Origin of the sequence: Methanocella arvoryzae MRE50 (assembly GCF_000063445.1) — an archaeon.
GTDB lineage: Archaea > Halobacteriota > Methanocellia > Methanocellales > Methanocellaceae > Methanocella_A > Methanocella_A arvoryzae.
In genome coordinates this window covers 1-113320 of the sequence record NC_009464.1, presented here as the reverse complement: position 1 = coordinate 113320, position 113320 = coordinate 1, and the positions used below count along the sequence as shown (strand labels likewise).

Annotated in this window: 113 protein-coding genes, 3 tRNA genes and 1 pseudogene (1 of these 117 cut by a window edge); 53 read left to right on the top strand and 64 right to left on the bottom strand. The window is 54.1% G+C overall.

The annotated features are described in order from the left end of the window. From RCI_RS00560 to RCI_RS00545, 4 genes are all read right to left on the bottom strand, one after another. Positions 1 to 537: the 5' end (the start) of a cation:proton antiporter domain-containing protein gene (locus RCI_RS00560; RefSeq protein ID WP_231844997.1), read on the bottom strand. It extends 1452 nt beyond the left edge of the window; only the first 537 of its 1989 coding nucleotides appear in the window; it begins with the start codon at positions 535 to 537; its stop codon lies off the left edge, out of view. A 174-nt stretch (positions 538 to 711) separates the two neighbouring features. Next, a complete protein-coding gene (locus tag RCI_RS00555) occupies positions 712 to 909 on the bottom strand; it encodes a hypothetical protein (protein ID WP_148266456.1) in 198 nt (65 codons plus the stop codon). Positions 910 to 984: 75 nt separating this feature from the next. Continuing rightward, positions 985 to 1215: an Lrp/AsnC family transcriptional regulator gene (locus RCI_RS00550; RefSeq protein WP_012034430.1), complete on the bottom strand. Its 231-nt coding sequence runs from the start codon at positions 1213 to 1215 to the stop codon at positions 985 to 987. A gap of 74 nt (positions 1216 to 1289) precedes the next feature. Then, entirely contained in the window at positions 1290 to 2021 is a 732-nt protein-coding gene (locus RCI_RS00545; RefSeq protein ID WP_012034429.1) for a pirin family protein, read from the bottom strand. Positions 2022 to 2333: 312 nt separating this feature from the next. Between RCI_RS00545 and RCI_RS16825 the strand changes: the two genes are divergently transcribed. Beyond that, positions 2334 to 2492, top strand: a complete 159-nt coding sequence (locus RCI_RS16825; RefSeq protein WP_158308834.1) for a hypothetical protein — start codon at positions 2334 to 2336, stop codon at positions 2490 to 2492. Between the two features lie 260 nt (positions 2493 to 2752). Then, a complete protein-coding gene (gene proS / locus RCI_RS00540) occupies positions 2753 to 4177 on the top strand; it encodes a proline--tRNA ligase (RefSeq protein WP_012034428.1) in 1425 nt (474 codons plus the stop codon). 340 nt (positions 4178 to 4517) lie between these two features. Here the strand turns inward: proS and RCI_RS00535 are convergent, their stop codons facing one another. Continuing rightward, positions 4518 to 5825 (bottom strand): MFS transporter, encoded by a 1308-nt coding sequence (locus RCI_RS00535; protein WP_012034427.1) that lies wholly within the window; start codon positions 5823 to 5825, stop codon positions 4518 to 4520. Positions 5826 to 5937: 112 nt separating this feature from the next. Then, complete coding sequence (locus RCI_RS00530) at positions 5938 to 7980, bottom strand: heavy metal translocating P-type ATPase (RefSeq protein ID WP_012034426.1); 2043 nt, start codon at positions 7978 to 7980, stop codon at positions 5938 to 5940. Positions 7981 to 8238: 258 nt separating this feature from the next. Between RCI_RS00530 and pheA the strand changes: the two genes are divergently transcribed. Together pheA and RCI_RS00520 are read left to right on the top strand one after the other, a co-directional pair. After that, complete coding sequence (gene pheA, locus RCI_RS00525; protein WP_012034425.1) at positions 8239 to 9051, top strand: prephenate dehydratase; 813 nt, start codon at positions 8239 to 8241, stop codon at positions 9049 to 9051. After that, on the top strand, positions 9048 to 10343 hold the full coding sequence (locus RCI_RS00520) for an ArsB/NhaD family transporter (RefSeq protein ID WP_012034424.1): 1296 nt from the start codon (positions 9048 to 9050) through the stop codon (positions 10341 to 10343). The genes pheA and RCI_RS00520 overlap by 4 nt, the downstream gene beginning before the upstream one ends. A gap of 17 nt (positions 10344 to 10360) precedes the next feature. On the opposite strand, the gene RCI_RS00515 is transcribed toward RCI_RS00520, so the two are convergent. The 3 genes from RCI_RS00515 to RCI_RS00505 form a co-directional block, all read right to left on the bottom strand. Next, entirely contained in the window at positions 10361 to 10759 is a 399-nt protein-coding gene (locus RCI_RS00515; RefSeq protein WP_148266455.1) for a response regulator, read from the bottom strand. 163 nt (positions 10760 to 10922) lie between these two features. Further along, complete coding sequence (locus RCI_RS15585) at positions 10923 to 12770, bottom strand: sensor histidine kinase (RefSeq protein WP_012034422.1); 1848 nt, start codon at positions 12768 to 12770, stop codon at positions 10923 to 10925. Positions 12771 to 12915: 145 nt separating this feature from the next. Continuing rightward, on the bottom strand, positions 12916 to 13506 hold the full coding sequence (locus RCI_RS00505; RefSeq protein WP_012034421.1) for a YkgJ family cysteine cluster protein: 591 nt from the start codon (positions 13504 to 13506) through the stop codon (positions 12916 to 12918). 148 nt (positions 13507 to 13654) lie between these two features. Here RCI_RS00505 and RCI_RS00500 point away from each other — a divergent pair, with 148 nt between their 5' ends. Then, entirely contained in the window at positions 13655 to 14599 is a 945-nt protein-coding gene (locus RCI_RS00500; RefSeq protein WP_012034420.1) for a S1C family serine protease, read from the top strand. A gap of 6 nt (positions 14600 to 14605) precedes the next feature. On the opposite strand, the gene RCI_RS00495 is transcribed toward RCI_RS00500, so the two are convergent. After that, complete coding sequence (locus tag RCI_RS00495) at positions 14606 to 16279, bottom strand: sulfate adenylyltransferase (RefSeq protein ID WP_148266454.1); 1674 nt, start codon at positions 16277 to 16279, stop codon at positions 14606 to 14608. 417 nt (positions 16280 to 16696) lie between these two features. Here RCI_RS00495 and RCI_RS00490 point away from each other — a divergent pair, with 417 nt between their 5' ends. From RCI_RS00490 to RCI_RS00475, 4 genes are all read left to right on the top strand, one after another. Beyond that, positions 16697 to 17368 carry a hypothetical protein gene (locus RCI_RS00490; protein WP_048197747.1) on the top strand — a complete coding sequence of 224 codons (672 nt, stop codon included), beginning with the start codon at positions 16697 to 16699 and terminating at the stop codon, positions 17366 to 17368. A gap of 1 nt (position 17369) precedes the next feature. Continuing rightward, positions 17370 to 18044, top strand: coding sequence for a competence/damage-inducible protein A (locus RCI_RS00485; protein WP_012034417.1), 675 nt, complete (start codon positions 17370 to 17372; stop codon positions 18042 to 18044). Positions 18045 to 18116: 72 nt separating this feature from the next. Then, complete coding sequence (locus RCI_RS00480) at positions 18117 to 19112, top strand: aminopeptidase (protein ID WP_231844880.1); 996 nt, start codon at positions 18117 to 18119, stop codon at positions 19110 to 19112. Positions 19113 to 19395: 283 nt separating this feature from the next. Next, the gene (locus RCI_RS00475; RefSeq protein ID WP_012034415.1) at positions 19396 to 19716 is read left to right on the top strand and encodes a winged helix-turn-helix domain-containing protein; all 321 of its coding nucleotides are present in this window, start codon (positions 19396 to 19398) and stop codon (positions 19714 to 19716) included. A gap of 879 nt (positions 19717 to 20595) precedes the next feature. Here the strand turns inward: RCI_RS00475 and RCI_RS00470 are convergent. Beyond that, on the bottom strand, positions 20596 to 20826 hold the full coding sequence (locus RCI_RS00470; protein ID WP_048197746.1) for a hypothetical protein: 231 nt from the start codon (positions 20824 to 20826) through the stop codon (positions 20596 to 20598). Positions 20827 to 20991: 165 nt separating this feature from the next. Between RCI_RS00470 and RCI_RS00465 the strand changes: the two genes are divergently transcribed. Beyond that, positions 20992 to 21786 carry an SAM hydrolase/SAM-dependent halogenase family protein gene (locus RCI_RS00465; protein ID WP_012034413.1) on the top strand — a complete coding sequence of 265 codons (795 nt, stop codon included), beginning with the start codon at positions 20992 to 20994 and terminating at the stop codon, positions 21784 to 21786. 43 nt (positions 21787 to 21829) lie between these two features. Continuing rightward, positions 21830 to 22507, top strand: a complete 678-nt coding sequence (locus tag RCI_RS00460) for a RibD family protein (RefSeq protein ID WP_012034412.1) — start codon at positions 21830 to 21832, stop codon at positions 22505 to 22507. 1 nt (position 22508) lies between these two features. On the opposite strand, the gene RCI_RS00455 is transcribed toward RCI_RS00460, so the two are convergent. Further along, entirely contained in the window at positions 22509 to 22871 is a 363-nt protein-coding gene (locus tag RCI_RS00455) for a response regulator (protein WP_012034411.1), read from the bottom strand. A gap of 163 nt (positions 22872 to 23034) precedes the next feature. Here RCI_RS00455 and RCI_RS00450 point away from each other — a divergent pair, with 163 nt between their 5' ends. Next, positions 23035 to 24417: an AIR synthase-related protein gene (locus RCI_RS00450; RefSeq protein WP_048197744.1), complete on the top strand. Its 1383-nt coding sequence runs from the start codon at positions 23035 to 23037 to the stop codon at positions 24415 to 24417. A 43-nt stretch (positions 24418 to 24460) separates the two neighbouring features. Here the strand turns inward: RCI_RS00450 and RCI_RS00445 are convergent, their stop codons facing one another. Beyond that, the gene (locus RCI_RS00445) at positions 24461 to 25348 is read right to left on the bottom strand and encodes a carboxypeptidase-like regulatory domain-containing protein (RefSeq protein WP_012034409.1); all 888 of its coding nucleotides are present in this window, start codon (positions 25346 to 25348) and stop codon (positions 24461 to 24463) included. A 263-nt stretch (positions 25349 to 25611) separates the two neighbouring features. On the opposite strand from RCI_RS00445, the gene RCI_RS00440 reads away from it, so the two are divergent. Together RCI_RS00440 and RCI_RS16505 are read left to right on the top strand one after the other, a co-directional pair. Beyond that, positions 25612 to 26574 (top strand): hypothetical protein, encoded by a 963-nt coding sequence (locus RCI_RS00440; RefSeq protein ID WP_052309868.1) that lies wholly within the window; start codon positions 25612 to 25614, stop codon positions 26572 to 26574. Between the two features lie 210 nt (positions 26575 to 26784). Further along, on the top strand, positions 26785 to 27018 hold the full coding sequence (locus RCI_RS16505) for a hypothetical protein (protein ID WP_148266452.1): 234 nt from the start codon (positions 26785 to 26787) through the stop codon (positions 27016 to 27018). A 13-nt stretch (positions 27019 to 27031) separates the two neighbouring features. Here RCI_RS16505 and RCI_RS00430 read toward each other — a convergent pair whose 3' ends face one another. After that, positions 27032 to 27244: a hypothetical protein gene (locus tag RCI_RS00430; RefSeq protein WP_048197737.1), complete on the bottom strand. Its 213-nt coding sequence runs from the start codon at positions 27242 to 27244 to the stop codon at positions 27032 to 27034. A 157-nt stretch (positions 27245 to 27401) separates the two neighbouring features. Between RCI_RS00430 and RCI_RS00425 the strand changes: the two genes are divergently transcribed. Continuing rightward, positions 27402 to 28040 carry a trimeric intracellular cation channel family protein gene (locus tag RCI_RS00425; protein ID WP_012034406.1) on the top strand — a complete coding sequence of 213 codons (639 nt, stop codon included), beginning with the start codon at positions 27402 to 27404 and terminating at the stop codon, positions 28038 to 28040. Positions 28041 to 28058: 18 nt separating this feature from the next. Here RCI_RS00425 and RCI_RS00420 read toward each other — a convergent pair whose 3' ends face one another. The 3 genes from RCI_RS00420 to RCI_RS00410 all read right to left on the bottom strand — a co-directional run bounded on the left by RCI_RS00420 (position 28059) and on the right by RCI_RS00410 (position 31079). Beyond that, complete coding sequence (locus tag RCI_RS00420; protein WP_012034405.1) at positions 28059 to 28658, bottom strand: DNA polymerase ligase N-terminal domain-containing protein; 600 nt, start codon at positions 28656 to 28658, stop codon at positions 28059 to 28061. 130 nt (positions 28659 to 28788) lie between these two features. After that, complete coding sequence (locus RCI_RS00415) at positions 28789 to 29961, bottom strand: alanyl-tRNA editing protein (protein ID WP_012034404.1); 1173 nt, start codon at positions 29959 to 29961, stop codon at positions 28789 to 28791. A 344-nt stretch (positions 29962 to 30305) separates the two neighbouring features. Continuing rightward, positions 30306 to 31079 (bottom strand): histidine phosphatase family protein, encoded by a 774-nt coding sequence (locus tag RCI_RS00410; protein WP_048197735.1) that lies wholly within the window; start codon positions 31077 to 31079, stop codon positions 30306 to 30308. A 151-nt stretch (positions 31080 to 31230) separates the two neighbouring features. Between RCI_RS00410 and RCI_RS00405 the strand changes: the two genes are divergently transcribed. After that, entirely contained in the window at positions 31231 to 32193 is a 963-nt protein-coding gene (locus tag RCI_RS00405; RefSeq protein WP_012034402.1) for an ATP-dependent 6-phosphofructokinase, read from the top strand. 16 nt (positions 32194 to 32209) lie between these two features. Here RCI_RS00405 and RCI_RS00400 read toward each other — a convergent pair whose 3' ends face one another. Then, entirely contained in the window at positions 32210 to 33064 is an 855-nt protein-coding gene (locus tag RCI_RS00400; RefSeq protein ID WP_012034401.1) for an NAD(P)-dependent oxidoreductase, read from the bottom strand. 103 nt (positions 33065 to 33167) lie between these two features. On the opposite strand from RCI_RS00400, the gene RCI_RS00395 reads away from it, so the two are divergent. The 3 genes from RCI_RS00395 (at position 33168) to RCI_RS00385 (ending at position 34499) form a co-directional block, all read left to right on the top strand. After that, the gene (locus RCI_RS00395; RefSeq protein ID WP_048197731.1) at positions 33168 to 33368 is read left to right on the top strand and encodes a hypothetical protein; all 201 of its coding nucleotides are present in this window, start codon (positions 33168 to 33170) and stop codon (positions 33366 to 33368) included. A gap of 17 nt (positions 33369 to 33385) precedes the next feature. Then, entirely contained in the window at positions 33386 to 33811 is a 426-nt protein-coding gene (locus RCI_RS00390) for a pyridoxamine 5'-phosphate oxidase family protein (protein WP_012034399.1), read from the top strand. 307 nt (positions 33812 to 34118) lie between these two features. After that, entirely contained in the window at positions 34119 to 34499 is a 381-nt protein-coding gene (locus RCI_RS00385; RefSeq protein WP_012034398.1) for a DUF488 domain-containing protein, read from the top strand. Positions 34500 to 34519: 20 nt separating this feature from the next. Here the strand turns inward: RCI_RS00385 and RCI_RS16500 are convergent, their stop codons facing one another. Further along, entirely contained in the window at positions 34520 to 34780 is a 261-nt protein-coding gene (locus RCI_RS16500) for a hypothetical protein (protein WP_148266451.1), read from the bottom strand. A 21-nt stretch (positions 34781 to 34801) separates the two neighbouring features. Between RCI_RS16500 and RCI_RS00380 the strand changes: the two genes are divergently transcribed. Then, complete coding sequence (locus RCI_RS00380; RefSeq protein ID WP_012034397.1) at positions 34802 to 35287, top strand: flavin reductase family protein; 486 nt, start codon at positions 34802 to 34804, stop codon at positions 35285 to 35287. 198 nt (positions 35288 to 35485) lie between these two features. Here the strand turns inward: RCI_RS00380 and RCI_RS00375 are convergent, their stop codons facing one another. Then, entirely contained in the window at positions 35486 to 35857 is a 372-nt protein-coding gene (locus RCI_RS00375; RefSeq protein ID WP_048197729.1) for a PAS domain S-box protein, read from the bottom strand. 158 nt (positions 35858 to 36015) lie between these two features. Between RCI_RS00375 and RCI_RS00370 the strand changes: the two genes are divergently transcribed. After that, the gene (locus RCI_RS00370) at positions 36016 to 37233 is read left to right on the top strand and encodes a multidrug effflux MFS transporter (RefSeq protein WP_012034395.1); all 1218 of its coding nucleotides are present in this window, start codon (positions 36016 to 36018) and stop codon (positions 37231 to 37233) included. A 57-nt stretch (positions 37234 to 37290) separates the two neighbouring features. On the opposite strand, the gene RCI_RS00365 is transcribed toward RCI_RS00370, so the two are convergent. The 3 genes from RCI_RS00365 to RCI_RS17420 form a co-directional block, all read right to left on the bottom strand. After that, on the bottom strand, positions 37291 to 37803 hold the full coding sequence (locus RCI_RS00365; RefSeq protein WP_048198830.1) for a DUF2284 domain-containing protein: 513 nt from the start codon (positions 37801 to 37803) through the stop codon (positions 37291 to 37293). Between the two features lie 83 nt (positions 37804 to 37886). Beyond that, positions 37887 to 38108, bottom strand: coding sequence for a hypothetical protein (locus RCI_RS00360; protein ID WP_048197727.1), 222 nt, complete (start codon positions 38106 to 38108; stop codon positions 37887 to 37889). Positions 38109 to 38220: 112 nt separating this feature from the next. Then, on the bottom strand, positions 38221 to 38355 hold the full coding sequence (locus RCI_RS17420; protein WP_269446484.1) for a hypothetical protein: 135 nt from the start codon (positions 38353 to 38355) through the stop codon (positions 38221 to 38223). A 162-nt stretch (positions 38356 to 38517) separates the two neighbouring features. Here RCI_RS17420 and RCI_RS00355 point away from each other — a divergent pair, with 162 nt between their 5' ends. Then, a complete protein-coding gene (locus tag RCI_RS00355) occupies positions 38518 to 39609 on the top strand; it encodes an alkene reductase (RefSeq protein WP_048198828.1) in 1092 nt (363 codons plus the stop codon). Positions 39610 to 39612: 3 nt separating this feature from the next. Here RCI_RS00355 and RCI_RS00350 read toward each other — a convergent pair whose 3' ends face one another. Both RCI_RS00350 and RCI_RS00345 read right to left on the bottom strand, forming a co-directional pair. Continuing rightward, a complete protein-coding gene (locus tag RCI_RS00350; protein ID WP_012034392.1) occupies positions 39613 to 40257 on the bottom strand; it encodes a DNA alkylation repair protein in 645 nt (214 codons plus the stop codon). Positions 40258 to 40431: 174 nt separating this feature from the next. Next, a tRNA-Thr gene (locus tag RCI_RS00345) sits at positions 40432 to 40505 on the bottom strand. A gap of 446 nt (positions 40506 to 40951) precedes the next feature. On the opposite strand from RCI_RS00345, the gene RCI_RS00340 reads away from it, so the two are divergent. Continuing rightward, positions 40952 to 42472, top strand: coding sequence for a DUF2193 domain-containing protein (locus tag RCI_RS00340; RefSeq protein WP_012034391.1), 1521 nt, complete (start codon positions 40952 to 40954; stop codon positions 42470 to 42472). A 34-nt stretch (positions 42473 to 42506) separates the two neighbouring features. Then, positions 42507 to 43298 (top strand): MIP/aquaporin family protein, encoded by a 792-nt coding sequence (locus RCI_RS00335; protein WP_012034390.1) that lies wholly within the window; start codon positions 42507 to 42509, stop codon positions 43296 to 43298. A gap of 575 nt (positions 43299 to 43873) precedes the next feature. Here RCI_RS00335 and RCI_RS00330 read toward each other — a convergent pair. Beyond that, positions 43874 to 44860 (bottom strand): class I SAM-dependent methyltransferase, encoded by a 987-nt coding sequence (locus tag RCI_RS00330; RefSeq protein WP_231844879.1) that lies wholly within the window; start codon positions 44858 to 44860, stop codon positions 43874 to 43876. Positions 44861 to 44981: 121 nt separating this feature from the next. Beyond that, positions 44982 to 45611 carry a hypothetical protein gene (locus tag RCI_RS00325; RefSeq protein ID WP_048197725.1) on the bottom strand — a complete coding sequence of 210 codons (630 nt, stop codon included), beginning with the start codon at positions 45609 to 45611 and terminating at the stop codon, positions 44982 to 44984. A 66-nt stretch (positions 45612 to 45677) separates the two neighbouring features. Here RCI_RS00325 and RCI_RS16495 point away from each other — a divergent pair, with 66 nt between their 5' ends. From RCI_RS16495 to dph5, 3 genes are all read left to right on the top strand, one after another. After that, the gene (locus tag RCI_RS16495) at positions 45678 to 46079 is read left to right on the top strand and encodes a hypothetical protein (protein WP_048197724.1); all 402 of its coding nucleotides are present in this window, start codon (positions 45678 to 45680) and stop codon (positions 46077 to 46079) included. A gap of 246 nt (positions 46080 to 46325) precedes the next feature. After that, positions 46326 to 47267: a helix-turn-helix transcriptional regulator gene (locus RCI_RS00315; protein WP_148266449.1), complete on the top strand. Its 942-nt coding sequence runs from the start codon at positions 46326 to 46328 to the stop codon at positions 47265 to 47267. A 37-nt stretch (positions 47268 to 47304) separates the two neighbouring features. Beyond that, a complete protein-coding gene (gene dph5 / locus RCI_RS00310; RefSeq protein ID WP_012034386.1) occupies positions 47305 to 48078 on the top strand; it encodes a diphthine synthase in 774 nt (257 codons plus the stop codon). 33 nt (positions 48079 to 48111) lie between these two features. Here dph5 and RCI_RS00305 read toward each other — a convergent pair whose 3' ends face one another. Beyond that, positions 48112 to 48708, bottom strand: a complete 597-nt coding sequence (locus tag RCI_RS00305; RefSeq protein WP_012034385.1) for a hypothetical protein — start codon at positions 48706 to 48708, stop codon at positions 48112 to 48114. Between the two features lie 210 nt (positions 48709 to 48918). Between RCI_RS00305 and RCI_RS00300 the strand changes: the two genes are divergently transcribed. From RCI_RS00300 to RCI_RS00280, 5 genes are all read left to right on the top strand, one after another. Continuing rightward, positions 48919 to 50526, top strand: coding sequence for a helicase HerA domain-containing protein (locus RCI_RS00300; RefSeq protein WP_012034384.1), 1608 nt, complete (start codon positions 48919 to 48921; stop codon positions 50524 to 50526). Position 50527: 1 nt separating this feature from the next. Next, a complete protein-coding gene (locus RCI_RS00295; RefSeq protein WP_012034383.1) occupies positions 50528 to 50809 on the top strand; it encodes a DUF357 domain-containing protein in 282 nt (93 codons plus the stop codon). Between the two features lie 171 nt (positions 50810 to 50980). Further along, positions 50981 to 51325, top strand: coding sequence for a DUF555 domain-containing protein (locus RCI_RS00290; RefSeq protein WP_012034382.1), 345 nt, complete (start codon positions 50981 to 50983; stop codon positions 51323 to 51325). 87 nt (positions 51326 to 51412) lie between these two features. After that, positions 51413 to 53200 carry a DUF2070 family protein gene (locus RCI_RS00285; RefSeq protein WP_231844878.1) on the top strand — a complete coding sequence of 596 codons (1788 nt, stop codon included), beginning with the start codon at positions 51413 to 51415 and terminating at the stop codon, positions 53198 to 53200. A gap of 50 nt (positions 53201 to 53250) precedes the next feature. Next, on the top strand, positions 53251 to 53808 hold the full coding sequence (locus tag RCI_RS00280; protein ID WP_012034380.1) for a uracil-DNA glycosylase: 558 nt from the start codon (positions 53251 to 53253) through the stop codon (positions 53806 to 53808). A gap of 13 nt (positions 53809 to 53821) precedes the next feature. Here RCI_RS00280 and RCI_RS00275 read toward each other — a convergent pair whose 3' ends face one another. The 5 genes from RCI_RS00275 to RCI_RS00255 all read right to left on the bottom strand — a co-directional run bounded on the left by RCI_RS00275 (position 53822) and on the right by RCI_RS00255 (position 58147). Beyond that, positions 53822 to 55021, bottom strand: a complete 1200-nt coding sequence (locus RCI_RS00275; RefSeq protein WP_148266448.1) for a mechanosensitive ion channel family protein — start codon at positions 55019 to 55021, stop codon at positions 53822 to 53824. A gap of 161 nt (positions 55022 to 55182) precedes the next feature. Beyond that, a complete protein-coding gene (locus tag RCI_RS00270; RefSeq protein ID WP_012034378.1) occupies positions 55183 to 56394 on the bottom strand; it encodes a phosphoglycerate kinase in 1212 nt (403 codons plus the stop codon). A 241-nt stretch (positions 56395 to 56635) separates the two neighbouring features. Then, positions 56636 to 56815 (bottom strand): DUF2795 domain-containing protein, encoded by a 180-nt coding sequence (locus RCI_RS17595; RefSeq protein ID WP_048197721.1) that lies wholly within the window; start codon positions 56813 to 56815, stop codon positions 56636 to 56638. A gap of 182 nt (positions 56816 to 56997) precedes the next feature. Further along, positions 56998 to 57879 (bottom strand): hypothetical protein, encoded by an 882-nt coding sequence (locus RCI_RS00260; RefSeq protein ID WP_158308833.1) that lies wholly within the window; start codon positions 57877 to 57879, stop codon positions 56998 to 57000. 195 nt (positions 57880 to 58074) lie between these two features. Continuing rightward, positions 58075 to 58147, bottom strand: a tRNA-Gln gene (locus RCI_RS00255). 299 nt (positions 58148 to 58446) lie between these two features. Between RCI_RS00255 and RCI_RS00250 the strand changes: the two genes are divergently transcribed. The 3 genes from RCI_RS00250 to thsA all read left to right on the top strand — a co-directional run bounded on the left by RCI_RS00250 (position 58447) and on the right by thsA (position 61137). After that, positions 58447 to 58809, top strand: a complete 363-nt coding sequence (locus tag RCI_RS00250) for a hypothetical protein (protein WP_012034376.1) — start codon at positions 58447 to 58449, stop codon at positions 58807 to 58809. Positions 58810 to 58898: 89 nt separating this feature from the next. Further along, positions 58899 to 59345, top strand: a complete 447-nt coding sequence (locus RCI_RS00245) for a hypothetical protein (protein WP_012034375.1) — start codon at positions 58899 to 58901, stop codon at positions 59343 to 59345. 142 nt (positions 59346 to 59487) lie between these two features. Then, positions 59488 to 61137, top strand: coding sequence for a thermosome subunit alpha (gene thsA / locus RCI_RS00240; RefSeq protein ID WP_012034374.1), 1650 nt, complete (start codon positions 59488 to 59490; stop codon positions 61135 to 61137). Between the two features lie 389 nt (positions 61138 to 61526). On the opposite strand, the gene RCI_RS00235 is transcribed toward thsA, so the two are convergent. Then, positions 61527 to 61600: transfer RNA gene (locus RCI_RS00235), tRNA-Val, on the bottom strand. Positions 61601 to 61917: 317 nt separating this feature from the next. Here RCI_RS00235 and RCI_RS00230 point away from each other — a divergent pair. The 6 genes from RCI_RS00230 (at position 61918) to RCI_RS00210 (ending at position 70032) form a co-directional block, all read left to right on the top strand. Further along, positions 61918 to 62898: a ribonuclease H-like domain-containing protein gene (locus RCI_RS00230; protein WP_012034373.1), complete on the top strand. Its 981-nt coding sequence runs from the start codon at positions 61918 to 61920 to the stop codon at positions 62896 to 62898. Next, positions 62885 to 65125, top strand: a complete 2241-nt coding sequence (locus RCI_RS00225; protein ID WP_012034372.1) for a DEAD/DEAH box helicase — start codon at positions 62885 to 62887, stop codon at positions 65123 to 65125. Before RCI_RS00230 ends, RCI_RS00225 begins: the two co-directional genes overlap by 14 nt. 117 nt (positions 65126 to 65242) lie before the next feature. Next, positions 65243 to 65941 carry an AIM24 family protein gene (locus RCI_RS00220; RefSeq protein WP_012034371.1) on the top strand — a complete coding sequence of 233 codons (699 nt, stop codon included), beginning with the start codon at positions 65243 to 65245 and terminating at the stop codon, positions 65939 to 65941. A 114-nt stretch (positions 65942 to 66055) separates the two neighbouring features. Beyond that, positions 66056 to 67753, top strand: coding sequence for a helix-hairpin-helix domain-containing protein (locus RCI_RS00215; protein WP_012034370.1), 1698 nt, complete (start codon positions 66056 to 66058; stop codon positions 67751 to 67753). Between the two features lie 41 nt (positions 67754 to 67794). Beyond that, positions 67795 to 68163: a DNA mismatch repair protein gene (locus tag RCI_RS17290; protein WP_012034369.1), complete on the top strand. Its 369-nt coding sequence runs from the start codon at positions 67795 to 67797 to the stop codon at positions 68161 to 68163. A 618-nt stretch (positions 68164 to 68781) separates the two neighbouring features. Continuing rightward, positions 68782 to 70032: a phenylacetate--CoA ligase family protein gene (locus RCI_RS00210; RefSeq protein ID WP_012034368.1), complete on the top strand. Its 1251-nt coding sequence runs from the start codon at positions 68782 to 68784 to the stop codon at positions 70030 to 70032. Positions 70033 to 70064: 32 nt separating this feature from the next. On the opposite strand, the gene RCI_RS00205 is transcribed toward RCI_RS00210, so the two are convergent. Then, complete coding sequence (locus tag RCI_RS00205; protein ID WP_148266446.1) at positions 70065 to 70922, bottom strand: hypothetical protein; 858 nt, start codon at positions 70920 to 70922, stop codon at positions 70065 to 70067. Positions 70923 to 71213: 291 nt separating this feature from the next. Between RCI_RS00205 and RCI_RS00195 the strand changes: the two genes are divergently transcribed. Next, positions 71214 to 72188 carry a YkgJ family cysteine cluster protein gene (locus tag RCI_RS00195; RefSeq protein ID WP_081477253.1) on the top strand — a complete coding sequence of 325 codons (975 nt, stop codon included), beginning with the start codon at positions 71214 to 71216 and terminating at the stop codon, positions 72186 to 72188. Between the two features lie 450 nt (positions 72189 to 72638). Here the strand turns inward: RCI_RS00195 and RCI_RS00190 are convergent, their stop codons facing one another. The 6 genes from RCI_RS00190 to ftsZ (RCI_RS00165) form a co-directional block, all read right to left on the bottom strand. Next, a complete protein-coding gene (locus RCI_RS00190) occupies positions 72639 to 73073 on the bottom strand; it encodes an ACT domain-containing protein (protein ID WP_012034364.1) in 435 nt (144 codons plus the stop codon). A 25-nt stretch (positions 73074 to 73098) separates the two neighbouring features. Then, a complete protein-coding gene (locus RCI_RS00185; protein WP_048198825.1) occupies positions 73099 to 74400 on the bottom strand; it encodes a phenylacetate--CoA ligase family protein in 1302 nt (433 codons plus the stop codon). A gap of 92 nt (positions 74401 to 74492) precedes the next feature. Further along, a complete protein-coding gene (locus RCI_RS00180; protein ID WP_012034362.1) occupies positions 74493 to 75794 on the bottom strand; it encodes a phenylacetate--CoA ligase family protein in 1302 nt (433 codons plus the stop codon). A gap of 703 nt (positions 75795 to 76497) precedes the next feature. Next, complete coding sequence (locus RCI_RS00175; RefSeq protein WP_012034361.1) at positions 76498 to 78327, bottom strand: hypothetical protein; 1830 nt, start codon at positions 78325 to 78327, stop codon at positions 76498 to 76500. Between the two features lie 122 nt (positions 78328 to 78449). Then, positions 78450 to 78797, bottom strand: a complete 348-nt coding sequence (locus tag RCI_RS00170; protein WP_048197715.1) for a hypothetical protein — start codon at positions 78795 to 78797, stop codon at positions 78450 to 78452. 140 nt (positions 78798 to 78937) lie between these two features. Continuing rightward, positions 78938 to 80101: a cell division protein FtsZ gene (gene ftsZ, locus RCI_RS00165; RefSeq protein WP_012034359.1), complete on the bottom strand. Its 1164-nt coding sequence runs from the start codon at positions 80099 to 80101 to the stop codon at positions 78938 to 78940. A gap of 807 nt (positions 80102 to 80908) precedes the next feature. Between ftsZ (RCI_RS00165) and RCI_RS00160 the strand changes: the two genes are divergently transcribed. Continuing rightward, entirely contained in the window at positions 80909 to 83263 is a 2355-nt protein-coding gene (locus RCI_RS00160; protein ID WP_048197713.1) for a S8 family serine peptidase, read from the top strand. Here the strand turns inward: RCI_RS00160 and RCI_RS16820 are convergent. Next, positions 83244 to 83393, bottom strand: a complete 150-nt coding sequence (locus RCI_RS16820) for a hypothetical protein (RefSeq protein ID WP_158308832.1) — start codon at positions 83391 to 83393, stop codon at positions 83244 to 83246. The two genes, RCI_RS00160 and RCI_RS16820, sit on opposite strands and share 20 nt — an antisense overlap. 69 nt (positions 83394 to 83462) lie before the next feature. On the opposite strand from RCI_RS16820, the gene RCI_RS00155 reads away from it, so the two are divergent. Then, complete coding sequence (locus RCI_RS00155; protein ID WP_048197711.1) at positions 83463 to 83648, top strand: CsbD family protein; 186 nt, start codon at positions 83463 to 83465, stop codon at positions 83646 to 83648. A 6-nt stretch (positions 83649 to 83654) separates the two neighbouring features. On the opposite strand, the gene RCI_RS00150 is transcribed toward RCI_RS00155, so the two are convergent. The 11 genes and pseudogenes from RCI_RS00150 to RCI_RS17585 form a co-directional block, all read right to left on the bottom strand. Next, complete coding sequence (locus tag RCI_RS00150) at positions 83655 to 84524, bottom strand: SDR family oxidoreductase (protein WP_012034356.1); 870 nt, start codon at positions 84522 to 84524, stop codon at positions 83655 to 83657. 74 nt (positions 84525 to 84598) lie between these two features. Then, positions 84599 to 85396: a sugar phosphate isomerase/epimerase family protein gene (locus RCI_RS00145; protein ID WP_012034355.1), complete on the bottom strand. Its 798-nt coding sequence runs from the start codon at positions 85394 to 85396 to the stop codon at positions 84599 to 84601. A gap of 126 nt (positions 85397 to 85522) precedes the next feature. Further along, entirely contained in the window at positions 85523 to 86287 is a 765-nt protein-coding gene (locus tag RCI_RS00140) for an RAD55 family ATPase (protein ID WP_012034354.1), read from the bottom strand. 166 nt (positions 86288 to 86453) lie between these two features. Next, a complete protein-coding gene (gene rpl12p / locus RCI_RS00135) occupies positions 86454 to 86765 on the bottom strand; it encodes a 50S ribosomal protein P1 (protein WP_012034353.1) in 312 nt (103 codons plus the stop codon). Positions 86766 to 86787: 22 nt separating this feature from the next. Then, complete coding sequence (locus RCI_RS00130) at positions 86788 to 87702, bottom strand: 50S ribosomal protein L10 (protein WP_012034352.1); 915 nt, start codon at positions 87700 to 87702, stop codon at positions 86788 to 86790. A gap of 2 nt (positions 87703 to 87704) precedes the next feature. Beyond that, on the bottom strand, positions 87705 to 88346 hold the full coding sequence (locus tag RCI_RS00125; RefSeq protein WP_012034351.1) for a 50S ribosomal protein L1: 642 nt from the start codon (positions 88344 to 88346) through the stop codon (positions 87705 to 87707). 102 nt (positions 88347 to 88448) lie between these two features. After that, positions 88449 to 88925, bottom strand: coding sequence for a 50S ribosomal protein L11 (locus RCI_RS00120; RefSeq protein ID WP_012034350.1), 477 nt, complete (start codon positions 88923 to 88925; stop codon positions 88449 to 88451). 213 nt (positions 88926 to 89138) lie between these two features. After that, positions 89139 to 89633 (bottom strand): transcription elongation factor Spt5, encoded by a 495-nt coding sequence (locus RCI_RS00115; RefSeq protein ID WP_012034349.1) that lies wholly within the window; start codon positions 89631 to 89633, stop codon positions 89139 to 89141. Positions 89634 to 89644: 11 nt separating this feature from the next. Continuing rightward, complete coding sequence (locus RCI_RS00110; protein WP_012034348.1) at positions 89645 to 89860, bottom strand: protein translocase SEC61 complex subunit gamma; 216 nt, start codon at positions 89858 to 89860, stop codon at positions 89645 to 89647. A gap of 84 nt (positions 89861 to 89944) precedes the next feature. Further along, positions 89945 to 91126: a cell division protein FtsZ gene (ftsZ, locus tag RCI_RS17590; RefSeq protein WP_012034347.1), complete on the bottom strand. Its 1182-nt coding sequence runs from the start codon at positions 91124 to 91126 to the stop codon at positions 89945 to 89947. A gap of 630 nt (positions 91127 to 91756) precedes the next feature. Then, positions 91757 to 92395: pseudogene (locus tag RCI_RS17585) on the bottom strand (D-aminoacyl-tRNA deacylase); the annotation flags it as partial. Positions 92396 to 92660: 265 nt separating this feature from the next. Between RCI_RS17585 and RCI_RS00100 the strand changes: the two are divergent. After that, entirely contained in the window at positions 92661 to 93326 is a 666-nt protein-coding gene (locus RCI_RS00100) for a hypothetical protein (protein ID WP_148266445.1), read from the top strand. A gap of 35 nt (positions 93327 to 93361) precedes the next feature. On the opposite strand, the gene RCI_RS00095 is transcribed toward RCI_RS00100, so the two are convergent. Beyond that, complete coding sequence (locus tag RCI_RS00095) at positions 93362 to 93901, bottom strand: hypothetical protein (RefSeq protein WP_048197708.1); 540 nt, start codon at positions 93899 to 93901, stop codon at positions 93362 to 93364. A gap of 117 nt (positions 93902 to 94018) precedes the next feature. Continuing rightward, a complete protein-coding gene (locus RCI_RS00090) occupies positions 94019 to 94273 on the bottom strand; it encodes a hypothetical protein (protein ID WP_048198821.1) in 255 nt (84 codons plus the stop codon). 214 nt (positions 94274 to 94487) lie between these two features. Here RCI_RS00090 and RCI_RS00085 point away from each other — a divergent pair, with 214 nt between their 5' ends. The 3 genes from RCI_RS00085 (at position 94488) to RCI_RS00075 (ending at position 97132) form a co-directional block, all read left to right on the top strand. After that, positions 94488 to 94973 (top strand): hypothetical protein, encoded by a 486-nt coding sequence (locus tag RCI_RS00085; RefSeq protein WP_012034342.1) that lies wholly within the window; start codon positions 94488 to 94490, stop codon positions 94971 to 94973. Positions 94974 to 95319: 346 nt separating this feature from the next. After that, complete coding sequence (locus tag RCI_RS00080) at positions 95320 to 96690, top strand: transglutaminase domain-containing protein (protein ID WP_012034341.1); 1371 nt, start codon at positions 95320 to 95322, stop codon at positions 96688 to 96690. Further along, the gene (locus RCI_RS00075) at positions 96677 to 97132 is read left to right on the top strand and encodes a DUF2240 family protein (protein WP_012034340.1); all 456 of its coding nucleotides are present in this window, start codon (positions 96677 to 96679) and stop codon (positions 97130 to 97132) included. Before RCI_RS00080 ends, RCI_RS00075 begins: the two co-directional genes overlap by 14 nt. A gap of 404 nt (positions 97133 to 97536) precedes the next feature. Here RCI_RS00075 and RCI_RS00070 read toward each other — a convergent pair whose 3' ends face one another. Continuing rightward, the gene (locus tag RCI_RS00070) at positions 97537 to 98016 is read right to left on the bottom strand and encodes a YbhB/YbcL family Raf kinase inhibitor-like protein (protein ID WP_231844875.1); all 480 of its coding nucleotides are present in this window, start codon (positions 98014 to 98016) and stop codon (positions 97537 to 97539) included. 147 nt (positions 98017 to 98163) lie between these two features. After that, positions 98164 to 99132 carry a replication factor C small subunit gene (locus tag RCI_RS00065; RefSeq protein ID WP_012034338.1) on the bottom strand — a complete coding sequence of 323 codons (969 nt, stop codon included), beginning with the start codon at positions 99130 to 99132 and terminating at the stop codon, positions 98164 to 98166. A 141-nt stretch (positions 99133 to 99273) separates the two neighbouring features. Here RCI_RS00065 and RCI_RS00060 point away from each other — a divergent pair, with 141 nt between their 5' ends. Then, a complete protein-coding gene (locus RCI_RS00060) occupies positions 99274 to 100149 on the top strand; it encodes a carboxypeptidase-like regulatory domain-containing protein (protein ID WP_012034337.1) in 876 nt (291 codons plus the stop codon). Between the two features lie 67 nt (positions 100150 to 100216). Here RCI_RS00060 and RCI_RS00055 read toward each other — a convergent pair whose 3' ends face one another. Both RCI_RS00055 and RCI_RS00050 read right to left on the bottom strand, forming a co-directional pair. After that, positions 100217 to 101194, bottom strand: coding sequence for an aminopeptidase (locus tag RCI_RS00055; protein ID WP_012034336.1), 978 nt, complete (start codon positions 101192 to 101194; stop codon positions 100217 to 100219). Between the two features lies 1 nt (position 101195). Then, a complete protein-coding gene (locus tag RCI_RS00050; RefSeq protein WP_048198815.1) occupies positions 101196 to 102689 on the bottom strand; it encodes a hypothetical protein in 1494 nt (497 codons plus the stop codon). Positions 102690 to 103081: 392 nt separating this feature from the next. Between RCI_RS00050 and RCI_RS00045 the strand changes: the two genes are divergently transcribed. Together RCI_RS00045 and RCI_RS00040 are read left to right on the top strand one after the other, a co-directional pair. Then, positions 103082 to 104464 (top strand): FAD-dependent oxidoreductase, encoded by a 1383-nt coding sequence (locus RCI_RS00045; RefSeq protein WP_012034334.1) that lies wholly within the window; start codon positions 103082 to 103084, stop codon positions 104462 to 104464. Positions 104465 to 104497: 33 nt separating this feature from the next. After that, positions 104498 to 105004: a DUF192 domain-containing protein gene (locus tag RCI_RS00040; RefSeq protein WP_012034333.1), complete on the top strand. Its 507-nt coding sequence runs from the start codon at positions 104498 to 104500 to the stop codon at positions 105002 to 105004. Positions 105005 to 105110: 106 nt separating this feature from the next. Here RCI_RS00040 and RCI_RS00035 read toward each other — a convergent pair whose 3' ends face one another. Next, on the bottom strand, positions 105111 to 105743 hold the full coding sequence (locus RCI_RS00035; protein ID WP_012034332.1) for a class I SAM-dependent methyltransferase: 633 nt from the start codon (positions 105741 to 105743) through the stop codon (positions 105111 to 105113). 44 nt (positions 105744 to 105787) lie between these two features. After that, the gene (locus tag RCI_RS00030; protein ID WP_012034331.1) at positions 105788 to 106450 is read right to left on the bottom strand and encodes a peroxiredoxin; all 663 of its coding nucleotides are present in this window, start codon (positions 106448 to 106450) and stop codon (positions 105788 to 105790) included. Between the two features lie 156 nt (positions 106451 to 106606). Here RCI_RS00030 and RCI_RS00025 point away from each other — a divergent pair, with 156 nt between their 5' ends. Both RCI_RS00025 and RCI_RS00020 read left to right on the top strand, forming a co-directional pair. Then, a complete protein-coding gene (locus tag RCI_RS00025; protein WP_012034330.1) occupies positions 106607 to 107947 on the top strand; it encodes a DEAD/DEAH box helicase family protein in 1341 nt (446 codons plus the stop codon). After that, a complete protein-coding gene (locus RCI_RS00020) occupies positions 107947 to 109485 on the top strand; it encodes a DUF790 family protein (protein WP_012034329.1) in 1539 nt (512 codons plus the stop codon). Before RCI_RS00025 ends, RCI_RS00020 begins: the two co-directional genes overlap by 1 nt. Positions 109486 to 109937: 452 nt before the next feature. Here the strand turns inward: RCI_RS00020 and RCI_RS00015 are convergent, their stop codons facing one another. From RCI_RS00015 to RCI_RS00005, 3 genes are all read right to left on the bottom strand, one after another. Then, positions 109938 to 110840, bottom strand: a complete 903-nt coding sequence (locus RCI_RS00015) for a DUF2268 domain-containing protein (protein ID WP_012034328.1) — start codon at positions 110838 to 110840, stop codon at positions 109938 to 109940. A gap of 88 nt (positions 110841 to 110928) precedes the next feature. After that, complete coding sequence (locus RCI_RS00010) at positions 110929 to 111834, bottom strand: DUF2268 domain-containing protein (protein ID WP_012034327.1); 906 nt, start codon at positions 111832 to 111834, stop codon at positions 110929 to 110931. 387 nt (positions 111835 to 112221) lie between these two features. Continuing rightward, positions 112222 to 113040, bottom strand: coding sequence for an NAD(+)/NADH kinase (locus RCI_RS00005; protein WP_012034326.1), 819 nt, complete (start codon positions 113038 to 113040; stop codon positions 112222 to 112224). Positions 113041 to 113320 lie beyond the last annotated feature (280 nt).

Here is a 113320-nt window from a genome sequence, read left to right as displayed (position 1 = left end):
AGCGACGATGACGAGGAAGACGATGACCACTACTTCGACCATCATCGCGGGGATAGTGTTGATGATGTCACCCGGTTTTCCCGTGAGCAGAGGAATCAGGAGCATCATGGGCAAAGCGATGAGGTCCTGGAAGATCAGTATCCCGAGAATGATGCGGCCGTGCGGGGTCTCGAGCTCATCCCGGTCCTGCAGCAGCCGGAGCACTATGGCAGTGCTGCTGAGGGAGATTAAGAAGCCTATCAGAACTGAAGTGTTGAAAGACAGGCCGATCATGCTGGAGACGACAAAGGCCACAAGGAATGTGAATAGTACCTGAGCTACGCCACCAATGATGAGTTCTTTTTTAAGCTCGATCAGCTTCTTGAAAGAAAATTCCATGCCGATGGTGAACAGCAGCAGAACAATGCCGATCTCCGCGAAGTAATCGATGTCATGGGCATTGTGAATGATGCCGAACACGTGAGGCCCGGCAAGAACGCCAGTTACCAGAAAACCAATGATCTCCGGGATCTTAAACCGGTAACATATTAACAACACCAATATGGAAAAGGCGAGCAATATACTGATATTGCTCAGGAATGAAAAATCCATCTAAATTACCCCGCTATAGTCTTTTTACAGAAATAGAAGATATTATGATCATATAAAATCATGTCGTTCACCAGGTCCTGCTGGTGGCCTGCACGGTAGTGTGTCAGCTGGTTTTTCAGTCTACTTGTGAGAGATCGTTGCCAGGACAATTAAGAGGAAGATCACTCCGGCAAGCATAAGGAAGAACCACTTGAAAACCACGAGGAATCCCAGCATCTGCACTTTGGAGAGGTATTCGCTGGCCACGAATAGAACCAGACATACCAGTATGCCGATGATGCCTTTATAATGAAACTGATCGAGGTCAAATCCTGCCATAAAGTCCATCCAGTTCATTTTTGATGTTGAAAAACGGCTATCGCCGTCTGTCCCTTCAAGAAATTCGATAAGGCGCTAAAGCTCTGCGCCGATGATCGTCTTGGTTGCCGTGACACCTTCGATTTCCCTGACGGTATCGACAGCCCTGTTTATATCGGTGAGGCCGCCGACGTCGATGATCGCGATGAAATCGTATTCGCCGAATACGTGGAAGACTTCCCGGACGCCCCCTATCTTCATCAGTTCGTTGTAGACAGAGCGCTCTTCGCCCGGCACCACGTTGATCATGGTCACGCCAATTACCATTGTATCTTACACCGAGGAATAATGGGCACCGGATTATATAAGCATTATCGATGCCAAAGCTTCACAGTCTTTCCTCATGCCTTACCACTTTGCGGCAGCGGCACGTCAACCAGCAGTAGCTCTGCATCATTCTCCGACTTCAGGGAGACAGCTTCGGGCGGAACGATCTCTGCAGCAGAGTTGGCAGGCAGCACATGTCCGTCCAGCGTCACCGGCCCTCCGTCGAGAATGTAGATGTATGCGCCACGGCTATCCGGTAAATCATAATGTACACTTTCGCCCTTCTGGAGGAAGCTTGAAAAGATCTCTACGTCCTGGTGAATTCTCAGAGCCCCGGGCTTGCGGTTGGAGACTAGAGGAAACAGACGATTGGTCCGATCAGCTTTAGCCACGTGTTTCTGCTCAACGGAAGGCGGCAGCATCGGCTGGTCAGGCTTGAACCACATCTGGATGAACCGCATCGGATTATCCCAGCTGGCGTTGATCTCCGAGTGAATCATGCCCGTCCCGACAGTCGTGTGCTGCACCCAGCCGGCCCTCAGAATTCCGCCTTCTCCCCTCTGATCAGCGTGCCGGAATATGCCTTCGACACAGTAAGTCACAACCTCGATCTCCCTGTGAGGGTGGAGCGGCCACACTGCACCAGGCGACAAGGTATCGTCGTTAAACACCCGCAGCGGCCCGAAACCTACATGTTTAGGGTCCCTGTAGCTGCCAAAGCTGAAGTGCCACTTGCCAGTAAAGGTGCCGTTCTCGATCTGGCCCCTGGACTGGTAGATCTCATGTGGCATTCTGACCCTGATCATACAAAATAACCATATCAATTATGTAATTACCATTTATTGTGCTTTTCGGTCAATCCGCACAGGTGCCGCAGCCACTAAGGGGAGCCTGATCCGTAGAGCCGAAAACATTGCCGGACAGCTGCCCGAGACTGAGTACGACAGCCTCGAAGAATGGGAAGCAGCCGTCAACGCACTGGTTCACCCCATCGCCCGGATCGAAGGAGTAGCAGTCAGAGATGGAAATTTGTTCGTACTACCCGCATGTCCGTTCGCCCCCAGCATCAAGACATATAAAGACATTTTTCAGAAGCTGCCCCCGAGTATGCCCAGATAGTGGAAGAGTTCAACAAGGCAGGCAGACACTCGAGCGACCGGATGATCGGCCACGGTTCAGGCGTAAGCCCCTTCTGCGTCATTCACCAGTCCCTCCGCTCGGCGGCCGGATGTAAATTCAGAGTAGGACAAAGACCCATTCAGATCGTGCAGCTATGATGTAAGGCTGCCGACGGGAAAAAAGCGATCGCTGGCGAATTGTGCGACCTTGCCGGGGTAAAGCAGGAGATTGTGGAAAAGCACCTCGACCACGGGATGTGCGTATATGCAGTCTGCATTCTGGACACCGGAAAATACGAGTGATAAGCCGGAAACTTGATAATAAATTTTAAGTGCATGACGGCATTTTATGGTGTGCGTTTGCGCAATGACTTATATATTACAAAGCCCATTATGGCTGATAGTGAGAGGATGAATGCATGGAAGAAGAGTCTAAGTCTCTACCATCCAAAGATAATTTTAGCGAATGGTACAACGAATTGCTGATGACAGCGCAGATCATGGATGTGCGCTACCCGATCAAGGGTGTCTACGTATGGTACCCGTTCGGGTTCTCCATACGCAAGAAGGTTTACAACATGCTGCGCAACCTGCTGGACGTAGACCACCAGGAGACTTACTTCCCGATGCTCATCCCGAAGCCCGAACTCCTGAAAGAGTCGGAGCACATCAAGGGCTTCGAAGACGAAGTATACTGGGTCACCCACGGCGGCCTCTCCGAGTTAGAGGTGCCCCTTGCGCTAAGACCGACGAGCGAGACCGCAATTTACCCGATGTACAAGCTCTGGATCAGGTCCCACGCAGACCTCCCGCTGAAACTGTACCAGATCGTCAACACTTTCAGGTACGAGACCAAGCACACCAGGCCATTAATCAGGCTAAGGGAGATCACCTCCTTCAAGGAAGCCCACACCGCCCACGCCACATGGGATGATGCCGAGAAGCAGGTGCACGAAGCGATGGACCTGTACAGCGAATTCTTTACAAAGCTTGCAGTACCCTTCATCGTCCACAAGCGCCCTGAGTGGGACAAGTTCCCCGGCGCCGACTACACGATGGCGTTCGACACGATGATGCCGGATGGAAAGTCCCTGCAGGTCGGCACAGTCCACCATCTGGGTACCAAGTTTGCGAAGACTTACGACATCACCTACGAGGACGAGAAGGGCGAAAGGCAGTACGTCAACCAGACGTGCTACGGCATCTCCGAGCGGTGCATAGCCGCCGTCATCGGCATCCACGGCGACAACAAGGGACTGGTGCTGCCCCCGAATGCGTCGCAGACTCAGGTCGTCATCATCCCCATCATATTCAAGAAGGACGATGGCGGAGTCAAGGAGGCCTGCCAGAAGGTCAAGGAACTCCTGCGGGCTAACGACATCGTAGCCGTCATCGACGACGCCGACGAGCGCCCCGGCGCCAAGTACTACAAGTGGGAAATGAAAGGCACGCCCTTCCGCATAGAGATCGGCCCCCGTGACATCAAGAACAACTCGGTCATGCTGGTCAGGAGAGACGGCAAGAAGGAATCCATCCCCATGGACGGCCTGCCGGAGACTGTCAGGAACAAGCTGTTTGAGTTCCAGACCGATCTGCTGAACGCCGCAAGAGACAGCATGCTGGCACGGGTCAAAGCGTGCGAGACGCTGGACGAGGCAAAGCAGCAGATCGAAAACGGATGGGCCACCATGCCCTGGTGCGGCGAAAAAGCCTGCGGCCTCGAAATGGAGAACGCCGTCAACTGCAAACTCCTCGGCGAAGCCCACACCATCAAAGGCGCCGGCAAATGCCCCATCTGCGGCAAGGCTACAGATCGCATTATAACCATGGCCAGATCTTACTGATCCGGCCAACTTAATCTTTTTTAAACCATTGCTTGTAGTGATATAAATTTCACCACAGAGGCTCACAGAGATTATCCTATAATTGGGCAGGTACATAATCAGTTATATAGTAAGTCTCTGTGTCCCTCTGTGCCTCTGTGGTGAACCGTTCTCTGTGTCCCTCTGTGCCTCTGTGGTGAACCGTTCTCTGTGTCCCTCTGTGCCTCTGTGGTGAACCGTTCTCTGTGTCCCTCTGTGCCTCTGTGGTGAACCGTTCTCTGTGTCCCTCTGTGCCTCTGTGGTGAACCATTCTCTGTGTCCCTCTGTGCCTCTGTGGTGAATGCCCATGCCCAGCCATCGTTTATGTTTTTACTACACTAGTCGGCAGTATCTCTGCTTTCCGTTTTTCGGCTCTCGTTAGCATAGCCATGACTCCCGCAGCAATGAACCCGAGGATGCCTGATACGAAGTAGGGCAGCCCAATGTGGACTGCAAACATCAGACCACCAGCCGGCGGTCCTATGACTCGGCCTAAACTGTTGAAGGAGCCCATGACGCCGAGCATTTCGCCCTGGCGGTCGGGGTCGGTGCGCTTTGATACTAACGTGTTGAGGCTGGGGAAGATGAGGCCGAAGCCCACTTCGATGAGGCAGGTGAAGAGCGCCAGGGTGACGATGCCCACTGAGAAGTAAATGGCGATGATGCCTGCGCTGTAGATGATGAGCCCGGCGATGATGGTCTTCTGCTCTCCGAGGGTGCTGATCGCTTTTCCGACGAGGAGGCCCTGGCAGACGACGCCGGTGATGCCCATGAAGGCGAAGACGACGCCCATCACTCCGGGGCCGGTCATCTGCACTGTCCAGAACAGGAGTGGCACAGGGCCAGGCTGGTCGGACAGGCCGAATTTGCCCATGAGGAAATAGCCGAAGGTGCCGTCGATCATGGCGCCGGCGAAGCTGATCAGCATGGTCAGTATGAAGATAAAGCCAAGAGAGGTCTTAATCGCCGAGAGCATGGAGACTTTTTTTACTACTTCCGGCTGCTGCCCTGGCACCCGGGATTCAGGCAGGAGCAGGTAGGCGAGTACTGCAGTCAGGAACCCGATGCCGGCGGTGGCGAAGAAGGGCAGGGTAAGGCTCCACGAGGTCAGGAACCCCGAAATAGCAGGCCCTATAATAACTCCAAGCCCTGAGGCAGCCCCCATCTGCCCCATGAGGTTGCCACGCTCTTCAGGCTTCGTGATATCGGCAATGAAGGCGAGCGTGGCAGGCCAGATGCCGGAGGACAGCGTGCCTCCGATCACCTCGGAGATAAACAGAACGCCGATATGCGGTGACAGCCCAGTCCAGTGGCCGATCACTTCGGAGATCGCCAGAGCTGCGGGTTCTGACGACAGGCCTGTTACAGTAAAAGCTAATCCAAACCCTGTCAAGCCGATCATCATCACCGGCTTCCGGCCGATCCTGTCAGAGATGGCACCCCATACAGGAGCACAGACGAACTGCATCGCCGAGAAAGTCGCCATCAGCAGGCCGAGATCGAGAGCCGTTGCCCCCAGGTTGTTGGCATAGTAGGGCATGACAGGGATGATGACTCCGAACCCTAAGGTAAAGATAAACATGCCTACTGCGAGCACGATTATCTGCCTGGCCTTGATTTTACTGTCCATGCCTGCCGCCTGCCATGTAAATAGCCAGCAGTATAGAATGAAATCAGGATATAAGTAGCTATTGTGACTGCGGCCTGAAGGTAACGAGGTACGATACGCCGCCTTATCGGTTTCACGCTTTCAGCATCCGGGCATTGATGGCAACGATCACCGTGCTCAGGCTCATGAGAATGGCGCCTGCCGCGGGGGAGAGAAAGATTCCGTAAGCGTATAAAACGCCCGCTGCTAGCGGGATAGCAAAAGCGTTGTACCCGGTGGCCCAGAGAAGGTTCTCCACCATCTTGCGGTAAGTCTTTTTGGAGAGGCTGACAATTTTCACCACGTCTCGCGGGTCGTTTTTCACCAGTATGACGTCGGCGCTCTCTATGGCCACGTCGGTCCCCGCGCCGATGGCGATGCCGACGTTTGCCCGAGTCAGCGCAGGCGCGTCGTTTACCCCGTCGCCCACCATGCCGGTGACGTATTTTCGCTGGACTTCCTTTACTTTCTCTACCTTCTGGTCGGGCAGCACCTCGGCGAAATAGTCGTCCAGGCCCAGATCTTCCGCTACCCACCGGGCTACGTAGCGGTTATCGCCGGTCAGCATCATGCACTTGATGCCCATCTCTTTTAGCCTGGCGATGGCATCTTTAGATTCGGGGCGGATAATGTCGGCCAGCGCAATGGCCCCGGCCAGCGTGTCGCCCTCAAGCAGGAAGACGACTGTTTTTCCCTGCTGCTTTACTTTTTCCACCCGATCATTATCGATCGCAAGGCCCTTTTCCTCGAGATAGCCCGGGCTGACCACCCGGTATATTTTGCCGTCGATGATGCCTTCCACACCTTTGCCGGGAATAGATTTGAAGCCGGAGACGGTTTTCAGGCCGATGCCCTTATCCCGGGCGCTTCCGGTAATACCAGCCGCGATCGGATGCTCGGATCTGGATTCCAGAGATGCCGTGTATGTTAGCAAATCCTCCTCACGATAGCTGCCCTCCAGCGGTAAGACCTCGGTTACTCCAAATTTACCCAGGGTCAGCGTACCGGTCTTGTCGAAGATGATCGCCTGTAAGCCCCGGGCCTTCTCGAAGGCAGTCCGGTTGCGGATGAGCAGGCCCGATTTCGCTGCCAGTGCGGTTGACACAGCAATAACCAGTGGCACCGCCAGCCCCAGAGCATGAGGGCAGGTGATCACCATCACAGTGGCAGTTCGTTCTACCGCGAAGTTTAATGTCTGCCCTGCGAGAACCCAGATAATAAAGGTAATGGCGCCGACGCTCAGCGCGATGATCGTCAGGATAAATGCGGCCCGGTTTGCCAGGTCCTGCGCCCGGGATTTGCTTTCCTGGGCCTGCTTAACCAGCTCGACGACCTGGTTAAGGTATGTATCCTTGCCAGTCTTTTTTACCTCTGCCTTGATGGAGCCTTCGCCGTTGACAGATCCACCGATGACCTTATCGCCCACAGTTTTAGACACGGGCTTTGACTCGCCGGTAAGCATGGCTTCGTTAACGCTGGTATCGCCTTCGATCACTTCTCCGTCCACGGGTATTTTTTCGCCGGGCTTGACCAGTACCCGGTCACCCACCTGCAGGTCTTCCACGCTGACGTCATGGACCATGCCATCCATCACCATGTGGGCTTCCGAAGGCATGATCTTGACCAGTTCCTCGAGTGCCCTGGATGCCCCCATGACTGACCTCATCTCTATCCAGTGGCCCAGCAGCATGATGTCGATCAACGTTGCGAGTTCCCAGAAGAAGGTCATGCCCGGCAGCCCGAACACGACAGCGCAACTGTACACATAAGCTACCGTGATTGCCACAGCGATGAGCGTCATCATGCCCGGCGTGCGTTTCCCGAGTTCCTCGAAGATGCCCTTGAGGAACGGGTAGCCGCCATAGAAGTACACGATCGAAGATAAAATGAATTGAAGATATATTGACCCGGGGAAATCGAAGCGGTAGCCCAGGATGCCCTGGATTGTGGGCGATAAGACGACGATCGGGATTGTGAGGATAGTTGAGACGATGAACCGCTTCTTGAAGTCCTCGAGCATCATCTTGTGGTGATCGGCATGACCTTTGTGGGCCTCATAGCCTTTGTGCTTCAGCCGGGTATCCTCTTCAGCTTCGGGTCCCCCGTGATCTGGCGGTTTATGATGCTCGTGGTCCATATGAACTCCTTGATTACATAGTTACATTGTGAATCAAAATAAAACAGGGCAACATTTGGCGATTTTTTCCTCCTGCGGAGGAGAAAAGCCGATCAAGAGGGAGTATAAGTAATAATGCTTAGTTTTCTGGAGATTTTACCTGGTAGGTAGACGAGTGCGCCAAATAGCTGCCCATGTACGCCTCTGTATGTACTTATCCGTCCCCGTAAGCCGATTTTGCGCATAGTCTTATATATCCGCGCCGCTTATTGCAGATAGATGAGACTCGGATTGCTGGGCCCGGAAGGGACGTTCTCGGAGATGGCGGCGAAGAAGTGGCGGAAGGATGCTGAACTCGTCTTTTTCGACGACATGGAGCTTGCGGCGATGGCCGTCGACGAGGGCAGGGTCGACGAGAGCATCGTGGCGATAGAGAACTCGGTAGAAGGCCCGGTCGGCGTTATCCATGACAGGCTGCTTGACGTCAAATCACCGATCGTAGGGGAGGTTGTCATTCCGATCCGGCAGTGCCTGATGGCGAGGCCGGATGCGTCCGAGATTAAAGTCATCTTATCTCATCCTCAGGGGCTCGGCCAGTGCAGGAAATATATCCGGGAGCATTATCCAAATGCTGAGATAAGGTCTACGGGCAGCACTGCTCATGCAGCCAGGCTGGCTCAGGAGTTCCCTGAGATGGCTGCCATCGGCTGCTCGGCTTCGGCGGAGAAGTACCATCTTAAAGTCCTCGCCGAGGGAATTCAGGATCGGACGGCAAACTATACCAGGTTCCTCGTCATCGGCAAGAACCTCCCAGCCCCGACGGGACAGGACAAGACCTCGCTGGCAGTCTACCTCGACCGGGACAGGCCCGGGGCGTTATACGAATTCCTCGGAGAGTTCGCGACGAGAGGCATCAACATGACAAGGATCGAGTCCCGGCCATCCAAGCTGACGCTTGGCGACTACCGGTTCTTCATAGACGTGGAAGGCCACTGCCAGGATAAAGTGCTGGGCGAAGCGCTCCATGCCCTGAAGGACAGGACCAGCAAGCTTAAAGTACTAGGATCGTATCCTGTAGCAGACAAGGTATGATCAGCGAAATCCTCATCGTCCTCATTTTCCTGCTCACCTTTTTCCTGATCATGGTCCGCCCCTGGAGATTCAATGAGACAACCGGGGCACTACTCGGCGCTTTGCTGATGCTGGTCTTCCTGCAGCCTCACCACATTCTTGAAGCGCTGGGCTTCGCGACGCCTTTTGCTACGCCGCAGGTCACGACCTGGAACGTGGTCATCATCCTGATCGAGCTGATGGTGATCAGCACCTTTCTGGACGACTACGGGTTTTTCGAGTGGTGCGCGGTTAAAGCTATGCAGATGGCGAAGGGCGATGCCTGGAAGCTGTTCACCTATACGTACGTGGTCACCTGCCTTATCACTGCATTCACTTCCAACGATATCGCCATCCTCACGCTCACCCCAATCATCCTAAAGTTCTGCCGCAGGGCCAACCTAAACTCAAAGCCATTCATGTACGCGTTCTTCTTCGCGGCAAACATAGCCTCTATGTTCCTCCTGATAGGCAACCTGACCAACATCATGATAGCCGACGCATTCCACCTGGGATACGTCGACTTTGCGGCTTACATGTTCCTGCCGACAATGGCGGCTCTTGTTGTCAACTACGTGATCTTCCGGTACATGTTCAGGAACTCGATCACAGCCCGTTACCAGCCGCTGGAGCACGTGAACTCTAAAGATTTGATCAAAAGCATGCCCATGGTAGCAGTAGGCCTCGTAGTGCTTGCCTTCGTCCTCATAGGGTGCGGGTTCGCCAGCGCCATTGCCATCCCACTGTCAGCTATCACAACCATCGGTATGATCGCCATATACCTGGCCGAGCGTAAGCCGATGCTCAGGACTAAGAGGATTTCCTGGCGGGTGGTCGTCTTCGTGATCTCGCTCTTCATCGTAGTCAAGGGACTGGAAGTGAGCGGAGTCAACGCTCTGGCGGGCAGTGCAATATTATCTATCGTAGGACAGAATCCGATTGTAGCCACGTTCTTTATGTCTATGATGTCGGCATTCCTTTGCAACGTGGTAAACAACATCCCGATGACCGCCATGATGGTACCGGTGTCGCTCGGCATTGCCCATACGCAGGATATGGCTCTCGCGATGGCCTATTCACTCGTGATCGGGAGCAACCTCGGAGCCAATATCACCATTACCGGCGCGCTGGCAGGCATTCTCTGGATCGAATGTGCCAGAGTGGAAAAGTGGACGACCGGAATTACCGAGTTCATCAAAACAGGGCTTACAGTGACGCCTCTGGTCATCTTAGCATCTGCGGCAGTCCTCGCTCTGGAGATCACGTTATTCTGACGGGTTATCCAAACGGACTATACTGCAGGAATCCTGCCTAACGCCTTCTGGACAGTATCAAGGATTTCTTTGAGGCTGGCCGGCTTTTTCAGGAAGGCGAAGGCTCCGGCCTTCATCGCATCATCTCTGACGGATACGTCGGCGCTTAAAAAGATCACTTTTGCTTCGGGGTCGATCTTCTTGATCTCTGACGTAGCTTCGAGGCCGTTCATGATGGGCAGGCGATAGTCCATCAGGACTGCATGCGGCCTGGGAGTACACGAGAGATACAGTTTGACCGCTTCCAGGCCATCATAGGCTATGAAGCAAATCTCAATCTTCCTCCGGGAAAACGCCTTCTCGTAAACTTTTACCAGCTCTTTTTCATCTTCCACGATAGCTATACCTACTCTGCATGCTGGACTACATTCGATCATTGGCATTCCTCATGGGTGAATGCGGGACAGCTAACTATAGTACTGCAAGAAACTTTTTGTACAGTCTGGCTGCTACAGGACTGTACAATAGGTTCAGATTGGTAAATAGATAAATTATTTCACCATAGATATGTTTTGACGCATATAAAATTATAATCTGGTTTCATTTATCCGCACTCACCGGCAAAGTTACGATGAATCTGCTCCCTTTAGTGTGATCACCCGGAACGCGGTCTTCCATAGTCACAGATCCCCCGAACCTTTCGGCCAGGGTGCGGACTATGAATAATCCTAAACCTCTGCCTTTCGCTTTTGTTGTCCCTCGCTGAAATCTGGCGAAGAGCCGGGGCTTCACTGCATCGGGTATTCCTGGGCCGTCGTCTTCGATGGCGATCTCCCAGAAAGGCTTGCTGAGCTTCTCTGTAGATCGGACGTATATGTCGATTGTAACATCTCCGGTAGAATGTTTAACCGCATTACTTATGAGGTTGCAGAAAACTGCTTTCAGCAGCGAACTGCCTTTGACCAGCAAGCCTTTCCGGGGCTGGTAATTAATTGTGACCTTTCGGCCTTTGGGACGGGGAGCTTCAGTGATGCATTGTACGACATAGTCGTTGATGTCGACATTCTCCAGGGTAATTTTTTCTTCAGTCGCCCGCTGGATAGTCCTGACGCTGTCGATGACCGAGGCGCTGCCTTTGACGGCTACCAGAGCATCCTCGATGGTCGCTCGTTGCTCATCAGTCAGGCTCTCGTCCATTTCCAGCAGTTCCAGGTTAGCCAGAGCAGCCTGATTCAGGTTATTGATATCATGGCCCATGATGTCCACGTACAGTTCAGCCCGGTTCTTCTCTTCCTCCGCCCGCTCTCGCTCGCTCTCGGCATGCGCCCGGGCTTCTTCGGCCTGGTTCATGGCGGCTATTACCCTTTCGCGGTCGCTTTTGATTGTGCTGGCCATAGTGATAAACGACCTCGCCAGGCTGCCGATCCCGTCTTTCCGGCCGACGGGCAAAAACGCTTTCAATCGTTCAGGATCGCCATCAGGAATATATGAAGTTGCGCTGTTGATCTTAAGAATGGGATCAGTAATGTATTTCCCGACAATCATAGCGATAAGCAGCGATAAGATCAATAAGCCCGCGATGAACGTAATGAATAACCACATGGAGTCATTAATCGGCTTATAGGCCACGTCTACAGGCGTAGCCACGACGACGCCCCAGCCGTATTGTGTCACTGGCGTATACGCTACCAGCCGCTGATCATTCTCGAAGGGAAAATACTGCTCTACAATCCCCTCTTCTCCCCGAATAACACTAGCTACGGCAGGTATAGAGCTAAAATCGGCCATTTTATCCATGTATGAACTATTACTGTGGACCATAACCCGGCCGCTTTTATTTACAAGGTAAACGAAATGGTTTTCCTTCACCTGCGTTTCGGCCAGAAGGTCCCTAAAGTTGGCCAGATTGACGCTTCCGATCAGCGTCCCTATGGCCGTAGTATTATCCATGATCGGAATGCCGAAGTACACAGTCGGTTGACCGGTATACGGGCTTATCTGTACGCTGCTGATTACAGGTTCCGATGTGTTGAGTACCTCGCCGACGTAAGGCCGGTCGATATATGACTCACCTATCCGCTGGGTGTACGGATAGCTGGATATGACGGTACCCGACTGATCTGTGAAAAAGACCGAGGTCAATTGCTCACTCTGGTTAACGGCATACTGAGCGTTAAAATCAAGGAAAGCAATATCCTTCTCCTGAATAGCTTTGATCACCAGCGGCCGATCTGCCAGGCTGGTAAGGTAGGTCCGGGCGAGATCCATATAATTGACAGTAAGTGCCGAAGTTGACTTTGCTACTGCCAGATTGTTGTCCCATATCTCGTGCTTGATAACTTCCCGGTTGTAGAGAACGCTTGCGCCGCCTATGACCGCTGCGGACGCAATTACTAGAATAGCTATCAGGATAATTGCATGGAACTTGATGGATGACAGAGGTAACATAACTACCCGGATAATGTTTAGAGCTGATTTTATTTAAAACTCTACCATTAATCTGCCAATTAAAAAAGATAAATTATCGGGGCTGCGCAGCCTGTATGCCCTTGAATGAGATCGCTCGCAGAGAACTCCCTTATACTCGCCTGCCTTAGAGTTTCCCTCTGGCTGTAGCGATCTGCTTACCAGCCATAGCCCTGAGGGCTTCCGCCCGACGGCCGATCTCTTCAGCATCCCGAAGTTTCTCTATCAGCCGATCAGTCGCCTCGCGCCAGGGATGCTCTTCAAAGATTTCGTGTTGCCCGAAATATGCTCTCGTGTCCTCGAAATGAACTTCCCTGGCTGCCAGCAGCTCGTAATCGGCGGTCAGCGGCCGATCATCGTCCGGCATTTTCAGGATAGCGCAGGTAGGAATGGCGTTGACGTGCTTCTTCAGGTCCCTGACAGGCAGGAGAGACGACTCGGGAAAGACCCAGCAGCCTATAGGCTTCACCTGGTGGATGCCACACAGCCCGTCCTTCAGAAACGGGCAGCCGTCAGGCGCCAGAATGACAGCATACCTGAATCCCCCGGGCGTCGTCACGACGTCGCAGTACCGGCGGAAAAATTCCCCCGGCTGCAGCCCCAGGCCCATGCTGATGTTCTGGATGTCGAGCAAAGATACAGCATAATACGGGTCTCTGCGGCAGCAAAGTCCACAGCACTCACACTTGAAACGGGGTCCACACTCAGCGGCAGGCATGACGCATCATAATCGGACTGCATGCCAGATAAAGGCTTTGCGAGCGGCCGGACACACAGTAAGCGACTGCAGGCAAGCCACTATCACTACATTATTGTGCCATATATTTTATATAAATATGTAAATTATGTGTTAGAGGGAGTGTGCCATGTCAATATCCGATGATGAAATGATAGCGATGATCGAAAGAGTGGGGCCAGCGGTTGTCAACATTAACACCGTTCGCCTGGTTCACGATTACTACATGAACGTCGTGCCGCTCAGAGGCATGGGCTCCGGCGTGATTTTCGACGGCCGGAACGGCTACATACTGACAAACAACCACATCATAGAAGGAGCGGAAAGTATCGAAGTCACGCTCTTCGACGGCAGAAAATTCAAAGGTAAGCTGATCGGTACCGACCCTACCAGCGATATTGCCGTGGTCGGCATAAAGTCGGACAATCTCCCCGAGGCAAAGCTTGGCACGTCAGAGACCGTCAAGGTCGGCCAGACCGCGATCGCTTTCGGCAATCCGTTCGGGTTTCTGTTGAGAGGGCCGACAGTGACAGTTGGCGTAATCAGCGCCCTGCACCGGACCATACAGGCGGAGCAAGGCGTGTTCGAAGACCTGATGCAGACGGACGCCCACATCAACCCGGGCAACAGCGGTGGCCCGCTGGTCAATCGCAAGGGAGAGATCATCGGCATCAACTCTGCGAATATCCCGTTCGCCCAGGGCATCGGCTTCTCTATACCAGTCGACGTGGCCCGGCGCATCGCCGAAGAGCTGATAGAGCATGGAAGGATTATCCGGCCCTGGCTGGGCATTCTCGGCGTGGGCGTCACTCCGCAGATCTCCCAGTACTACGATCTGCCCTCGGACAAAGGCATCCTGGTCACCCGGGTTTTCAACAACAGCCCGGCAGAAGAGGCGGGGATTTCCGCCGGAGACCTGATCCTGGCCACTGACAAGAAGAGCATCACTGACATGGACGAGCTGACTAAAGAAGTGCGGTCAAAAAGAGTGGGCGACCGGGTGACCATGGTCATCCAGAGAGGCCCAATCAGGCAGGAAGTGGATCTCCGGCTATCTGAGATCCCTTCCCAGTAATCTTTTTTATCTGTACTCTTCGTACTTCAGCGGGTTCCAGACGAGCTTGCGGTTATCGATCTTGCCATCGGGCATGCTGTCGTAAACTGCCTTTGCGACCTCCAGCTCTTTTTCGGCCTCGGCCTTGCTCTGGAACATCTTGTTGTCCGCATTGGGGTCTGCAGACCTGACTTTCTCGTCCAGGGCTTTGATCAGGCTTAGCTGGCGTTCCCGGGTGTACTCGGCAGTCTCGGCCCTCCACTGATGAGCCATGTCACGGCGCACGTCCATGTGGTACTCGACGTCGGTGGCGATGTCCCGGAGAATCCGGTCAGCGTTCTCTCTGACATCCATCAGCGCCCGTTCGACGTCCTCGAGAGTGAGATCTTCCCACGACAGGGGCTTCTCCCTGAGCTGTCCCCCGAGACGCTTGGCCACGAGGTAGAACGGGAACATCTTCTTGATAATGGCGCCTACTGGGTAGATAGAGCCGCCGTTTTCGTCCAGGCCTTTAGGCTGGATGCCCTGCATGCCGATCCTCGAGACTTCCGGCCGGGACACCTCTTTGGGTGGCAGGTAGCCGTATCTCATGAGCTCGCGGATGCCGGTGCCACTGATGTTGATGCGGTACTGCTTGCCGTGCGGGCAGGTGTTTTCCGTAGCGGTGGTGCCGCACCGGCAACAGTAGAAGACCTCGCTGAACGCCATAAGCTCGATGCCCAGCTCTTTCGAGCCTCCGTCGTACAGGCGGTCGAAGATCGACTGGCATTCATAGTCTCCGTAGTAGCTGCCGACGCCAGCATGATCTCTGCCGATGGCAAAGTGTGTGGCACCGAAGTTGCGGGAAACGATGGCATGGAGGATCGCTTCCCGGGGGCCGGCGAAGATGTAGGTGACCCGGAGCGGGCTCATCAGCACCCGGTCTTTCGGGTAATATTTGTTGATAAGCGTCTCATATGCCTGGATGCGGTGCTCGGACCTGATGTATTCAGGCTTTGCCAGCTGGACCAGCGGCTGAATGAGCAGCATGTCGTTGTTTTCCAGCGCGACCCGGTGGATGTGCTCATGGCCCCGGTGGACAGGGTTTGCCCCGGTGATGAAGCCGACGACGGTCCGGGCTCCCTTCTTCTTGTAGAAGTAGTCGAAGCTCTCAGCCGGAGTCATCCGGTATTTTTCGAAGGCGCCCCAGTAAGCCCGGTTTAGCAGTTCTACCTTACCGGCAAGCGACCTCTCGCCCATCCGTTCGTAGATGCTGCGAACGCCAGGGTGGCGCTTATCAGTAGTGCCAAACACGCACTGCGCACGCTCTTCCCGGTCATACTCGAAGACCTCTTCCGCATGTATACGGGCCACGGGCTGCTTTTCCCGATTAATCAGAGTTACGACATCGCCCTTTTTCAGGCCTTTCAGAACTTCCTGGTTCTTTTCGCCCGCCATGGCAAAAGATAGCGGCGTAGGCCACGGCGTACCGTCAGCAAGCCTTCCGGTGTGGAGGACAGATGAGTAGTCTTCCCGGGTCATGAATCCATTACACGGGCTTAGCGCACCGGTAGCGATCATCTCTACTGTGATCCAGGCCTCCTCGTCGATCATGATGGTGTTCTGATTCCTTGACAGGTTTTCTTTTGCCTCTTCAAGGGCAACTTCGCGCACAGGGCCATCCAGGACCGTGTTGACAAGTTTCACCTGTTGTATGCTCATTGTTGGCCTCCACATTATTATTAGATTCTCAGAATCGACTATAATATATAATCATTATAGACTGATTCCTTTGATAAATTAAACTGCTTATAGATAAAGATATTGCTAGTCAATTGACGTAAATCAAAGAATATAACCGTGGTAAAGGATATATTACAAGGCTTGTATATAATTAATTTCGGATAGCATTGAGGCCGTCAAGCAAATTCGTGATGAAATTACAAATAATCTGTAATTATTAAATATGATATACATGATCTGCTTTTTCCGCGGAATACGCGACATAGTATCGCATTTAGTCAGGCAAATCTAACTCCCATATTACCTCTTAGTTAGATAAAGATAAAATAACCCTAGATAGCCTATATTAACCAGTCACTATAAGATCGTGCCAGAGCACGAAGGAATGTGGTAAGCATGAAGCTCAGAATCATGATCATCGCAGCGCTCATGACACTCTTGTTTATTGCGCCTGCCTATGCCGCTGAAAAGATTTATTATGCCGAGCCAGCCAGACTGGTGGACGATACGGGCATCGAAATCCAGATCAAGGACATCAAAGTCTCCGACACGCCTACCGGGTACTCAACCTTCAACTACCCGCCAACACAGTACCAGTTCTACACAGTATCCTACTGGATTGCGAATCCCACCGACGAGCAGATCAGATACCAGTTCAGGATCAATTTTGCAGACGATAAGGGAAGAATATACACTTCCGAAGAGTACAACCTTGCCGGGAACGTAGGCCCGAACAAAAAGCTCCTTGACATGATGCAGTACCCGCCTACACAGAAGGAATTCGCAGTCTACCGCAATGCTACCGGAGTCCACCTCAGATGGGAGCATATCGACAGATACCTCAATGTTATAGTAGTAACCAACATCACGCTGACAGAAGAATCACCGACAGCGACGGCCATGCCTTCGCCGACGGCGACGCCTGCCCCGACAGCGACGCCTGTCGCTACCCCCGTGCCCACTGAGGCACCGGGCTCCCAGCCCTGTCTGTCCTTCCTGCCAATGGCACTGATAGCCGGCGGCTTTGGCGCAGCAGGCCTGATCTATAGCAGGAGCGGCCGGCGCTAACATGGACGTCACCATCATCTGCATCGGAGACGAACTTCTGACCGGCGACGTGGAGGACCTGAACTCCACATGGCTCGCCCGCCAGCTCTCGGAAACTGGAGCCCTGCTGAAACGGATAGTCACCATACCTGACGACATAGACGTCATCGTCTCCGAAATCCGGCAGGCAAAGACAGACAAAATAATAGTGACTGGAGGACTCGGCCCCACCCATGATGACGTCACCCGCTACGCAGTAGCAAAAGCAGCCGGAGTACGCCTGTACCGCGACCCATATGCAGTCAGGGTCGTGGAGAAAGGGAGGGGCAGACTAATCGACGCTGCTTACGTAATGGCCGACATACCGGAAAATGCGGTAGTGATCGACAATCCGGCAGGCGCCGCGCCAGGGTTCATCATAGATAGCCGCATCTACGTCTTACCGGGAGTGCCGTCTGAGATGAAGGCCATGTTTAGCCTGGTCAGAGACCACTTCAAAGGACCCCGGCTCATCGTAGACTGGGTCATCACGAAACGGCCTGAGTCAGACATTGTCCCTACGCTCAACGAGGCCGTAAAAATGTTCCCCCAGATCGCCTTCGGGTCTTACCCGTCAGGGATCGTGAAGATCAAGCTGAAGTCTTACGATGCGGAAGCGGTAAAACAGGCCAAAGAGTGGCTCGCTGCCCACCTCTGACGCCCTCTTTTTTAAACCCCGGCGGCATAAAGATTCATTACATCTTTTAAGCCGGCAGCGAATCTGTTAAGCGTGAAGGACATCGGGCCGGACCTCAGGAAAAGTGCAACTGCAGCCATCAGAGACTGCCTTAACGTGTCTTCCGACGAGAGAGTACTGGTGGTGACCGATACAGTAAGAAAGGACATCGGCGTGCCGATCTACCAGGCAGCTCTCGAGAGAGGCTGCGACGCGCTGCTCATGGAAATGAAGCCCCGGGTCCGCAGCGGGGAAGAACCGCCTCGCGCTGTCGAGCATGCCCTGATACATACGGATGTGTTCATACTGGTCACGACAGTCTCGCTGTCGCATACCCAGGCCCGGAAAGAAGCCTGCAAGGCAGGAGCCAGAGGAGCGTCGATACCGATCCAGAGCAATGACCAGGATCTGGTATTGAGAACCTTTGCCAGAGGAGGCATGACCGCAGATTACCCCGCCATGAGCAAGAGCATAGGCCGGATGATGGACCGGCTGAAGCACATCCATGAGGCCCGGGTGACTACAGCCAAAGGAACCGACATCACATTCACTTTCGAGCACAGGAGATGGCATGCAGATACAGGTATTGTATCTAAGCCCGGAGAGTTCACCAACCTGCCCGGAGGAGAGGTCTTCGTCGCCCCGTTCAGCGCGGAAGGCACTGCAGTCATCGATGGCACTTTCGGCGATTTCGGAATACTTGATGAGCCGCTGAAGCTGACAGTCAAAGACGGCTATGTGACTTCCGCAGAAGGAGGCCATGCCAGAGAGCTCAACAAAGTCTTCGATCACCTCGGCAGAAACTCCAGAAACATCGCCGAGCTAGGCATAGGCATGAACCCAAAAGCAAGGTTGTGCGGCATTCTGCTTGAGGATGAAAAAGTCGGCAATACAGTACACGTCGCACTGGGCGACAATACTGGCTTCGGCGGGGAAGTGAGCGTGCCATTCCACTTCGACGGCATCATCAAAGAGCCAAAGCTCTTTCTGGACGGCGAGGAGATCGATCTTAAAGATTATGTCTTTGGAGCAATGAAGACCACGGCATAGCCTTGCTTGTTGTATTATTCCGGGAAAAATTGTACTTCAAAGGCCGATACATAAACCAAATAAATGTATAATTTGTCAGTACACGCAAGTTATACGCTTATATATAGTTATAATTACTAATTACTATTTGCAGTAGTAAGGCAAGAGATACCTTAATAAAGCAGAAAGAACCAGCTATAATTAGAAATAACGCTTCTCCAGCCTTTTACGGCATTCATCGACCCAATATACATCATAAAAACGCGTGTGGGAACTGCGTAGCAGATAATATGGAGGAAATGAGATGGAAATATTGAAGACCCTGTCATACGTGGGGACGATGGACGTACTGTTTACCATCTGCAAGGGGAAAACCAAATTCACCGATATTATGTTTGAGACAGAGCTGAATCCGGGCATCCTGAACCGCCTGCTCAAGACGCTGCTGACGGCAGGCATCCTCAACAAGGACCGGGACGGATATCACCTGTCTGAGAGAGGCGCCAAGATCGTCCTCTATACGCTAAAAATACTTGACACTGAGACCGAAATGCCTAACCAGGACTACAGAGCCCTGATCCAGATCCTGAGCGATCGAGTCGAGCAACAGGCTGGTACGGCATAAATAAGTTACAGTAAAATTTTTGGGAATTACTGCAATTCCCCTATCCCATTTTTAAAGCACGTTGATTTCAAACAGACTGTCTATTAATTCGTTTCACTATACAATAAGGAACTAATACTTCCTATTGGAGAAAGAGTAAGATCTTATACCATAAGTTCGCCCGCCAGGACGCCTGCAATTGCAGGCGTCCGACGCGGGCGATGCGATTACGATCGCTGCGCTGTGCCTGGACGCAGATTGTACAGATTTTACAGATTGCACAGATGCTCGTCGAATAGACTGGTAAAAACAGCCCTTACCGATTTATCTATTGTGGCTCTTCTCCAGTTGCCAGATGATGTGTTGCTAATGATAGTAGGGGAGGGTATTTCCCGTTTCTAGTCTGTCCGGTTCAGTTCCTCCCTCCCGGACCTCTATACCTCCCCGACCTCCCTTTTTTAAGTCCTCCCTGACCTCCATTTACCTCCCTGACCTGCCTCCGTGCCTCCGGTGCCTCCATCACCTCTGAATCTTTGCCGGTTCATGCGATCCCCGACAATCCCGAGTAAAAGGAGGCAAGGGAGGAAAGGAGGTGGTGGGGGAGGTCGCCGAGGTCCTTGAGGAACTTTAAAGAAAGGGAGGTCAAGAGGTACAGAGGTCCGGGAGGACGAGATAACTCCGGTAGAGGCGGAAAATGAGGCGATTATAATTGAAGTATTGGTCAGATTACCCCATCATGATGGCCACTTTTACCGGGAATCATAATCCGATATATGGAGAAGAACATCTATTGTCTTCATCTGTGCAATCTGTACAATCTGTTAAATCTGTGACCCTGGCACAGCGCAGCGATCGTCTTGCTGTCTCACCGAATCCGGGCAAAATGACTTTGTCAGACTCTCAAGCCTGATCAACTACAAAATCCTGTGTATCCACGCTTCTGGAGTACAGGACAATAACGTTACCGCAGATCGGGCAGATGATTGACGAGCGGATGACGTTGCCTTCGGTATCGGTCTCCACGTCGGTCAGCACGGCTTCCGAAAAGTAGAGCACGTTAAGGCACCGGTCGCACTGTTTTTCAATGGTGAACTGCGGATCGTTTAATGTCACGTTCTTGATATTGACCATCTGATCACCGTCCGTCAGAAAGTTACCAATATGAGACATTCGCCATTGTAGACTTAAAGGAATTGTTAGTAAACCGTAATTATGAGAATGATATATCTGGAATGCTGGGATATAGTTGCGTAGGAACAATAATATCTACAGCTACAGAGACTATATCGAGACCTTATGCCGGGCATAGTGACTATTACCACTGATTTCGGGGATATCTACCCGGGCGTCATGAAAGGCGTTATCGCATGCATATCCGCCCACGTCAGGACAATCGACATAACGAACGCCATTCCCGCCGGAGATATCAGGCAGGGTGCTTTTATCCTGCAGTACGCCAGCCTCAGCTTTCCTAGAGGTACTGTCCACCTTGCAGTCGTTGACCCCGGGGTAGGGAGCAGCCGGAGGGCGCTCGTCATCCTCGGAGAGGAATACTGTTTCGTGGGCCCGGATAACGGGCTGCTGTTGCCGGCTGCCAGGGCCCAGGGGCAGTTCAGGGCTTACGAGATCACTGATCTGGAATTCTACCGAAAAGCGGTAAGCCCCGTTTTTCACGGGAGAGACGTGTTTGCGCCTGCGGCAGCCATGATAGCAGCGGGAGAGAGTGTACCAGGGCTCAGAGAAATTTTCGACCCGGTCGATCTGGACTTCGGAACCTCGGCCCTCACGGAGGATGGCATTAGAGGACAGGTCATCTACGTGGACCCGTTCGGCAACGTGATCACTAACATTGGAGGAGATGTTATCGGCGGCCTGCTGTTCCTCGGCGACACGGTAGAGATTAACGGCGCTTCGGCAACCTACGTAACCACATATCACGACGGAGGGGCCGGGGACCTGCTTCTGCTGAAGGGCAGCCACGGCATGGCGGAGATAGCGATCAACGGTGACAGAGCATCAGAGTACACCGGTCTCGGGGCGGGAGACGATATTCTGATCAGCGTCAAAGACCGGCACCCGGCCGGCCGGTAAAGAGATATATCATCCGCGCATTGTAGATCAAAGGTTAATTGGTATGAAGCGGCCGTACGTGGAAGTCATATCGGAGATGACGGTTGATGGCAAGCTCACGCTAAAGCGGGGCCTGTCCAGTAAGATCATCATGGGGCTGATGGACGAGCACAGCCACTATTTCTTACACAAGAAGAGATCTGAGTTCGACGCTATCATGGTAGGCAGCAACACGATCAAGATCGACAATTCGATCCTGACCAACCGGCTTGCCACTGGCGCCAGCCCGATCCGCGTCATACCTTGTTCCGACGGCTCTATACCGCTCACCGCAAACGTGCTCAATAAGGATGCTCCCACGCTGATCTGCGTCTCGGAAAAAGCCGATGCGTGCCGGGTGGAGGCGATCAGAAACACAGGCGCAGAAGTCGTGATCTGCGGCAGGGACAGGATCGACATCGACCTGCTCATGGATACGCTCTACAACAGGGGAATCCGGCGCTTGATGGTAGAAGGCGGGCCGACGCTGATATGGCAGCTTATCAGCCGCAAGATGATCGACCACATCACGCTGATCCAGATCCCGTACATCATCGGCGGGGACAGCACCCCCTCGCTGGTAGGCGGCCCTGGCGTGGACAGCATCGACAAGGTCGTGCAGGTAAACCTGACAGACTTTTACAAAGTAGGCAATCACCTGATCACAGAGTACGATCTCTACTATAACGGAAAAAATGAATAGATCAGGGCTTTGACAGGTATTTCTGCACTTCGTCGGTCAGCTTTGACATGCTGAAGGGCTTTTCGAGGACGCCCGCGAACAGGGCCGGGTCAATCTCAGACGGGGAAAGGATACGCCCTGAGATTAAGATAATCGGCGTATTTTTCGCCTGCTCTGAACTTTTGACTTTCTTCGCAAAATCCATGCCATCCATATCCGGAAGCGTCAGATCAAGAAGTATGAGATCAGGCGAGTATTCGCTGTATAGCTTTATACCACCAGAGCCGGTGGTGGAATAGCGGACGTCATGGCCTTTATGGGTAAGCGCCATCTGGATCAGCTCGCAAATTCCTACTTCATCGTCTACAACAAGCACTTTTGCCATTTCGACACCTGTCAGCGCAGCCCCGAACCGGGCTTGCCAGATACATTCAAGTGATATATTATTTCATTATAGATAAAACTTCACCCAAGCAAAATATATATGCTGGATAGGCACAGTTTTTAGAAAATAAAACGAACATATATTTCTTTTACTGGTGGCAACGATGGATATTGAAGGCTACGCGAAGAGAGGACTGGTAAAGCGAGACCCTGATCTGCTTGAAAAGCTGACTGATCGCATTCTCGAGATCAAGAACATTTCGAGGGAAAGCGCAGAAAGGCTCGCCGGCGCGGTGATCACCGAGGCTAAGGCGACCCTGGACGTCAAGGACGACATCATAGCGATGCAGCCTTGCGGCGTAACCATGGGAGAGTTCGGGGTCGGTTCCCGCGGCCGCGGAGACTTCTACGCCCACAAGAAAATCGCCGAAGTGATAGGCAAAACCAGCGCTGTATGCGACTCAGGCCAGATGGACGACTCCGGCGTAGTCAAGGCAGGCGGAAAGTTCGTCGTAGTCACCGTAGACGGTATGCATTCCAGGCTTTCGGACTTCCCGTTCCTGGCAGGCTTCCACGTGACCAGGGCATCGCTAAGGGACCTGTACGTGATGGGCGCAAAGCCTGTAGCACTCTTATCCGATATCCACATAGCCGATGACGGGGACGTGTCCAAGATCTTCGACTATACCGCAGGGATCACGACCGTTTCTGATCTAATCGGCGTGCCGCTCATAACCGGGAGCACGCTGCGCATCGGCGGAGACATGGTCATCGGCGAACGCATGACCGGCTGTGTCGGCGCAGTAGGCGTAGCTGAAGACCTGACCGCCCGCATCCAGTCCAGGCCGGGCGACGTAATCATGGTCAGCGAAGGCGCCGGCGGAGGCACAGTCTCCACGACTGCGCTATACTTCGGCATGCATGACGTAGTCGAGAAGACTATGAACGTCAAGTTCCTGGAAGCCTGCAAAGCCCTGTTCGATCACAACCTGATCGGCAAGATCCACGCCATGACCGACGTGACCAACGGCGGCATCAGAGGCGACGCGTACGAAATCGCCGGCACTGCAAACGTCAAGCTGGTATTCCACGAAGAGAAGCTCAGAAAGCTCGTAGAGCCGACCGTGCTCAGAATGCTGGAGACGCTCAAGATCGACTACCTTGGCGTATCGCTGGACGCGCTGCTGATCATCGCTCCGAGAGAGCATGCAGAGGAGATCATGAGCGCTGTGCGCAGCAGAGGAGTCGCAATAGACATCGTCGGCGAAGTACAGGAAGGTAGCGGCGCATACATCGTCATCAACGGCGAAGAGAAAGACTTTACCCCGAGGTTCAGGGAGTCTGCTTACACTCCTGTAAAGAAGGTAGTCGGCGAGGAAACGCCCATGACCTTCGAAGAAATGCAGAAAAAGGTCGACCAGGCGGCCATCAATGCGATTCGTAAGAAAGAGCGCATGCTGGAGCGCATTAGAAAGCGCCCTGACGAAAGTGCGGTAGATGGAAGCATCCAGGCTGCCGTGCCGACTGACAAGATCAAGTCCGAGTAATAAAACTGGAGGACCTGCAGGTCAGGCCCTCTGCATTTTTAGCTTATTTTTTCCTCGTCAGCAGGACAACTGCAATGATAATGATCGTCAAGGCTATCGCAAGCCCGCCTATCCAGAGTACCTGCCTGCCGCTATCTCCGGACGAGGTGGGTGCCGGAGTCTCAGTCGCAGTCGGAATCATAGTTGGAGAGGGCGATACAGCCGACGTCGGAGTCGTAGTCGGAGTCGGTGCAGGAGTAGCGATCGTGTAGCCTGCAATCGTGACGTTCACCGGCTGACCGGAGCCATCCAGAGTATAGTTGATGCCGGAGGCCTGATCTGCGAAGCTGGCTTCAAGGTAGTAAGTGCCGTAAGGGACTCCCGCCAGCGCGAAAGCGCCCGGAATGCCAGTCTCGTTACTTGCCGAATAAGTCGGGTTCCCTGCCACAGGGTATACTTGCATCGTGCCGTTCACCGGCTGGTATAGCGTGACTTTGGCGACAGGCACAGGCTCGCCGGCTGAATCCAGCACGAAGCCGGTAATGTCCCCCAGGCTGACGATAGTGTAGTTTTTAGATGCTCTGACGCCCGTGCGCTTGTCCAGCAGGATGGCGGTCACCTTTGCCGTGCCGGGCTTTACCTCGCCGGGGGACAGGTTGTATACAGCAGTGCCATTCTGGTCGGTCGCAACCATGGCCGAACCCGGAATATCGAGCACGGAGGTGTTGTTAGACTCAAGGTAAATGCCAATGCTACCACGAGGATAATCGCCGCCGTCCAGCAGGACCTGTAAGACTATACTGTAGTTCTGGCCAGCCTGCATAACAGTACCTGTGTCTGCGAAGCGGACGCCATCAGGGAAAGGGCTCTGGGCCCATGCCGGGGCCATTGTACAGTAAAACAGTGCGATCAGCATAATCAGCGCTAAGGTAACAGGGCGTACAGGTAGCATGGCTTACACTCCAATAGAGTATTATTTATCGGCAAATATGAGATAAAGATTTTGTCACGAGGAAAACTGGCAACTCCAGTCGCATGAATACCAAAACTATTTCTGGCTGATACGATCCAGCCGATTATTTGGCCATCGCAAGGAGCACAAAGGATAAGAATATAATAGGTATATATTTCTCTTGGGGATGGAAAATGGTAAGTTTTCTAAGCTATATATTAGGTAACCCTAACACTGGCAATAATAGTCTTCCCACAGCACAGATGGAACTGCTGCTGTGTCTTTCTCGCCAGCGCGTGGACCTTTCGATGGAACAGGCATGGACGCCGATAGCGGGGCCGCTGGAGCACAACATCGCGCGGTTCGTCAGCGATGGACTGCTGGAAGAGGCGTCTCTGGAAGAAAAGCTGGACGCCAGATATAAGGCGACCGAGATACGGCAGATGCTGGAAGACAGAGGCATCAAGCCAAAAGGGAAAAAACTGGAGATGATCGCCACACTCATCGGCTCTATGACCCTTCCGCAGGCGGAACTGCTCGTGTCGGACGTCCGCATGTACCGGCTTACAGAGCAGGGGAACCTCAAGATCGAAGAATACCGGGCGACTAATGAAAAAGCCAGGGCAGAGATGGAAGCTGAGGCTATTGCGTTGCTGCTGAAAGGAGACGTGAAAAAAGCCTGGGCCCGGATTGCCCGATATTATGAGAGTCAGCTTACCTGCGATGCAAAGTGGGCTAAGCCAGTGCCCGAGATCATAGCCTGCGAGGCTGCGCACTTGCTGAAGATGCCTTACGACGACCTGCCCCTGACAGCAGTACAGAAGAAAGAGCTTGGAGCTCATCTTGCGCTATCAGTATTACTGGGCGAATCGTTTGAGGATGCCGGGAGGCGCATGATGAACTACGCAGGCGGATTGTTCGACCTGACTCAGGCGCTCGCATTCCACAGGCCGAACCCGTGCGGCACTGCCGGCCAGCCGGATGATGCCGAAGCTCTGGCTGTGCTCTACGCTACTACAAGGATCCACGAGGCCCTCACAGCATGCGAACTGGCCAGCCTCAAGGCTGCAAGGCTCGGCAAAGGCATCAAAGTCCTGCCAGTCCAGGGAAACGACTGTCACGTATGCCACAACGGTAAATTTACGTACGCATGGTCGGAACTGGAACAACTGCCCAGGCTGCCCCGCCAGATCGGCTGCAACTGCACATACGCGGCCTGGCTTTAAAAGTGAAAAGTCAGGAGAGCGGGGTGCCGCTCTCCGCTGCCATTTTTAAAAGTTCTGTCAGCCCGCACTCCACCCGGGCTGCCCGGGTTATACGAGCTTTCCTCTGTCCAATGCGGCGCCAAAAAATCTGATGGCCAGTAAAGTTCGCGCCCAAAACGGCCATCCAAATTTAGAATATGCGCGCCGAATACCTGCACAGTGGTGATTATTGTGTCTAAGAAGCTATTGGTGCTGGGTATATTACTCATAATGGGCGGGGCCTTCCTCTCCGGATGCATATGCTGCTGTAGCACTCCGGATGAGGGGGTATTTGCGCCTCCGGCTATACCGAAGTTCAGAGGTACTGTTACCCCGGTCATAACAGAAAAGCCGGTTGTAGTTCCCAACGTAACTGTGGTTCCAAGCCCCACAATTGTCGTGACAGTCCAGCCGAACTCAAGATAAGAAGGCCAGATAATCAGCCTATTTTTATTTCCGACTCCAGTCTGGCAACCTCTGCCTCGTGGTATTTGACCCGCTGCTCGAGGTCTTTGTCCCCGGGATTGTCCGTCAGCTGTTTCTTATAATAATTCAGCTTCGCTTTCTCCAGGGCCAGCTCATTCTTTAAACTAGAATCCTGCTGATAAATAAAGTCCAGCGCCTGGATTTCCGGAGGATAAATGTTTCCCATGATGATCTTCCTGCAAATTACCCTGTATTATTGTAGCTTCTGATAAAAGAATGTGACGCAGGCCAGGGCTAACATCATACAGTTGACCTGTCGCGGAAAGTATAAAGCGATATAATTATGCATATAGAGCAGTTAAGACCATCGGACGACCGGTAGTATGCTCGAAGAATTCGTCATATCAGTGTTTGCTGCTGTAGGCACGATTGCTTTTGCCACATCGGGCTCGTTCAAGGGCATACGCCACAATCTGGACATCCTCGGCATTTTTGTGCTGGGGTTTGTGACCGCGCTGGGCGGTGGATTGATAAGAGACGCGCTTTTGGGCCATACGCCCGTGGCCTTTATTGACGTCATGCCTTCAATCTACGCTGCTATCGGATGTATCATTGCCATGCTCTCGGGCAGGATTTCTCTGAAAATTCTGGCAATGCTGACCCAGCCGGAAAGCAAAGCCTTCCTCGTCGTTGATGCTATCGGCCTCGCCGCGTTTACCGTCCTTGGGGCCAGAATGGGAGCGGATGCAGGGCTCAACCTCTTCGGGATCGTCCTTCTTGGATCGATCACAGGCGTCGGGGGAGGCGCCATCAGAGACCTTCTGGTGGTAGAAGTACCACTGATCCTGAAAGCGGATTTTTACGCGACAGCCACGATCATCGGCGCAGTGATCTTTGCAGTGCTTTACTGGTTAGACTGGAGCCTGCCAGTAATAATGCTGATCACCTTCACACTAACCCTGGTGCTCAGGCTCCTCGCAATCTGGAGACACTGGCAGCTGCCGAAAACAAAATGGGATTGATGACCCTCCGGGTCTGTACTAGTTTTTGGTACCTGCGATCTCGTTCAGGGTTCGCCCGGTCAGGGCAGAATCAGGCTCTTCTACCACTATATCGTATCCCGGCCTGTCGAACTCGTCCTTCATCTTGAAAAGCAGCCAGCCTTTCCCCTGTAGTCCAGTACGGATGAGCGCATAATTCCCCTTGAGCTTTTTACCGTCCAGCCTGACCTCGATTTTGCCTTCCGTGACAGCCTGCTCCATCGCCGCATGTCCGCGGCCTGCAGGCTTAGTCTCCCGCAGGTTGCTGTAGGTGCCGGTATCCCATACCATTACGGTCCCTGCGCCGTAGTTGCCTTCCGGGATAGTGCCCTCGAAGCCGGCATAGTCGAGGGGGTGATCTTCAGTAGGCATGGCCAGCCTCTTGACCTTGGAGTCTACAGAGGGACCTTTCGGAACAGCCCAGGACTTAAGGACTCCGCCTACCTCCAGCCGGAAATCATAGTGGAGGTGGGACGCGTCATGTTTCTGGACGACGAAGATCGGTTTATCAGAAGGAGCTTCTTCCCTGCCATAAGGCTCGGGGGTGCGGGTGAACTGGCGCTTTTCCCTGTAAGGCTCAAGGTTTCTGTCTGACGGCATGATCTATCTGACCGAATAATGATCTAAGGCAGATCAGCTTAATATTGTTTCCTGGAAGGATGACGAGAGGGCAGGAGATAACAGGAATCTATGCCCCGGTTATCCCTGCCATGGCACACGGCCATCATCATCAGTAAGTTATCTTGTCCGCCAGGAATGCCTCGAACCGCTGCAGGTCCTCGACAGAACTGAAGCCCGCGTTGGCAAATTCGGGCTTGCCGCCCCCTTTGCCGTTGAAAGCCGCCAGGTGCTCTTTCATAAGCTTGCCGCAGTCTACGTCAAATTTTTTGCTCCGGGCGAACAGCAGCCGCTTTTCGGGCACTGACGCCAGGATCATGATGAAGTCGCCTGCCTGCAGCAGGTATTTCGAGAGAGACATCAGGTCGTTGAAGCTTTTGTCCTCGTAGGCCACCCGGATGACCGGGGTGGACGCGGACCGGGCAAGGTTGCCGGCTTCGATCTTCAGCAGCTTATCCTTCAGCTCGGTCAGCTCTTTCCAGTGGGCCCTCGCTTCGGCTTCGTGAGCCTCAATCCTGGAGAGAAGCTTGCCCTGGTCAGCCTTGAAGAGCTGGGAGAGCTTCGTGATGATCTCCTGCTTGGCCTGGTAGTCCCGTAGTGCTCTGCCGCCGCACTTGAAGAACAGGCGCATCGAGTCTTTCATCTTCTGGGTGCCAGTGATTTTTATTATACCTATTTCCCCGGTGCGTGCGACGTGTGTGCCGCAGCACGGAGAGAAATCGTGGGAGCTGATCTCGACGATCCGTATGGTGCCAGCCGTTGGCGGAATCTTGCGGTTAGGGTACTTCTTCGCCTCTTCCGGGGTCACGATGTGAGTCTTGATTTCCAGGTCCCGGGTCACCACTTCGTTCGCGGCGTCTTCGATCTCTTTCAGAGCTTCTGGAGTCACGTCAGGTGTCAGTACGTCTACGGAAAGCCCTTCCTCGCTCATATGCAGGCTTCCGGTTTCCCAGCCATGGTTGTTGTACATCACAGCCGAGAGCAGGTGCTGCCCTGAGTGCTGCTGCATCAGATCGAACCTGCGCGCCCAGTCCAGTTTGCAGGCGACAGTCTTTTCGGCAGGAGCGAAAGCCAGTACATGATACACTTCACCGCCCTCCTCATACACGTGCTCTACAGGTATTCCTGCGATAGTACCTCTGTCCGCCGGCTGGCCGCCGCCTTCTGGATAAAAGTTAGTCTCGGCCAGTACTACATGGTACTTGCCATCTTTATTGAGAACGTTGACGACCTCGGTCTGCCACTCCGTTGTGCGGGGCGACTCGTAGTAAAGCAAGCGTGCCATAAGATTACCGTGAGGTAATTCAGGGGCAAGATATATGGATTTTTTCTCTCACCTTTCTCATGAAAACTGGTTTTTCTATTTAAGCCGATGAAAAACTCCTGGAGGTCGGGGAGTTCCCGGGAGGAGGGGGAGGGTTTTCAGGCTGGGAGGTTTGAGAGGGCGGAGAGGTCTGAGAGGAGGTTGGAGAGTGTGGAAAGGTTTGGGAGGATTTTTTAGGTTAATTCTCTCTGGCCTCCGGGTACCTCACATAACCTCCTCTCTGACCTCCATGAACTCCCTGAACTCCCAGCTTGAACGTTTCCTCTTTGAACTCCGTGAACCTCTCCGACCTCCCCTCCGACCTCTCAATACCTCCCGGACCCAGATTGTTCATGGAACGCCAATAATTCCCTGTCGATGTAATATTCCCTGCCGTTCCAGAGCAGCCGCACTTCTCCGTCTTTCACCGCTATGAAAACGCCGTCCAGAAAATTGATCCAGTCCGTATCCCCGAATTTCTGGCCAGTAAAATAGCTGATCAAGGGGGCCAGCACCGCATCGTGAGTGACGTACAGGTTCCGGGTATTTTCCACTGATAAGTCGGCGAGAAGGTCGTTCAGTATCCCGACGCTCCCCTCTCTCAAGGGGGTAAAGCCCCACAACCTGCCCTTAGCGATGAATTTCCGGATGACCATCGACATATCCGACGTCAGAAAATAGAAGAACACGACGAGGGGGTTGGCGATGAACGACCCCGGTTCGCCTATGCGAGGCCGGGAAGCGATGGGCAGGTGCTCGAGATTTGCCCCCTGCCGGATACCTTCGCAGGTCTGCATGCACCGGCGGACGGGGCTAGAATACAATCCCGTGAGGTGCTGGCCCCGCAGCCAGTTTCCGAGACTGACGGAGTCCTCGAGGCCTTTTTCAGTGATAGGGGTATCGTTGCTGAAGTTGAGCATGCTGAAGTTCGGACGCTCAGCGTGCCGGATAAGCAAGGCATAGGAAGTGCCTGGCGAGAGATACTTCAGGTTTTTCGACAGGGCATCACCTGCTCCAGAGTTCAGCTCATGCGCTCTCCCGGACTGGCCTTCGAATTCCGAGGTAGCCCTCTGCCTGACCTGGCGCCCCTGTTTTAACATGTGATGACCCGAACGTATTACAACGTGACAGTTTATCAATTTTGTCGGAGCCACAGGGCTACCGGCGTGCCTTCAACCGGCCGGCCTTTTTTCGTCCAGAACTTCGGTAAGGTTCATGACACGGCAAAAAGACTCAGATAGGGGATATACCGTGAGGACCATCGGCGTCGTAACCAGCGGAGGGGATGCACCCGGCATGAATGCGGCTATTCGGGCAATCGTCCGCGTAGCCCAGGCACATGGCATAGCTGTGATTGGTTTCGAGCGGGGCTGGGAAGGCCTGATCTACGATAACGTAATGTCGCTTACACCCCGGTCCGTAAGCGGTATTATTCAGCAGGGCGGCACGATTCTGAGGACGTCCAGGAATAAGGAGTTCATGACGGACGAAGGCATGCAAAAAGCCAGTGTTACTCTTGCCAACAACAAGGTCGACGGGCTGATCGTCATCGGCGGAGACGGCTCTTTCCGGGCGGCGCACGAGTTCAGCAAAAAAACCGATACCAGAATTGCCGGCATCCCCGCGACCATCGATAACGATGTCTACGGGACCGACGAGACAATCGGCTTCGATACGGCCGTCAACACCGGTGTAACAGAGATCGACAAGATCAGGGATACGGCAACATCGCTGGACAGAGTCTTCATCGTCGAAGTCATGGGCCGGACCAGAGGCTTCCTCGCCGCGATGATAGGCCTGACCGTAGGCGCAGAGATCATCCTGGTGCCGGAGGTCAAGTTCCAACCTGAAGAGGTCTGCGACACGATCCTAAAAAATAGCGCTGCCGGGAAAAAGTCAGGCATCATCGTAGCTGCGGAAGGCATCGGTGATACCCATGCCCTGGCAAAGGAGATACAGGAGCATACCAGAATCGAAACCCGGCTCAGCGTCCTGGGATATGCCCAGAGAGGCGGACACCCGACCGCCCGGAGCCGATTCCTGGCCAGCGTCTTCGGGAAAGCGGCTGTAGAATTCCTGGCGGACGGAAAGGAAAATCTGATCGCAGCTCTGCAGCATGGAAAAGTCACCGGCATCAGCTTTGACGAGTCCTGCTGTAAGTCGAAAGAGCTGGACCTCAGGCTGCTGAAGCTGGCCCGGGAGCTGTCGAAATAGCCTCCAGGGAAGGAGGCTAATACTCTTTGAATACTTTGTAGATCGCCGAGAAGTCCTCCCCCTCGATACCCATAGGGTATGTCATCCCGTAGATCTCTTTGACAGCACTGCCCGTGAACAGCGGCTTTTTCAGGGACTTCGCCAGGTCCTGGAGGTAGTGGAGGTCCTTGTAGATGAGCGAAGACGAAAACTGCGTCTGGAAGTCCTCGTTGATCAGCATGTTTTTCTTACCGTTGAGGACCATGGAGTTGCCTGCGCCGGCCAGCAGAATGTTGACCACGGTTGCCCGATCGACGCCGGCCGCCTCTCCGAAGGCGACCGCTTCTGCACACGTGGCCATCAGCGTGCCAAGGACCAGGTTATTGACCAGCTTCATTTTAGTAGCGAGGGATTCTTCTTTTAGGTAGAAGAGGGTCTTGCCGAACTTCTCCAGCAGCGGCCGCACCTGGTTATAGGCACCTTCGTCGCCGCTGACCAGCACCGTTAGCGCGCCCTGGGACGCAGGTACGACGCTGCCGAGGACAGGCGCTTCGAGATACGTGGCGCCGTGCTGCCTCGCCGCAGCGTAGAAAGCCCCGACCCGGTCGAAGTGGTTGGTGGTCGTATCGACGATGACTTTCCCGTTACAGTTGCCCGATAACAGCCCGTCGGGGCCCTGCAATACCGCGGCTACGGCATCGCTGTCGAACAGGTTGAGGAAGACAACGTCCACCCCGGAGATCACCGCCGCAGGAGTATCCGCAACCCGAACTCCGAGATCTGCTGCCTTTTCTATAGTCCGGTTCCATACAACCAGCTCCACGCCTTCGCTGATCAGCCTCTTAGCGATCGTTTTACCCAGGTGGCCGAGCCCGATGAATCCTGCTTTCATGTATTAACCTCCGCGTCCAAAATAGATTTATGAGATGAGAAGAGATATGACCGCTTATACACATATTAATTACTGAAAAACAGAATGTCCGGAAGCTGAGCCTATGACAATCGACTGGATCACCCTGATAGTAATTTTGGCCATCCTGCTGGTCATCGTAGCCATAGTCATTTCGGTAGCCAGCTTCTTAATCAGGCAATATCTCAGGCTCATGAAGACGATCATAAATCTGGCGATCACCATTACGATCATACTCACCATAGTCATTATCGCCATAGCAGCCTGGATCGTATTAATCAGATAAACCACGGGATGATAAACATGGATTTCAAAGACTGCGTAAAGTTCGCGAACGAAACGAATGTATGCTATCTCGCCACGATCGACAACGGACAACCAAGAGTAAGGGCTATGGGCCTCTTCTTAGCCGATGAGACCGGCATTTACCTGCAGACAGCCACGATGAAAGACCTGTACAGGCAGCTCAAAGCGAATCCGAAAGTGGAGATGTGCTTTTTTAAGCCCGGCGAGCAGGCTGGCGCCATGATGAGGGTCGAGGGAGAGATCGAGTTCGTGGACGATAAGAAGCTCAAGGTAAAGGCTATTGAGGACAGACCGTTCCTTAAGGCTTTCGGCCTCACCCCTGACAGTCCTGAACTGATCATCTTCAGGCTGGCGAAAGGCCAGGCTTACTTCTGGACCATGAAGGATAACCTGAAGCCGAAGGAAAAGATCAGCTTCGGGTAAGCGGGCGGAAATCGAGCCGGGACTGCTGCCACGTGCTGTATTGAATAATACTGTATTGCATCTCCAAACCCGGCCAGTGCAGATCGTGCGACTCAGCAGTACGATCGCTGCGTTATCTGTGTTTCTGGCACAGCGCAGCGATCGTTTGCAGATCGCAACAGAGAACACCTGCTTTAGCAGGCGTTCTCTAAGGCGAACATGACAACAACTGCCAGGCGCGGTCCGAATGATGTTCTCCCCGTGATATTTCTCAGGATTGGGCTTATCCGCGCAGCCCGTAATGGTCGTCAGTAGGGTGGATACACGGATGACCGGCACGATCAAAGTAAAGCGGGCCTACGACCCCGTTTCGAAAGACGATGGCTTCAGAGTATTGATCGGCAGGCTCTGGCCTCGCGGAGTCAGCAGGAGCCGCATAGCCCTCGATCTGTGGCTGAAGGACATCGCTCCCAGCACAGAGCTGAGGGAGTGGTTTGGCCACGACCCCGGGAAGTGGGGCGAGTTCCGCAGCAGATACTGGCGCGAGCTCGACGGCAAAAAGCGGGAAGTGGCGACCATCATGCAAAAATTGCGGACGGGACCTGTCACGCTGATCTACTCCGCCCGGGATCGGGAACACAACGCTGCGGTTGCCCTGAAAGAGTACCTCGAACAGAAGGTTTCCTCCGGCCTTATGGCGTCGGCATGACAGTAGAGGACCTGTTCGAACTACAGCTCGAGACGGTTACCGAGCCGGGAAACCAGCATTCGGATTAGGGTAGTCTCTGCCATGAGGGAAGCCCACGCCTGCGTCACCATCCGCTCTTGAAGAAGCCCCGGAATAAGCCTGGAAGAAGGGCTGAGAGACATGATGAAGACACGGTATCCGGCCTGCAGGCCTGACCCGGCGACAGGTGCGCCAGCCGCTGGAAATGACCAGTGACCACTGTAGCGCTGGTTATTCGTGTTAGCTTCATAAGAATACTGCACAATATGTCCGTGGTGATTGATATGAAAGACGTGCAGCCAGGCGAAGCGCTGGATGACCTGATCAAGCCATACACAATCGTTACCTCTTCAGACGGCAAACAAAGCGACGCGATGACCACGGTCTGGGCGTCCCAGGTGTCATTCGACCCGCCCATGGTCATGATCAGTGTCGGCAAGAAGCGAAAAACTCACGAGCTGATAGAGAACTCGGGAGAGTTCGTGGTGAACACGCTCAGGGAGAGCCAGAAAAAGGTGGCCGACTATTGCGGGCACGCATCGCTGAAGAGCGAGGATAAGCTCAAGGAGCAGAACATCGAGGTACAGAAGGCGAGCAAAGTTATGGCCCCGCTGCTGAAGGGCAGCCCGTCCGCACTCGAGTGTAAAGTCTTCTCGAGACAGGACTGCGGGGATCACACGGTGTTTATCGGCGAGGTGGTGGCGGCTCATAAAGAAGAAGGTACACCGGTGGGGTTGTTTAAGAACGACATGGTGATGCCGGGAAAATAAAAGCCGCGGCTTTTCGCCAGGCAGGATAGCAGCCTGCGGCTGGCTGCTATCCAGGTTTTCAATTTCTGAAGGTAATGCTATACTTAGTGCCGTTTGTCCCGTCTAAATTGATATTACCACCTATCTGATTGACCAGAGAAGTGACCAGCTGGAGGCCCGGCGAAGGGGCATTGTCCACCTCGATGCCGGGAGGCAGCCCTACACCCGTATCCGAAATCTGCAGACATACTTCGCCTGCGCCCGGAGAATACTGCCTGAAAAGTCAATGATCCCGGGCTGCGAGGCCCCGCTATCCGTTCCTGGCTGAACTATATCGCTGAACCGCATGGAGAGACCTTCAGCCATAGTATAGCCGGTTATCCGCTCGAACGCAGGGTTCAGGTACACGAACCGATTGTCCCGCGGGATGAAAATTACTGTCGGGGAGGATTCGGCAAGGGCCCTGAACCTGGTCTCCGACTCCCGCAGGGCCTCTTCTACCGCTTTCCGCTCCGAGACGTAAGCGGAAACCAGCCAGTATAGCAGCACTGCAGTCACCGTGACGTAGAGGACTCCCTTGACGATGCTCAAAAAAGTAAACAGCGGAGGACAAATGGTACTGCCGGTCGAACCGCCGCTTGCGCGACAAGATTTATGGTAAGGCACCCAGATAGTGCCGCGAGGATATGTGGCAGGGTATAAACTTAAATAAGATATCGATCAATTATCCGACCCGTTAAGGCCTCAAAATGAAAAACAACAGCTACAGGCAAAAGTATCTCGGAAGATATGGCTTAATTATGTTACTGGCGCTGATCAGCGCTTTCGTGCCGTTGTCGATGGACATGTACCTCCCGGCGCTGCCCGGCATGGCCACAGTCTTCGACGTCCCGGTGAGCCTCGTCAACCTGACGCTGATCTTATTCTTCGTCTTCTTCGCCGCCGGCATCCTGATCTGGGGGCCGCTCAGCGACAAGTACGGGCGAAAACCGATCCTGCTCACCGGGCTGGCAATATACCTGACAGCCAGTATTCTGTGTGCGCTATCCACCGATATTTACCAGCTTATAGTATTCCGCACACTCCAGGCGATCGGCGGCAGCGCGGCCAGCGCAGTGGCGACGGCAATCGTGAAGGATGTATACCACAGCAGAGACCGGGAAAGAATACTGGCCATCGTCCAGTCGATGGTGATGATCGCACCTGCAGTTGCCCCTGTGATCGGTGCATTTATCCTGTCGTTCATCAGCTGGAGAGGCGTCTTCTGGACGCTGGCCATCATAGGCTTCATCGCTTTCGCGGGCAGCGTCGCCTACACGGAAACCATTCCGAGGCGCAACGACGTGTCCATACCCGGATCCCTCGGCCGCCTCTGGGTAGTGCTCAAAAACCCGGGCTTCACTTCGCTGCTGGCCCTGTTTTCTATGACGAGCATCTCTATGATGGCCTTCGTAGCCTCGTCATCCTACGTCTACCAGGTCGAATTCGGCACCACCGAGCAGGTATACAGCTACTACTTTGCGCTGAACGGGATTGGCCTGATACTCGGACCCATGATCTACGTGCGGCTGTCGGCCAGATTTGATCGAAACTCCATCGTCAAGGCATGTTTCGCCCTGATAGCAATAAGCGGAGTGCTGGTGTTCTTCCTCGGCTCGCTGAGTCCGATAATTTTCGCGCTCTGCATCCTGCCTGCAACAGTTGCCAGCGTCTGCTCCCGGCCCCCCGGCACGAGCATGATGCTGGAGCAGCAGACGGGTGACACCGGCTCTGCCTCTTCCCTCATGGGCTGTGCCCAGACTGTCATGGGAACCACCGGAATGCTACTGATCTCCTTCGACTGGGGTACAGGGATAATACCCACGGTAGGAGCCATAATTGCGATGATCGGGGTAATTACCAGCGCAGGGTGGCTATACCTGTCCGGCAAGCCGTTTATAAAAAAGAGTGACGGGGATGCCCGCTGATAAAGGCCAGAGGCAAATCCTGACCACTCTGGCTCAGAACCCCATATGATATTATTTTTATTCGATGAGAACCAGCCCGAACCGGTTCATCTTATCGCTATAGTCTTTCACTACTTCAATTGTATATCCATTGTTCCTCGCCGTGCTGAACACGTCGATGCCGCAACTCTCCATGGACGGCCTCGCTTTCTCCGGGTACCTGCACTCCCCCATCGAGCATACAGGGCACAACCCGCACGGGCCGGCACCCATCGCAAAGGCCTTGTAGTATCCAGCAAGGAAGAGATCCCGTTCCAGCGTTACGGCGATCTCAGTCAGGTCCGCCGAGCGTTTGATATTACCGGCAAGGTGCAGGAGCAATGCCACTTTATAGCTGTCCAGCAATTCCCTTGTCTCCCTGTGAACGGGAGTACTGGGAGGACAGCAGAGGCTGCTGTTATACCCGTCACAACCATACCTGCACTTCCACCTCACCCACGGGGCGGTCACTACGCTGTCGGTTTTAATAATCTTTGCATCGCTGGCGCCGAAGTCAACATCTTTATTAATGAAAGTACGGTAGCTCTCCATGCCGATCAAATATAGAATAAGCTGTAATGTATTAAATGTTCAGCAGGTTAAGTGAAAGAGATAGCGGACTAATAAATACAGATTTAGCGTTTTTTCGCCGCTCTGGCCCTTTCTGCGCTAACCTGTCGGGCCCGCTCGACCTGGTGCCTGCGCTCTGTCGGCGTTAAGTTGTCAGCATCGGCGAGAGCGTCGAGCCGCAGGAGATAGCTGAACAACTCATCGTCCGTGAGGCCGTGCAGGGACTTAATTCGCTCCATTTCTATGATGTCTTCGTCGCGTATGGTGAGCTTGAGATTCTTTTCCATCGCTATCAAAAGCCATTTGTTTGACAGAGTATTAAATTTGGGTGAGAGATTTCACGGCCTGAGAGGGCAGTGTTCTCCTCCGTACAGCACTTTCTCAAACTCAGTGAAATTTTCATTTATAGAACTCAATATCCTGGTACACAGGCTTCTGAGGACGCTTCCGGCGACCGAAGAACTCCCAGGCGAGCAGGATGATGGCCAGCGGTGCACATAACAGGAATAGTAACAGCCAGAACAAGAAATCCATATCTGAGCTTGAGTTTGCCATCATTAAATTATTGTGAAGTGTTATTATAAATGTTGCGTTTATATGAAAAGTATATTCAACACTGTCCAGATTCTTTGAAATGCCAGAACACTTCAGTTGCCCTGCCAAATATTTTTATTGCCGATCAACGTTCTCATTATCATGGCAGCAGACCCGGACCTTTTTTCACCATACCGGATGGGAGACCTCACGCTGCCGAACCGGATCGTGATGGCCCCGATGACCCGCTGCCTGGCAGAGGAAGGCGATGTCCCCGGCCATCTTACGGTCACGTATTACGTACAGCGAGCATCTGCCGGCCTGATCATCAGCGAGGGTTCGCAGGTCAGCCCGCAGGGCGTGGGCTACATGCGGACTCCGGGCATTTACTCAGAAGCACAGGTCGCCGGCTGGAAGAAGGTGACGGATGCCGTCCATCGGGCAGGGGGAAGAATGTTCATTCAACTCTGGCACGTAGGCCGTGTCTCCCATCCGGACTTCCTGGGCGGTGCGCTGCCCGTAGCACCATCAGCGCTGCCCGTCGAAGGCTACGTTCATACGCCGGGTGGAAAGAAACCGATACCAGTACCAAGGGCTCTGAGAACCGAAGAGATTCCGGACATAGTCGAGCAGTTCAGGCATGCGGCGGAGAACGCTAAAGTTGCCGGCTTTGACGGCGTAGAGATCCACGGTGCCAACAGCTACCTGCTCGACCAGTTCTTGCGGAGCGGGTCAAATCACAGGACCGATCAGTACGGTGGCAGCCTTGAGAACAGGGCCCGGCTACCTCTGGAAGTCGCGAAGGCAGTCATCAAAGTATGGGGCGGCGACAGAGTAGGCTACCGCATTTCGCCACACATGAACTGGAATTCTATATCCGATGCCAATCCCCGGGAGACCTTTTCTTACTTTACAAGAGAGCTGGACAAGCTGGGATTGGGATATTTACATTTGATCGAGCCGCTCGGAGGCCGGATGGGGTTTGTGCCGCCGCAAGAGCGGATCGGGCCTGAGTTGCGCAGGATATTTAAGAGGACATTCATGCTGAACGGTGGCTATGACTCTGAAAGTGGAAATGCAGCAATTGCCCGGGGAGATGCAGACCTGATTGCCTTCGGAGTGCCGTACCTGGCCAATCCTGACCTGCCCGAACGTTTCCGGCAGAACGCGCCGCTGAACGAGCCGGACGTGGAGACCTTTTATGCGGGCGGTGCGAAAGGGTATACGGATTATCCGGCATTGCCTAAAAAATAGAGTCTATTTCTTGTTTTTCTTATTAACTACAGCGTTGATCCAGATCGGCAAATATGGTGAGGTGCAGCCTTTAGATACAGGATAGTCCTTGTAAAGACCATTTTTCTCCCCGATGCGGATACACCTTTCTCTAAGCGTTTCATCCTGGATACCTATCGAAGCGATGCACCAGTTCATAGTCCATTGAACCAGTGGGGGAGCATCGACTATATGGTTCTCAAGGTAATCGAGCAACTGCAGGTTCAGTTCTTTGTCTTCTGCGCCGATGGTTTTTGCCCTGAATTGCCAGTATAGTCTTTGTTTAATGAGGGAGTTTTCTGACGCCCACCCTGCCACCTGTTTCTTGAGCGGGTTCTTCTTCATGATAACGTTTGATAAAAGCCAGTCGGAGAGCTGTACTTGATCTTTTTCCGGGGCTTTCTCTATGTCGGCAATCATGGAATCAATGCGCTTTTCGTCCACCGTCTTGAGGTCGAAAAGAAGTAGTGAGAGCAAGCGAGCTTTTATTATGCCAGTGGCCCATAGAGCGTCTGCAAGATCAGTATTCTTTCCTGTTTCGTCTGCTATTGCTCTGATCCTGGTAAGATTGGTTTTTGGATTTTTCAGTTCCTGGACAAGGGATTCTACTTCTTTCTTTACCGTATCCATAAGTCCACCTGATTGTCAGTCATACGAAATCCAATAGCGAGATATAACTCAGGATAGATAGCGTATACGATCTTTAATAGATTTTCCTTAAAACTTGTTATATTATTGGTCGTTCCACGATCTGGCTGATATTGAACTAAATAATACTGATTAAAGTTTGAAAAATAAACTTCAAGCCGCCGGAGGGATTTGAACCCCCGATCTGCTGATTACGAATCAGCCGCTTTGCCGGGCTAAGCCACGGCGGCATTTGCATGAAAGCATACCTTAAATGTAAAAGCCAATATTTAAAATTTGCGTCTCCGCGAACCGAATTATCGTAGCTTACAGACAGATTCCAACGGCTTCCCGAGTATGCAGATATACCCAACATCTAAGAGAATACGGATGCCGCGCGATTTCATCCGACAATTTTCGTAATTCTATTTCCCAGAATTCGGCCCTCCCGACCTCCCGAACCTCCCCAACCTCCCAGCTTGAAAGTCCTCTCTGACCTCCCGGCACCTCTGAAACCCCGACCTCCCCGACTTCCCGGATAGAGTTGTTTCTGATGCCTCCAGACACAACCGGCTATCGTGCGAATATAAACCCATGTAGTTTTTAAAGCAACTACGTGAGCAAGTATTTATCCTCCGAGGACTACAATATAATTATATTCAGCTGCCGATAAACTTCGGTTCCCAGGTGATTCATCATGGCAAAGCAGATTGTAAAACCTAAGCAGATTGAGAAAACCGTCGACCAGAAGCTGTTCAGTAAAATGGTAGACGAGGCCGTCGCTGCCCAGAATGCGGACGTTTCCGCCATCAAGGCCCACCGGGGCGGCAAGTTCGATATCTCTCACGCGAAGCCCTATGTGGATGCAGTCAACGCAATGAAGCCGGCCGGCGCTCAGAGCAAAGAGGTCTTTGCGCTGCACGTGAACTCGGTGAACGCCCACTACGAGATCCTGAAAAAGATGACGAAGACTGTGAGGCCTGAGGATGACCCGATGGTGGAGCACTACCAGACTCCGCCTATCATGGAGATCCTGTACGAGGAAGACCCGGCCTTCAGGAAATCCGCAGACAAATTCATCAAAGCGATCGGCAAGGCCGAAGCGCTGATCAGCAAAGAATCCATCCGCCGCTACGGCGGGTTCTATGGCCCGACCTGTGTGGTCGACTTCGCCTTTGTGCCAGGGAGCACCAGCAACGTGGTGAATGAGATCCTCAAGACGGTGGACATCCCGGTGGAGCACAAGCGTGCCATTCTCAGCGCCAAGTCCTGGGGCATGAACACTTCCTACGGCATAGGCGGCCGGTTCCAGGCTGCTATTGAGGCCGGCAAGACTGCGGCAGAAGCGGCGAAGGAAGAAGTAAAAATGCTCCAGCTTGTCTATGATCAGCCCTCTGAAGCTCAGGCGATCCTCATGGATGAGGCGGGAGTCACGTCCTTCGACATCCGCAAATACATGAAAGACTACAAGGCCCGGATGAAGCCCACGGTCAAGGCGGCCATAGATGCCGGCGTGTTTTACGGCAACATCATGACTGTGCCGGCGTACTGTGTCGGTGACATAGCTCACCACATCTCCCAGTCCATGTTCAACATGACCAAGGATGACGTGGTCATGGGCATCATCGAGGCGGTATCTGGCGTCATGGAAAGTACCCTTAATAAGGCGAAGGGCAAGTTTAAGGACGAGTACGCGGTGCTCAGCCTGGCCACCGGCTCTACGGCGGCAGCCACGGCGAAGATACTCGCGATGGACGGATTTACCGCGACGATGGTCACCGATCTGCTGACCAAGCGGTTCCACAACTACGTGCTGAACAACCCCGGTAGAGGCGGCGCTGCGGAACTGCACAACGTGGACTTCATGGACATGATTGTCAGAGGCGAGCGCATCATTGATCATCGCCCGCGCGGCTCCGGCTGCACGGTCGGCGGCCTGCCGGTAGACCTCAGCCCGATCGAACAGAACGAGGCCGTAATGAACCCGCAGAGGTACACGTACCCTGCCTGCGCCATCACTGTAAGATTCTCGGCGCTAATGAGGCTGGCGGACTTCCCGTGCCTGCTCACCAGCGAGCCGGTGACTGCCACGCTCATGACTAACATCGTCGCGCTGCACCCCGAGAGGCCCCATTCGCCGGCCAGGACGTGCAAGTTCTGCGCCGCCAACCAGATCGACTACAAGTGCGGATACTGCAACTGGAAAGAGGCAGTCTGAGGGGGCTTAAACCCCCTCTTAAGGTCTGATCCTCATGGCAGAATTCAGCTTGTTAAAGCGCTCTCTCGCAGAGCTCATCGGCACATATGTACTTGTTTTTTTAGGCACCGGCGCAGTGGTGACAGCAGTCTTACTGTTGCAGGGCCAGGCGCTGATCCCGGGCAACGAGTTCAACGTCGGGTTCGATATTGCAGCCTGGCTGGCGATCGGACTGGTTTTCGGCCTGGCAGTAACAGCTATGATCTATGTTTTCGGGCACATCTCGGGCACCCATATCAACCCGGCAGTCAGCATTGCTCTCTGGGCCACAAAACGTCTGCCCACAAAAGACCTGATCGCCTACATGCTTGCACAGTTTACTGGAGCGGCACTGGCATCTTTCTCCGTCTACCTCATCTGGGGCGCCCGCTCGCTGGCCACCGGCCTTGGAGCCACATCGATGTTCGCAGGCGTCAGCTACTGGCAGGCAATACTGTGCGAAGCGGTAGCCACCTTCTTCCTGATGCTGGCGATCATGGGCACTGCGGTTGACAAACGCTCACCACAGGGCTGGGCCGGCCTCATCATCGGCCTGGTAGTTGCAGTTGACATAGCAGTGATCGGCAACATCACCGGCTCTTCCCTCAACCCGGCACGCACCTTCGGCCCGTACCTGGCGGACTTCCTGCTCGGAGGTGCTAACCTCTGGTGGCAGTTCCCGATCTACATTGCAGGGCCAGTTATTGGAGCGCTTGCAGCAGCAGTACTGTATGGATACATCAGCACGGCAGAGGCAGAAAAGGCAGAAAAGGCAGTTATAGACAGTCCGGGCGCTAAGCACGTGTAAACACGTGTTCAGCTTCCCTTTTTTCAATACTGACAGACATGCTAGTGAATATTAAACGATGCGCAGTGCGTTTATGATTGCTTGTGTGCGGTGAGATAGCAAGACGAACGCTGTGTAGTGCGTTCTCTGGTTGCTCTGGTATGGTGAGACAGCATGTCGAACGCTGCGCTGTGCAAAGCCTCACAGATTCCACGGATTGAAACAGAATCCACAGATTCCTTATGGATAGCACAGATGACGCAGAATCTGATGATTCTGACCGACTCCAAAGATAAATAAAAAATATTCTGATTGATTGTCTTATGATTGCATCGGTGTTCGAATAGTATTAGAGTATTCCTTCTGTGATATCGTGTAGTAATCCGTGGATTCAGCAGAGGAATCTGTGGAATCAATCAGAATCTGTGGCATCTGTGAGGATTGGCACAGCGCAGCGTTCGTGTACGTTCACCCACACAGAGACAACTGTTCACGATTATCCCTGTAATAGTGGATAGCACAGCACAGCGTTTGCATTTTAAACAAGCTAACCGGCTCAAAGGCCGATCTTGGTATGTCGGGATTCCACCAACAGTTCAGCCCTCGAAGCTCTCCTGTTTCCCGGTGATGCGGATATCCAGCACTATGTTATACTCGTGCGGCGAGTACGATCGAACAATTCTTTTGTTCACGATCTCGATCAGGCACCCGCTCTTACTTGCCTTCTCCCGGACCATCGAGATCACGGCGTCGAAAATCTCGCTTTCAGGCCGGATGTCATAGTAATGAATTATTCCGCCGGTCCTGACGAGCTCGAACGCTTTGTCTAAAAATTCGTGGGCCGAATGGGGCAGGTTCATGATCGCCCGGTCGGCCTGCTGGGGGAGCTTGATCTCCCGGACATCGGCGCAGACAGCCTCGATGTTGGTAACATGGTTGATCTGTATATTACGCTTCATGTACTCCACAGCGTACGGATTCTTATCAACCGCAACCACGTACATGGCCTTTTTTGCAGCCGGAATTGCGAACGGCCCGATGCCGGCGAACATGTCGACGACGAGTTCCAGGTCGCTGATCTGGTCGATGATACGCTTGCGTTCTGTGGAGAGACGGGGGCTGAAGTAGACTTTCGCCAGATCCATCTCATAGATAAAGCCATGCTCCTTATAGGTCGTCGTCGTGCGCTCTTCCCCGCTGAGCACCTTGAACTCCCTTACCCTGAACTCGCCGGTAACGCCGGTAGTCGGCTCCAGCACGGTTTTGACATTCTTGTGCACGGCCATGATGGCTTCGCCCACACTTCGATCATAACTCTGAGCGGTAACAGCAATGTCACCGATGATCTCGTACGAGGGGGCGAACCCGATCAGGTCTTCGACAGTCTTGCGCTTCTCGCTTTCCTCGAACTCGCACTCCGAGATCGACAGGCCGGGCGCTACGGTTCCCAGGATGGAGCCGGAAACGTCAGGCACAACCGGGATATAGAGATACTGGGCGTCCGAGCGGATCTTATAGCCCCCGTCAAGCAACTCTGCTTCCATGAGCGCTCTCCGGATCTTTTCACCTTCCTGCTTTGGCACGATAACGCACGAGTGTCGGACTGTCACAGGGGTTAATGGTACCTCTGGTGTATTGAAAGCATCGCTAGTTTTAAAAAGGGGTGCAGGTGAACTTTTACTTTTGAGAAAATGGTATGTGCGGCTAACGAGCGCCAAGCAGTATGCGGTAAAGTTCTTTGAGGTCCGCATAAGCCAGGTTCAGCTCCTTTTCTGCCTGCTGCAGTTCAGCATATCCTGCGTTGTAATAGTGATCAGAATCGACCGGAGAGGTGATGTTGTTGAAGTTAGCCTTTGCTGCCTCAGTGTGCTGAGCTGCGGCGTCGATGTGCCCATTGTAGTCGGCCAGAAGCCGGTTCAGTTTTAAGGTCGTGTCAGCATCCAGACCGGCAGCTGCGATCTTTTGCTCAGCCAGCGCTGAGACGTCGCGAGCGGCTGCGATCTTCTGATCGATCGAGTCAGACGTAAGCAAGCCGGCATTCCTTTTAATGTCAGACTCTAGTATATCTGAGTGCATGTCTACGTCAGTAGCGATGTTATGAACCAGTTCAGGCATCGTCGCGGTCTGGACATCCTGGTTCATCTGCATGAACCAGGCCAGGTTTTCCTCGGCCTGGCTGATCAGAAGCGCTTTTTCACTGTCAGAAAGCTTGCTCTTGCTCACCAGCTTGATGTAGATATTGAGATGCTTGACAGAGGCCTTGATCTTGTGATCGGCCAGGGCTTTGTCTGCCTTTACTTTCTCTTTCTGGCCCTTTTGATCTGCGGCCGGCATACCGCTAATTACAGGGGCTGTCGCAGAAACACCGGCACTTGAGCCAGTACCGTTCTTCACAGGCTTGTGGAGGTTGCCGACCTTGATTTTGTCGCTCTTGCCAGGCTGAGCTTTATCGTTCTGCTGTCCAGAAGAGTTGCCTGCCCCATTATTGGAGTGCGTCTTAAGCTCGCCGTTTCCGGAGTTGCCGTTATTATTGCTATTGCTATTGTTAGTGCTATTGCTATTGCTATTGCCGTTGCCATTGCCGTTACTATTGCCGTTGCCGATGCCGTTACTATTGCTATTGTTATTGCTATTGCCGTTACTATTGCCGTTACTATTGCTATTGTTATTGCTATTGCCGTTACTATTGCCGTTGCCAGAATTTTTGCCGGAGTTATTTTCAGCTTTTTTATCGCTGTTTTTATTTGCATTTTTATTCGTATCAGCATCTGCAAAAACAGAAATAGTGATGCCTGCCATTAAAACGGTCAACATTATCGCAAGCATTAGCATTTTTCGCGTCTTCATCCGTACCCCGGCTTGTACTAATTATTGTGTTATGACTATAAATTCTATAGCCTACCGTATATATAAGCATACTTTTTCTACCCGTTCGCTACCGAGGAAATATAGAATATTTTTAGGCTCGTATGGCAAAATAAAACTTTATTAAGAGTTTATTCACTTTAAAACAAAGTATTTATGCGTTTACGCTTATACCACAAATGTATGTCGAGGGTCGGTATGGCTGCCATAGCTTCAGCCAGGGTAATTTGCCTTCTTATAGCCTGTGCCGGCCTTAGCCTGCTCATTTTATCTGCTACTGCGACTGCCGGCTCTACCGTAAAAGGCGAAGTATATGACTGGGCTACTTTTGACATAATGGATAACGCTGTCGTTGAAGTATATTCGATGCCCGGCCATGCGTTTATCGAGCGCAGGGTGGTCAAAACAGGCAGCTATAGCCTCGACTTGCCTGCAGGAACCTACATGCTCTACGCAAAAGCAGGTACACCGGGCACGTCGACTGAGCTGCTGGCGGCCGAGAACATCACGATCGCAGAAAACAGCAACTATACCATCGATCTCATTCTGTTCCCGCCGTCAGACCTGGAATACCTCGAGGCGCTGAACGCGACGGTGCCAGAGCAGGTAGTTCCGACGCCAACCCCCGCACCTCATGGACAGCCAATTGATCTGCTATACCCAGCCATAGGCCTGGTTCTGGTTACAGCGGTAGTCTTCATCGGAGGAGTTTTCCTGTACCGGAAGCGGACGCGGAAAATGCCCGTCCGGGAGACGAACGCCACTCAGAGCGCAACGCCTTTCAATATGGGAAAGGAGGTTTCTTATGACCCTGTGGATCAAGAGCAGGCCCCTGAACAGCCTGCTGATGCCATGGCACCTAAGCAAGCGCAGCCGGTGCAGACGCCGCCACCATCATACGACCCGATGCTGCCCCAGGATTGCCGTGACGTGATCGCGATCCTGGAGAAAAACGGCGGCCGCATGACTCAGCTGGACTTGCGGAAACAGTTGCCGTATTCCGAGGCTAAAGTGAGCCTGATTGTCTCAGACATGGAGAGCCGGGGCATCGTCAAGAAAGTTAAAAAAGGCAGAGGAAATATCCTCATCCTCAACAGGCCTGACAGGCCTGCCCCGGAAAAATAATATAGTCCCGGGTGCATCAGTACTTCGGTGCCGCTATATGCTTACTTTTATCGGGCTTGGCCTGTATGATCAGAAGGACATTTCAGTAAAAGGACTCGAGGCGATCAGGGAAGCCGACGTGGTCTATGCAGAGTTTTACACCTCTCGCCTGATGGGCGCGACGCTGGAGGATATGCAGGAGCTTTACGGTAAGCCCGTGAAGGTCCTGATGAGAGAGGATGTAGAGCAACACCCTAAAGATACAGTTCTCTCGGACGCTGTGGATAAGAAAGTGGTCTTCCTGACCGGCGGAGATGCAATGGTCGCCACCACCCACGTCGATCTCAGGCTGCGGGCGAAAAAGATGGGCATCGAAACTCGCCTGATTCACGGGGCTTCGATCCAGTCTGCGGTATGCGGCCTTACCGGATTGCAGAACTATCGGTTCGGCAAGTCTGCTACAATCGCTTTTCCTTACAAGGACATCATTTCCGAGACGCCTTATGATACCATCTTGATGAATAAGAAAAACGGCCTGCACACCTTACTCTTCCTGGATATCGACCGGGAAAAGGGCTACATGACAGTGAACCGTGGTATCGAGCTGCTGCTGAAAGTAGAGGAGCGACGCAAAGAGGGCGCTGTAGCGGGCGCCCTTTGCGTCGGGATCGCTCGTGCGGGCTCGCCCTCACCATGCGTTCGGGCTGGAAGGATTGAGGAACTTCAAGCCTTCGATTTCGGGGGGCCGCTGCACATCATGGTGATGCCGGCCGACCTGCATTTCCTCGAGGAAGAGGCACTACAGGACCTGGCCGGGCTGAAGCTGGGCTGACGCATGGCTGATGCCAGGAATATCACGGCTTACTTACGAGCCGGACTTCCCCAGGGCGCTTCCCAGAAGTTTAGACATGTCCTGCAATGCCTGGGCGGTGGTCGTGCTGGAACTGTCAGCGTTCCCCGCGGGCGCAGTCGTGGACTGCTGCCCTGACTGTTGCAGATCTTCGGAAGTCGGCAGCATTTCCAGGGCTGTCCGTATGAAGGACCGGTCTGTCTTGATGTAGACATCCATATACATGCTCTTGAACTTGACCACTTCAGAGACGCTACCCTTATACCCCTGGTAGCTGGCGTCTACACGGATTATATCCCCGGTTTTTACCCCGGGCACTTTAAACATGTAGAGGTCTCCTGCAGTAGTCTTGCCCATGTACCTGCCGTTCAGATAGATGGACACTTCTGCGCCGCTCACCGGAATTTTATCCAGGTAGACGTTGCCGGACACGGATAGTGTAAACGGCCCGCTGGTATCTTCTGCCGCTACCTGAGGAGGAACAAATGTTGTCCCGGGCCTCAGATTGTTGACAAGCGGCATGCTAAACAGGTTTGGAAAGGAGAACGCCGCCGTCCCGGCGACAAGCATGGCTATTACTAAAGCGCTTACCATCAGATATATCAGTTTCATATCTTAACCACCTCGATCCGCTGTTGACTTGAGCGAGATATTACCTCACAAATATAAATAATATTATTAATTATATAAACATATCTAAAACAGGGCGCGGACAGGCTGGCATTTCACCAGTTTATACATATTTACTGGCGGTGCGGAGGATTGAACTGGTGCAGCCTGAAACTAAAAGGATTATATAACGTGGGGACTCTATTACTGTTAATGATAGGCTCGGTAGGGGTAATATTTGGAGAAACCGGGTCCCATGAGATCAAGTTCGCCGTCAGCGATCCGGCAGGAGTGCGCCGCACCGACTACGTGAAGGTCTGGCACGCGACCGACGGGTGGGTGCTATGCCAGGTCCTGTCAATGACAAGGTCGTCGGATGGTTTCGGACTAGCTGAGGCGATTAGCGAAGGGACCGGTCACAGCGTGCAGAAGAACGCAGACAGGATTGTAGCGAAGGCTATTGTCATAGGCGCCAGAGACGTACAGGGGTTGCTGAGAACTCCTAAAACGCCGTTTTGTCCGGGGGACCGGGTGTACCCGGCAGACAGCGAACTGATCACAGGGACGCTCGGGCTGACACAGGGCGGCGCTTACATAGGCCTTCTGGACGGGACTAACCTGCAAGTGATGGTCGACCGGAATAAGCTGGTCCAGAAGCACTGCAGTATCCTAGCCATGACAGGCAGCGGAAAGTCGTATACGGCAGCCGTGATCATGGAAGAGATGCTCGAAAAAGAGATCCCGCTCCTAATCATCGATCCCCACGGGGAGTACGCCTCGCTTAAGCAGGCGAACGATGACTGTGACATAGAGGAACTATGCCAGCGGTTTGGGGTCGAGGCCAGAGGATACGACAATGTGACCATCTATACCCCTGCGAATCTGAAGGTCAACGACTACGCGGATAAAGTGCTCCGCCTCAACGGTCGCAACCTGAAGCCGGGTGAGATCATCGACTATATGGGCGGAGACCTCAGCGCTTCCGAAATCGGCCTGATCTACGAGGCCGTGGGAGAGATCAGGAACGATCGGATGAACTATACGCTGGCCGACGTGCTACGTGAGATCGGGTCGATGAAGAGCAACATGAAGTGGGCGGTCATCAACAAGCTCGAGCCGCTCGCGACGGCAGAGTTTCTGGCCGACAAGCCTACGCCGCTGGAAGAGTTGTTCGCAAAGGGCAGGGCAGCCATCATAGATATGAAAGGAGTGAACCCGGATGTCCAGCAGGTCATCGTAGCCAGGCTCCTGTCCATGCTGTTCGAGGCAAGAAAAGCAGGCACCGTCCCCGCAGGGATTGTGGTTGTAGAGGAAGCCCACAATTTCTGTCCGGAGAGAGGATTCCAGAAAACGACAAGCAGTGACGTCCTGAGGACTATCGCCTCCGAGGGCCGGAAGTTCGGCATGGGCCTCCTCATCGTCTCCCAGCGTCCCGCCAAGGTCGACAAGAACGTGCTATCCCAGTGCAGCACCCAGGTGATCATGAGAGTCACCAACCCCAACGACCTGAAAGCGATCACTAAGAGCCTCGAAGGAATCAGCTCTGAACTTGAGGAAGAGATCAAGAGACTTCCGCCCGGCGTGGCATTGCTGGTCAACCCGGATATCCCCATGCCAGTCATGGTCCAGGTAAGGGTCAGGAGAAGCAGGCACGGCGGACTATCGGCAGAAGTCTCGGAAGAGGAAGTGCCCATCGAGGAGCCCGTCGAGGAGCCTGCCCCGGCTCAGGAGAAGCCGGAAGCCGCTGCGGTATTAGTGGAGCAGCCCCCGAAAAAAAGCATAACTGAAAGCCTGTTCCACAGGATGTTCGGGAAGCGATAGGATGGCTGCGGATCTTACGGAAAAAGTCGGAAGATACCAGAAACTGCTCCGGGCAGCTCTCGACGACGTGAAAAAGACCACCCCGGAAGGCACGCACATGAACAGGGTAGCCGACGACTACCTGAACATGGCCAGGTGCTATTACGACGACGGCAGCAACTTCATAAAGGAGAACGACCCGGTCAACGCTCTCGTCTGTTTCAGCTATGGTCACGCGTGGCTGGACGCGGGTGTGCGCCTGGGGGTATTCGCAGTGACAAACAGAGAGCTGTTCGCAGCGTAGAGTCCCGGAAAAATTAAATACCCTGACCATGTTTCTATATCCCCGATCAAAGTCAGTATGCGATGTATTAAATCATCGTAGAGCGTACAACTCATATCCAATGAATAGGATCACAGAGGCGCCCGTATTTTTGGTGCGAGACTGGTTGGAAAGTAATAGTGAGGTATAAAGATGCCAAATTATAAAGTAGTCCTTGAGGCGGCCTGGATTGTGAAGGACGCCAAATCCGTCGACGACGCGATGAGCGTAGCTATTTCAGAGGCTGGAAAGAGGCTTAACGCAGCTAAGATGGACTTTGTAGAAGTGGAGGTCGGCGGCACGTTCTGCCCCTTTTGTGGAGAGCCTTTCGACAGCGTGTTCGTAGTTGCCGGCACAGGCATAGTAGGGCTCCTCCTTGAGATGAAAGTGTTCAACGCTGAGTCAAAGGAGCACGCAGAGCGCATCGCCCGTAAGGGTATTGGCAAAGCGCTCAGAGACGTGCCCCTGAAGGTGGTAGACATCACCGAAGCAGAGTAGAACAGAATAATAGAATAGAGTGAACTAAGCAGGAGCGAGTCTGGTACGGCCAACGGATACTTTTCACGTTCTGCCATCGCCCAGCGCGTGACGCGGCTCAGGCGAAAGAAAAAACGCCGGAAAGGAATGGAAGAGCAGCTGGCAAGCTATGCTGACTATATCTTCGAGGCCCCGGACTGGAAACTATCGTTTGCCGCAATAGTCCTCCTGGCAGTAATTGTCGGAGCAGTATCGTTCCCGGGCTCCTGGAAGGCTGACGTTTTCCAGGGTATCGTGCTCCTCGGCGTACCGGCAGTACTTGCGGCTATCGTGACCAAGCCTATATCGGAGGTCTTCGGCAGAAACATGACCTATAACCGGTCCATGTTGATTGCCCTGATTTCCCTGGTCGTCGTATGCGTCGCCAGCCTGATCATGGGCCTGTACTCTTACGTCACGAGCACGCCCTATAATTACACTGGCTTAGCGCTAAGCATGTCGCTGATCTTCGCACTGCGGATACTGATCCTGCTGGGAATCTCCATCAACAGCCTGCCAAAAGTGCTGATACCGGCCTCTATCCAGACGCTGCTCGGCGGGGTTCTGCTGGTATACTATGTCAAGGATTTTGAGGTCGCCTTCGACCTGATGGTTTCGAGCGTCATTTTCGTATCCGCTGCAGTCGTCTTCGTCAAGTACGTAGACTATCCCATGGTCAAATCGTTCGGTGTCAGCAGCTTCGACTTTGTCCAGGATTTCATCGCCCACATCACCGAAGGCTCCCAGGACATGGAGGATTTCTTCGAGAAGATCGGCGAGTCCATCGACGCTCCCGTCAGTGTAGTAGCCTTTAAGCGTGCCGACGGCACGAACAAGGCCATTATCATTACGCCATACGTCCACCCGGGCCCCATGGGTGAAATAGGCGGAGGCAACCTGCCTGCGGTTATCGCGGCCGCTTTCCCGGGAAATGTTGTGCTGGTACCGCACGGAACGGCATCCCACGACTTTAATCCCGTTACGACAGAAGAATCGGTAAAGGTCATAGATGCTGCCAAAAAGGCGCTCGCCCGGATCACATACACCGAGACTGCCACGAAGTCGATCAGGAAGAGCGTAGGCGACTGCAATGTCCTCGGCCAGCGGTTCGGGGACTCGGTCTTCCTGGTATCGACCCGGGCGCCTATGACTACGGATGATATAGAGTTCTCGGTAGGCTTCACCGCGATGGCAGAAGCCAGAGTAGCCGGGTCGAGGTATGCGACCATCATCGACGCTCACAACTGTATGGAGCCCCTGGCAACCCCTATCGAGCCCGGAACCCGGGACTCGTACAACATCATCCGGGCAGCAGCCAATACTTCTAAACACCTGTTATCGTCTAATGTCGATAAGCTCCGGGTGGGAGTGGCCAGTTCGCCGCCCATATGCACGAGGCTGGAGGGCATGGGAGACCTGGGCATCTGTGTGGCGATCGTCGAAACCCAGGGCCAGCGGACCGCCTACATCGTCATAGACGGCAACAACATGATCACCGGGCTGCGGGAAAAGATCATAGAAAAATTGCCGGTGGACGAGGCTGAGGTCATGACTACGGATACTCACGTCGTCAACACTCTCTCGGGAGTCAACTATGTAGGCCAGAACCTTGACTGCGACGTGCTGATAGCAAAGATCGCCGAACTTGTAGACAAAGCTATCTCAGACCTCGAGCCAGTCAGCGTGGGCATGGAGATCGAGATAGCGGAGGATATCCGTGTATTCGGCTCGCACAAGATCGCCAAGCTCGCCAGCACGGCTAACGCCATGGTCGCCATGGCAGGCGCCTTTGCGGCTGCAGTCATCGTGGCCGCGCTCTCGCTGACCGTTCTGATCCTCACCTTCGTCAAGTTTTAGAGCCTCAATATTTATTGCGGGAAAGCAAAAGACAGGAGATTGGAGAAGAGATGGACCGGATGACGGAGATCCTGTGCAGGATAGACGATGTGCTCAAATGTCCAAGATGTGATCTATCACTTTCGAGGACCAACGTAGTCATCGGATCAGGGCCCCTCGATGCCAGGATCATGCTGATCGGCGAAGCCCCCGGGAGGAACGAGGATAAGCAGGGCAAGCCTTTCGTCGGTGCGGCTGGCAAGGTGCTCAACCTGGTACTGGAAAGCGCCGGCATCCGCAGAGATGACGTATACATAGCCAACGTAGTAAAGTGTCGGCCGCCGGAAAACAGGGTCCCGAAGAAAGACGAGATAGAAGCCTGCAGCGTCTACCTGAAAAAGCAGCTCGAAGTCATATCCCCAAAAGTCGTCGTCCTGCTCGGCAAGACAGCAGCCGAATCGTACCTCGGCCGCAAAGTTGTCATGGGGGAAGAGCACGGCAAGCCTTTCAAGCACGAAGACAGGACTGTGGTGATCACCTACCACCCTGCCGCCATCATCTATAACAGAAAGCTCAAGGATGCTCTAGAGTCCGATTTTAAGGTTATCAGGAAAGCTGCTCTTGAATAAAGGTAATAAGCAGTTAATTTTCACCTTTATTGATTATTGCAATATCAGCATTTTGTTGGATGGGGCTGACAGTCTGCGGTTGTACGCTGCGGTCCGGCTGGACTTTTTTGACCAGTACTGTCTGTATCGGGTAGGGGATCTCTATGCCCTCGGCTTCGAACTGCTTGAGTATCTGGCGGTAGATCCTGTCAGGGATTTCCCAGCTTTTTCGGAAGTTTTCGACAGGCACCAGCATCAACAGCTTTACCGCGGAGTCACCCAGCTCGGTCACGTGTACGGTGGGTGCAGGATCCCCCAGTACACCATCAGTTGCAAGGGCGATCTCTTTCATGATTTTCGCCGCCTTGCCGATGTCGGCATCGTAGGATACGCCTACTTTTATCTCGAAGACAGAATGGGTGTCCGGCTGTGAATAGTTCATTACTCTGGAGTTGGCGATTTTGGTGTTAGGCACGATGATAAACCGGTTATCGACTGTGCGTATTTTAGTGCTCCGTAGGCCTATCTCGATGACGTCGCCCGAGTCTGTGCCCTGGATGTTCACCCGGTCGCCTACTTTGTAAGGCCTGTCGCTGAGGATGGCTACTGAGCCGAAAAAGTTGGATAAAAGCTCTTTGGCGGCAAGAGCTACAGCTACTCCGACGATTCCCAGCCCGGTGATCAGAGGAGTTATTTCGATGATGTGCAGCTGCTCCAGCGCCACGAGCAGGGAGATGATGGAAATGACAGCCCACGCGACTTTTTGCAGGAACGGTATGAAAGAGTCATCGAAGTCAGAGTCAGTTTTCGGGGCGATGTCATTACGGTACCAGTTGAGCAGCGCGTTGACGAGGTTGGCTAACAGATAGGCTGCTATGAAGATTACGGCCACGAGCAACAGCCTGTCGATCCAGAAATTAAACACCCCTGAGAGGGATTCGATGGTGAGAAGTGAGACATAGATGCCCATTACGATGATGAAATATTGCAGAGGACCATTAACGGCCTCGATGATCTCGTCATCCAGCGTCGTCTCAGTCTTCGAGACTATATAAGGCGCTATGCTCTTTATGAAATAATTGACCGCTTTTGCCAGCAAGACTGAAGCGAGTAGCAGTATAACCGCCAGCAGTATATCTGTATATAGTTTGCTGAACCCCGTAGCCACCATGAGCTGCTGCTCGATGCCGGCCATATAAGAAATGTTCAACACCGCTGAGGAGTTACCGCTCATCGGGTACTATGATGAACATGATGATACTTAAAACTAGTGATGTATAGCGGGCGATATTGAGGTAATCGATTAACAGGATCACATAAAGAAAAGATGACAGGGCCGGATCCGCGGTTGCTGCCCGGCATGCAGGTAGGCAGGCAGATGGCCTGGTGATCTATTTATCTGACAGCAGGTACTTCCAGCCGGTTTTCCTCCAGCGCTTTGACGCCCGGCAACTGCTTGCCCGAGATGAACTCGAGAGTGGCTCCGCCGCCGGTGGAGACATGTGTCATCTGATCTGCCACGCCCAGCCGGGTCACGGCCTCGACAGTAGAGCCCCCGCCGACTACTTTGACTGCGTCGAGCCTTGCGATCGTGCTGGCAATTTCTCTGGTCCCCGTAGCAAACTGCTCTACTTCGAATACGCCCATTGGCCCATTCCAGAAGACCGTTTTACAGCCACTTAACGCACCGGTGTACTCTGCGATAGTCTGCGGGCCGATATCCCCGATGAACCAGCCGTCAGGTATGTCACTGACTGATACAGTCCTGGACTCGGAGGTGCCGTCCAGGCTGGGCGAAACGACCACATCTGTCGGCAATAGTAGCCTGACGTCGTGGGACTTCGCCTGTTCGGACAGATCTCTTACGTATTGTATCTTGTCGTCCTCTACCAGTGACTTGCCGACCCGGTTGCCCCGGCTCTTCAGGAAGGTGGCAGTCATGCCTCCGCCGATGATCAGCACATCAACGTCTGGAACAATATTATCCAGTACGTCCAGCTTATCGCTGACTTTTGCTCCGCCGATCACGGCGGCAAAGGGCCTTTCAGGCTTCTCGAGCAGGCCGCCGAGGGAAGTCACTTCCTTTTCCATGAGGAAACCGGCGACCGACGGGAGATAGTTTGTGACACCCACGACTGAGGCGTGAGCCCTGTGGCTCGCTCCGAACGCGTCGTTGACGAAAACATCGGCCAGCCTTGCCAGGCCTTTTGCGAACTCGGGATCATTCTTCTCCTCCCCCGGGTAGAACCGCAAATTTTCCAGGAGCACTACGTCTCCATCATTCATGGAGGAAACTACTTTCTCGACTTCGGGGCCGACGCACTCTTTCAAGGACTTGACAGGCTGACCCAGTAGCTCAGATAATCGCCTGGCCACTGGTGTCATCCTTAATGTTTCGTCGATCTTACCCTTTGGCCGTCCTAAATGAGAGCAGATAATGACTTTTGCATGATGATCAAGCAGGTACCTGATCGTCGGCAGGCAAACCCGGATACGAGTATCGTCCCTGATACCCCCTCCGCTCTTCTCCATCGGCACGTTAAAGTCCACTCTCAGGAGGACTCTTTTTGAGGTGACATCGATATCATTCACGGTCTTAATCGGCATTTCAATCCCCTAGCCTTTTCGATGAGCCGAATATTCAAATTAACAGACGTAAAAAGCAGCAAATACGGCCTGATTCTGAGTTCAGCACTTATAAACAGGGACAAATACATATTTACAGCAGGTAAAGGACTGAGCACTTGTACATACGATCGCTAGATACAATAGGGCCTCGAACCGCACGAGATAAAACCGGAATCAGGAGTAGGTTATTCAAAAAAAGTACTGGAGGATGGTCGCTTACCTAACCGATCATATACCAGATTTCAGACATATTTCTGAACCGGTTTGCCGGCATATGCTCCAGCGCCTGTACTACTTCTGCGGTTGCATTGTGTGCTTTTGCCCACTCGACGCACGTTTTCTTATCTGCGGGAAAACACATCCCCCTCATCGCTCTGGATACATCTTTTACTGATACCATATTGCCACCATTCCGGATGCCAGAAGCTCTGGAGGCTCACACACCCCTGGCATTCCCGTTTTTTCTAATATTGCAGGGTCACTCTTGTCATAAGCGGACATAAAAAAGATCCACGAAGACGGCGAATTGAACGTGCGTACTCGAATATAAAGCGGAATTATATATTGTTGTATCCACTCGCGCTACAGCTCCATTTTATCTATTATCGAGCGCAGTGCGGCAGATCTCCCGCGCATAGATACGGTAAGGTCAAGTAAGCACCTGATCCTTTCGAACCCGCCTGTATCGGGAATTGCTGCCATGTAGCGGTCCTGTAGCTCTCTGGCCGCCCTCGCAGTCTCTGGTGCATAACGCTCTATCTTACTAAACGGACAATTTTTCTTATGTGCTATAGCCCCCATCAGCCGGGCTTTCTCCTCTGGCCGCTGGTTGAGAAGCTGCAACACCATGTTCTCGCCAAACCCTTCTCGATCATCCTTACAGATGTCCCCGACGTCATCGTGCACCTGCAGGACCATGCCGACGTTCCAGAAAGCGGTTTCGACAGCTCTTGCCCGGTCCGAAGGGACGTCGTGGATCACGTTGAACAGCTCGGCCGTCACCCTGCACAGCTCCCCGGCAGTCTCCTCCCGGATATGGAGCGCGTCGTCGAAGCCGATAGCATTAAGGCTTCTGAAGCGGACAAAAGCAGACAATAGCCTGTCGGCAGATGCGCAGATCGCACGCTTAATTTTCTTTTGTCTGGGAACGTCGTAGTGCTCGATAGACCCGAACATCTCTTTTCTCCGCTCCCACAATTCGTCACCTTTTGTAAAACGTAAAGAAGGGCGCTGCTTGTGCTTGTTTTCGGGCGCGTCGAGGTAATCGTCCATCGTGTTCATGTAGCCGATGAAATGCTTTACGACGACTATAGAGCCGGGGTCAAACTTTTTCCGGTCGACGCCGGATGTCAAAAGCCACAGGTCGGTAATGGCATTCAGCATAATTCCGTAGCCGATCTTCGTGTAAATAGGCAGGTAGGGCTTGAGGTCCATGGTTTTCCATCTGAGAGGGAGTTCTACCACATAGCCGGCCATGTCTAAGGCGGTACGGAGATACAAGGATAATTTGACGGGCTTTTCCGGGACCGGGACACTGTCCTGATGCTTGCCGATGGCAGCGACTGCTGATTTGACTCCGGAGGGAGATTCATTTAAGGTTGAGACGGGTTCGAGACTCGAGCCTTGCATCAGAGACAAAACCATGATTTTTAAAACTGATAGTCCCAACCGGATTCGAACCGGTGTCGCCGGATCCAAAGTCCAGCAGGATTGACCTCTACCCCATGGGACTGTTCTGAGATTTGCCGAAGGGCACTTGTTCGTGCCGCTTTATGCCTTTCTGATTATTTAAAGTTTTTCGAGAACAATTTTATCGGCAGCCCTCCTGCATAACGGTAACCGGTCGATATCCAGCCGATTAAATGCCAGAGGACCATAAATTCACCGTTTTATCAAGAATAGATTTAAGTACTACTACTTATTAAATAAAATTAGGGCAAATTTGCCCCGGAACTGGCAATGAGGACAAAATAATCCTCGGGGGGTTGAGGCAGGGGATCAGGAGAAGTTGATCTAACAGCTGGTGATAGTATGGGAATCCTCGATAATATCTTCGGCAATAGACCAAAAGTACCGTCTGCTGACCAGGAGAAGACAATACTCAGCATAGCCGTATTATCCAAGTTCCGAATCAGCAATCCATACTCTCTTTTGCAGCAGATCATCGAAGAGCAGTGCTCTCACGGGTACAGAATCGACGAGAACATCACTACCCACGTGATACCTGTGGGCACGCTGGTGCATGATCCTGAGTACGATAAGGCGCGAGTTGCGAAGCTCTTTCCGGACGCCGATCCGGAGGATATCTTCAGCAGGTCTGTAGTAAAGCCCTTCCAGGCCGCAGACGGGAACTTCGGGAAATATTACATCATCTTTAAAAACAGCTCCCGGTGAACTCAGAAGTTGTCAGGGCAGCTAGCGATTTCTTAATATTTGAAAAAGCCCCTCTTAGCCTGCGACGTCATTCAAGCAGGTGAAGGCTAATGGACTACGAGGAGCTTTTAGTCTACCTTAAAGAGCTGAATATCCAGATCGTGCCCACAGAAGAAGCCCGTGTCAGGGGCTATGATCTTGAAACTTATAAAAAGCTGGCAAAGCGCACCGAAACTATCGACTACGACTGCGATTTCCGCAACGGCATCTGCAAGGGCATGCTGCTCGGCGGAGGCGGGTGCTGCCACCAGTGCGCGGTCGGTTTCGGCTACTGGCGCAAGGAGGGGCCGGCGCTGGACGAGGCTTCAGTGCGGGCAATGGCCGGGTACTTCGACGCTCAGACAGGCTTCATGCGGCCTGGCATAGGGTGCGTATTGCCGAGAGAGTTCCGTAGCCCGACCTGCCTGTACGTCTTCTGCTCTGAGGACGAGATGTCTGAAGAGGACCGGGAGGTTCTGTACAGAATACAGTTCGGGGCCAGCTGGTCCAAAAGGTGAGCTCTGTCACAAGTTATATATAGAACTCTTAAACTAGAGCAGTAAGGAGTTTAGCCGATTATCGTTTTAATATATACTTTTTAACTGGTACTTTTTTCGGGTACTTTTTAATCAGTATTACAAGTAACGGCGGTTGAAAATTATGGTACAACAACAAGGCAATCCCCAATACATAATTATGAAAGAAGGCTCCAGCAGGACAAGGGGCCGGGACGCTCAGGGAATGAACCTCATGGCCGCGAGAGCCGTGGCTGAGGCGGTCAGGACCACGCTGGGCCCGAAGGGCATGGACAAGATGCTCGTAGACTCGACGGGCGACGTCATCATCACGAACGACGGCGTCACCATTCTTAAGGAAATGGACATCGAGCACCCTGCAGCCAAGATGATCGTTGAGATCGCCAAGACCCAGGACAATGAGGTCGGCGACGGCACCACCACCGCCGTCATTATCGCAGGCGAACTGCTCAAGAAGGCTGAAGACCTTTTAGACATGGACATCCACCCGACAGTCATCACAACGGGTTACAGGCAGGCAGCCTCGAAGGCAATTGAGGTACTGAACTCACTCGCCTACCCGGTGACCATCAAGGATGAAGAGCTGCTCAAGAAGTTCGCGATCACCGCCATGACCGGCAAGAGCCCGGAGTTCGTGGGCGATAAGCTCGCAGACCTCATTGTCAAGTCTGTCAAGGCAGTCGTCGACGAGAACGGCAAAGTCAACGTGGACGACATCAAGGTCGAGAAGAAAGTCGGCGGCTCCATCGGCGACTCCGAATTAATCCAGGGCCTGGTCATCGACAAGGAACGCATCCACCCGAACATGCCGAAGACCGTCAAGAACGCAAAGATTGCGCTCCTCGACACTGCGCTTGAGATCCAGAAGACCGAGATAGACGCCAAGATCGGAATTACGACACCTGATCAGCTTCAGAGCTTCCTCGACCAGGAAGAGAAGATGCTCAAGGACATGGTCCAGAAGATCAAGAAGGTCGGCGCAAACGTCGTGTTCTGCCAGAAGGGCGTTGACGACCTCGTCCAGCACTACCTCGCTAAGGCTGGCATTATGGCAGCCCGCAGAGTGAAGGAGTCCGACCTCAAGCTACTGGCAAAGGCAACCGGTGCTAAAGTCAGCACCAGCATCGATGAGCTGAGCAAGGATGACCTGGGCGCAGCAGGCCTCGTGGAAGAGCGCAAGATCGGCGACGAGAACATGATCTTCGTCGAGAAGTGCAAGAACCCCAAAGCAGTCTCCTTCATCCTGAAAGGCAGCACCGAGCACGTAGTAGACGAACTCGACAGGGCGATCCATGACGCACTCAGGGCGGTCGGTACGGTTGTACAGGACAAGAAGTATGTCTCTGGCGGCGGCTCAACTGAAGTCGAGCTCGCGCTCCGGCTCAAGGAGTTTGCCTCTACCGTCGGTGGCAGGGAACAGCTGGCTATCGAGGCGTTCGCAGAGGCTATGGAAGTCATTCCGAGGACCCTCGCAGAGAACGCAGGCCTGGACCCGATCGACACTCTCGTCAGCCTGCGCAGCAAGCACGAAGGCAAGGGCGCCCTGAAGACCGCGGGCATCAACGTCTTCACCGGCGAAGCCGTAGACATGAAGAAGATCGGCGTAATCGAGCCGCTCCGGGTCAAGACCCAGGGCATCAGCGGCGCCGCAGAGGTAGCCGTCATGATCATGAGGATCGACGACGTCCTCGCAGCCTCCAAGCTCTCCGGCGGCGCACCGGGCGGCGGCATGCCCCCAGGAATGCCACCCGGAATGGGCGGCATGGGAATGTAAGGCCAGACCTTACATTCTTATACCTTTTTCTTATTTTTCCACGTTTGTCTCCACCGAGTGACGACTCAGCTTCTGATATGTTTCAAGTGCAGTCTATTAAAGCGCGAACATATACGATTGCTGTGCTGTACCCCGGTTACAGATCGAAATTCGATAGAAATGAGTATGTGAATGTGTTTCGGCGCCAGGCCGCCTTGAATTTAATTCGCAAAGTCACAACGACGCAAAGGCGCAAAGATTATTCAGAGATCCCTTTGCGCCGTTGCGCCCCTGTGCTTTTGCGAATTAAAACCGAGGCCTCTCGGGGCCGAGCCCATTCAATTTTTCAACTCGACACTGATACCGAAAGGTACACAATCCAGAAAACTTAAAAACAAGAAAACGATGAGTGGGCCCGATGAGATTCGAACTCATGGCCTCCGCCATGTCAAGGCGACGTCATAACCAGCTAGACCACGGGCCCATCGCTTTATCCAACAACACTATGCGTTCGCTTTGTGCGTACGCATTGTGCGACCTATACTATACCTATATTACATATAAAGGTTTCGAGCGAGCCCAATGTCATTTATAAAGCCCGCCATACCCCGGATACTCTTATACGTTAGTTTCAGTGCGCTCACTACAAAAGCTATAAAACAGGATGGTATTTAGTGTTATGAGGTACCGCATACGTACGACAGGCTCACTGATATCGCCGGCCGGCTGAAGTCGAGGGAAGAGGCCCGGAGAGAGTACGAGGTCATAGCTGAGGCTGACGATGCGCCCGAAGACGACTTTATGCCATCGTGGCTGTACGATGACGACTTCGAAAGAGGGCTGGAAGTCAAGAAGAAGTATCTGGACCTTTACAGTGGTGTGTCCCTTGAGCAGGCAATTCCTGGCAAGCCTGTATCAAACGAGTTCGGGGAATGCTATGCGATCAGCAGCAAGTCGGAATGCCGCCAGGCCCACATCAGGGGTGATGATGCGAGGCAGGCGCTGCTGTCCCAGTTAAGGCTATTACACGGGATCGGACCTGAGAAAGAAGCTAAGCTGAAGGCGGAGGGACACGAGACGATCGAGGACCTGATCAGCCATCCCCGGTGGGGCAAAAAGGCCCTTGAGTTCGTCGAGCTTGTGGACGCCGGCGATCCGGCCTCGATTCAGCAGGAGATCTGGAAGTGGCTGCCGAAGTCTCACCCGCTGAACCTGTACGTGACCGCATACACGGATATGGAGAGGCTCACGGTCATAGACATAGAAACTCTGGGGCTGTTCTCCCGGCCGATCATCCTGTTCGGAGCCGCATATGTGAGGGATAATCAGATTCACACGGTGCAGTATCTCGCCCGGAGCGTCGAGGAGGAGGCCGCTGCTATAGAGGAGTTCTGCGCTAAAGTCTCGGACGGGCCCATCCTGTCGTACAACGGCAGGTCGTTCGACGTACCATACGTCAACCAGCGCCGGTGGTTTTATGACATGCCCGGGGAGCTTGAGAACGTTCACTTCGACATGCTGCACTTCTCCAGGCGTGTCTTCAAGGATAAAGTCCCGGATGCCCGGCTGGTCACCATCGAAAAGCATCTGTATGGTAAAGACAGACAGGATGACGTGCCGGGCGCCATGGTGCCGGAATTCTACGAGGCGTACCTGAATAAGAACAACCCCGGCCCGCTGGTGCCGATTGTGGAGCACAACAAACAGGATATGATCACGCTGGCCAACATTTTTACCCGCATCTGCGACGAGGAGTGCAACTGCTACCATGTCTGCCGTTGACGAGTTCATCAGAGAGATCAGGGCTTCGGACGACTACGAAGGGCAGATCGTCCACCTGGAGGAGATCGACGCCAGGGAGCCCCAGTACGACGACGTCAACCACATCCTGGATGACAGGCTCCGGGCATATCTCGACGGGGAAAAGATCAGGCTGTACACTCACCAGGCAAAGGCCATTGATCTCGCCCTCGACGGGAAGAACGTGATCGTCAGTACCCCAACGGCTTCCGGTAAAACGCTGGCGTTCAACATCCCGGTATTTCAGGCACTGCTGGAGGACAAGAGGGCGACCGCGCTCTATTTGTACCCGATGAAGGCGCTGTCCAACGATCAGCTCAAGACCTTGCGGCGCATGGATGAAGCGCTGGGTACCAGAGCCATGCCGGCAACCTACGACGGCGATACGCCTCAGTCTGCCCGGACTACCATCAGGGACAAGTCTCGCATCATCGTCAGTAACCCATATGCAATTCACCGCTATTTAGCCTGGAATGACCGGTGGCGAAAATTTTTCTCCGGCCTCAAATACATCATCATAGACGAGGCACACATGTACCGGGGCGTATTCGGCTCCAGCGTAGCAATGCTGCTACGGCGGCTGCTGCGAGTCCTGAAAAGGTACGGTTCCGATCCTCAGTTCATCCTGTCATCTGCGACGATTTCGAATCCGGAAGAGCACTCGAAGAAGCTCACAGGCAAGGACTTTACAGTCGTATCCAGGGATGGCTCGGGCAGAGGGAAAAAGCGTTTCGTGTTCTGGAACCCGCCCGTCATCGGCAATCAGCGAGCCTCTACTCACCAGGAAACGGCCGGCCTCATCACGAAACAGCTTGACCACGGCCTGCAGACGCTCTGCTTTACTAAATCGAGGAGAATGGCGGAGCTGATCGCCATGTGGGCGAGAGACAGGGAGAATGGCCTGTACAGGAATGAGATTATGCCATACAGGGCCGGCTACCTTCCCGAAGACCGGCGCAAGATCGAGGACGACCTGAAGAACGGCAGACTGCGAGCTGTCACCTCGACTAACGCCCTCGAAGTCGGCATCGACATAGGCTCGCTGGACTCTGTGATCATCTCGGGCTATCCGGGTACCCGAATCTCGACCTGGCAGCAGGCGGGCCGGGCGGGCCGTGGCCGGGACGATGCGCTTATCACACTGGTCGCCTTCGACGACCCGATCGACCAGTTCTATATGAAGCACCCGGACCGCTTTTTCGGAGGGAAGAGCGAAGAGGCGATCATTAACCTGCACAACCCGTACATCCTCATGGGGCACCTCATATGTGCCTCGGCTGAAATGCCGCTAACAGCTAACGACTCACTCTATTTCGGGGACATATCCGATATCATCGAGGCGATGGCCTCCTCGGGGCTGCTCAGGAATACGCCGAGAGGATACGTGTACGGCGGGGCTAAGAGCCCATCAGAGATTGTGAGCCTCAACAATATCTCCAGCCGGGCGGTGAATGTGATATGCGACGGGCGGGTGCTCGAGACGCTGGAAGTGGCGAGGGCGTGCTCAGAAGCGCATGAGGGTGCTGTCCTCCTCCACCAGGGCGAGACATACCTGATCGAGAGCCTCGACCTGAACCTCGGAGTAGCAAAGGCCAGACGGCAGAACGTGGACTACTATACCGAGGCCCTGAAGCTGTCGGATGTAAGAATAAAGTCTGAGCGGAGCCACAAGACTGTCAACGGCATCACGGTCTCGGTGGGCGACGTCACTGTCACCGAACAGTATTACGAGTATGCAGTCCGGCGATATGAAAAGCTGGTCGGCTACTTCCCGCTGGACCTGCCCCCGCAGGTCTTCGAATCGGTGGCCGTCTGGTTCACCCTGTCGCCGAAGTACCAGGAGCAGCTGCTGGAGCAGGGGAAAGACTTCGACGGTGGCATCCATGCGGTAGAGCATGGCATGATCGCCATGGCTCCAGTTTATGCGCTGTGTGACAGGTGGGACCTGGGCGGCCTGTCTACGCCCCTGCACCCCGATACCGGTATGCCCACGATCTTTGTTTATGACGGGTACGAAGGAGGCATCGGCATCGCCGAGAAGTGCTACGAGATCTTCCCGGAGCTGGCAAAAGCCACGCTGGAGATGATCCGTGACTGCGAATGCGAGGACGGCTGCCCGGCCTGTATCTACTCCCCCAAGTGCGGCAACAAGAATGCTCCGCTGGATAAGGAGACTGCACTGAAAATTCTCAGATCGATTGTAGAATAACTTACTGAATTATATGCTCCTCTTCCCGGCTATGCACCATAGATTAATTATTTAATCTCAGAGCAAATGCTTATATTATAAGCCCTGATGTAGGGCATTAAAATTGGTGGAGGAGTTATGTCAAGGTATTCTTTAGATCAGTTCCTTCAGGAGACCGCCCAGAAAGATAAAGGCGAGGGCCTGTTTGAGTTAGAGAACTCTCGCACCCTGGAGGTCAACCTGAACGGCCTGGTGTGGATGAAGATGGGTTCCATGATTGCCTATAAGGGCAACGTGAAGTTCGAGCGCGAGGGTATGATGGAGCACGGCTTCGACAAATTCCTGAAAAAGGCGCTAACCGGCGAAGGCACGACCCTGATGAAGGCTTCCGGTGCCGGCAAGGTGTACGTCGCAGACCAGGGCAAGCGGATCGCTATCCTGCACCTCGAGAACCAGGCAATCTACGTCAACGGCAACGACGTGCTGGCTTTCGAGCCCACCATCAAATGGGACATCACGATGATGCGCAGGATCGCTACGATGGCTGCCGGCGGCCTGTTCAACATGAGGCTGGAAGGCACCGGCATGATCGCCATCACCACTGAAGGCGAGCCCCTTACGCTCCGGGTTACCCCGGACCAGCCGGTCGTCACAGATCCTAACGCAACAGTCGCATGGTCTCAGAACCTCAACCCGGAGCTCACCGCTAATATCAATTTCAGGTCGCTCATAGGCAGGGGCAGTGGCGAGACTTTCCAGCTGGTCTTCCGCGGCGATGGTTTTGTAGTAGTCCAGCCTTACGAGGAAGTCTACTACTCGACCTCGAGCAGCTCTTAGACCCTTAGCGTCAGCCGGATTACCGTCCGGCCCGCCCTTTCTTTTTACGGATAACTATTTGTAGAATACTTTCACCATGCTTGCTCAACGGTTATTATACTGCTGGAGCATTTTATGCACGTGAGCGAACTGACAGGGTACCCGGGGATTGGGGAAAAGATAGCTGCAAAGCTTGTCGAGCATTTCGGCTCTGAAGAGCAGGCGCTGGAGATCCTGAACAGGCGGGACGTAGCCAGCCTGGCAGAAGTTCCTGGCATCAGCGAAAAGTATGCGGTCTCGATCATCCACCAGATTATCGCCCACCAGGACGGCGTATCGATCGATGATTTCCTGCAGACCCCGGAAGCGATGAACGTCTACGAGCGGGTCATCGGCCTAATCAGGTCTTACTCCCATACTCAGTATTCACGCTCGAGAATCAGCACCTACATCCCCTTTCCGTCGGCTAAAGCCGATAAGATCAAGGCTACTCAGGCTTTACTGAAAGACTACGTCGCACTGGCGGGCAAACTCTCCAGAGAAGCAGCCCTGGACAGCTCGCTGAAGAAGATCAGGTACCTGAAGAGGCCGGCCAACGTCCAGAAGTCTAGAGACAGGGCCGTCTTTGTCGATAATAAGAAGGACTACGAGAAAATTCTGAGCCTGCAGATTGACCGGTACATGGAAGTAAACATGGTGTCCAGCCCTGGAGAGCTTGTTGATCTTGCCCGGGGCTACGCCCAGGTGCTGGTCGTGGGGAGCAAGCTGACCGGCGCAGACTACCCGGAAGATCTCAGCTTAGAGTTCGCGGACAACCCCGGGGACCTGTGGTGGCTGGTGCCGGAGATCACTATCAGCTACTTCGCGGTCAACAAGGAACCCATTGAAGCGGCAATAGAATCGATCAGGCTGATCAGGAGCAAATCGGACTTCCCCATATGCCAGTATGCTGACGATGCGAAGCTCTCGGAACTCTCGACAGAGCTCGCCAACATCAGTCCCGACGGCGAGCTCGCGCTGGGCGTCGATCAGGAGCTCGACCGGCTGAAGGACATCCTGAAGCGGTTCAACGAGGTTCTGCAGGCGACGCTGAAAAAGGCAAATGCAGACCTGAGCGAGCGAATGGAGAAGAACACGGTCACCCTCAAGGGCTCCCAGCTCCTGAACATGTTCGGCAGCAATACCGAGAGCCTGAAGAGCATGCTCGAAAAGGAAGTGGCCAAGAATTACGCAGAAGTCGTGGCTGAAGCTAAGGAAAGCATGAAGAACGAGCTTCAGCTCAAGCCCTTCGAGATGCAGCACGTCGACCTCATTTTTAAGGACGAGATCGTCTATCCGATCGAGATCAACTACCGGGGAACCGAAAGCTTCAGGAACGCCATAAACAGGCAACTGATCAAGCGCAGCCTCGACATGAAGAGGGCGAGCGCAAAGCGCCTCGCTAAGTATGAGTCGGTCTGCAAAGACATGATCCGGGACGTCCTTGAGTTCGACACCTATTACGCGATCGGATTATTCTCCGCCGACTATGCGCTCAGGATGCCGAAGATGACGAAGAAGGCGGGTGTCACAATCACTGGCGGCCGGAACATCTTCATCGGGGCGCAGAAGGCTGAACCGGTCTCCTACGCAGTCGGAACGAAGACGCCCGAGACCAAAGGCGAGCGCATTGTGCTGTTAAGCGGCGTAAACTCGGGCGGTAAGACTACCATGCTCGACATGCTCGCCCAGATCATCGTGCTGTCCCACATGGGCTTCCCGGTGCCTGCCGACTCCGCTGAGATAGGGCTGACTGATCAGCTGCTCACTTCAGCAAATCCAAAGGAACCCTGACCGCCGGCGCCTTCGAGACCACTATCAAAGACTTCGCCAGAGTGATCTCCGACAGCAATAAAGTTGTCCTGGTCGACGAGCTCGAATCCATAACTGAGCCCGGCGCATCGGCGAAGATCATCGCCGGCATCCTGGAGACGCTGCACGATAACGACGGCAGCATAGCAGTCTTCGTCAGCCACCTCGCCGAGCAGATCCTTGAGAATACCCAGTGTGCGGTACGCGTGGATGGTATTGAAGCCAAAGGCCTCGACCAGAATTTGAACTTAATTGTCGACAGGACGCCGAGGTACAACTATCTCGCCAAAAGCACGCCAGAGCTCATTGTCGAGCGGCTGACAAGGACATCGGACGGCGACCAAAAAGAGTTCTACGGCCGGCTGCTGCAAAAGTTCAAGGGCAAGAAATAGCCACATAGACTTTCGGCCCCGAGCGGCCTTGTTTTTATATCGCAAAGGCGCAAGGGCGCTAAGACGCAAAGATGATTAAAATTGTACTTTACGCCCTTGCGCCTTTCAAGCTGTCATATAATTCATTTTCAATATACCATAAGGAACTAATTATCCTTATTAGAGAAACAGTACGATCTTATCTCCTAGTTCGCCCGCCAGGACGCCTGCCAGGGCAGGCGTCCGATGCGGGCGATCCGATGACGATCGCTGCGCTGTGCCAGGGTCACAGATTGCACAGATTATACAGATTGACACAGATGATCGTCGAATCAGACTGGTAAAGGCAGCCCTTACCTATTTATCTATTGTGTTCATCTGTGCAATCTGTACAATCTGTTAAATCTGTGTCCCAGCACAGCGCAGCGTTCGTCTTGCTGTCTCGCTGAATCCGGGCAACCAGAGAGCCGAGCGAAGACATAGTAAGCTTTTTAGTCTACCGATGACATTATCTCGAAAGGTATTAATAGATATAGATATACAATATTGTACAATCATATACATTGGAGGCCTGTCGTGAGCTCGTATATTCCCAAGATTAACGGTCATTCTGCATATGCTGTATCGGATAGCCTCCGGATGCCCCGCAAGGATCTGGAGGAGCTTCAGTCCAGAAGGCTGCGGTCTGTGGTCAGGCGAGTATACGACAACAATGCTTTTTACCGGCGAAAGTTCGACGAGCTGGGCCTCAAGCCGTCTGACATCCGAGGCATTGAAGACATCGGCAAGCTCCCGATGACGGATAAAGCTGACATCAGGGATAATTATCCTTATGGCCTTCTATCTGCGCCGAGAAATGAAATAGTGCGGATGCACGCCTCGTCTGGCACTACCGGCAAGCCTACGGCAGTCTTTTACACGAAAAATGATGTCTACACGTGGGCCAGCATGTTCGCCAGGTGCCTCGAAGTCACAGGCGTCACCCGTGAAGACATAATGCAGGTGACTCCAGGCTATGGCCTGTTTACGGGCGGCCTGGGCTTCCACTATGGCGGCGAAGAACTGGGCTGTATGGTCATCCCGATCGGGCCTGGCGATACTCGCAAGCAGATCGAGATGATGAAGGACTTCGGTACTACAGTACTCGGCAGCACAGTGACGTATTCCCTGCGCATTGCAGAGGTCTGCCAGGAACTGGGCATGGACCCGAAAGATCTCGGCCTGCGAATCGGCGTCTTCGGTGCAGAGCACTGGTCTAACGCTATGCGGAAGACAATCGAGGGGACCTTCGGCTTCGACGCGTTCGACATCTACGGCCTGTCAGAAATGTGCGGCCCCGGCGTGGGCATCGACTGTAAGCAGCATGAGGGCATCCATATCTGGGAAGACCACTTTATCCTGGAAATCCTGGATAAGAGAGGCGAGCCCTGCGACGAAGGCGAGAGAGGCGAAATCGTGCTGACTCCGCTCACCAAGGAAGGCATGCCGCTTATCAGGTACAGGACGAGGGATCTAAGCAAGCTGATAGGCGAATGCTCCTGCGGCCTGACACACAGAATCATCGACAGGGTGCATGGGCGTACTGACGACATGGTCATCGTCAGAGGCGTCAACGTCTTCCCCGGGCAGATCGAGTCGGTGCTCATGAAGCACCCGGACATCAACAACGAGTGGTATGCTTATGCCAGGCGCAACGATACGGGCTCCATGGATTCGCTGTACATCAAAGTAGAGACAGACAGGCCGACGAAAGAGATGGCCGCCATGCTATCCAGAGAACTCACTTCCACCCTTATGGGTCTCAAGCCGGAGCTGGAATTCGTGCCGGTAGGGACGCTTCCGAGGCAGGAAAAGAAGACAAAGCGGCTCATCGACGAGCGGCAATATTAAAGAAAAGAAAGGGCCTATAAAGGCCCCTGATTTTATAGCTTGTCTTTCAGCTCGATGTTCGACTTCGGTACCAGGCCGAAGTTAGACACAGTGATCGTGGTCATCAAATTGTTCCCCTGTGTCGTCAGTTCGGCTTTCTCACCTGGCATCAGGTCCTTCTGGGTGCCGTTCAGAATGATGGATACCCGGCCGTCAGACCCCGTGAACACTATTGGGATATCGTCGTACGGGACGCTGCCGATGTTGTAGTCGAACAGATAGGTGCTGTCCCTGTCATCCTGTCTCGTATAGCCTACGATGATCTTCGCGCCGCTGATGTCGGTACCGCCCTTGTTCTTCAGGAGCAGCTTCTTGTTCTTATCGTCATACTGGTAGTTCATCGTAACCGTCGGAACTTTGAATCCCTGAGCAGAAGCATCGATAAACACGATGTTCTTGGAGACTTCCAGGAAGATCACCTGATCAGCCGGTATCTCCTGGGATATGCTCGTGAACGTGTTTACAGGAGCCGGCGTCGGAGTCGGGTTTTGATACTGCTGGAGCTGCTCTGGTGACGGTAGCTGAGACATCAACTGCAGGATAGGCCCCACGTCAGATGCAGGAATACCCAGTCCGCTGCTTCCTGGCGGCTGAGCCGTCGCCCTGGACGGCTGGAAAAACTGCAGGTTATTCAAGCCCCAGTTGCTGCTGCCAAACGGAGTCGAAGGAGTAGATACCTGCGAGCTTGTCACAGGCGCGCTAATAGCGCCAAGGTTCGACGACATTGCAGGTGAGCTCAGCTGGGGCAGGCTCATCGAAGACAGCCCGGACGGGAAAGAGAACGCGCTTGCCGAAGCGATCATCATCCCGGCTATCACAAGTGACATAGTGATGACTATTGGTTTTCTCACGGTACCACCCTCATCTCAATACATTGTAGCTGTTATTGGTCCTTTGGACCAATAACAGCAAGCCACCGAAATGTCGGTGGAAGTCGCCTTCGGCGGCGGTAAAAAGTGCGTCCCATAAAGCCTTCGGCTCTGGCTTTACAAGCGCTGAAAGCAAAGAAACCACTAAGCCTGACCAGGATGATATAAGCGATTTCGACTCTGGCTAAAACGTTAATCACAATCAGAGCCGGGCCAATCGTGGGAAAAGGCTGGCAAACTTTATATCAACCATATCACATATGCCGAACCGATATGGTTTCGTCTCACACCATCGAGTTTTTCTGCAAGCAATGCGGCGACTGCTGCCGTAAACACGCGCTATATCCGGTCACCTCGAGCGATCTGGTAATGCTCGCCCATGGCCTGGGGATTGGTATTGACGAAGCTATGCGGGAATACTGCGTTATTACAACCCACGATAGCCGTAGAGGCATGTTTTTGAGAGGGCTGGCAGGGGAGTGCCCCTTCCTGAAGGATGACCGTTGTATCGTCCATACGTTCAAGCCCGCTGTATGCAGCATCTTTCCCGACCCTGACGGGTTTATCACGACCGACCGGCTGAAAGCGTGCCTGAAGGACACGGCAGTCAAAGGAACGGGGCTCTCAAAGTGCGGCGTCTGGGATTTGCCGGATCATGGAATACTGGCGCCGAACCTGGAAGAGACCATCAGGTTCCGCATCAGGGAGGACACTGACAGGCAGTACTTCATGTCCCACGAGGATATCGATTCAGACAAGGTAGAATTCCTGGCCCGCCTCGCAGATTATCGGCAAGGCGATCTTCCGCTCTACATCTCCATCGGAAAGAAGTACGGAACCTTACGCCAGTTCCACACGGGCGGAGAGGCAGACCTGGCGACGCTGGCTGGCGCCGAGCGGGACATCCTGTACCGGTACCTGGTAACCTATATCGAGGCCTGTATGATGGACGAAAAGGTCCTCAAGACCAGCGGCGTCAGGGCTACGTTCGTGGCCGGTGAGCCGGGCATAATGGTACTCTGCCAGGAATTTCCAGATACTGCCGACGATGCCCAGTTCTTGTGGGCAAAGTACGGAGAGACAGGCATTTTTGCGCTAGCCGTCGAGTCGGAACAGACCGCTTACCTTGCCGCTTTCACGATCGAGACCCCATGCCTTGGCGACATCGTCAGAGATCACCGGTTGCCGATCATGTTAAGCGATGGTCAGAGAAAGCTGGTTGTCAGGTGTACTGAAGGCATCTTATAGTCAGGAGAATGTTGCATCTGAGCCGGTAAACGTTTCCGAACGCTGCGCTATGCCTTGACTGATTGTGCAGACTCCCCGAGACAGCAAAACGAACGCTGCGCTGTGCCAATCCTCACAGATGCCACAGATTCCGATTGATTCCACAGATTCCTCTGCAGAATCCACAGATAACTACACGATAGCACAAAAGGAATACGCTAACACTATTCGATCACCGATAGCAACCATAAGATAGTCGATCAGAATACATTTTATAGATTATCTGTGCAATCCGTCGTCATCTGTGCTATCCATTAGAAATCTGTGGATTCTGTTTCAATCCGTGAAATCTGTGAGGACTAGCACAGCGCAGCGTTCCACTCGCAGTCTCACCACACAGGAGTAACCAGAGAGCGCACAGCACAGCATTCGTATTGCTTAGTCTAAAAAGAAGGGCCGCATCATGCGGCATTAGATTTTGCTGATCTCTTCGTCGGTGACCAGGCGTACTTTTGCCAGCCGGAGAACTCTCTGCGCAGCAGGTATGTCATCGACTCTTAAGATGAGCAGCGCCAGGCCGGACCTGGTGACGAAGGCGTATGCGTAGTCGATGTTGACGCCGCCGCTGCCGAGCGAGTTGGCGATCTCGTGCAGGCCGCCGGGGATGTCTTTCATCTCTACGGCGATAACGTCGGTCTCGGACACGGCGAAGCCCTGCCCCTGAAGGTTTTTATAAGCTCTGTCCGGGTCGTCGACGACCATCCGGATGACTCCGAAGTCGCCCGCCTCTGCGATGGTGAACGCCCGGATGTTGATCTCAGCCTTGCTCAGCGACTCTGCGATCTTCGCCAGCCTGCCGGGCTTATTCTCTGCAAAGAGAGATATCTGCTTGATCGTCCCCTTCATAATAGATACTCCGATTTTAAAAATATTATATCTTTCTTCTGTCGATGACCTTCTGTGATTTGCCCTGGGATCTCGGCAACGTGCCCGTCTCTACAAGCTCGATCTTTGTGGAGAGGTTGAGCACTTTCTGCAGCTCGTAACCGACCTTCTGCTCCAGCTTCATGAGATCTGCCAGCTTGTCGCTGAACGCCGTTTTCGTGACTTCCACCCTGACGGTGAGCTCGTCCAGCTCGCCTTTTCTGTCCGCGATGATCTGGAAGTGCTCGCCTACCTCGGGTATGGTCATGAGCACGGACTCGATCTGGCTGGGGAAGACGTTGATGCCCCGGATGATCAGCATGTCGTCCGTACGGCCCATGATGCGCATGATCCTCGGGTGGGTGCGGCCACATTCGCATTCCTGGTTGTTGAGGATGGTCGTATCTCCCACGCGGTAGCGTATGAGAGGCAGCGCTTCCTTGGAGAGGGTGGTCACGACGAGTTCGCCTTTCTTGCCCTCGGGCACAGGGTCGCCGTTCTTGTCGATCACTTCCAGCAGGAAGTGGTCGGCCCAGACGTGGATGCCGTCCTGGCATTTGCACTCGGTGAACAGCGGGCCGGAAAGCTCGGACGTGCCGTAGATGTCGTAAGCCTTGATGCCCATGCTCTTCTCGATCCTGGCCCGGGTCTCCAGAGACCATGGCTCGGCGCCCAGGAAGGCCATCCTGAGATCGGTATCTTTCTTGATGCTGATGCCCATCGCTTTCGCAGTCTCGTTCATGTGGAGCAGATAGGAGGGAGTACAGGCGATCGCAGTGGCATGCAGGTCCTGCATCAGCTCGATCTGGCGCTGAGTGTTGCCCACACCCATGGGGATGACACTGGCGCCGACTTCCTCTGCGCCGTAGTGAGCGCCCAGGCCGCCTGTAAACAGGCCGTAGCCGTAGCTCACGATCATGACGTCGCCGTGGCCCAGGCCGCAGGACGTAAAGGCCCTGGCGAGGGAAGTGCTCCAGCACTCGATGTCGCCCCGGGTGTAGCCGACTACAGTGGGCTTGCCGGTGGTGCCGGACGAGGCGTGGTACCTGACGACCTGGCTCAGCGGGGCCGAGAACATTTTGGTCGGGTAGTTGTCACGCAGGTCTTTTTTATAGGTGAACGGTAGCTTTACGATGTCGTCGAGGCTTTTGATCATTTCCGGCTTAACACCCGCCTCGTCGAACCTCTGCCGGTAGAACGCAGAGTTCCTGTACACGTTATCTACCAGTGATTTTAATTTCCTGAGCTGTATTTCCTGCAGCTCTTCAAGTGGAGCCCTCTCTATGCGGGAGTTCCAGAAATCCAGCATTGATGCCATTCAGTAACCTCTCTATTATAAAATGACAGCCTGCTATTTATAGACCTGTAACGTGATTGTCCGTACTTCGGTTGACCTGGCTGTCATATGCTTGTCCGCAGATCCAGGACCTTCTTGCTCTTCCCTTCAACTCTCGGCAGGCTGCCCCGCTCGACCAGCACGACTTTAGTCCTGAGGTTGAGCGTCTCTTTCAGCTTCTTCGCCACCGAGCCGGTCACCTTCTGAAGGTCGCCAAGCTCGCCGGAGAAGGCTTTGTCGCTCATCTCTACCTTCACCGTCATCTCGTCCATGTGGTTGACCCGCTCCAGGACTACCTGGAAGTATTCGCCTACTTCTGGCATGTCCATGAGCACGTGCTCGATCTGGCTGGGGAACACGTTCAGGCCCCGGATGATCAGCATGTCGTCCACTCTCCCGTAGAATTTGGAGATCTTGACGGCAGTCCTGCCGCACGGGCACTCGTCTTCCATAAGAGATGTGATGTCGCCGGTCCTGTACCTGATAAGGGGCAGCGCCTCTTTACACAGAGTCGTCAACACTAGCTCGCCTTTCTCACCGGGAGCGCACTGCTCTCCGTTTTTGTCCAGGACTTCCACGATGAAGGCGTCTTCCCAGATGTGCAGGCCATCCTGCTCCACGCATTCGAAGGCTACGCCCGGGCCCATCATCTCTGATAAGCCATAAGAGTCGTAAGCCTTGATCCCGAAGGCTTTTTCCAGCTCACGGCGGGTGTTAGCCGACCACGGCTCCGCGCCGAACAGCCCGATCTTTAGGGGCAGAGTGCCCGGTTCTATTCCCATCTTCTTGCAGGTCTCGGCGATGTACAAAGCATAGGAGGGGGTACAGTGCATGGCTTTTACCCCGAAGTCCTGTATCATCTCGATCTGCTTCTGGGTGCTGCCCGTACCGCTTGGCACGACGGAGCAGCCCAGCCGCTCTGCGCCCGCATGAATGCCCAGTCCGCCGGTAAAAAGGCCATAGTTGGCGGCATTCTGGAAAGTATCGCCGGGCCTGACACCCGCCATGAAGAAGCACCGGGCCATCAGGTCTGCCCAGACTTCCAGGTCCTTCTTTGTATAACCGACAACGGTGGATTTTCCGCTGGTGCCTGAAGAGGCATGAATACGGTTGATCTTGCTCATCGGCACTGCAAACAGGCCGAAGGGATAATTCTCCCGCAGGTCGGTTTTTTTAGTGAACGGTAATTTTCTAAGATCGTCGATAGTTTTGATGTCCGACGGCTTGACTCCTGCGTCGGCAAAGCGCTGCTGATACATCGGCACATTGTTAAAAACGGCACGGGCGGTCTTCTTAAGCCGCTTCAGCTGTAGCTCCTGTAAATCCTTGCGTGGCATTGTTTCAATTTTCGGCTGCCAGTATTCCATATGCTAACCCCAGTATCTGTTACTGTGTCGTATGCTATCCTATAACACTGCGTAGCATATAAAGATATGCTATGGTCTGAAGTTGATTAATTCTGGCTACTCTCTATACAACAGGGTGACTGGGATATGCCATTTCTCAGGAACCCTCGAACGTACGCGAACGCTGTGCTGCGCGTTCTCTGATTACTCGTGTATGGTGAGGCAGCAATACGAACGCTGCGCTGTGCCAAACCACACAGATTTCACAGATTGATACCGAATCCACAGATTCTTAATAGATAGCACAGATGGCGAAGGATTCTACAGATAAACAACAATAATCTGATCGACTGTCCTTATGCTTGCTATCGGTGATCGATTGTATTAGCGTTTACCATCTGTGCTATCGAGTAGTAATCTGTGGATTCAGCAGAGGAATCTGTGGAATCAATCGGAATCTGTGGCATCTGTGTGGATTAGCACAGCGCAGCGTTCGATTTGCTGTCTCAGGGAGCCTAAGCAATCAAGTAAGGCACAGCGCAGCGTTCGATTTGCTGTCTCAGGGAGCCTAAGCAATCAAGTAAGGCACAGCGCAGCGTTCGTGTACGTTCACAGGCACATAGAGACAATAGAATGCAATTATTCCCATAATGCTGGCCGGCAAAGCGCAGCTTTTTCAACATTCACACGAGGATATGCAATGGCATTACGCTCCAGAACTTGATCAGGCATTTCCTCCAGTCTTGCCCTGGGTTTCCTCAATGGCGGTGTCAGGCCCGGAGATTGCTGCCTGCTCAGGCTGTTCCGGCTTCTCCGGCAGGGTGATTAGATTGATGATCCCATGACCATGAGTAAGCTCGAACAGTTCTATGTAGTCCAGCGGGGTCAGGGACAGGTCTTTCCTGTCAACGATCGTCTGGATATCGAGCAGGGCGGCGTTGAGGTTTTCGACCTTCGCGTCTTCCTTGTAGATGAGCACCATTTCCTTGTAGGGAGCGTAAGCGATGACTCTGTCGCCGAGCCGGACTTTCAGCTCGTCCAGCAGCGCTTTGATGAAAGACGGGTGAGTCATGATGTCGCATGCGTGCTTGCTCAGGACTCCGACGATGGTGTCATCCCCGAACTTGCCGGCGTGGGCTTCGATGTTTAGCCTCAGGACATCCAGCTCCTCCTCGAAAATTTCGTCGAGCACTTCACGATCGATCAGCCAGCTGGCTAAATCGGTCCTCATGACCGGGTTAGTGTGTTCTGTGCACGAGATATAGTAGAGTATGACGGCGTTCTCGCGCTCGTCGCATACGTAGTTGAAGGAGTCTGGCGTGGTCTTGAGCCACGAAGCGGGCTCGATGGTCTTATAGACAAAGCTGTCCCGGCCGCATTTGCAGACCGGGTGGAACTTTTCATTCTTACAAAGCGCCTCGCGCAGCTTTGCTATAATGATCCTGGTGCCACCCTTAGGCAACGGGGCATACAGGTTGACCCGCTCTGAAAGGCCGTTGTACGGGTTGATGATCTCCAGGAAGTCCCCGTCTACATGGTACTGGTAGGCAGGCATGTCTTTCCGGATATCTTTCAGGATACACTCTGCCTGGTGAATCCGGGTCAGGGCGGCCTCGATCCTGGCATCGATGACATCGTGGAAGCTCTTGCCGGTATAGACCGCTTCCCGGGCGATGTCCTTGATCGATAGCTGAGCCTTGAACGGCCTGCTGGTGATGGTTACGATATCCCCCTGGGCCGTGAATTCGATGGCCTCCCGGGTAAGCATCTTCTTAAGCAGCGCCAGCACTCTGGCAAGGTCCAGAACAGCAGCGACGTCGACGTGGCCGCCGTTGATCTCGGCGGCGTATTCCGGCATCCAGTCCTGGTACATATCTTCCAGCTTCAGTCCTTCTTCCCGGGCCATGTCCGACAGTCGGATAACCTGCCCCGACTCGCCGGGCCACACGGGACCTGCGATCTCTCGAATGTTCACCCTCGCCCGGGGGCTGTCCACGGGTACAGCGAGGATTGTGTAACCTTTCTCCACGTTGTAGAGCTGGATAGTCCGTGTCTGGAGCGCCGAGCTGATCATGTGCTTCCAGCACTCTTTTATGCTCAGTACCCGCCCGAAGGTATCATACATGTACCTGAAATCAGGAGTCTGCCGGATAAGCTCCCGGTCACCCGATAAGTCCATCCGGTAGAACGATACGAACTCGCTCCCGGCGGTTACTTCCGCCTGAAAATCGAGCTGAGTCTCCGGGAAAAAGTGGCTGTACTGGGCGACGATCAGGTTGTTTGAAGTCAGTCTGGTACCACAAACACAGGCATGCGTCTCAAACCGGTAGCTGGAGACTGCCTGCATGAAAGAGTCCATCGTCAGGTTATACAGCAATAGCGGCTTCACCAGAGTGTTATTATGCCCGCACTTAGGGCAGTAAAAGGTTAAAACCACGCCATCGTAATGCTTTTTCTCGTTGATGGCATAAAGCCTGGTCTCAATGAGTTTGCCCACGTATTTTGGGTTCAGCTCGACTTTTTCGTCGATCTTATCCCCACCCAGGAATGACATATAAACTGCTATTGCGTATCATTGATTATAGCTTTATCGCTTTCAGGGCGTCAAAAAGACTTTATTTCAACGAAGACGGCCATAAAAGCCCTGTTGGTTTTATCTTCTCAGCCATAGCGGCATCAGGCCCCGTAATAGCAGCCCCATAGATTGTTCATCGCGTCCACGTACTTATTCCACTGCTTCAACATTATGAACATCAGATTTTTCCCTTTAGGAGTAATGTAGTAGCGGCCTTCTTTTAGTTCTACACAGCCCTGGCGCACCAGATCCTCGAGCTCCCGCGCGAGCTTTTTCTCGTCTACGATCATCATCTCTGCCGTGTAGGATGCTATGTTATCCCGGGCCTCGGAGATAGTGGACGCACCCCTCCGGACAACGGCAAGAGTTGCGAGAGTCAGGCCTGTTTCGCAGTAGCATTTGAAGATATGCTCGAGCTGTTCCTGAGGTTCGTCATGGCCATGTGACATAGAAGTCAATTCGACGGATAGGTAGAAAGTCGTTTACAGGTGATGAGGCGAAAAATGCGCCCGTGAAAGGTTTTTGAAGACTTAATAAAAGCTTAATAAAAAAGTGTGGTGCGCATCAGCGCACCGGATTGCTTGTAGGACTATTCGACTATGTCAATGATAGTGTCGAGAGGCTTGCCAGTCTTGCGGCCGCCGGTGGTGCCGGGAGCCCTTCGGTAGCGGCTGGTGCTTTCGTCAGACATGGTTGCCGAGGCTCTCTGGCCGCTCTTGCCCATGACCTGCGGCGACTGGATGCCAGTCATGATGGCGAGCACTCTGACCTTGCCTTCGTAGTCCTTCTGGATTCTGGCGCCCCATATGACGTTGGCGTGGGAATCCATCTCGTAAGTGAGCGACTCTGCGATGTTCTCCGCCTCACGCAGGGTGAGGTCCGGGCCGCCGGTGATGTGCACCAGTGCGCCGGTTGCGCCGCGGTAGTCTACGTCCAGCAGCGGGTGGTTGAGTGCTTCTCTTACTACGTTCTCGGACTTGTCCTGGCTCTTGGTCTCGCCCACGAGCATGACTGCGATGCCGCCGGCGTTCATAATCGCCTTGACGTCGGCGAAGTCGAGGTTGATGAGCGAAGGCCTGGTGATGGTCTCTGAGATACCTTTGACAGTCTGAGCGATTAGCTGGTCCATTACGGAGAATGCCTGCTCCAGCGGGAGGTTCGGCACCATTTCGAGCAGCCTGTTGTTGTCGAGCACGATGACGGTGTCTGCTGCTGCTCTAAGGTCGGCGATACCTTCTTCTGCCTTGACCATTCTGGCGCGCTCTACCTTGAACGGTGTAGAAACCATGCCTACGACGATGGCGCCCTGTTCTTTGGCGACCTGTGCGACGATGGGCGCCGTGCCGGTACCCGTTCCGCCTCCCATGCCTGCCGTGATGAATACTAAGTCGGTGTCCTTAAGGACTTCCTGTAGTGTGCTTCTCGCGAGTTCTGCAGCCCTCTTGCCGATTTCGGGGAAACCGCCTGCGCCGAGACCCCTGGTGAGAGACTTGCCTACCAGGATCTTCTTGTCTGCCCTGATGACGTCGAGGTGCTGCTTGTCGGTGTTGACTGCGATAGTTTCTGCGCCGTCCACGCCGATGTTGTACAGCCTGTTGATGGTGTTGTTACCGGCACCACCGCAGCCGACGATCTTGATCTGTGGGAGACCGAAGTCTTCAAAGTCTGCACCTACGCTGTTCTCTCCCTTTTCGTTCCTGTACTCGCGTTCCATTTCAGTGTATTTAAGTGCTTCCTGCACAATAGATTGCATAATATCCCATCCCCATTGATGTAGGTTTTATCCCTCGGCGTTCACGGCAAGCCGTTCGTTGTCTGTAAGCGCGCGACACTCGCTCGCAGGCGCTCGTGAACCCGACGTTTTTATATTATGCCCTTTTGTCCCTGGCCGTCCCGGTTAAATACTGGACGAGTTTAATGGGCTGCAGTCACAACCCCGACAGGAAAGGCAGGCAATAGCCGGAGCTATACATCCGTCAAAGATAGACAGAGCTCGAGAGCTATGCGTATGTCGATCAAATTGAGCTTAAAAGTTCAACTGATCCAATCCAAATCCCAAGCTTAGTATGCGCTTAGGTATATTTAAACTTAGTGTTCTTTTTATTATAATTGCAAAATGGAAAGTAAAAAATCTGTACCCGTATGTGAAACTGGCATAGTAAGGGCAGACAGTGTCAAATATATCTAAATATCTGAAATCATCTCAAATTATCCCCTTACAGGGAAAGTATTTAAAAAATTCAGGCCTGTATCGAAGCAATAACAATATCAGCTATAATCTGTGCCCTTGTGCGTAAAACAATTCACGTCAGCGCCCGGATAGCCATTTTCACCGTCTGAAGACCATATTCGGCGGATACCGGAAAACACATTGTATAAAATTTGTAATACTCTTGTTGAAAAAGTGAAAATTTTTGAAAATTTAACTGTAAAGTATTTATAGCAAAAATAATAATTGTTCGCTATCACGTTGCTAAAGGTGTACAGGCAACGCCTTGAACAATCTGGAGGGAAAAACATTAAGCTAAAAACTGTGCTGGGCATAGCGGCTATTCTTATAATGTTGCTGTCTTTGACGGCAGTGGCAATCGCCGCGGTCCCACCCCTGAAAAACTCACAACCTGCTGGCTCTGAAGAGCCCGCCGGCTACTCTACTTATATCGTAGCTTTCGAAGACAAGCCAGGAACGGCTTCCATAGCCGCAGAAGATCAAGTGACCAGCCTCGTCAACTCTTTCAATGGCAGGATCATCCACAAGTACAGCATCATCAACGGCATGGCTGTTACGATCCCCGACAGTAAGGTTGATCAGCTGAGGGCTATGGACAATGTCAAGTATGTCGAGAAGGATCAGCAGGTTCACGTCCTTCTGGACAAGGCAGTACCGCAGATCGGCGCTGACCAGGCCTGGAACTCCGGGTACACCGGCAAAGGCGTAACCGTCGCCATCATCGACACGGGCATCGACGGCAGCCACCCAGATCTGAACGGCAACAAGATCGTCGGCTGGGTAGACTATACTCAGGGCAAGACGACACCGTACGATGATCACGGACACGGCACCCACGTAGCCGGCACTGTCGCAGGCACGGGCGCCGCAGACAATGGCAAGTACAAGGGCGTAGCCCCAGAAGCCAGCTTAATAGGCATCAAGGTGCTCGGCAGGGACGGCTCCGGCAGCAACTCTAACATTATCAAGGGTATCGACTGGGCAGTCCAGAACAAGGCGGACATCATTTCCATGTCCCTCGGCAGCTCCAGCCACTCGAAGGCCAGTGACGACGCCATCAAGAGAGCGGTAGACGCAGGCGTCACCGTCATCGTGGCGGCAGGGAACAGCGGCCCAAGCGGCAAGACTGTAGCGTGCCCGGGCGACAGCCCCGATGCCATCACAGTCGGCGCCACCGACCGCAACGACCAGATCGCTTCGTTCAGCTCGAGAGGGCCGACCTACGACGGCAGAGTCAAGCCGGACGTCACCAACATGGGCGTCGGCCTCGTCGCTTCCAAAGCCACGGGAGTAGCTTCTTCCAAGCCCGTAGGCCAGTATTACCAGGCGATGAGCGGCACCTCGATGGCCACCCCGATGACCTCTGGCGTCGCCGCCCTGCTGCTGCAGGCCAAGCCGGACCTCACCCCGGCCCAGGTGAAAGAAGCGCTGACTAGGACCGCAAAGCCCCTGGGCAGCGGCGTACCTAACAATAACTACGGCTACGGCCGGGTTGATGCGAAAGCAGCGCTGGAATACGTCCTCAGCGGCCAGCTGCCGACCCCCAGCCCCACCCCGACGCCGACACCGGGACCGAACCCGACCCCGACACCCACCCCGACACCCGGGCCGAACCCGACGCCCACGCCGACTCCGTCGCCCGAACCGGGCAGCTACGCAGTCGGGCTGATATCGATGTTCGCCCATTACAAAGGCCAGATGGGCAGCATTGAGAGATTCCAGGTAGCGCCCGGCACCACAGTGAGCCAGACCATGATGATCGTGAACACAGGAAGCGCCAGTGACGCGTACAGCGTGACGGTCAACGGCATTCCCAGAGAATGGGTCCAGGTATCGGGATATTCGGGCGGCGTGATCAGCCCGGGTGCAGCAGGCTCTATGCAGGTACAGTTGACACCGGGCACAGACGCGACGGCTGGCAGTCACCAGTTTACCGTGACAGTAAGGTCCGGCTCTGACAGCACGGTCAGCAGTTCCAAGTCGTATACACTTAACGTGGCCGGAGGCAGGACAACCCCGACGCCGACGACGGTGCCGACCCCGAAACCTACCTCCACCCCTGTGCCAACTCCGGTGCCTGAGCCCGGCACCGCATTCACGGGCACAGTCAGCAACGGCGGCGACTACTACACCTATATAACGCCGACTCAGGCGGGCCAGATCACCGCAAAGGTATCGTGGCAGGGCACCTCCAGCGACCTGGACCTGTACCTATACGATCCGGCCGGCAAGCTAGTGGCGCAGTCACAGCAGCGGTACACCACCTCGGAGACTATCAAGTACAACGCTCCGCAGGACGGCTACTACCTGCTCAGAGTATATGCCAGGCAGGCTTTCAAGCCGGTTACGATCACGGGCGAGGCAACGCCTGCAGTCGCACCGGCGTATAAGAAGACAGGTACGATCTCGAACGGGCAGGCTGCATCCTACAGCTTCACCGCAGGCAGCCAGGACATCAACGCCCGGCTCGCGTGGAACTGGGGCTTCAACAAGCTGACGCTGGCCCTTTACGACGACGATGGCAATAAGATCGCCAGCGCCGGCGCCGGCCAGAACTCGATGATGGCGCCCTACGCACAGATCGACTACCAGAACTCGGCCCCGGGCATCTACACCCTCAAGGTAGAGGGCACCCAGGTCGGCGGGAAGGCCAGCTACGTGCTGATTACTCCGTATCAGCTCTAAGTTCCCGGCCATCCCCCAATTTTTCTTTTTTCTTTCTTTTCAGCCGCAGCGCGTAAGCGCTCTCCGGCATCCGGCACTTGCGGCAGGGCAGATAGCCTGTTTCCCGCGCATACTTGATCGTGCGAGACATGATCTTATTTTCACCATAATTTGGTCAACCGTTTTATACATCTCTTTCATTCTCGGAGATGGTGAGAACATGGGTGGTATTGAAAAAGAAGTGAAGGGCACTGCTAAGGAAGCTATGGGCAAGACCAGGGAAGAAGTAGGAAAGGCAGCAGGCAGGCCAGGCCTGGAAGCAAGGGGCAAAGCCGAGAAGGAAGCGGGCAAAGCAGTTAAGGAAATGGGCAAGGTCGAGGAGAAGGTCAAGCGAGAGCTGAAGTAAAAAAATTTAATTTTTACCGGCCGCCGCAGCAGTCTTCATCGCCGCCAGGCCTTCGTCTACGCCGCGCACTTTCATCAGCGCGTTCAGCTTAGCCGAGCTGAGCGAAGTATCCCGGGGGACCAGCACAGTCAGCTTTAGGTCCGCCATGGTGATGGGTACCAGCCTGTCTTCGCTAAACCCGAAAGCCCTGGCGATCTTTTTCCCGAACTCGTAGTGGCTCAGCCTTTCCGGTCCGGCCACGTGATAGAAGCCGGTCATACCATTTAGTGTAAGCTCCTTGATTGCGGCGATAGCATCATCCAGGTAGATGGGTGAGAAGTACATATCAGTCGCCAGTTCCACATTCTGTCCCATACTCAGGCTTTCAACCAGATGGCTGGCGAAGTTATCAAAGTAGGCGCCATATAGCTCGCCCAAACGGACTACCAGGAAATCTTTGGTCCGGTCGACAGCCGTTTCCGCCATCACCTTAGTTTCAGCGTAGACGTTCAGGGGATTTGTATGATCTTCCTCGGTGTACATGCCACCGGGCTTGCGGCCGTCGAACACCATCGCGCTTGAGCGGAGCACAAGCCTCGCCCCGACGTTCTGCGCAGCCTCGGCGAAATACCGCTGAGCCCGGGTGTTGTAGTACATGGCATCCATGCGGTTCTCCTCGCAGTACTCGACGTTGTCGATCTCTTCGGTGAGAACTAAGATCTTCGGCTTCTCCACATCGACGATCCTCCTGATATCCTGCTCTTTCTCGAAGTTGTAGGTCATGAAGCCTCTCGGGATATCGGGATTGCTCTCGTCGCAAGCGCCTTTTGCAGGCTGATCTTCCATTGCCTTCACCAGGCCCGCACCCAGCGGCCCGCAGCCGGTAACTAGAATCATGTATTTGCCAGCTCCTGTAATTTGGTATGAGTGATATAATGGTAAAACTACCTCAAATAGTTGTCAGATAAACGCTAAGACCTGCCATAGAAACCCATGCTTGACAACCGATCTCTGGCGATCCTGAAACCTTTGCCCCCCTCCCTGAAACCGTCGTCTATCTCGGGCACCGCAACCAGATCGAGGTCCCGGGTTACTGAGGCCAGCCACTCCCAGTCGATCTCCCCTTCGCCGATCTGGAGGCCTTCACCGGCTTCGCCCATGGCGTCGGAGACGTGAAGATGCCGGGCATACGGCAACAACGTTTCGATATACTGCTTGAAATCATGTCCGCTGACGTTACAGTACAGCTTCGCGTGACAGACGTCCAGGCATAAGCCGACGTCAGTCCGGTCCAGCACTGCAACTATTTCATCTGCTCCGGTCAGCAGGCAGGGGTGCCAGAGTGTGCCTCCGGTGCGGTAGTAGCCCGGCATATTTTCCAGCACCAGCTCAACCCGATTGCCAGCACAGGCTTTTAGCTCCGCCATCGTCCTGATCAGTCTCTCCGGCGAGACTGTTCTGTGCTCCCTGAACACGCCTCCCGGGTGGATGATCACCAGCTCTGCCTGCAGCCGAACAGAGATATCGATCGTTCGCTTGAGCATCTCTGTCGCCCTGGTGCGCTGCACTTCGTCTTCAGAGCCCGCATCCAGGATGGTTCCGTCGCCGAACTTCTCCGGCGCGTGAACGATGATCGGGCCGTCGAAGCGGATCCGGTCTGCCCATTCGCCACCCATATCTCCATGAAACAGCGCAAACTCGATCGCCTGAGGTCGTAAGTACAGCAGGCTGTCGATATCTGTGTGGTGGACTTTCAGGCCGAACTTCATAGATTGTAGATGTGCCTCGATCTACTTAACTTGTTACAGATAATGGTGCATCGTAGGGGAAGACAACACTGCGCATGCTACCACTGCTGCGCAGTGTTGCTTCTAGTATTCACCGGCAAATAATCGTTACTCGGACACAGCCTGCTCCCGGGTGAGCATTTTTATGCCATCGCTGCCGGGCAGGTACTGCTGGCTGCACATCAGCTGTCTGTTGCCCCGGAGCTTTTCGATGCAGATGCTGAAGCGCCGCTCGTCGGATTCCATGTGGGAACGTAGATCGATGACGCAGTCGGCAAGGTACTTTTCCACGTCCAGCAGCTTCTGATCGGACGCCTCGGCAGTGAGTAGTACAGTGCAGCCCATCCTTGTGAGCCAGGCACTCATCAGCAGGAGGTCTTTCCGCAGGTCGGCCTCGCTGTCATACAGCATGGAAATGGTGGTGATCGGGTCGATGATCAGGTGCTGTATACCCTTGCTGTTTACCATGTCCCGGATCTCCTCCATCAGAGAACTGACGTCGTTGAAGTAGATACCAGTGACTATACCCATTGAAGACTCCACGAATTCCACGAAGCCGGCGTGATTCCGATCTTTCTTGCCGGCTATACCACTATAGCCAGTGCGTACGAGGGACTCGTCGAAGAATGCCAGGTTCCCGGCGAACTGGCGGATCTTAAAGACAGGCTCGCTGGTGCTGACATATAGAACCTTATCCCCGCGCTGGGCCTGGTAAAACGCGTACTGGAGCGCCAGCAGTGTCTTACCTGAGCCGTAGCTGCCCGAAATGAGGATGGTCGAGCCCTTGACGAAGCCTCCGCTGAGCAGGATATCAAGACCGTCTACGCCAGTTTTTACCTGTTCAAGTGTAACGCCTGTTCCCCCCGGCGACATAGTATCGCGATATAACCGCTCTTTGTACGGGCATTTAAAAGTAAGCTACAGATAAATGCGAAGTTCTGGTGCTTGAGCAGTAGAAAGTACAGGTTGGAGGGAAATTACTTTATTATAAAACGCTTATTTTATAAAAAAATGAAAGAAAAAGGGATGTTTGGCTTTTTTAGCCAAACAGAGCGCCGAGGCCTTCCATGCCGGATGCCTCTTCCTCTTCCTTCTTCTTCTCGTCCTCTGCCGGGGCTGCTGCGGCTTCGGCTGCGGCCGGAGCTGCGGCTGCGGCCGGGGCCGGAGCTGCTGCGAATGCTGCCTTGGAGATAGCCTCGTCGATGTTGACGCCTTCCAGGGCTGCAACCAGGGCCTTGACACGGGCCTCGTTTACCTCTACTCCAGCTGCCTTCAGAACGGAGCTGACTCCTGCCTCATCGACTGCCTTACCAGCCTTGTGTAGTAAAAGTGCTGCGTATACGTATTCCATTGTTGACACCTCTTAGTTAATGTTATTGTACTTTTGCCTTGAGCTCATCGTCAAGTGCATTTTCTTTGCCGGCTACCATCTTTGCGACTGCCAGCATCTCCATCTCAGCCTTGGACATAATTAAGTCCATGACGTCCTTCTCGAATATGGGGGCATTCACTGCGAGCGCCTTGGACTCCATGACCGCCTTCTGGATGAGCGGCTCGATTGTGTCCTTGGTGGTGATGCCTGCCTCAATGCTCAGGTTGAACGCGTGGGCCGCTGCCTGTGCAAACATGTCACGGAGCAGATCCTCGTCCATACCCAGGTCTTCAGGCTTGTAGAGCATGTGACCTTCGACTGCCGCCATGAGATTCAGACCCACATCGATGGGCATAATCTCTAACCGGGTGAGCGCCTCTGCCAGCTTGGCCGAGATCTTCTCGCCCTGCTTGACGACGGTCTTAGTGTCCTTGATGACTACTTTGCCACCCTCGATGCCTGCCGGTATGCCGACCTGCTGGAATTCGCCAACAAGTGGGCCGGGCTTGAACGAGGTCGGTCCCTTGGGGATCACGATGTCGCTGGGGGCTATGTCGCCGCCCTTGGCTGCACGCTTGGATTTGGTAGCGTTCAGGAGCTTGTAGAGCTTGAACGGGTTGTCGTTAGTGTAGACGATCAGCATCTGGCCGTCTACGTACTTTGCCAGTTCCTTCGCCTTCTCGCCCTCGGGGAGAGAGTCGAAAGCGATGGTCGAGAGCGTGTTGCGCACCATGCGCATCTCGACTTTGCCCAGCAGGTTCCGCCGCATCTTCTGCAGCGAGTCGGCCGGAACGCCGCGTACGTCGACGATGCCGACTACCTTGTGGGAGTGCACGCCGTCCACGATCTTCTTGATCTCGTCTTTCTTCCACTGGGGAATGTGTTCGCTGTGGTGTACCTCTGCTTCGGCGTTCATGCTTACATCACCTTCACAGCGGGGCCCATCGTCGTCTTGACGTAGATCGCGTGGATGTTCTGCTTGCCCTTTTCGAGCTTCGTCTCTAGCCTCTTGATGATAGCGTCGATGTTCTCGGCGATCTCTTCAGGGGTCATCGTCTCCGTGCCGATGGTGGCATGGAACGTGAGCCTGTCCTTGGATCTGATTTTGATCGACTTTTTCTGCCTGGTGATCAGAGCGGTGACGTCAGCCTGCGGCGGCAGCGGAGCGGGCATTTTGCCCCTCGGGCCGAGCACAGTACCGAGCCTCTTACCGATCGTAGGCATGTAGGCTGTTTCAGCAATGAAGAAGTTGACCTCTGAGGCTAATTTCTTAGCCCGGGGCTTGTCAGCGCCCAGCTTCTCAATCTCTTCCGGTGGGAAGACATAGTCTGCGCCGGCCTTCTCGGCGTTGACGGCAACCTCACCCTTGGCAAACACGGCGACCTTGATGGTCTTGCCGAGCCCGCTCGGGAGGATGATGTCCTCGTCAACCCTGTTCTTGGGCTGGCTCATGTCTATGTTTTTGAGATTGATAGCAAGATCAACACTTTCGGAAAAGTTCCTTTTTGGCCTGCTGGCAAGTGCTTTCTTGACAGCTTCGACCGTTTCTTTTCTTGCCATTAAATTCCTCCGTAGTCCACGACCTTACGGTCTACTACGACAGTTAAAATGTCGTAACGACACAGCAGGTGTTAGTAACACCAGTCAGTGTCGCCATTAATGTTACTCCGACAGTTTATCGTCGTATTTTCCCGCATTTACTTCTGCGATAAATTCCTTCGGCTTCTTGCCCTCTATCATGACACCTAAGCTGACACAGGTTCCTGCAACTTCCTTGACGGCGTTCTTCAGGGTGTAGCTAAGCATCGCGTCTCTCTTCATCTGGGCAACTTTGATCGCTTGTTCGATGGTCAGGCTGCCAATAAAGTTAGTGTTGGGAGTGCCCGAGCCCTTCTCAAGCTTCAATTCCGAAAGAACTAATGCAGATGTCGGTGGTGTTCCAACTTCAACCGTAAAGTTACGGCTGGCGTCGACGATGACCTTGACCGGGACGGTCATACCGTTGTAGTCTTTGGTCTTGTTGTTGATCTCATCGACCACTTTCTTGATGTTGATTCCAAGGGGACCGAGCGCCGGACCCAGTGGGGGTCCCGGATTCGCCTTACCGCCAGGAACCAGTACTTCAACTACATCTGCCATGGTTATTCACCTGGAATTGTGATACTGCATAATACAGATATAATATTTAAACGTTACTGTGTTTGCCTCGCCCAAAAAGCAGGCACACCCCGCACTAGTGCCGGCAGAAGGTGGATCAGGTCGACAGATCCGCATCGGCACTACACGGCAATAACGAGTGCTACAGTAGGCAAGCTTACTTAAAAAAAGTACTGGAAGGGCACCTCAGTGCCCTTATTTCTTTGCGCCGGTCTCTTCCTTGCTCAGCACCCGGACGATGTCGCCTCTGACAGTGACAGGGATGGGCACCATGGCTTCGGAGAGCTCGACCGTGATCTCTTCCTTGGCCTCGTCGATCCTCTTGACTCTGGCCTTTTCGCCCTTGAACGGGCCGGCGGTAAGCTCGACGATGTCGCCCTCGGATATGCCGGTGACAGTCGGCTTGGGCGCCAGGAAGTGCTGAACCTCAGTGATCGATGACGCGCCGCGCACTACGGCTTTGGCGTGGGGAATGTTCTTGATGCAGTCCTCTACGATCTCCGCCATGGGAGACTCTACCAGAACGTAGCCTTTCAGTTCTTCGGGTACGAGCACCGAGCGTATGTCCAGATTTTCCTTTCGGGTAACCATGGCGATGAGGTTCGCCACCGACCGCTCCTGGTTGGCGGTCGTTTTCACGGCGAAGATCGCCGACTTCGGAATGGCCTGCTGGGCTGCTTCGTCTGCCATCTGAATCCCCGTTAGAAGCCTACGAGCTTAGGCAGCTGTACCATGATCAGGTAGATTGCGAAACCGATGACTCCAATCAGCAGAATGCCGGCACCGGCCACCTTGGCGATGGTAAAGAACTCCTCATTGGTCGGCTTGCGCGTCAGCTGAATGATCCTGTAATACTGTTTTAACACGCCGGTTATGGTTTCCAGCGAGAACTGATTTTGAGTTGCCTTCTCTGCCACAATATCTCCGTCCTTCAAATGAATTTAAAGAAAAGACGAATTAGATAATATTGTTCTACCGGATAAAGTTTTCGGGCATAGAATTCAGGATATGAAGTCTATGCCGAACTTTTGTGTCCGAACGGTCTTGCCAGCCTGGGCCAGAGGATCAGTTTTACCGAGTATCTGGTCGGACTTCACCCCAGTGATGATTACCATGGTCCGGATAGCGTTCTCCAGCTCAGGGTCGACGTGAGCGCCCCAGATGATACGGGCCTCAGGATCGATCTTGTTGGATACCTGCTCGACGATGCTTTCCGCCTCGCTGATACTCATGTCTTCGCCGCCCGTCACGTTGACGATGGCCGCGGTAGCCGTGGAAATGTTCACGTCCAGCAGCGGGCTTTCAAGCGCCGCGTTGATCGAGTCGATAGCCCTGTTCTCGCCGCTGCCTTCTCCCAGGCCGATCATAGCCACGCCGCCGTTGGACATGACGGTGCGGATATCGGCGAAGTCGAGGTTTACGAGGCCCGGCTTGGTGACCAGCTCGGTGATGCCCTTGACCGCGTGCGTCAGCACTGCATCCGCCACCCGGAAGGCCTTCTGGACCGGCAGGTCCGGCACTACTTCCAGCAGCTTATCGTTCGGCACTACAATGACGGTGTCAGCAGATTCCCTGAGCTTTGCCAGGCCCCAGTCGGCATTCCGCTTGCGAATCGCGCCTTCTGCCTTGAAAGGGGTCGTGACGACGGCGATGGTCAGCGCGCCCGATTCTTTGGCCGCCTGGGCTACTACCGGCGCAGAGCCGGTGCCCGTGCCGCCGCCGAGGCCGCACGTGATGAAGACCATGTCGGACTTGATCAGCGCTGCCTTGATCTCGTTCAGGCTTTCTTTGGCAGCCCCTTCGCCGACTTCCGGCAGGCTGCCTGCTCCAAATCCCCTGGTGAGCTTTTTGCCGATGAGGAATTTTTTATCAGCGTGAGTGTGCAGCAGGTGCTGTGCATCTGTGTTCACTGCGTAGAGCTTCGCTCCGGAGATGCCTTCCCGGGCCATGCGGGCGATCGAGTTAGAGCCGCCTCCGCCACAGCCGACGACCACGACGTTGGTCTTCATCTCCTTCATCATCTGCATGATTTCTTCGTCGGAGATGCCGATGTCAGTCGGCGCAGCTATCTGGCCCTCACCGTCGATGATATTAGCCTGATATTCTTCGCTGTCGATGATCTCTCCCTTGTCATCGATTTGTTTTGCCGCTTTAGAAACTGTGTTAAAGATACTGGGTTCCATTGCCCCATCCCCACTACCACTATTGTAGGCATAGTTATTTAATTTTATTCGTGTGACACTTTCGGAAAAAACTTGATCGGGAGTGATCACGGCACTCTTTAGCTGCACGCTCTCGCCTCTGGCGAGCCGGCCGAAATCAGGCCCCGGGGCTACGCCCAGCGATTTAGCTTTCGTCGGGTCGAATTTCTGCTCGAAGACGTACAGCATCTCCTCCATGCAGTCGTACTTGACAGTGTAGCGCATCTTCAGGATAGCGATGCATCGATCTGTAATCGCCAGTGCCGCGGCATCCACCGACTTCTTGTCCAGCCCGACGAGGAGCGGCGCAGGGCAGCCGTTGGCGTCGAGGAAATAGATGGCTGGCTGAGCGTGGAAAGCCTCTTTAACAAGGTCCTGGTCAACCTTGCATGCCAGGAGAAGCAGTTCTTTATTCAGCTCTGCCGTCACGCCGAAGGGGCACGCCGCACACTTGTGCGGCCCGCAGCCCGGCAGGGTCGACCGAAAGCGGTCGGGCACCTGCGGCCTGGATAGTCCCCGGGGGGCAGCGATGTCCCACAGGCGCTGGCATTTCAGGACCGGGTTGAGCGCTACTGCCCGGATGCGGGATTCGGTGTGCGCTTCGATGCCGTGGGACTGGAGCAGATCATCGATCCTCTTGCGGCCTTCGGCGGGTATGGATTTGCGATCGACGTAGGCGAGCCGGGTGCCGGATCGCTCGAAGGCCTGGGCAAAGGTCTTCTCGGTCAGCAGGGGAACCGCGTGGTCAGCGATGATGTGGCCGAAAGCGACGTTCGCCTCCAGTGCAAGAGCAGTCTCCCGGGGAGCGTAGTGGTTGCCCCCGATACCCACGTATACAGGCGCATCAGGGTCTTCACTAATAGCCATAATCGCCCTGGCGACCACCTCGCCTGCTCTGGTGTCCCTCCACTCCTCTTCTGTGCTGCCGATCTCGACGTAGACCGACGGCGTGAGGAGATCGGAAGGCCCGTGGTGAGTGGCTTCGTAGGAAACGCTATAGCCGGTGACCGAGGCGCTGAGACTTTTCAGCAGGGACTGCGCAACCCGGGGCGCCGCAGTCGCCAGTTCCTGCGGCCTGCCCCCGAACTTCGCCTCGCCGAAGTTGCCGGTATGGTGGACTGTGAGCGTCTTTCGCCCGTCTTTGCTCCGGTGCTTGGAGGCAAAGACGATGATCTCAGGCTTATGCCCCGCGGCTTCAAGGGCCCGGTCTACTCCATCCTGGAAAACGTGGTAATCGTCGATCTCGACCATCTCAAAGCTGCCCTGCCGGAAGATCCTGAACCGGCTGTCCGAGTAGGTCTTCTCCCAGAAACCGAGCTTGAGCAGGCTGTCCCGGATAGTGACGCTGGCAAAGTCAGCAGTGGAGACGATGATGGTATAGCGCGCCATTGGAACAACCATTCTCGCCACCCGTAATAAAACTTTATATTCGGGCCGACAATCGACACCGCAGCCATCGCCGCCTGCCGGCGTAACAATGTTTATTATCACAAAGGAGAAAACACTGATTATTACCATGGCCGTCGATAAGCAAGAGCAAGCGATCAAGCTGATCATGTACCTGACAACGCAGTCCGACTACGTGACCATCCACGATATCCACAAAGACCGGCTGTCGGGGTTTGAGAGCCACGAAGAGATCAGGCCTGCGCTGAAGCAGATCTGCGACGTGCTCGAAGTGAAAATGGAGAACGATGAGCAGTCCATGTACAGGCTGCCGAGGACATTCGACGGCTACCGGGACGTCTTCTCCCTCGTCGTGAACTCGGATCAGGTATACAGTTTCCTGTCATCCAACTACTCTCAGGAGGTAGTGACCCCCGAGTTCATCAAAGAAGCGCTGGTGCGGGTCACCCAGACGCCGTACTTCACCAGCCTCGCCTCGAAGTACCCGGACAGGGCAAAGCCCGGCGACGCACTGATCGCCATGCTCGCCCAGAACCCCGGCTTCCCGGCCATCGCAGCCATGTTCAGCGTCTCTCCCGCGGTGGCAGCCAAGCTGCTCTTCCCGGAAACCATGTCCAAGTACGAGATGACACATCCCAAAATATGCTTCGACATCACCTTCGCCTCAGACATGGTCAAACGTGCTCCGCCCGGCACTGTGCTCTCGATCAAGTACGAGATCCTTGCGCAGGGCATGGTCAACCTGCAACTGAGTGGCGGGACCGGCATACCGTGACACTTTTATGAGCCAGTAATGCCCGGGTTGTTTACTTAAGGCTCTTTTTTCCATTCTGCAGCCAGCCTGCGGAGATTCCTGGCACCGTCCAGGAGGGGCTGTGCTTCGGCCTTTTTACCGGCGATCATGGCATCGCAGGCGGTTTCCATGTCTTTGGCACCCTGACGGATCTGCTTGCATTCGGTGAGCCTGGCGCGGGCGTTTTTGATAGGTGCCGCTTCCTGGTCCTCGACCATGGCGAGGACTTCCCGGAACTTGCGGGAGGCTTCGTCGGTGCTGCGGGTCGCAGAGATGAACTCCTCTGCCGCTTCCACGTAGGCGCCGTTATCATAGATGTCGAAGCCGCTGCGGATAGAGTCTACGGCGTTCTCCAGGTGCTCCAGGCCGTCTTCGTAGATCGGCTTCACGAAAGCCTCCATGAACTGGCCGTCATCGAAGGGTACCGGGGTCGAGTTGACCTGTTTAGCCTCTATATGCCTGTCTTTAGGGTTGAGGAGCCAGAGAATGATTGCCAGAGCGATCAGGATAAGCAGTATAAGTACAATCATGGCCCCAAGGCCGGCTGTATCTACCATGTTTAAACCCTCCAGAAAAAGTGCGGCGATCATATAAAAGGGTTGGTACGGGAAGATTCCACCGCCCGCTCATTCGTCAGATATGCGTGCCATAGATAAAATGGCCGGCTGCCGTGCTTATTTGACAAGTACGCAAAACGCTTCTTTCGCCCGGATATCGGGATCGCTGATCACCTGATCGACGATTTTGCCCGGGGCATCGGTATCCAGGATGATCTTTCGCTCGTAGCTGTAGTATTCGCTCTGGTCGACGTGCGATGCAGAGTACCCCATGGTTGAAAGGCACTGGACGATGGTGCTGGCGTAGAAGGCTTTTAGCTTTCCGAGGTCGGTGAACTCTTCTTCTGGCACCAGTTCTACAATCCGCATCATGGTGATCTCATCCACTCACGACCTGAATGTACAAATATTCTGACCAGTGATTCATGCGGAAAAGTACTGGCATGGCTGTGGACGTCACGAAAAAAACTTCTTTCGGCTGCTATACAAGCGGTTAAGGCCTGCAGGCTACCGCCGGACTGACAAAAAATATATCTGGCAGCAATCCCAAGGCTTATATTAAGCAGGGGAAGGAGAACGTCTCATTATGGAACGGATTCACTACCATTTTCCGGCGGAGATAGACTTCGAGCGGAACTACGGGTACAGCGCTGACCTGAGATACCTGATCAAGGCAGTGGCGGGCATCCACGGAAAGACCGGCTCGTCGGAGTTCGAGACCCCGGGGCCGGATATCGGGGCTCACCAGAACATGGTCAGGGCGAAGCGGGAAGTGGCCGTAGAAATCTCGGAAAAGAGGATGGATTTTCTGCCGCTGACACCGCAGAACCTGGCGGCAGTATTGCCGACCGTCCAGCATCACGGTATGGTTGATTTCCGGTTTACGGTCAAGTACTCTTATTTCGATAAAAATTTTAACAAAGGAGTGCTGCAAAACGACGTGTTTCTCGTCCGGGCCACGGTAGACGGCAACCTGAACCTGCAGGTAGCGGCGGTGGACGGCCAGGGCAGGACACTGCCAGAGGAGATCGCCAACACGATCGAGACCCAGCTCAAGCGCTTCAAAGGCTGAAGAGGGGTACAGTGACAAAACGAAAAAACTACAGCCAGTCAAAAGGCTGACATCATTTATTCTAATTTTATGCCTAATAACGCCGGCATACTGGCTGACGACGCATCAAGCCGATGCAGAGTCTCTTTCCGGGACAATTATTGTAAGCGGTTCTGTAAGTTCCAGCGCCCACGTCACCCTGACAGATACCTTCAACGCTTATAACCTGGACTGCACGGCGATCAACGGCGCCAAAATCGTATATTATGCGCCAGTTTACAGATCGGACAGTGTCAACGGCTTCTCCCAGACGATCAGCAATTTCCGGATTACCCCTGACCAGCCACCGACGTCCGTCTCGGAAGAGATGACCGACACGTTTGGCAATCACTACAGGATATACGAGTGGAGCCTTGACGGCTTCAAGGGTAATAAGCAGATTGTCGTAAAAACTGAGTTCGACGTCACCAGCACCGGAAATCCGGGTCCTGAGACGTTCAGCGATCCGTTCCCGGTCAGCACTTCGGGAATGAGCCAGTACCTGCAAAGCACGCCTCTGGTCCAGTCTTCTGACAGCGCCATCATCTCGAAAGCCGATGAGCTCACGAGAGGCTCTGAGACTCAGGCCGAAGCGGTAGACAGGATCATGAACTTCGTCCGGACGAAGATACCGAATCAGGCATCACCGGGCTCTAAAGATGCCGTATGGTCGCTGAACCACGACTATGGCACCTGCGTCAACCGGGCCAACCTGGCACTGGCTTTGCTAAGGGCTGAAAACATTCCCGCCCGGTACGTGAACGGCATCGTCAGCGACGAACAGATCACCGCACCTTTTTCGATCTCAGGGACGACTGGCTACGCCACCTTCCGGTGGGGCAAAGAACTGCACGCGTGGGTAGAAGTATACTACCCCCAGAAAGGCTGGGTCCCTTACGATCCGTGGATGAATAAGGGTTTCCTGGATCACCGGCATGTAAAAGCTGGCACGGCGATCGACTCTGACACGATGGACTCGGGCACGGGCGGCGTGATCGATACGTTCAAGACGGTCAACGTCAACCAGGGGTCGTCCGGCTCAGTCCAGACTTCTATCACGTTCTCCGGCGTACATGACTCGGGCCAGTATAGTGCCAGAGGCTTAAGTCCTGCTCCGGCCGGTGCCCTGATGATTGGCAGGGACATGATCAATAAGGCTACGCCGACGCCGACTGCTACTCCGGTGGCCACGGCCACGATTTCACCCACGACCGGGCCATCGGCAACCGTAACACCGATACCGTCAGGCAGTGCTACGCCCGGCGCGACACCCGGGCCGGACCAGGCAGACAGCGCCTCAGGGACAAATAATAGCACGACGACAGACGGCGGCACAGCAGGAAATGCCCTGCCATATAATATAACGGGCATTATCATGGATGATAAAACCGGAGTGAGGATCAGCGATGCTACGGTCACTGTGGACGGCATACCAGTACCAATCGATAGCGCTGGATCATTTACGGCCAGCGTCGCGGAGGGCGATCATACGATCCATATTAGCGCTCCGGGCTATGGCAATGGCAGCCTCACTGTTAAGATCGTAGATAAAGACGTGCCGGTCGTCCTGAAGACGCAGAAAGCAGAGGCCGTCTCGAGCGGCCCAGCCTTATTTGGGGTGCAGCTGCCGGGATTCGGGCTGCTCCTGGCTCTTGGCGGAATACTGATCGTGGGGCTCTGGAGGTATGGACGAACTTAAATTAGTCATTGCACAGGCATTCAAAGCCAGGGCGAAGGCAAAACTTACAAGAGCTGAGCTGGCCTTTGCCCTTTCCCTCGACCTCAGGTGGTTCAGCCCGGATGAGAGCAAGAGCGTTATCGACGCGGGATTAAAGACAGGGTTGCTCACCGAGGAAGATGGCAGAATTACACCTGCCTTCGACTACAAGGCCATAGACGTTCCCCCGGGTTTCCGGCCCGGCAAAGACCTTTTTAGAAAGCCGCTGCTGGAGCGCATCGAAATCCTGCTGGTGAACTCTGGCATCGAAGCTGCCTCCGTCAGAGGGCTCATCGAGAAAAAAGAGGCAGAGCTCTGCCATCTGGTCACCCCAGAAGTCGCAGGGCTCGTCATCGCCAGAGAGCGGGGCCTCGATATAACTGACTTAATTGATGAGGTGCTCGGGCAGTTAAAGAGAGGATGAGAATCACGATCGAACGCTGCTCTGTGCTATACAGGTTGCTCTTGTGTGGTGAGAAAGCAATACGAACGCTGCGCTGTGCAAAACCTCACAGATTCCACGGATTGAATCAGATTCCACAGATTTCTACTGGATAGCACAGATGACGACGGATAGCACAGATAAATAAAAAATATTCTGATCAAGTACTCTAATGATTGCTATCGGTGATCGATATTATCGTACTTATTCCATCCGTGCTATCGAGTAGTAATCTGTGGATTCAGCAGAGAAATCTGTGGAATCAATCAGAATCTGTGGCATCTGTGAGGACTGGCACAGCGCAGCGTTCGTATTTCTGTCTCGGGGAAGCCTGTGCAATCAAGTAAGGCACAGCCAACGTTCGTATTTCATCACATTAGACTAAGTTATTGCCGCCCGTACAGCCCGACAATCTCCGCTTCCCCTAAGATGTGGCCTTTCATGGCGCCGAGCACGGCGCTTTTAGAGACGCCGGAGGGCATGTCGAGCATGGTGTTCAGAGCATATAGATGAAACCGGTATCGGTGGGGCTTGCCCGGCGGTGGGCAGGGGCCTCCGTAGCCGGCCTGGCCGAAGTCGTTCTTGCCCTGGGACGCTCCGGCCTTAACGAGCTCTACGGCGGAGATGCCCTCTTCCAGCATTGTGGTGGAGGCTGGCAGATTAAATAGTACCCAGTGAGTGAACACCCGTCCGGGCGCATCGGGGTCGTCGACGATCAGTGCGAACGATTCTGTCCCTTCGGGCACCTGGCCCCAGGTCAGCTCCGGCGACACATCGTCGCCGTCGCAGGTGTACTTTTTGGGTATATGGCTGCCGGACTCGAATGCGCTGCTACTCAGGATCATCTTGGTGGTGACGTTCATCATGTGCTCACTTTCTGCGAGGATAAGATCGTCGGGTAAAAGCAGGTTACGGGTTCCTGCTTTTATAATGTGCCCGTCGCAAACATGGTATACAGTTCTTCCGGAAACCTTTTTTACGGTCAGGCAGCGGCTCCGGTACCCCCTTTAGAGCTACTTAGAGCGTGCGGCGCCCTGCATCTTAAAGTGTGCCAGCAAAGCCTCGATCTGGATGCGCTCGCTCGCCCCTTCGGTGAGCCGGAAGTCTGCCTCTCCGATCCGGTCGACGAGGGCGACCAGCACATCTTCGTCCAGCCCGAGCTCAAACATGCTCCGGTATATCTGGTCGATAATGTCAGTGCCGGACAAGCCGTAGGTGATCAGTAGTTCATCCAGCTTGTTTCGTGAGTCCATGAACTGCCCGTTCAACGCGAGCTTGAGCATGTCCTCGATCTCTTTAGGCTTAGCCGTGCTCGTAGTCTGGTAGATCACGTCAGCAGTGATGTCTTTCGCGATCGTGGCAGCCGACTGGAGGGCGTTGATGGCTCTCCGCATGTCACCCCGGGCTACGTAAATCAGCGCGTCCATGCCGTCTTTCTCGATTTTCAAACCCTCATTCTTGGCAATGCGGGTAATGCCAGTGGTGATGTCAGTCGCGTTCAGCGGCCCGAACCGGTAAACCGCACACCTGGACTGGATCGGCTCGATGATCTTGGACGAGTAGTTGCAGGAGATGATAAACCGACAGGTCGCGGCGTACCGTTCCATGGTGCGGCGCAATGCCGACTGGGCGTCGGAGGTCAGCGCGTCTGCCTCGTCGAGGAAGATGATCTTGAACTTCGCCTCTCCCAGCGGGGCAGTGCGGGCGAAGTTTTTGATGTTGTTGCGCACGACATCGATACCTCGCTCATCGGAGGCATTCAGCTCGATGAAGTTGCTGTGCCAGGTTTCACCATACAACTCCCTGGCAAGTGCGACAGCGCACGCTGTCTTGCCGACTCCCGGCGGGCCTGAGAACAGCAGGTGAGGAAGGTTGCCAGACTTCACATACGAGATAAGCCTCCGGGTGATCTGCTGGTGGCCTATAACATCCTCAAGCCTTCGCGGCCGGTATTTTTCAGTCCAGATTTCATCCTCTGCCATAAAGGGTACTTCCTCCCCGATATATGCTAGCTTTGACCAATAATCTTTCTATCGGCGATCTTTCTATAGACAGACTGAGTCATTGTACGGGAAAGGTTATATCTTTTTTATAGACATTAATAATACGGAGACGAGGACAGCATGAGGAAAATCTGGCTGACGGCTATTGTTGTAGCGCTATTACTGGCACTGTCGACAGTGCAAGCCCAGGCGCAGCATTACGACAGCATCAAGATGCAGTCATCTCAGTCTTACCTGAGGATGGGCATGAACGACACCATCACCCTGACGGCACAGCTCTACAGCGGCGGCAAACCTGCAGAAGCGGCAAACGTGCCCATAGTGTTGAACTTCCTCAGCGCTCAGGATTACATGATCTTCGACAACCAGCTGATTGTCACGGACGAGAAGGGAACCGGTTCTACTACCATACGCATCAACCCTGATAACCCTCCTGAGCGGTATAAGCTGCCCGTGCTGGTGCAGATCGAGGCGGCTACAGAATTCCACCGCGCCAGCATAAACGTATACATTACCGGTACCGCCCCGATCTCCGGATACGTCGTCAACGACGAGATGAGCGTCATAACAGGAGCGGAAATCACTGTCAAAGGCCCCGATGGCAGGCCTGCCACTTACCTCACCTACCCGATCCGCTCCGGAGACGGCTCGGACAGCCCCATGGGCTACTACAGAATCGACGGGCTCCCGGTTAACGTCGGCAAATACGAGATAACGGCCGCCAAAGGCGGCTTAAATGGAACGATAAGAGCCGAGGCCGGCTACGAAGGCGTACGTAACGATGTCACCATTAAAAATTACCGGGACTTCGTAAACGTTTCCCAGATCGTGGCGAACAACCAGAACCCCACCGCCACCCCCCAGGCCATAACGCCAACCCCGGAGCCGACCGCCGAGCCCGCCCGGCCGACATCCATGACCACCACCGTCATCGTGGCGATCATACTGATAGCGCTCGTGTACATAGGACTCAAGGCTTACCGCCGGATGTTCTAATTTTTTTAAAAGAGTATAGGGGCAGGGCGATTAACTACAATAAAAAAGTTAGTTTTTATACTCTGGTTCAGGTCAGCTCGCCATCTCTCATAATGTATTCGCCGGTCTCCAGCACGATGATGGAGGGCTTCTTGAACAAGAAGTCTCGGTGTGTCGCGCTCATGTTTTGGCCGCCGGGCATGTCGGAGTTGTGGCCGAAGGCGATGTGGAGGGTGCCGTAGACTTTCTCGTCCTCGAGCAGGAGGCCGGTGAGCCGGGCTTTGGGGTTGAGGCCGATGCCGAACTCGCCGCAGAGCGAAGCCTCGTCGTCCACGCTGATAAGTTCGTTTACCTTTTGGACCAGATCCTTGTCTTCGGACGATAATTTGGTTACGTAGCCGTCTTCCACGCACATGACCAGCGGGGCTTTGACCTGGCCCAGGTCGCCGATACTGCCGTCGCAGACGATGGTGCCGTTCATGCTGTGCTCGACGGGCGCGCACCACATTTCTCCCGCGGGCAGGTTGCCCATGTGGCCCGGGTGAATGGTGATGTCGTCGGCGAAGTCCCGACCCTTGATGCTGAAGGCAATGTCAGTGCCCCCCGGGGCAGTAACCCGCAGGTTGACGACGCCTTCGAACCGCTTCTTCAGGCTTTCAGCCCTTGCCTTGATAGCCTTGAAATCGGCCGTCATCGGGTACTCGATCATGCCCATGGTGATGTCGGGGGAATGCCCTACTCTGGCACCGTACTGGGACTCGTCGTGGTGAAGCTGGATACGGAAAGGAGTCTCCTCGGGAATACCTTTGAGCTGGTTGAAGAACAGGCTCGGCTTCAGCTTCTCGATCAGCGCCTGAAGCTCCTTCGGGGCCTCTGTCAGCGGACGCTTATCCTCAGGGATCTGGTAAGTGTGCACGGTGATGCCTTCGATCTCGAGAGCCGCTCTGGTGACCTCGCAGACATCTTTTGCGTACTCGTCGTGAATGATGAGGGCGACTTCGCCCTTCCGGATATTCATGATCTCTTTTAAAGAATGGTGTAGCTTGTGAGCGATACTCGTTTCCATTTCAATACCTCAGGTTTCTCTCCAGTTCCCGGACCAGCGGGGTTTCGTCGATGCCGTAGTAGCCCATGTTCCTTGCGATCATTACACCATCGTACTTCTGGCCGGTGCTCCATAAATTCCGCAAATAGTCGCCGGCAGCCTGCACGTTCCACCAGCCGTCCCCGAACTCGTCTTTCAGCAGGTTCCGGATCTGCACCTCGAGCATCCATGCCCGCAGGTAGCAGGCAGAGTAGAACTCCGAATCAAGGTCATACAGGTAGCGCTTTTCCGGGTGCTGGAACTTGAGCGCATCACCCAGTATTTGCGCATAGATTTTCTCCGGGTCTGCTGCGCCGCTGTGGAGCTCGATCTCGTATAACAGTTTGGCCGCGTACCGCCGCACCATGTACAGCGTCTGGAAAGACTGGAAGTGCGTAAGTCGGGCTACGTCGTTCTCGGTCATGTCCTCGAACTGCTGCCCCAGCCAGTATCTGTTGCCGGTGAGGTGCTCGAACAGCATTGCGTAAGCCTCGGTCACGGAGTTGTCGCCCATGTACTTGAACTCCATCGCCATGCCCGGGTCGACGTTGCCGAAGTGCTGGGCGTGGCCCATCTCGTGCAGCAGTGACCGGTAGTCGTCCATACCGCCTTTTGGCATGATGCAGAGCACGATGTCTTCAGGCACCCGGATCGGGCAGCAGAATGCCCGGGGGGTCTTCTTCTCTCTGGCCTCTGTGTCCATCCGAATGTTAGAGCCTTCCCCGACCTGCATATTCATGCCTGAAAGGGTATTGTCGAGTACACCCAGCATTTTGTCCTGGGCGAAGAACCGGTCGAACTCTTTGACCCGGAACAGGTAGCCGATGTCGCCCGCCCGGACTTCTGAAAGGCTCAGGCCGAGAAGATCCTTGCACATGTTCCTGAAATGCTTCGTGTACAGGCGGTCAGTACGGTGGAGCACGTTCTGCATCTGGAACTTCAGGGCGTGGAGGTCGATGCCGCTCATGTCCATGCACATGGAGACATAGTTATCGTAGCCGAAAGACCGGGCGATCTCGTAAGACCGGTCCAGCCGTTCCTGTAGCATCGGGTTGAGCACGTCGTAGACACCTTCACGGGCAGCATCGATGATCATCCGCTTTTCGTGGTCAGGCTCGTTTGCCTGGATCACGGCGGAGTACCGGAAGGGTACCTTTTTGCCCTCGATCTCGATCTCGGTTTTCGCTTCAGTTGCGCTGAGCTTATCCCCGAGATCGGTGGTCTTCCGCCCGATAAATCCGGAGAGGAGAAAAGCGTACATGTAGCTCATACGCAGCTTTTCGGTGCCTGATGCCCTTTCTCTCTTTGCCCTGACCTCATATATTAGGTCCTCGCTGTCGAAAATGCCAGAATACCGAGCATATATACTCGCAGTATCAGGCTCATCTTTAAGCCCGGCCCGGCTCTCGTACTCCTCCCTCATCAGAGCTTCGTTGAACTGTTCCAGATCCGTCCTGATCGAGTCCATGTCTGTCATCAGCATGACCGCCTACAATAGGTACTGTTGCCGCAGAAAAACGGCAGTGCCACAAATTTACGACCGCGGCACGCATAAGACTTTCGATAAAATCAAAAGTGCGAATTTTACTGGAGGTCATGAGGGTGTGGCAGCTAATCTCAGCTGCAAAACAGGCAACCCTCACTAACTCCACATCATACGATATCCTTGCCATGGGGGGTTTGGTAAGGAATGATGTATATGCTTAACATGCATATGGTTGTATTTATATTATTCTCTGGATAATTGTTAAAAAAGAGCTCCTCCGCCTGCGATATATGAGGCAGATACGAGGCTACAACCGATTTTTTAACGAAAGAAAGATGCTGTCACAAAAGGTATATCAGGGCCGGCATGCCTAATTGTAACCTATGGTCGACGCGATCGTGATCGGCGGCGGGATAACCGGATCCGGTGTAGCCCGGGACCTTGCGCTTAGAGGCCTGTCAGTCACCCTGCTGGAAAAAAGCTACCCCGGGGCTGGAGCTACAGGGCGGTGCCACGGGCTGCTACACTCTGGAGCCCGGTATGCGGTAAAGGATCCCAGGGCTGCTGCAGAATGTGCTTCGGAAAACCTCGTGGTGAAAAAGATCGCCCCCCATTGTGTGGAAGAGACCGGAGGTGTATTCCTGGCGATAGACGAGGCCGACGTCGCGTACGGGGACATGCTTTTGCAGGCATGCAGAGCTGCCGGAGTCCCCATAGACGAGCAATCGCCGGCAGAATCGCTAAACCCGGATGCCCTGCGGTGTTTCGGTACCAGGGATGCTGCTGTAGATCCATTTCTTCTCACGCTGGCCAACCTTTACGATGCATACAGGGCAGGCGCCAGCATCATTGTGGGCACCGGGGTAAAGCGGATAGGAGAGGGTTTCGTCGAGACCTCCGATGGCAGCATACTAAAAGCGGATGCCATCGTTAACGCCGCAGGCTGCGAATGTGCAAATCTGCTAGAAGCGTCCGGGAGACAGGCTCCGGCAGTACAGCCCGATCACGGCACGCTCCTCGTTACCGAGCGCAGAGTCTGCGATCAGGTCGTCAACCGGATGCGCCTGCCGGGCGATGGAGACATCATCGTCCCCGGCCACTCCACCTCCATTATTGGCACTACCTCTCAAAAGTCAGCCAGCACGATTCCCTTGCGGACGGAGTACCACAAGCTGATCAGAGAAGCAGTTGCCCTTCTCCCCCAGGTGAAGGGCGCCCGCATCATCAGGGCTTTTTCAGGCATCAGGCCGCTGCTGGGCAGCGGGGACGGGCGCAGCCTGTCCCGCGACTACAAAATCTTTGAAGACGCCGGGCTTATCACAATTGCAGGAGGAAAGCTGACCACCTACCGCCTCGTGGCAGAGCACGCCTCGGACGCAGTCATGCGGATGCTGGGGAAAACAGGCCGTTGCAGCACCATGTCAGAACCATTGCCAGACGTAAGGCGAGAAGCACAGGGAGCTATCGAGTGCCGGTGCGAGAGCGCAGGACACAGGATCATTGATATGCCCTTCCTGAAAAATACGGATGTCTCCAGATTTAACCGCCTCGGCTTCGGAGCGTGCCAGGGCATGCGCTGTGCCAGGTTTTCGAACGCACCTGAGGATTTCCTGCAGGAGCGGTGGAAGGGCGTGAAACCCGTCATCGACGAAGGCCAGTTCCAGCAGGCATACCTGTCCTGGGCATCGTATAAAACTCGCATGGGAGATCGGTGGCCGGGCGAGATGAATAGCATGCCCGGAAATGGGGGCAGCAGTAGCGAGTGAACTATAAATGGAAGATCAGCATATCAAATAGATATGAGAAGATCGCCGGTGATCGCAGCCCTCATCATCGGATTTATTCTGCTGCTCATTACGCTCAGTACGTTCATGTATATGTCCGACAGGATAAGCAAGCCGCAGGTGACGGATGAAGGCATGAAATCCCCGACATCGCTGGTTTCTGTAGTTGTCAGCTGCGATGATGGCCGCCGCCACACCTTCGCCGTAGAGATTGCGGATGAGCCGGATGAGCATGCCAGAGGCCTGATGAACCGCACTATGCTGGATGCCGACTCGGGCATGCTGTTTATTTTCGAGGGCAACGAGCCACACAGCTTCTGGATGGAGAACACCCTGATACCGCTTGACATGATCTTCATAGACCAGGAAGGGACTATTATCAACATCCACGAAAACGCTACACCCCTCAGCCGGGACATCATCGAGTCTGCCGGGCCTTGCAAATACGTGCTAGAAGTCAACGGCGGCACGTGCGAGAGGAAGAATATACGTGCTGGCGATTCAATAGATATCATTTATTGAGACGGACACCTGGTCGGCCTCAAAAGGCTATACTGGAGAATATTTGAGGTCGCCCCGGCGTGAAAAGTATAACAAGGATACGTGATAAGCAGGAGATATACATCAGCTAAAGGCCTTCGAAGACGTTACGCTCGTCTGACCGATCATTTTTGTAGACGTAAACACAGTACTCGTCAGCCATGTAATCGCAACGGAGAGCGACTCTTCTCGAAAGCGTCCGGCAAAACCGGAGCATGTCTTCCGGAGCAGGCCTCCAGTAGGTGTCCTGTCCGCTGTACGTGGGAAGCAGGAAATCAACGGCAATACCCTTGCGGGAGGCCGCCAGCATCTTCTGCAGCATGCTTTTCGCAAAAGCCTCGTTATCGCTGATCCGGATGGTGAAAATCCCGGCTGCGAAAGCCCAGTCGTACTCTTCTCCCGGGCAGCAGTCATCGAAGTCTCCGGCGATAAACCGGGCTCCGGGATATTCTCTACGGGCGATCTCGATGAACTTCGGGTTGATGTCGATGCCGGTATAATCGACTTTCAAGCCCCTGCCTACCAGGAATCCGTACAGGTCTCCGAACCCACACCCGACGTCGAGGATGCTGCACCCGTCGAGGCCGCCGATCTCCGACAGTGCGGTAAACCGGGCTTTACGGCCACCCGGAATCCACCCGAGGCTCCGGGTATCGTAACCGTATTGCTCCAGCTTGCTGCCATAATAGTTTGAAAGTATGTCCCGGTCCGACTGCTTCAAAGTAATCTATATGGTGGCGCAATACAGCCATAAAGCCTTCGGCCTCAGATCTTCTTCATACAGAGGTACCAGGTATTGCACTCGTAGCCTTCTTTAAGCCGATCTTCAGCCCCGTGCTGGGTATGTGGCGGCTCGATCAGGACAGGCTCCCCCGGCTGCCAGTTAGCCGGCGTGTCCACCCTGTGCCTGTCGACCACCTGCAAAGCATCGATAGTCCTCAGCAGCTCGTCGATATTCCGGCCGACTCCGGACGGGTAGAAGATGATCATCTTCACCACCATTTTGGGGTCGATGATGAAGACAGACCGTACAGGCATGATGTGGCTGACAGGCGGATGAATCATGCCGTAGAGGCGGGATATTTTAGTGTCAAGATCTGCGATGATCGGGAAGGGTACATCTACCCCCATATGCTCCTTAATATCCCTGACCCAGGCGATATGAGAGTTCAGCCCATCCACGCTCAGGCCAATCAATTTCACGCCCCGCTTCTTGAACTCCTCGTACTTTTTGGAGAACTCCACGAACTCGGTAGTGCAGACAGGGGTAAAGTCTGCCGGATGTGAGAAAAGGATTACCCAGCTGCCTTTGTAGTCGGACAGTTTGATTTTACCATGGGTGGTTATCGCCTCAAAGTCAGGCGCAATCATACCAATAGTGATACGGCCGGACTGATCCCCGCCAGTTAGCTGTTCGCCGCTAATCATAATTACCAATATAATATAATATTAGTCATATATTAAATGCTCGCTGGTCGTAAACTTCAGCCTGAACAGTATTCCGGACAGCCATTCTTAATATAGCTGGTATACTTTCACCCCGCGGCGAAAAAGATTATTTAAGCTCCGCACCATTAACTCCCCATGATACACCTCGCGTTCGACAAGGGCACTATCGTAGTCCGGGGTAACGTCAGAGTCCCAGGCTCATCGTGGGACTCCCGGTCCCAGGCCTACCGGGCGCTGGGGCTCTTTTACAAAGACATCAAAGCATACCTCGAAGCTTCGGGATTCGAGTTCAGGGACGACGTCATGGACATCTTCCCGAGCCCGGCGCTTAGAATAAAAACAGTGCTTCGGGAATACCAGGAAAAGGCAATAGCCGCATGGCTCCGGGCCGATAAGTGGGGCGTAGTCGTGCTGCCCACCGGATCCGGGAAGACGCTCGTAGCACTGAAAGCGATCTCGATCGTGCATCCGGCCATCGTGATCGTGCCTACTTTAGACCTGGTGGAACAGTGGAAGTCGCGTATCGAGGAAGAGTTCGGCATCGAGCCCGGAGTCTACAGCGGGGAGGAGCACCGGCTCGGGCCGGTGACGATCGCCACCTATGACACGGCTTATATCAGAGCTTCCGAGCTGGGCAACAGGTTCCGCCTCGTGGTGTTCGACGAAGTCCACCACCTGCCATCCCCGGCTTACACGACGATCGCCGAAATGCTGGCATGCCCCTGCCGGCTCGGCCTGACCGCGACGTACGAGCGGGAGGACGGAAAGGAGAAAGACCTGCCCCGGCTTGTGGGAGGCAAAGTGTTCGAGATGAGCGTCGAGAACCTGGAAGGCGTCCACCTCGCAAACTACGACCTCAGGCGGATCAAGGTAGACCTGCTGCCTGAGGAAGAAGCCTCGTACCGCAGGGACTACGATCTTTACAGGAAATACCTCTCAGATAATCACATAATACTACGCTCTCCCAGGGATTTCGAGCGGCTGGTCATGAGGAGCGGCCGGGACAAAGGGGCGAGAGAGGCCATTCTCGCCAGACACAGGGCCCGGACAACGGCGCTTAACTCCAGGGCCAAGATACTGGAGCTCACGAAGATTTTCCAGCAGCACAGCGGCCCGGAGGATCGGACCATCATCTTCACCGAGCACAATGAGCTTGTATACGCGATATCGAAAGAGTTCCTCATACCCTTTATCACCCATACCACTTCGAAGGACGAGCGGATGGAAAACCTGTCGAAGTTCCGCACAGGAGCTTACAGGGCGATCGTAACTTCCAAAGTCCTCGACGAGGGCGTGGACGTCCCCGACGCCAACGTGGGCATCATCCTCAGCGGCAGCGGCAGCCGCCGGGAATTCGTCCAGCGCCTCGGCCGCATTCTCAGGAAGAAAGGGGATAAGAAAGCCGTGCTCTACGAGATCGTGGCTCAGGGCACCATGGAAGAAGGCTCGTCCCGGAAGCGCCGGAGGGAAGCCTGATGCTTTCGAGCGACCTGCTGGTAGCCAGAGTCAGGGGCGACACGATCGCCCCGGCATTCATTCCGCCCGAGGGCGACCACCTGGACCTGGCCAGGGACGTCATCAGTATCTTCGAGGACCATACGGGCAAAAAGCTCGGAGAGCTGTACGGCATCCTCGAAGAGATGGAAGACCAGGGCTTCGACTACAGGCTTGTCAGAGGGATGGTCTCGCTGCTGGAGAGGCGGTGCGACTTCACTATCGATGCGGCCGTCGAGCCAGCCATAGCCAGGCGAGCCGTTTTCGAGGCGGCAGCAAACGCATACCCGGTGATCGGCGGCGAGAACAGAAAAGCGCTGCTCGGGAAGGTGGCCGGCACGCTCGGCATCAGCCCTGCCGACCTGGAACGGTCACTCTACGCGGACCTCGAAGACGAGATGCTGATCAGGGCATTCAGACAGCCCACGCCCGAGGAACTTATCAAGCAATATAACATGGGCCTGGCACAGACGCTGCTCTTCAAAGCGACCCAGCTCCGGTTCCGCACGGCGTCTGGACATAAGGAAATCCTGCGGAAGCTTAAGTGGCTCGGGCTGATGTACGATGCCGAAGCCAGAGACGGCAGAGTGGACATCACCATCGACGGGCCGACGTCTGCGATCAAGATGACCGAGCGGTACGGCACTTCCATGGCTAAGCTGCTCCCCCTGATCATCGGTACACCAGGATGGAGTGTCGAGGCTACCATCCTTAGAAAAGACTTCTCGGGGAATCCGAAGCTCTACACCTTTTCGATGCGGGAAGACAGGCACGGCAGCCTCTTCAGGCCCGGCCCGGAAAAGGAGATGGAATTCGACAGCTCGGCAGAAGAAATGTTCTATAGCTCGTTCGCCAACGCAGCCACCGGCTGGACCATATCCCGGGAGCCTGAGCCCCTGATCACAGGCAGATACCTGTTCATTCCCGACTTCCTGCTGGAAAAGAACCGCAGCCGGGTATACGTCGAAATCGCCGGCTTCTGGACCGCCGAGTACCTGAAACGCAAGGTAGCCAAGCTCAAGGAGATCAAAGATAAAGAGTTGATAGTCCTGGCCAGCGACCAGATGTCCTGCGAGGCGTTCCGGGAAATCCCCGGCGTCATCTTCTTTGGCCGCAAGATGCCGATAAAGCCAGTGCTCGACAGGCTAAAGGCGCTGGAAAAAGCCGACGCAGATGCTGGTGCGGCAAGGATCAGCAGCAAAGGACTGACCATAAAAGGGGACGTCATTCAGATCGCCGGCCTCGCCGAAGCAGCCGGCGAAAGCGTCGATGCAATCAGGGCGTATCTCGAAGAGCACCCGCCCGAAGGCTACCTGACGACAAAAGAAGAGTTGATCAGCGATACAGTACTTACCGACCTCCGGGCCGCATTACCTGACAGCCTGCAGTACGGAGAGGCCGTAACGACGATCAGACATCGGGGCATTACCTCAGTAGATATGGTAATCCAGGCCCTCGGATACTCCGTCAAGTGGAGTGGCCTCGATCCCGACAGCGCCACGGTGTACAGGGCAAAATAACCCGACAGCACCTAAAAATCAAGCACGTAACCACGGCGGCACGGCGACACAGAGACAATGGTGTACTGTGAAACAAGATATCTTTATTATGTCCACGGCGACACGGAGACAGTGCATTGATCAAGATGGTCACCGGTCGATCGATTAAGCATGTGATGAGTACAGTAGTAAAATAATCCGTTAATCCAGGTTTCCAGTCCGTTACAGCTGGGGGAACTGTCTCCATGCGTCAGCCCGCCGTGCCGCCGTGGATCTAAAAAGAAGCTATCGTAGTCCGATGCGCACTGTCGCTGTGTCGCTGTGCCGCCGTGGTTTCAGCCTCTGTTCTGTTGTACTGGTACGCACTGTCTCCGTGCCGCCGTGTCGCTGTGGTTTCAGTATTTGATTTCCGGTTGCCCGGATAGGAAGCTGTGTCACAGTGGTTTTTATTGAATATGAGCTAACGTTTCAGATCAGTCAAAATACCCGGATCCTTTAATGATCTCCCCGGCAGACAGGAAGGTCGCCTCGACGGGCGTTTTCCCGGTTTTCCGCAGGTATGCCTGGACGACCTCATACCCGATCTTGTAGCCGGTAAACGCCGGAATGCCCAGTGGCTTTTTGGCTTTTCCGGGGGCCCGGTCGCCGTAGAGGTAGTTTCGGACTTCCCCGAAGCCCTTCTTGTCGAGGGAGTCTTTAATCAGCTGCCGGGCTTCGGGCAGCTTCCAGGCCGGGAATTCAGATATGTAGTACCCGATCTTGTCCTCTCCGTAGAGCCATGTGCCGAAGGATTCGGCCAGACCTTCGAGGATGAGGTAGTCTTCGACAGTGATATTGACAGGATCCCAGGGCATGACTGACAGTCGAATATTATGGTGGACTTCGTGGGCTAAAGCTGCCTGGAGCCGGGACAGGTTGTATTCGCTCAGCTCGCCGTAGGTCAGCATTACGTAGCCGGGGATGCCGCCGTAGCCGGAGTAGCCGTGGTCGACGGGATCCATCCTGGAGGCATCGAGAAGGAACAGGCCCGCGATAATATGTTTTAACGGAATTCTGCTCTCGAAGGGTTTGAAGACCTCGATCGCCCGGGCGATAGTCTCCGACATCAGGCCCTGCGCGTTATTTTTTTCCAGGATTTCCAGTTGCTCGAGTGAATGCTGATCCAGCTTCTCCGGCATCACGAACTTCCAGATGTCCAGCATCTTGAGAGCATCGAGCTTGCCCCGCTGCGGGTTCAGCGTCGCTCCGAAGGCGTTGAACATGCCTTCATAGGGCAGCATGAGATCGTTCTTGAACATCTCCCGCCGCTTCCGCTTGTTTTTCTCCTCAATGATCGACCGGTAGACTGAGATTGTATCCTGGACAGTGAATTCCATACAAGTCGCATATAACTGTCACTCGAACCATTATGAGCCTTTGGTTAGGAACTGCAGAGTAAAAAAGAGAAGCGGACTGCAGGTCCGCTCACTCGAAAAAGCCCGACTCCCGGATGATCTCGACGGCGGGCACGAAGGTTGCTTCAGCGACAGTCTTGCCGGTATTTGTCAGGTAATCCTGCACGATGAAGTACCCCACGGCATAGCCGGCATGGTCGGGCATACCTACGGCTTTGCCGCCGAACTTCGTCGCCTTGCGGTCGCCGAAGATGTAGGATCGTACGACGTCGAAGCCGCTCAGAGTCAGAGCCTGCTTCATGCCTTCCTTGACCTGGGGCAGCTGGCTCATGTCGAATTCTTCCACGAAGTAACCGACCCGGTCCCGGCCGAACAACTCCGTGGCAAAGGACTCCGCCAGCCCCTCCATGATCATGTATTCTCCGACCGTGATGGACATCATGTTGCGAGGCACGGCAGAGCTATAAATCGAGTGGTGGGCCTCGTGCGCTAGCGTGGGCTGGATCTTCGACAGGTTGTACGCATCCGGTTCACCGTAGGTGACCATCACGTAGCCGGGAATGGCCCCGAAGCCCGTATAGCCGTGGTCCGCCGGGTCCATCCTCGCCGGATCGAGGAGGAACAGGCCTGCCTGCAGGTGCTTCAGCGGTATCCGGTTTTCGTAGGCCTGGAAAGCGTCGCAGACTTTTTCCATGGCCTCAGTCATCAGGTCATGGGCACGGTACTTTTCGAAAACCTCCAGCCTGGCCAACACTTTTTCGCCCAGCTGCTCAGGTGGGATGAAAGACCAGCCCCCCAGCATCTGCATGGCGTCCATCTTGCCCGCTGCCGGGCGCAAGGACCCCCCGAAAACATTAAACATGCCCTCGTAGGGCGCTAAGAGTTCCTCCCTGAAAAGCTCTGTCTTCTTCTCTGCGTTCTGCTCTGCGATGATCTTCCGATAGGTGGACAATGTGTCCTGTACTGTAAATTCCATATGATTCTCTCCTGAAACTGTAATGATCTGTGACACTGACAACTAGAGTCAGTGAACGACGCCATCCGCCCTGGCCGGTGGACTAAACCAGCCATGGCTGATGATTAAAAAGCCAAACCCCGATGCCTCTCACTCACCGGTTTTTCGGTCTGCCCGACTGTTTACAAGAAGACTATAAGAACTGATTGCACATAGGCGATCGATGTTAACATTACTCAACTGCCATATAAAACATTCGCTGGCTATGCCAGAGTTATAGGTACCTGAGATCTCAGCCCTGGGGGGCCTCGGCCTTAAAACGCCAGGTCGCCAGAACACCCCATTAACAGGATAGAGTTCGCAGATAAATCTGTACCTGGTGTCCTGGCGCCCGGCAGAAGTAGATTTCTAAGTTAATTTTTCGCGCACCAGATCGTAGAACTTGTCGTGGAACTTGACGAACAGGGCCGGGTTCTCGCACATCGTAAAAGTGAGGACGTCTTTTGTTGTCACGCTGGTCATGTACTGCCCGTCGACTACGACCATGGATTCCTTGTCCTCCCTGAGTAATTCCAGCTTGATTATGCTTCTCCCCGGGACTACCCACGGGCGGGCCGATAATTTATAAGGTGCTAGGGGCACGATGATGATGCCATCTACGCCCGGATCTACGATGGGGCCGCCAGCACTCATCGCGTAAGCCGTGGAGCCGGTCGGGGTGGCGAAGACAATGCCGTCTGCCCGGAACTCCTCCATGAACTTGCCGTCCACGTAAACCCGGAACTGGGATATTTTTGCAGGCCTAGAAGTGATCACTACTGCCTCATTCATGGCGCAGGGAAGCTCATATTCGTTCAGCTTCACCGCCATCCGCTGGCGTTCGACCACCTCGAAGTTCGAGATGATATCGTCAATCATGTAGAGAGCGCTCTCAGGGTCGGTGACAGTCAGGAAGCCCACTTCACCCATGTTGATGCCCATGATCGGGGTGGGCTTGGGTAAAAGCTGCAAAGACCGGAGGATCGTCCCGTCTCCGCCGAAGATCAGGACCAGGTCCACGTACATCTCGTCGATCTCGGTCGGCTCGTTGCTGCCGCAGAGGCTGGCAGTGACTGGGTCGAGAGAAAGCTTTACCTTGTATGAAAGGTGCTTGACGAACGCCGGAATGAGGCTCTTCGGGTCCTTGACGTCGAGCCTTGAGATGATGCCTACCGATTTTGCCTGCATGGACGATTCTCTCTGACTTATTAGGGCGTATCGAATATATGAGATTTGGGGAACGATCAGCAGGTGTACATTCAGTTAATACTCTTTCAATACAGGGGCAACCGACATTAAGCTTAATCCTGTCAGCGCTATCGCCCTAACCGGGATTAAGCTTAATCCTGTCAGCGCTATTGCCCTAACCGGGATTAAGCTTAATCCTGTCAGCGCTATTGCCCTAACCGGGATTAAGTATTTATACCCGATTATGACTATTATAGGCTATACCCGGCTTTGGTTATTA

What these genes read in the sequence shown, in the direction of transcription:
- RCI_RS00230 (WP_012034373.1), top strand. Translation starts at nt 61,918, where the DNA reads ATGCCATCGTGGCTGTACGATGACGACTTCGAAAGAGGGCTGGAAGTC.
- RCI_RS00025 (WP_012034330.1), top strand. Translation starts at nt 106,607, where the DNA reads ATGATACACCTCGCGTTCGACAAGGGCACTATCGTAGTCCGGGGTAAC.
- RCI_RS00195 (WP_081477253.1), top strand. Translation starts at nt 71,214, where the DNA reads ATGGTTTCGTCTCACACCATCGAGTTTTTCTGCAAGCAATGCGGCGAC.
- RCI_RS00420 (WP_012034405.1), bottom strand. Translation starts at nt 28,658, where the DNA reads ATGCCGTCAGACAGAAACCTTGAGCCTTACAGGGAAAAGCGCCAGTTC.
- RCI_RS00065 (WP_012034338.1), bottom strand. Translation starts at nt 99,132, where the DNA reads ATGGCAGAGGATGAAATCTGGACTGAAAAATACCGGCCGCGAAGGCTT.
- RCI_RS00280 (WP_012034380.1), top strand. Translation starts at nt 53,251, where the DNA reads ATGGACCGGATGACGGAGATCCTGTGCAGGATAGACGATGTGCTCAAA.
- RCI_RS00030 (WP_012034331.1), bottom strand. Translation starts at nt 106,450, where the DNA reads ATGATTAGCGGCGAACAGCTAACTGGCGGGGATCAGTCCGGCCGTATC.
- RCI_RS00225 (WP_012034372.1), top strand. Translation starts at nt 62,885, where the DNA reads ATGTCTGCCGTTGACGAGTTCATCAGAGAGATCAGGGCTTCGGACGAC.
- RCI_RS00140 (WP_012034354.1), bottom strand. Translation starts at nt 86,287, where the DNA reads ATGTCGCCGGGGGGAACAGGCGTTACACTTGAACAGGTAAAAACTGGC.
- RCI_RS00440 (WP_052309868.1), top strand. Translation starts at nt 25,612, where the DNA reads ATGGAACTGCTGCTGTGTCTTTCTCGCCAGCGCGTGGACCTTTCGATG.
- RCI_RS00070 (WP_231844875.1), bottom strand. Translation starts at nt 98,016, where the DNA reads ATGATGAACGTCACCACCAAGATGATCCTGAGTAGCAGCGCATTCGAG.
- RCI_RS00295 (WP_012034383.1), top strand. Translation starts at nt 50,528, where the DNA reads ATGGCTGCGGATCTTACGGAAAAAGTCGGAAGATACCAGAAACTGCTC.
- RCI_RS00050 (WP_048198815.1), bottom strand. Translation starts at nt 102,689, where the DNA reads ATGACAGACATGGACTCGATCAGGACGGATCTGGAACAGTTCAACGAA.
- RCI_RS00090 (WP_048198821.1), bottom strand. Translation starts at nt 94,273, where the DNA reads ATGATGCGGATTGTAGAACTGGTGCCAGAAGAAGAGTTCACCGACCTC.
- RCI_RS00430 (WP_048197737.1), bottom strand. Translation starts at nt 27,244, where the DNA reads ATGGGAAACATTTATCCTCCGGAAATCCAGGCGCTGGACTTTATTTAT.
- proS (WP_012034428.1), top strand. Translation starts at nt 2,753, where the DNA reads ATGGAAGAAGAGTCTAAGTCTCTACCATCCAAAGATAATTTTAGCGAA.
- RCI_RS00010 (WP_012034327.1), bottom strand. Translation starts at nt 111,834, where the DNA reads ATGGAATTTACAGTACAGGACACATTGTCCACCTATCGGAAGATCATC.
- RCI_RS00020 (WP_012034329.1), top strand. Translation starts at nt 107,947, where the DNA reads ATGCTTTCGAGCGACCTGCTGGTAGCCAGAGTCAGGGGCGACACGATC.
- RCI_RS00400 (WP_012034401.1), bottom strand. Translation starts at nt 33,064, where the DNA reads ATGAAAGCAGGATTCATCGGGCTCGGCCACCTGGGTAAAACGATCGCT.
- RCI_RS00190 (WP_012034364.1), bottom strand. Translation starts at nt 73,073, where the DNA reads ATGAAGGGGACGATCAAGCAGATATCTCTCTTTGCAGAGAATAAGCCC.
- RCI_RS00465 (WP_012034413.1), top strand. Translation starts at nt 20,992, where the DNA reads ATGCCGGGCATAGTGACTATTACCACTGATTTCGGGGATATCTACCCG.
- RCI_RS00160 (WP_048197713.1), top strand. Translation starts at nt 80,909, where the DNA reads ATGTTGCTGTCTTTGACGGCAGTGGCAATCGCCGCGGTCCCACCCCTG.
- ftsZ (WP_012034359.1), bottom strand. Translation starts at nt 80,101, where the DNA reads ATGCAATCTATTGTGCAGGAAGCACTTAAATACACTGAAATGGAACGC.
- RCI_RS00500 (WP_012034420.1), top strand. Translation starts at nt 13,655, where the DNA reads ATGTCAATATCCGATGATGAAATGATAGCGATGATCGAAAGAGTGGGG.
- RCI_RS00075 (WP_012034340.1), top strand. Translation starts at nt 96,677, where the DNA reads ATGGACGAACTTAAATTAGTCATTGCACAGGCATTCAAAGCCAGGGCG.
- RCI_RS00485 (WP_012034417.1), top strand. Translation starts at nt 17,370, where the DNA reads ATGGACGTCACCATCATCTGCATCGGAGACGAACTTCTGACCGGCGAC.
- RCI_RS00455 (WP_012034411.1), bottom strand. Translation starts at nt 22,871, where the DNA reads ATGGCAAAAGTGCTTGTTGTAGACGATGAAGTAGGAATTTGCGAGCTG.
- RCI_RS00395 (WP_048197731.1), top strand. Translation starts at nt 33,168, where the DNA reads ATGACAATCGACTGGATCACCCTGATAGTAATTTTGGCCATCCTGCTG.
- RCI_RS00530 (WP_012034426.1), bottom strand. Translation starts at nt 7,980, where the DNA reads ATGGACCACGAGCATCATAAACCGCCAGATCACGGGGGACCCGAAGCT.
- RCI_RS00290 (WP_012034382.1), top strand. Translation starts at nt 50,981, where the DNA reads ATGCCAAATTATAAAGTAGTCCTTGAGGCGGCCTGGATTGTGAAGGAC.
- RCI_RS00515 (WP_148266455.1), bottom strand. Translation starts at nt 10,759, where the DNA reads ATGATCGAATGTAGTCCAGCATGCAGAGTAGGTATAGCTATCGTGGAA.
- RCI_RS00095 (WP_048197708.1), bottom strand. Translation starts at nt 93,901, where the DNA reads ATGGTAGATACAGCCGGCCTTGGGGCCATGATTGTACTTATACTGCTT.
- thsA (WP_012034374.1), top strand. Translation starts at nt 59,488, where the DNA reads ATGGTACAACAACAAGGCAATCCCCAATACATAATTATGAAAGAAGGC.
- RCI_RS00550 (WP_012034430.1), bottom strand. Translation starts at nt 1,215, where the DNA reads ATGGTAATTGGCGTGACCATGATCAACGTGGTGCCGGGCGAAGAGCGC.
- RCI_RS16820 (WP_158308832.1), bottom strand. Translation starts at nt 83,393, where the DNA reads ATGTCTCGCACGATCAAGTATGCGCGGGAAACAGGCTATCTGCCCTGC.
- RCI_RS00355 (WP_048198828.1), top strand. Translation starts at nt 38,518, where the DNA reads ATGGCAGCAGACCCGGACCTTTTTTCACCATACCGGATGGGAGACCTC.
- RCI_RS00115 (WP_012034349.1), bottom strand. Translation starts at nt 89,633, where the DNA reads ATGGCAGACGAAGCAGCCCAGCAGGCCATTCCGAAGTCGGCGATCTTC.
- RCI_RS00275 (WP_148266448.1), bottom strand. Translation starts at nt 55,021, where the DNA reads ATGAGCGGTAACTCCTCAGCGGTGTTGAACATTTCTTATATGGCCGGC.
- RCI_RS17595 (WP_048197721.1), bottom strand. Translation starts at nt 56,815, where the DNA reads ATGGTATCAGTAAAAGATGTATCCAGAGCGATGAGGGGGATGTGTTTT.
- RCI_RS00325 (WP_048197725.1), bottom strand. Translation starts at nt 45,611, where the DNA reads ATGCCGGCCGCAGATCAAAAGGGCCAGAAAGAGAAAGTAAAGGCAGAC.
- RCI_RS00120 (WP_012034350.1), bottom strand. Translation starts at nt 88,925, where the DNA reads ATGGCAGATGTAGTTGAAGTACTGGTTCCTGGCGGTAAGGCGAATCCG.
- RCI_RS00385 (WP_012034398.1), top strand. Translation starts at nt 34,119, where the DNA reads ATGACCGGCACGATCAAAGTAAAGCGGGCCTACGACCCCGTTTCGAAA.
- RCI_RS00495 (WP_148266454.1), bottom strand. Translation starts at nt 16,279, where the DNA reads ATGAGCATACAACAGGTGAAACTTGTCAACACGGTCCTGGATGGCCCT.
- rpl12p (WP_012034353.1), bottom strand. Translation starts at nt 86,765, where the DNA reads ATGGAATACGTATACGCAGCACTTTTACTACACAAGGCTGGTAAGGCA.
- RCI_RS00005 (WP_012034326.1), bottom strand. Translation starts at nt 113,040, where the DNA reads ATGCAGGCAAAATCGGTAGGCATCATCTCAAGGCTCGACGTCAAGGAC.
- RCI_RS00545 (WP_012034429.1), bottom strand. Translation starts at nt 2,021, where the DNA reads ATGATCAGGGTCAGAATGCCACATGAGATCTACCAGTCCAGGGGCCAG.
- RCI_RS00270 (WP_012034378.1), bottom strand. Translation starts at nt 56,394, where the DNA reads ATGCCGATTAAGACCGTGAATGATATCGATGTCACCTCAAAAAGAGTC.
- RCI_RS00445 (WP_012034409.1), bottom strand. Translation starts at nt 25,348, where the DNA reads ATGCTACCTGTACGCCCTGTTACCTTAGCGCTGATTATGCTGATCGCA.
- RCI_RS00470 (WP_048197746.1), bottom strand. Translation starts at nt 20,826, where the DNA reads ATGGTCAATATCAAGAACGTGACATTAAACGATCCGCAGTTCACCATT.
- RCI_RS00045 (WP_012034334.1), top strand. Translation starts at nt 103,082, where the DNA reads ATGGTCGACGCGATCGTGATCGGCGGCGGGATAACCGGATCCGGTGTA.
- RCI_RS00245 (WP_012034375.1), top strand. Translation starts at nt 58,899, where the DNA reads ATGGACTACGAGGAGCTTTTAGTCTACCTTAAAGAGCTGAATATCCAG.
- RCI_RS00215 (WP_012034370.1), top strand. Translation starts at nt 66,056, where the DNA reads ATGCACGTGAGCGAACTGACAGGGTACCCGGGGATTGGGGAAAAGATA.
- RCI_RS00130 (WP_012034352.1), bottom strand. Translation starts at nt 87,702, where the DNA reads ATGAACGCCGAAGCAGAGGTACACCACAGCGAACACATTCCCCAGTGG.
- RCI_RS00100 (WP_148266445.1), top strand. Translation starts at nt 92,661, where the DNA reads ATGGCCGTCGATAAGCAAGAGCAAGCGATCAAGCTGATCATGTACCTG.
- RCI_RS00520 (WP_012034424.1), top strand. Translation starts at nt 9,048, where the DNA reads ATGATCAGCGAAATCCTCATCGTCCTCATTTTCCTGCTCACCTTTTTC.
- RCI_RS00535 (WP_012034427.1), bottom strand. Translation starts at nt 5,825, where the DNA reads ATGGACAGTAAAATCAAGGCCAGGCAGATAATCGTGCTCGCAGTAGGC.
- RCI_RS00370 (WP_012034395.1), top strand. Translation starts at nt 36,016, where the DNA reads ATGAAAAACAACAGCTACAGGCAAAAGTATCTCGGAAGATATGGCTTA.
- RCI_RS00125 (WP_012034351.1), bottom strand. Translation starts at nt 88,346, where the DNA reads ATGGCAAGAAAAGAAACGGTCGAAGCTGTCAAGAAAGCACTTGCCAGC.
- RCI_RS00300 (WP_012034384.1), top strand. Translation starts at nt 48,919, where the DNA reads ATGATAGGCTCGGTAGGGGTAATATTTGGAGAAACCGGGTCCCATGAG.
- RCI_RS00185 (WP_048198825.1), bottom strand. Translation starts at nt 74,400, where the DNA reads ATGCTGGATTTCTGGAACTCCCGCATAGAGAGGGCTCCACTTGAAGAG.
- RCI_RS00415 (WP_012034404.1), bottom strand. Translation starts at nt 29,961, where the DNA reads ATGGCACGCTTGCTTTACTACGAGTCGCCCCGCACAACGGAGTGGCAG.
- RCI_RS15585 (WP_012034422.1), bottom strand. Translation starts at nt 12,770, where the DNA reads ATGTTACCTCTGTCATCCATCAAGTTCCATGCAATTATCCTGATAGCT.
- RCI_RS00055 (WP_012034336.1), bottom strand. Translation starts at nt 101,194, where the DNA reads ATGGAAACGAGTATCGCTCACAAGCTACACCATTCTTTAAAAGAGATC.
- RCI_RS00170 (WP_048197715.1), bottom strand. Translation starts at nt 78,797, where the DNA reads ATGTCACATGGCCATGACGAACCTCAGGAACAGCTCGAGCATATCTTC.
- RCI_RS17420 (WP_269446484.1), bottom strand. Translation starts at nt 38,355, where the DNA reads ATGGATTTCTTGTTCTGGCTGTTACTATTCCTGTTATGTGCACCGCTG.
- ftsZ (WP_012034347.1), bottom strand. Translation starts at nt 91,126, where the DNA reads ATGGAACCCAGTATCTTTAACACAGTTTCTAAAGCGGCAAAACAAATC.
- dph5 (WP_012034386.1), top strand. Translation starts at nt 47,305, where the DNA reads ATGCTTACTTTTATCGGGCTTGGCCTGTATGATCAGAAGGACATTTCA.
- RCI_RS00340 (WP_012034391.1), top strand. Translation starts at nt 40,952, where the DNA reads ATGGCAAAGCAGATTGTAAAACCTAAGCAGATTGAGAAAACCGTCGAC.
- RCI_RS00155 (WP_048197711.1), top strand. Translation starts at nt 83,463, where the DNA reads ATGGGTGGTATTGAAAAAGAAGTGAAGGGCACTGCTAAGGAAGCTATG.
- RCI_RS00450 (WP_048197744.1), top strand. Translation starts at nt 23,035, where the DNA reads ATGGATATTGAAGGCTACGCGAAGAGAGGACTGGTAAAGCGAGACCCT.
- RCI_RS00460 (WP_012034412.1), top strand. Translation starts at nt 21,830, where the DNA reads ATGAAGCGGCCGTACGTGGAAGTCATATCGGAGATGACGGTTGATGGC.
- RCI_RS00250 (WP_012034376.1), top strand. Translation starts at nt 58,447, where the DNA reads ATGGGAATCCTCGATAATATCTTCGGCAATAGACCAAAAGTACCGTCT.
- RCI_RS00425 (WP_012034406.1), top strand. Translation starts at nt 27,402, where the DNA reads ATGCTCGAAGAATTCGTCATATCAGTGTTTGCTGCTGTAGGCACGATT.
- pheA (WP_012034425.1), top strand. Translation starts at nt 8,239, where the DNA reads ATGAGACTCGGATTGCTGGGCCCGGAAGGGACGTTCTCGGAGATGGCG.
- RCI_RS00315 (WP_148266449.1), top strand. Translation starts at nt 46,326, where the DNA reads ATGTCGAGGGTCGGTATGGCTGCCATAGCTTCAGCCAGGGTAATTTGC.
- RCI_RS00210 (WP_012034368.1), top strand. Translation starts at nt 68,782, where the DNA reads ATGCCCCGCAAGGATCTGGAGGAGCTTCAGTCCAGAAGGCTGCGGTCT.
- RCI_RS00180 (WP_012034362.1), bottom strand. Translation starts at nt 75,794, where the DNA reads ATGGAATACTGGCAGCCGAAAATTGAAACAATGCCACGCAAGGATTTA.
- RCI_RS00365 (WP_048198830.1), bottom strand. Translation starts at nt 37,803, where the DNA reads ATGGAGAGCTACCGTACTTTCATTAATAAAGATGTTGACTTCGGCGCC.
- RCI_RS00175 (WP_012034361.1), bottom strand. Translation starts at nt 78,327, where the DNA reads ATGTCATTCCTGGGTGGGGATAAGATCGACGAAAAAGTCGAGCTGAAC.
- RCI_RS00335 (WP_012034390.1), top strand. Translation starts at nt 42,507, where the DNA reads ATGGCAGAATTCAGCTTGTTAAAGCGCTCTCTCGCAGAGCTCATCGGC.
- RCI_RS00475 (WP_012034415.1), top strand. Translation starts at nt 19,396, where the DNA reads ATGGAAATATTGAAGACCCTGTCATACGTGGGGACGATGGACGTACTG.
- RCI_RS00145 (WP_012034355.1), bottom strand. Translation starts at nt 85,396, where the DNA reads ATGAAGTTCGGCCTGAAAGTCCACCACACAGATATCGACAGCCTGCTG.
- RCI_RS00015 (WP_012034328.1), bottom strand. Translation starts at nt 110,840, where the DNA reads ATGGAATTCACTGTCCAGGATACAATCTCAGTCTACCGGTCGATCATT.
- RCI_RS00060 (WP_012034337.1), top strand. Translation starts at nt 99,274, where the DNA reads ATGAGGAAAATCTGGCTGACGGCTATTGTTGTAGCGCTATTACTGGCA.
- RCI_RS00555 (WP_148266456.1), bottom strand. Translation starts at nt 909, where the DNA reads ATGGCAGGATTTGACCTCGATCAGTTTCATTATAAAGGCATCATCGGC.
- RCI_RS00380 (WP_012034397.1), top strand. Translation starts at nt 34,802, where the DNA reads ATGAAAGACGTGCAGCCAGGCGAAGCGCTGGATGACCTGATCAAGCCA.
- RCI_RS00360 (WP_048197727.1), bottom strand. Translation starts at nt 38,108, where the DNA reads ATGGAAAAGAATCTCAAGCTCACCATACGCGACGAAGACATCATAGAA.
- RCI_RS00490 (WP_048197747.1), top strand. Translation starts at nt 16,697, where the DNA reads ATGAAGCTCAGAATCATGATCATCGCAGCGCTCATGACACTCTTGTTT.
- RCI_RS00040 (WP_012034333.1), top strand. Translation starts at nt 104,498, where the DNA reads ATGAGAAGATCGCCGGTGATCGCAGCCCTCATCATCGGATTTATTCTG.
- RCI_RS00390 (WP_012034399.1), top strand. Translation starts at nt 33,386, where the DNA reads ATGGATTTCAAAGACTGCGTAAAGTTCGCGAACGAAACGAATGTATGC.
- RCI_RS00085 (WP_012034342.1), top strand. Translation starts at nt 94,488, where the DNA reads ATGGAACGGATTCACTACCATTTTCCGGCGGAGATAGACTTCGAGCGG.
- RCI_RS00410 (WP_048197735.1), bottom strand. Translation starts at nt 31,079, where the DNA reads ATGTTAAAACAGGGGCGCCAGGTCAGGCAGAGGGCTACCTCGGAATTC.
- RCI_RS00220 (WP_012034371.1), top strand. Translation starts at nt 65,243, where the DNA reads ATGTCAAGGTATTCTTTAGATCAGTTCCTTCAGGAGACCGCCCAGAAA.
- RCI_RS00350 (WP_012034392.1), bottom strand. Translation starts at nt 40,257, where the DNA reads ATGGATACGGTAAAGAAAGAAGTAGAATCCCTTGTCCAGGAACTGAAA.
- RCI_RS00305 (WP_012034385.1), bottom strand. Translation starts at nt 48,708, where the DNA reads ATGAAACTGATATATCTGATGGTAAGCGCTTTAGTAATAGCCATGCTT.
- RCI_RS00150 (WP_012034356.1), bottom strand. Translation starts at nt 84,524, where the DNA reads ATGATTCTAGTTACCGGCTGCGGGCCGCTGGGTGCGGGCCTGGTGAAG.
- RCI_RS00080 (WP_012034341.1), top strand. Translation starts at nt 95,320, where the DNA reads ATGACCGACACGTTTGGCAATCACTACAGGATATACGAGTGGAGCCTT.
- RCI_RS00505 (WP_012034421.1), bottom strand. Translation starts at nt 13,506, where the DNA reads ATGCCTGCCGCTGAGTGTGGACCCCGTTTCAAGTGTGAGTGCTGTGGA.